Source organism: Niallia sp. FSL W8-0951 (assembly GCF_038006525.1).
In the GTDB taxonomy this organism is placed as follows: Bacteria; Bacillota; Bacilli; order Bacillales; family Cytobacillaceae; genus Niallia; species Niallia circulans.
Genome location: NZ_JBBOVK010000001.1, coordinates 346,029 through 461,371, shown reverse-complemented (window position 1 = coordinate 461,371; position 115,343 = coordinate 346,029). Strand labels below are relative to the sequence as shown.

Here is a 115,343-nt window from a genome sequence, read left to right as displayed (position 1 = left end):
CATTAAGCTTTTTTCATCTGCGATCCCTTTACCTGCGATATCAAATGCCGTTCCATGATCTACGCTTGTTCGAATAATTGGCAAACCAACGGTAATATTCACTCCGGCATCTAATCCTAGTACTTTCACTGGACCGTGTCCTTGGTCGTGATACATTGCTACTACAATATCAAAATCCCCACGTACAGTACGGAAAAATAATGTATCTGCCGGAAGTGGGCCTACTGCTTCTATCCCTTCTTTTTGTGCTCTTTCTACAGCAGGAATTACTTTTTCTTCTTCTTCTCCATAACCAAATAATCCATTTTCACCAGCATGTGGATTAATGCCGCAAACAGCAATTTTCGGATTAGAAATACCTGCCTTTTGTAAAGTATCATGAGCAAGTTTAATAACATGATAGACACGTTCGGGATTAATCATCTTAACCGCATCAAGAATTCCAACATGTGTTGTAACATGAATAACTTTTAAATTCGGAGCAGACAGCATCATAGAGAAATCTTGAGTACCAGTAAGATCAGCTAAGATTTCTGTATGGCCTGGATATTTATGTCCCCCTTTATGCAATGCCTCTTTATTTAATGGTGCTGTACATATTGCATGGATTTTATCTTCTTTTGCAAGCTCAATGGCTTTAGCAAGATATTGAAATGCCGCATTCCCAGCTTCTGGAGCCACTTTTCCTACCGGAAGTGTTTCATCCAATAAATTTAAATCTAAACAATAAACAGTACCATAATCATAGGTTATTTCGTTAATTTCCTCTACGGAAATATTTTGGATAGCTAAATCACTATTAACAAATTGTTTGGCTCTATTCAAAATCTTACTATCACCGATTACCAACGGTCTGCTAATCGTATACATTTCCTCTTTACCGAGACTTTTTAAAATAATCTCTGGACCAACCCCTGCTGCATCTCCCATTGTTATCCCTACAATTGGTTTTACAATACTCATACTATCACCCTTCTATTGTTAATTAAAAACTCTAATGCTTTTATTAATGAATCTTCTTGGCCAAAGCCTCCTGCTTTCGTTACCGCCCAATAGCTTTTCATTTCTGTTCTAATTTTTCCAAAAGGAAGTCCTGGTTCAATTTCCATATATAAATCCATTTCTGTTACTCCCAGCGCACGACATACTGCCTTGGCAGTATCTCCGCCTGTTAAGACTAACCCTTTAATAAAAGGAGCATTTTTTACTATATGGGTTGAAATGATACCCAATCCATTTGATATTGCTTCACTAACATCATTTTTACTTAATCCTAGTATCTTACCTGCTTCAATGGCACGCTTTCTATTGTCATCATCCGCTTCTACATAAAGTACAAAATGGTTGTGTTCTTTATTCTGCTGGATTATTTCCATAAACTCATCCAGCCTATAGCTACCATTTATTAAATCCACAGGGTCAACCTGCATAAAATAAGAATCTTGCAGTCTATCAACCTTATATAATTGTTTTTTCGTTACGGGAGATAAGCTTCCAGATACGATCAAAGTAGTTTGGATTTCCATATCTTCCTGTTCTTTTACTGATGAAGGCATTAAATGCAGCATTCCCGGCAGATATTCTATCAGTCCAGCAGATCCTGCCCAAATAATCGATTTATTTTGCTCAGAAAATAGTTTAGCAATATTTATGAGATCCTCCTCAGATTCGGCATCACAAACAAACCATTTATTCCCTTCCACTAAGGATGATTGTATAAAACTGTTTATCTCCTCTTTAGACTTGTGCCAAACTTCCTTATTAACCAATGTAATTTTCCTGTTATTTTTCGAATTTAAAAGCTTTGGCAAAAACGATTCCTGTACAGGTGTCTTCGGATCATTGGAAAATTCGGTTTCTGTAATGATTTTACCGTCTACAAAATGGTGTCCATTGATGGTTTGACGTCTCATTTTAGGATAGGCCGGCGCAATAACAATCATATCTGGTTTATAAACAGATTCTAGCGCTGCCAGTTCTGCCTCTAAATTGCCTCTTAACGTGGAATCTACCTTCTTATAAATATGTTTATACCCGTTTCTTTTGAGAAAGGATGCTGCCTCTACTACTGCCTTATATGCATCCTCTTCCTCTTTCGCTCTACTGTCCGTATCTACTATTAGAACATCAGAGACCATATCTTTAGATAAATTTTTATAATCAAACACAACACTAGTAGATAATTTTTTTATTGCCAGCTGCACACCAGAATCGTTAGCGCCTGTTAAATCATCAGAAATAATCCCCATTTTGTTTTTCACGTCGAACACATCCTTACCTTACATTTTGATACCTTGTTCCTCAAACTTATATCCTTTTTTTTCTAATCTTTTCACTAAGAAACCTACATAGATTGGAAGCAGTATTGCCGTGGTTACCACCGATGCGGCCACCTGTACTGTTGCAATATCGACCACTGACGCAAAACTAGCATTTGCAGCGGCAATTACAGCAGGTGTAGCAACCGCATTACCAGCTGTGGAGCCCTCAGCAGCTCCAACAATCGGATTCCATTTTAAAAGCTTGAACACATAGTAACCAGCAGTTCCAGTTACAAAAACGGTTAATAAGCCTAGAATAATACCAGCCAAGCCACCTTCAAGAATGGCAGAAAAATTGATGCCCATACCGAGAGAAAAAGCAAAGAATGGAATTAACATAGAACTTCCACTATCTAAGAAATCTCTCATTTTATCATCTAAATTACCTAATACCATCCCAACTATGATCGGAAGAAGCACAGAGATAAAAGAAGTAATAGAAAATAAACCGTCCACAAATCCCATTGCACCAAAAATGGATAGAGCAACCATTGTCAAAAATGGTCCATCATTAAGAGCTAATAAGGAATACGCAGCTCTGTCTTCCTTACTTCCGTATTGCCCAACTAAAGCAACAAATAATCCTCCATTACTGTTTGTCATAGCGGCAATTACTGCAATAGGAGCTAAACCAAACCAAAGACCATTATCTCCAGCAAATAGATACGCTAGTAATCCAAAGGCTGCACCAACAACCCATTTTGTGATTAATAATGTAGCCCCTTTCCCAACAGATACCCCAAATGACTTTACATTTATTTGCGCTCCCGTACACAATAGAAATAATGCAATTAAAGTAGATGATCCATTAACAAATAAAGCCTCTGTAAAATTCCCGATTCTGAGAAGGTTTGGAGCAAATGTATTTAATAGTGCTGCAATTAGCAACGGAACTACCATCATCCCTCCAGGAATCCGTTCTAACGTCTCTTTAATCTTCATAATTTTAACACTCCTTTTTATATGTTTCAATTTTAAACAATAAGTAATCGTTTACAAATAAAATTGTAACTGCTTTCAACTATTACCACAATAGAATTAGTATAAAACGTTGCAAAATGAAACAAAAAAATAAAAAAACTGAAACTGTTATTGTTTCAGTTCAGACTGTAGACAAACTCCTGTATTTTGGAAATAGAAGTTTGAGTAAAGTATATTTATTAATCTCTTTGAATTTAGACGTTACTTTCCGCTCCGGGGGTTCGCTTTCCGTGGGGCTCGCGCTGAGCCGCTTCGGCTTTCAGCCTGCAGGGTCTCAGACTGTCTCGCTAATCCCACAGGAGTCTCACCCCCTCCACTCCAAGCAACGCATGAAAATGCATTTTTACTTCTCCAATATCTTTTTGTCGACAAGCTGAACTGAAACTGTTATTGTTTCAGTTTTCTCCACAAAGTTGTTCGATTAATCCCGAGTCTTTCAGCAACTTTTGTTTGATTATAATGTTCTTCTTCCATGACGGCGTCAATAATTCTTTTTTCTATTTCCTCTAATGTACCTTGTAAATATTTATTATCCATAGTTTCCATTTTATTCAACCTCTCTCCAAGAAGCTGTTGTATCAACCCTTTCCCTATTACAAACCCTTTTTCTTCCTTAACAGCATCATGAATAAGTAGATATAATTCTTCAACATTTCCTGGCCAAGAATAAGATTCCAATACTTGCCATGCATCTTCCTTTATCTTGATTGCTGAGGTGCCAAATTCAGAATGAAATGCAGTTAAAAAGTGGGTCACTAATGGTCTGATATCCTCTTTACGTTCAACCAAAATTGGTAAATCAACTCGGATAAATTCGAGATACGGAAGAGCAGTATACCCATTTATGCCTGACGTCTCCATCGCTATTATAATTGTGATGACATTATTGTAATTACTCTTTACTTTTCCAACAAATATCCTTAACTCTTCCAGGCTTAACATCTCTATTTCATTCAAATAAATCGTTTTTATATCAGGATCCAACTGTTGGTTCATATTTATAAATGCTTTGGCAGACATAACTGCTAAAAGACCATTTCCTCTATTTTTTTGGAAATGAATCCATTTGGTGATTAACTTTTTTCCTGTGCCAGATTTCCCAATAAGTATCCAGCCATTCCTGCTAAGATTACTTTGAATCTTTTCTATGCACCTCTTCATACTATCACTTTTAGAAAGGATAACTGGCGGAGTTGGTACATCTATAATATGTAAGGAGTTATCCAGTACTAAATCTTTCATAGAAGAAAAGGCAAATAAATAATGAAGTTCCCCTTCTATCTTTATAGGAATCATCATCTGTTTTACTCGTTTATACTGATTCGTTTCAATGATATCTAATTCTTCTTTACTATCACTTTTTTGTTGAATGATATTTATCATTTTTTTGACCGAAAGCGGGGAATCACTAAATCGTTTCCAATTTTCATAGACAATATTTCCATCACGATTCATTACAATGACATCCGAAAACTGTCTCTCTATAATGGTTTGCATAATAGTCATTTGAAAACGCTGCTTTCTCAGCATTCGGTAGATGCTCTTCACTTCTTTAATGGCTTCAAATATTGCCTCTCTGCCTGATTGTATTAGTATTCCTTCTAGATTATATTTAGCGGCCGCATCACGAGTAATAACATCTCCAATAATTAATTGATATCCATCTATTTTCAATTGATTGACTAATGGATCAACTTCAATAGCATCCTCGATTGTAAATACTTCAATAGGTATTTCTAACAAGTCCGTTATCGCCTTCGCGCCCATTGTAATGTTAGAAAAACCCACAATCGCTTTCTTGCCTGGATAATCATTTGCCAGGGTCAAGACACGGAGCATATCATAACCAGAAACATGTATGTCAACAACTGGAATAGTCACTTCTTGCTCTATTAATTGAGCAGTCCCCCCACGACTTATAATAACCTCAATGCCCTGTTTTTCAGCCTCCTTTGCAATTGGAATTGCTTCTTGAAGATTGGCCAATTCAATTTTCATATTAAGTTCAGGTTCTACTTTTATGCATTCTTCCATCACATGCTCCAAAGCAGGATAAGGAGCAATTAATAACGTTTTAATTCCCATTTTATTCACCTATTATTATTTATTACTTTATACATTGAAAGAATTATGTCTAGATGTCAAGTTTCGTTCATAATTTACTAGATACTGACAAGTAAATAGAAACTTTAAAAAAAACAAGTCAAGTAAAAGACAAGTTCCATGCCGCAACAGACAGTCTTACCTTCTAACTGAAGGATGCATATCTGGTCTTATACTTGAAAAGATTAGGATAATTAATGGTTAAAGACGGACAATCTCTATATTAATAATGAAACCAATTTGTTCCATTACATTACACTACAGACACACGTTGCGCTGGGAAGCAACCTTCTATGCTCCACCGTTATCTTTTATCCATACAAAAACCCCAGCTCTTGTGGTGTCCAATAATTGGGGTGCAGTTTAGTGACGCGGAGACTCAGACGTAGCCCCATGGGAAGCGAGGTGTATTCAGACTGCGTGAGATTACCACAAAGCTTCTTTCTTAAAATAAATAAAAAACCCAAACAATTATACGAATGTTTTTTAGTGTGTACGTATAATTGTTCGGGATTAAATTTAATTAATACTTATATCCCAGCCTTTTTCTTTTTTTAGACTCTTAGTATATCTCCTAATCCTTAATCGGTTTACCAAACACTGGAAGCCCATTCTCATCCCAAGTAAATACTTGTGCCCTCGCGTGGCGATCTGGATTATTCAAAGGATCTCCCTCTATTTCTGTATATGGTCTTGCATGATAGATAAGAACATCTTCCCTTCCATCTTCACTAATAGTAAAGCTATTATGTCCTGGTCCATATTGTTGATTCTCTGGGGCGCTGCTAAAAACTGGCTTATCTAATTTAGTCCAAGAATATCCATCTAATAAATCGGAATTTATATCGGCCCAAAGCATTCCCATGCAATAATTTTCATCGGTTGCACTAGCTGAATAGGTTATGATGACTTTTCCATTTCTAATCAACACCGCAGGACCTTCATTCACTAAAAATCCGATTTTCTCCCAAGAGTATTCAGGAATAGATAATAATAACTGCTTCCCTTTTAAGGTCCAAGGATTTTCCATTTCAGATAGATATAGATTAGAATTTCCTGGAATAGCCGGTTCCTTTTGTGCCCACACATAATAAAGCTTGTCGTGCAATTCAAACACAGTTGCATCTAAACTAAAACTTTCCTGAGCCGTTTTTACTTGACCCTTTTCAATCCATTTTCCAGTTAGAGGGTTTTCATCAGCGCATTCAAGTACAAACATACGATGCTGAAAAATCCCATTTTTAGGGTAATCATACTCTGCTGCGGCAAAATAGATGTACCATTTTCCACGGATAAAATGAATTTCCGGAGCCCAAATTAAAGAGCTTAATGGGCCTGTTGAATGAGCATGCCAAACAAATGCACTTTCACCATTTTTCAGCCCATTTAATGTTCTAGCTCTGCGGACTTCTATTTTCTGATAGCCAGGGACAGAACCAGTGAAATAATAGTAGCCATCTGTGTGTTTATATACCCAAGGATCTGCTCTTTGTAAAACAATTGGGTTGTTATAATGAACTGTCTTAACATTCGTCATCTTACTCTCTCCTTTTTATCCATTACATTTCAAACTAAAAAGATTATCTCCCATCAAATTATCCCATAACCATAGACGTGATTATCTTAAGACTTATCTGATTAAAAATTTAAGAACTGCAGATGTAATCACTTTCAATCTGCCATTGGTCTGATTTCCATCTAATAACAATTCCTTTAGCGTTCTATGTATCTATTCAAAACCTCTTATAATTCTTTTTTTGACTAATTCTCCTGATATGAACTTATCCACACATAAAAAATAGGTACTAATTAAAAATAGTGGTATTACAATACTATACTTATAAGCTACTGCTAAAAGTACTAACAAGAAGAGTAAACTAAATACTGTATGTAAAGGCAGTAATAATGGTAAACTCAATACTAATTTTGCTTTCTCCTTAAACGTACCATGCGTATATATGGCTATTGGAAATGTATAAAGAATAGTAGCCAAAACATAAATAATGAAACATAGAACTGGATAATAGAAAATAGCAGCCCCAACTGTCATTCCTCGTACCAGCTGTAAATCGATCCAAAGCACATATAATACAAGGAAATAAATGATTCCAACACCATTCATTTTTAGAAAGTTCTGCTTATATGCAGAAAAGTATTCCTTCGCAAGCTTTCTAAATGACGGAAAATCATTGAAAAACTCCTCTTTTCTAATTAGGACATTAAGGGCATAGGTAGCTGGAAAAATCCCGAAAATTCCAAGCCCAATTATACTCCCCATAATCCAAAGCAGATTAAGAATGATGACACTTAACAGCCTATCAAGAACGATCATCACTTTGTTTGACCACACCATAGATTACACCCTCTTTCCAAATATAGTATCTCCTGATTTTGTTAAACCAGAGAAGGCTATTGTCTCTATATTGTTTTTCCAATCCTTAACAGGAAAAATAACAAACTCAAAATTTCTATCCACAAAGGTAAACTGATTATCACCTAATGAATCAATCTTAGTTAGACTATCCTCTTTTAAAGAAAACCTTTTACTATGCTTAACTCTTCTGTCTTCATCAAAAGAAATATATTCCCAATCACCCAATAGATCCAGAACAGAATAATTGCGTGTTTCAGTATGATAGTAGTATTCTGGCGATACAACCGGCCAGCCGCTCATTAGCCAAAATAATTCCCGTATAAATCCATAATGATAGGGAGAAAATTCCTCTAAACGAACATGGTGAACCATAAATTGTTTATTCTTTTCGCTAAAAATGGAATTGTGACCTGGTCCAATCCAAGCAATATCATGTTCAAACTGATAGCTTCCCACTAACTTAACACCAATAGTATGTGGTTCATCCTCTGTATCTATCATATTTTTACCGTTCACATCCACGTAAGGACCAGTAATTTCTTTCGACCTCGCTACACGAATATTGTAACTATCATGCAAACTATCATAAGAAGTAAACAAATAATAATAATCAAATGTCGAATTGTAGATAATAAAAGCGCCTTCTATCGCACCTTCTACTTCTTTTGGTCTTATTGCAAGCAATGTTCCATAACCATCATCAGCAACTGGCATCCCTGTTTCCATATTAAGTCTGACAAGGTAAATGCCTCCAAAGAAGGATCCATAACAAAGCCAGTACTCACCATATTTATCTATTACTACATTTGCATCTATCGCATTATGGGTTGCAATTTCTGGATTTGTTTTAAGTACAATCCCTTGATCACACCACGGTCCTTCTAAATGGTCAGCAGTAGCTAATCCAATACAAGAAACCGTACTCCCAAAAGTGGAAGCGGAATAATACATATAATAGCGACCTTTATAGTTAATAACTTCCGGGGCCCATAAGCCTAATGCCTTGGACCACTCTTTAGCCTCTTTAGGAACAGCCTTTAACGCAGTTCCAACATAATCCCAGTGGATTAAATCCTTTGATTTTCTAATTTGCGCCCCCTCAGTTGGCGCATTATCGATATGTGTATCGGTTGAAAACATATAGTAGAAATCATCTTCTTTGATAATCGTAGGGTCATGGGTTCCCAAGGTTCCCCATCCGTATGATTCTATTAATTCTAAGCCCTGTTTTGTTTCTTCTTTCATTTTCATAGCTTGGTCCTCCTGTTTACCCTTTCACACCTGATAAGGCAACTGATTCAATAATCTGTTTTTGAAATATCAAGAATACGATTAATACTGGAAGTAAAGAGACAACAGAACCTGCCATAATCAATGGATAATCCGTTTGAATAGCATAAGTTGCTTTTAAGTTTGCAATTACTACTTGTAATGTTTGTTTCTCTGGACTATTTAGATAGATTAATGGTGCTAAGTAGTCATTCCACACACCCATGAACCAAAGAATAAATTGTGCCGCTACCGCCGGACGAATAACAGGAAAAATCAATTTAAAGAAAATTTGAAGGTAACCCGCTCCATCCACCTTTGCTGCTTCAATTAACGAATAAGGCACATTGGTTAGATATTGACGAAGGAAGAAAATCATCGTAATATTTCCAAATAAACCTGGCACAATTAATGGTAATAGTGTATCTACCCAACCCATTTTAGAAAACATTACGAATTGGGGAATCATAATGATTGGATAAGGAATCATAATAGAAGCTAATAAAATTAAAAATAATGTATTTTTAAAAGGCATTCTTAGTTTCGCAAAAGCAAAAGCAGCCATACTAGATGTTATGGTACCAATAATAGTTACGGTTAAAGAGACAATTATAGTATTTTTAAGTCCGTATCCCAAAGTATCAAGCTGAAATAATTTAATGTATGCATCAAACTGGAAGGGATCTGGTATCCATTGTGGCGGTAAGGCAAATACACCAGTCTTGTCTTTTAATGAAGTAGTAATCATCCATAATAATGGTCCAATCATAAACAGAGAACCAATGGTGAGAATGAAATAAATAAATATATCTGTTATTTTCCTTTGCTTTTTCATGCTATACACCCCCTTAATCCAAACTATAATCTGATTTTCTATTAAAATAGAATTGAATAACAGTTACGATAAAGATAAAGATAAATAAAATTAGTGACATCGCTGAACCATATCCCATTTGATAATATTTGAATGCTTTTTGCCATACATACCAAACAATAGACGCGGCACTATAAGATGGTCCGCCAGTCGGGGTCATAATGTTAATTTCAGTAAATATTTGGAATCCGCCAATTATATTTGTAATAACTAAGAAAAACGTTACCGGTTTAACCATTGGCCATGTGATACTTTTAAATTTTTGGAAAGAATTTGCACCATCTAGATCAGCTGCTTCATAATAGGTTTTCGAAACACTTTGAATTGCCGCTAAATAAAGCAGCATCGAATAACCTAACCCTTTCCATACTGCCATAAGGATAATTGCTGGTTTAACAGTTGCAGTATTTTCTAACCAGTTTGGACCCTTAATTCCAAATAAATCCAAAAATTGATTAATCAATCCAAAATCTCCATTATAAGCCCATGCCCACATTATAGAGATTGCTGCAAGAGAAGAGATAACAGGGATGTAGTAGATTGTTCTAAAAACAGTAGTCCCTTTCAGCCCCCTGCTCAAAGCCATTGCGAGCAGCAATGCCAATCCTAATCCAATAGGAATTCCTATCATATAAAAAACTGTATTATAGAGAGTTTGATAGAAATATTCATCTTGAAATAGTTTAATAAAGTTATCTAAGCCGACAAAGTTCATTCTATTCAATCCATTCCAATCCGTAAATGATGCATACACAGAATAAGCAAATGGATAAACAGAAAATAATAGAAATCCAATAATTGGAGCTGCCACAAACATCAGTGCAACTCTATGCTCTTGCTTATACAAGTTACTAGTCTTACTTTTAGGTTTTATTTTCGGATTTTTATTCTTTTCACTGTTTGTAGCTATAACACTGGACATATGCTCACCTCTTTAGCAATTAAAGGGTGTCTTAAAAGAAGAGAACCTCACAACAAGTTTTACTTAAAATTGGTGAGTTCTCCTCTTAGTAAAAAGACATCCTAGTATTTTAGTTTATTTAGACATTTTTGCTTGTTCATTGGCCTCATCTAAAAGCTTTTGCATTTTAGGCTGTATTTCTTTTACAAAATCGGCTGCAGTCTGTTTCCCTTGCATTACGGGAGTAATATTCGACCAGAATTCATCTAACCATTGGGAGTTATAGGTAGCGAAAGTTGGGTATGGAACACCATAATCTCGAACAATATCTAAAAATTCTTTCTTATTATTTGGAACCGTTTCTGTATCGCTAGCCCATTCTTCAGCCATATCAATTAAATTCGGAATTTGCACTTTAGCATCTAATAATGTTTGTTGGGCATTTTCATCAGCAGACAAGTAAATGGCCAATTCAGTCGCTAAATCGGGATATTTTGTAGTCTCTGAAACTACTAATCCCAGGGAACCAACATATGCAACAGATTTACCTGTTGTACCAGATGGCCACGGCATGAGATCGTATTCAAAATCTAGTTTGGCATATGTACTCATATCCCATGGACCAACTGGGAAAAATGCTAATTCGCCATTCATCCATCTTTGGTATGTGTCCAATGTTTCAGCTTGTGAAGCATTTGGTGTTGTATTATATTTATTAGTTAAATCGGCAAGGAACTGCAAAGAACTTGCAAACTCTGGTGTGTCAACTGTTACAGTATCTCCAGCATCATTTAAAAAGGATGCACCATTACTATAAGCAAATGATTGCAGAGTCCACGTGGCATTAAAACCGCTTGCCCATTGATCAACTTCGCCATCACCATTTGTATCTTTTGTTAATTCTTGACTAATTTTTAAGAATTCCTCCCAAGTATAGGCTTTGTCTTTATCTGGCAACGGAATTCCGGCTTCTTCAAACATGTCTTTATTATAACCTAGCGCAAATGGACCGATATCTTTTGGTAATCCATAAAGGGCACCCTTACCAGGAGTTTTCCCATCATAGCGATAGATGTCTACACCAAATTTCCAAATACTATCTAAATCAAAATCTGCATTCTCAACTTCTTCTGTAATATCTTTAATGATGCCATTATCAACATAATTTGCGATACTTCCAGAATCAAGATAAAAAACATCGGGTACATTCCCACCGGAAACAGCAGCAGATAATTTAGTAGCATATTGATCTGCATCTGTATTAATGATTTTTACCTTCACGCCCTCATGCGAATCTTCAAACTTTTTAATCGCTGCTGTATAAGCCGTTTTCTCATCTGGCCCTCCTCTAAACATAAACGTGATTTCTTTCTTCCCATCCGCATTACCGTTACTGCTACTTGAACATGCACCTAAAAGCAACATACTGAAAATCACAAAACTTGAAAGTAATATTTTTACTTTTTTCATTTTATATTCTCCCCTATTTTTAATTTCTTTTATAAAACAAAAAGGATAATACTAATCTGCATTTCTATCACTTTAAGCGTAGACTTACTTTGTTCTCTTTATGTAGCATTTAATTTAGAATTACTTTCATTTTCACCAACGTATCAACAGTTTATTTGTTTTTGCATTCCTCCTCATCTCCCTTTTTATATGACACTATGATACAACTTAATAGCAAAAGGCGATTTTTACAAAGTTTGTTGTTATTACAGATAGCCTCTCGTTGTGTGGAATTCCCCCAAAATAGAGAACAACATTTTTATAAAACACCCTTTAAAAATATATCTTATAAGTTATTTATACAATTATCTGTAAGCGTTGTCAATAACTTTTATATAAACTTAGATATATTTTTCAGACATTAAATTAACATATTTATTAATCTAATTCATCACATAGTTAACCACCTTAACAAAGTTAATATTTGCATTAACCTTACACTTTTCATTACATAATTATTAACAAGTATATTTAAAAATTTGAAGAAGTGATTTTTTCTTGCAAATTGGATTTTTGAGAAACAGTGTGCTCTTTAATAAGTAAAAAAGACAGACCTGCTACTTCGCAGAATCTGCCTTTTTAGGACATTTCTAAATGGATAACTAACGTTGTAAATAAATAATTTCCTCAGCCAGTTTAATCATTCGCTCTTTGACCTCTTTGTCGATAATTTCATTCTCCTCATCAAAATAGTCATTATGCACAAACACATTTTGCACGGTAATCAATGCTTTAAAATAGGTAAGAATCGGCTTTAATTGATGTTCCATTACAAGAAAATGTTTATCCGTACCACCTGTGATAACCATTCCCGCTACTTTCGTTTTAAATGCATCGACTGGTAGATGATCAAAGAGATTTTTTAATACCCCTGAAATAGAGGCTTGATATACTGGCGTTCCAATCACAAGAGCATCTGCACTCAAAATAGTATTGACCACTTTAATGGTATCATCATTATAATAACTTAATGGCGCTCCATTAACAAATTCGATCTCATACTCTCTTAAATCAACTAATTCTACTTGAATCGTTGGGTCAAGTGCCTTGGCAGCAACTAATACTTCATTTACTGCTTTAGCTGTTTTGGAACCAACTAATGATCCAGAAATCCCTACAAGCTTCATAGTATCCTCCAAGCTTAAAGATAAGCATGAACCACTTAATCTTTGTCTATCATATTAATTATTATTCGCAAATTTATCCGCAACTACACTCCAATTAATAATAGAGAAGAAATTGGAAATGTATTCAGGTCTTCTGTTTTGGTAATTTAAATAGTAAGCATGCTCCCATACATCCAATCCTAAAATAGCGCGTTCGCCATTCATAATTGGATTATCTTGGTTTGGTGTGCTTGTTACTTTTAAGCTGCCTACTTCGTCCACAACCAGCCAAGCCCAGCCAGACCCAAATCGAGTAGTAGCAGCAGCAGTAAATTGCTGCTTAAATTCATCGAAGCTTCCAAAAGCTTTATTAATTGCTTCTGCTAATTCACCAGAAGGTGTATTCACACCTGAAGCTGGTGCAATTACTTCCCAGAATAAGGAGTGGTTTAAGTGCCCGCCACCATTGTTTCTTACAGCAGTTCTGATTTGTTCTGGTACCTCATTCAGATTGCTTAATAACTCTTCTAAGGATTTTGCTTGTAATGCATCCTGACCTTCAAGAGCAGCATTTAAATTATTAACGTATGTCTGATGATGTTTTCCATAATGAATTTCCATCGTTTTCTGGTCAATATGTGGTTCTAAAGCATTAAATTCGTATGATAAAGCTGGTAATGAATATGTAGTCATTGGTATTTCCTCCATTTTTTGTTTTTTATACTTTTTGGTTTAAAAAGTATATTTAAACAATAAACCATCCATAATAAAAAAGCAATTACTTTATTCTAAATTGGTGGATGTTTTTTTTATTAACTAAGCTAATCTTATGCACTGACTCTTGTACAAGTAACTACTTTCAACATTTTATACTTTCTGGTATAATTAATTTCTATACCTTAAAATTATTTAGATTTTTTTCTCCAATGAAATAGAATGGAGGTTTAAAATGGTCCCAACACAAAAAACGACAAAAGATAAAATTCTGCATCTTCTTAAGAAAGAGGGCTCCTTAACGGTAAACGATTTTACCGATCGTCTAAAAATAACACATATGGCTGTGCGAAAGCACTTAACAATATTAGAAAAAGATAATTTAATCCAATCCGAATTTATCAAACAGCCAATGGGCCGACCTATTCAAAGCTTTACATTGGCGGAAAAAGCAGAACATTTTTTCCCAAAAAGTTATGAAGGAATCAGCATCGATTTATTACACGACATTAAAGAACTTTATGGAAAAGATTCAGTTCAGCAATTATTCAATAAACGGGAAGAACGTCTAACAAAAGAGTATATTTCACGTATGGATGACAAAGATCCTGCTGAAAAAATGCAAGAAATGATTACTATCCAAAATGAAAAAGGATATATGGCCGATTTAACAAAAGTGGACGACCATACTTTTGAAATAACGGAATATAATTGTCCTATCCTCGAGGTAGCGAAGGAGTTTAAAATAGCCTGTAGATGTGAGACAGAAATGCTCAAAAAAGTTCTCCATGCAAAGGATGTTACGAGAACATACTGCCGAACAGAAGGAGACAATCACTGTAAGTTTGTCGTAAAGTTTGTTTCCCAGCATGATTCCTCGTTCGTAGTATTGTAAGGCTTTTTCTTAGAAAAAACTTAAACTAATAGGAAAAGGGAAGTCATCAAGAAATTAATTCTTAAGACTTCCCTTTTCTAGTATTTCTTCTATTAAGCAAATACAGCTAATTCTGCTTCAATTTGTTTCATTATTAATTCAAGACATTCCTCAGTAGTTTTTGCAAAAATTCTTTTTCCGTTTACAATTGCATAAGGACGTTTTGCACACATTCCACAAAAGGAAAGACAGCTGCTTTCAATCACAGCTACTTCTGGATATTTAGATTCTAGTATTTCTTCTAAATTTATTGAAGTGATCAAACTTCCATCACAAATTTCTACAACTACAATCCCCATTTGCTCGTTCCTCCCTTTTATTTTACAAACAATATATATAAACGATTATTTTTATGGACCAAAGATATAAGGAAAAAACTAAATCACACTTTATAAAAGTTTTTTATACCATACAGTATAAAAAACAAGTATATACATTTAATCATTTTCTATATAAAAATGCAAGTAAAGAAGCTCTCCATAATTCTGATAGACTAAGAATAAAAATACTCCTTTACAGCTGTTATATTATGTATTAACAAGTTTTTTCATCAGCTGCCAAGGAGTATGTCACTACCAGTATGAATTTACAGGTGAATTTTTTCTATTTATCCCCTAAAAAATTTCTTGAACTTTTCCAACTCTTCCTTACTATACGTTTTTGTTTTATCAAAATAAGGATTATCTTCAAGCACATTTTTAGGATCTACATTTGTCTTAATCGATACACTTGTCTTATTTGAATCAGCTTCCATCATATTATCATTTATTTGGCCAAAATCAGACATATTCGCTCCCTTTTGTTCGTTCATCCAAATCACTCCTTTTTTTATAAGTTTTACAGAAAGCAGAAAATTATTCTCTTCCATTAACATCTATATTTTAGCGAACAAAAAAACATCTCGCTAAAAAGAAATAATATTCTGAAAAAAAGTTCATTACTTCACAATATTTGATTTTGAAATCGTTTTCATTTATAATGTAAATTAGGTTGGATAACATTAGTGGTTATCACTGTACACAGCGTAGGTGGAGCTGGTACTTCAATAGAGCTTTATTAGTTCTAAATGAGAAGCAGAAAAGTATCCGATTCAATAAGAATCGGATACTTTTCATTAACCTACAAAATAAACATTAGCTAAAGGAAAAGTCCCCCGTTTATGGATTATGTCTTGATTTATTATATGGTGTTAGTTTTCCATTTCTGCTCATGTCTAAGCAGCCATTCCTTCCGCCATAAACCACCGGCATAACCAGTCAGCGTTCCATTCGCTCCTATAATTCGATGACATGGAATGACAATGCATAGTTTATTTCTTCCATTCGCACTTCCCACTGCACGAACTGCTTTTTTGTTACCGATGCTGCTTGCAATATCCTTATATGATCCCGTTGCCGCATAGGGAATATGAGTTAAAGCATTCCATACCTGTCTTTGAAATGGAGTTCCACCCATTTCAATTGGAAAAGAAAAATTATGACTTTTCCCACTGAAGTAAGCATCTAGCTCCTTATAGCATGTAATTAAAACCTGAGGTGTCTGATCATCTATCTGGTTCTCTGGTGACTCTTTCTCTGAAAATAAGATAGAATAGATCGCCTTTTCTGTTCCAATTATCTCTATTACTCCAATTGGAGATTGATAATCTAGTGCAAACATCCTATCCCCCCGAAAAACTATTTTCTATTATTTTAACAGAACAGTATCATTTTGCTTCATAAAAAACATTTTTATTTTTTCAAAAATCATATTTACAAATGAGGAAAATAGTGTTAGTCTTTTAAAGAATTTACGCAATCCCTATTTAACCTATAGGAATTACAATAAAAGGAGGACATAGCATTGAACCTTTTTGCTATTTTAAACATTATTATATTACTTATTTTGCTTAGTGTTCTATTCTATATGCAAAAGAAACATATATCCTTCTCTAAACGCGTGTTTACCGCTTTAGGACTGGGTGTATTATTTGGAGCAATTTTACAATTATTTTTTGAGCCGACTTCAGAAGTAATCACGGTTACGAATGATTGGTTCGGTTTAGTTGGAAACGGATATGTAAAACTACTACAAATGATTGTTATGCCACTAGTCTTTATTTCTATTGTGGCTGCCTTCACAAAGTTAGAAAAATCAGCTAACCTTGGGAAAATTAGTGGTCTCGTAATCGGAACATTATTACTAACAACAGCTATAGCTGCAGGAATCGGAATCGCCTCTGCTGCAGGTTTTGACTTAAAAGCAATTGATGTAAATGCTGGAGATGCTGAAGTACTTCGCGGACAGCAACTAGAAGAATCTTTAGGGGAAGTCCAAAGCACAACTGTACCACAGAAAATTCTTAGCTTTTTACCAGCTAATCCATTTCAAGATTTAACTGGTGCTAGACCAACTTCTACTATTGCGGTAGTAATTTTTGCGGCATTCGTTGGAGTTGCATTCCTAGGGATTAGAAGAAAAAATCCAGAGCAAGCAGCTTTCTTCCAAAAAATTGTTGAATCATTACATACAATAGTGATGCGAATTGTAACATTAGTACTGCGATTAACTCCATATGGTATACTTGCGCTTATGGCAAAAACAGTTGCAGGAAGTAACCTTGATGCAATTGTGAAGCTAGGAAAATTTGTTATTGCGTCCTATGTTGCCTTAATTGCAATGTTTATTATTCATTTAATTATTCTTGCGATTATGGGACTCAGCCCAAAACAATATTTAAAAAAAGTTTGGCCTGTTCTTACTTTTGCATTCACATCACGTACAAGTGCAGGAACAATGCCATTAAATATTGAAGCACAGAAGAATAAATTAGGTGTACCTGAATCCATTGCTAACTTCTCTGCATCCTTCGGGGTTTCAATTGGCCAAAATGGTTGTGCTGGTATCTATCCTGCAATGCTTGCAGTCATGATTGCACCAACACAAGGAATTAATCCTTTATCCCCATCTTTCATTGCGACATTAATTATTGTCGTTATGATCAGTTCATTTGGAGTTGCTGGAGTGGGTGGAGGAGCAACATTCGCAACATTGATCGTTCTCTCTACTTTAAACTTACCAGTAGCATTGGCTGGGGTATTAATTTCTGTTGAACCATTAATTGATATGGGGCGCACTGCTCTAAACGTAAGTGGATCAATGGTGTCAGGTGTTGTAACAAGTAAAACACTTGGTGAATTAGATACAAAACAGTATCAGTCGAATGAAATAGATACTAGTGAGAATATGGCATAATAAAAAGGCAAAGCTCCTTCTAAGGTGCTTTGCTTTTTTATTTATTTCAACTCTAATTCATTAATAAGATCAAAATATTCAATCATCATCACTTCTATTTTATGTTCTTCATTTAAATTAGCTTGCCCAGTAATTGTTCCAACATTTGCTGTACTACTGCCTTTTTTCTTATATTCTATTTTTGCCGTAAAATTGTATATAATCTCATCAGAACTGGTCTTTTCATAATTAATATCCAATACTCTTAAAGTGTAATGATTTTTCGCAGGTTCATTCCATATTACGGACCCATATCTTGAAACGTATTCAACATACGCTCTATCACTTGCAAAATACTCTTTAAATAAATCCTCTTCATATTCGCTTAAGCCCTTTATTTCTCCCTCTTCTTCCGAACTCGTATCATTCATTATTTTTAACCAATTCTCATCAGGTCCTGTAAAGTTATTTGTTATAACAGCTTCAATTGTTTTTATATCTGCTGCTTCTTTCATTGAAATACCGTCACTTGGATTTTGTGCTGAATCTGAAGATATTAAACTTAAGCCAAGCGGAATTAATATAATGATAAACGCAGCTACAGCTATAACCGGAAAAAGTTTCGAAAAAATTCGTCTTTTCTTTCTTGTTACAGAAATCTGTGTCCATAATTCTTCTTTTAATCCTTTAGGTATATTAATGGAGTTATATTCCTTCTTTATCTGCTCCTTTAATCTTTCATTTTCTTGATTATTCTTCAAGCTTACTTTCACCTCCAGAGTGATACTGTCGATATATTTTCTGTTTCGCTCGGTATATCCTTGATTTAACTGTTCCTAATTTAAGGGAAAGTAGATTAGCAATTTCTTTTTCTGATAAACCATCCAAATATTTTAATATTAATATTTGTTTGTATTTTGGTCGTAAATCAGCTAAATAATATTCTATTTCATCTCTCTCATCATTAAATTCATTCGTAGTTGAAATATAGTTTTCTTCTTCAAACATATGTGTTGATTGTCTATTGTTTTTATTATATATATCAATAGCAGTTCTTGTAGCAATAGTAGTTATCCAAGCACTTAACTTTGAATGATCATTTATTTTCCCTAAATTTTTAAATACTTTTATAAAGGTATCATGTGTTGCATCTTTCGCTAGTTCCTCATTTTTCAGGATGTAAAAAGTTGCTTTATATACCTTTTCAAAAAAGTATTCATATATTTCCTTCTCATTCATTTTCGTAATATTAACCACCTCCCTTTATACTTTAAGACCAGTTTATCAACCAAAAAGTTCCCCTTTTCTTATAAAAAATGTAAGTTAATTTAAATAAATTCCAATAAAAAAATCCTGCTCTCACAGGATTTTTAATAAATACTAGCTTTATCTTATTTAATCAACGCAAATACTTCTGCGCGTTTATCACTGTCAGTCTGAAAAACACCTCGTACAGCTAATGTAACTGTTTTAGCACCAGGCTTTTTCACTCCACGCATGGTCATACACATATGCTCTGCCTCTACCACGACCATTACTCCATGGGGCTCAAGTGTTTCCATCATAGTATCTGCCACAGTGGACGTTATTCGTTCCTGAAGCTGAGGACGTTTTGAAACAGCTTCTATTGCTCGAGCAAGCTTACTTAACCCAGCCACTCTTCCGCCTTTCGGGATATAAGCAACATGCGCCTTCCCGTAAAAAGGGACTAAGTGATGCTCGCACATGGAGTAAAAAGGAATATCCTTTACTAATACCAATTCTTCATGGTCTTCATGAAAAATCGTTTCAAAATACTCTTTTGGATCGATGGTAAGACCAGAAAAAACCTCTTCATACATTTTCGCTACCCGTTTTGGAGTATCCAATAATCCTTCTCTATTTGGATCTTCTCCAACTGCTTCTAATAGTAAGCGAATAGCCTCCTCTATTTGAGGAGTATTAATTTTACTCATTCTAAAATCCTCCTAAAATCCTTCCCGACTATCTACACTCCACGCTTATTTCCCCAAATATACGTATGTAGCTGTGGAAGTACCTTCACATTTTTGAATTGATGATCAAGCATGGTTTTATCAATCAACCACTCATACTTCGCCAATAAATGTTCGACTAATTTAGTATCATCAGTCGTTTTATTATCTTCATTCCCAACTTGTAAGAAAAAAGGAATATCAGGATAACGCAAATGCACTTTTTTGGCATAGTTGTAATCTTCATCAGAAAATACAACAACTTTTAAGCTAATATGAGTACTTCGATTAGCATTTCTTAATCTTTGCACAATCGAATCCAACATGTCAAAATCCGTATTCATTTTAGAACTTGGCGGCTTAGGAGAAATAGTAAGTTCATCAATATCTATAAACCAATCTTGCCATTTGCTCCCTTGTGTCTCAAGCCCAATCTTTATTTCCTTTTCCTTTAATAAATTTACCAGAAAGGAAAGATTTTTCAAGAGGGCCGGATTTCCTCCTGAAAGGGTGACAAAAGAAAATCCGTCTCCACCTAGTCGAACTAGTTCCTCCCATATTTCCTCTGCTTGCATTTGCTTAATCAGCTCTTTTCCGCTGCCATCCCAAGTAAAGGCAGAATCACACCAAGCGCAGGAATAATCACAGCCAGCTGTTCTGACAAACATCGTTTTTTGGCCAATGACCATTCCTTCTCCTTGTATCGTTGGTCCAAAAATCTCCATGACAGGTACTTTACTCACTCTCCATCCACTCCCTTCTCATTTCTGCATAACTAGTAGGAGTTTCATAGAGACGAACAAATTCTACTCTCGCCCCATTATCTGCTTGCTTTATCTCATCTTTATTCAAAGCCTCTTCCATTTTTTCAAAGATCCAATATACTATATTCTCTGCTGTTGTATTCATTGGTGGAAGAGTTTCATTCAAGTAGCGATGATCTAAGTAAATTTCAATCTCGGTTTTCCATATTTTTTTAATGTCACCAAAGTCTATCATTAATCCTCGGTTATCTAAATATCCACTAATTCCGAAAACTACCTTGTATGTATGTCCATGAAGATTCATACATTTTCCTTCATAAGCATGCAGGTGATGTGCTGCATCAAAGGTAAACTCTTTACTAACCATAACACGTTTGCAATGATATTTTAATTGCTTAGAGGAAATATCTTCCCCAAATTTTTGCAGTCTATCTACTATTCGAAAGTCATGCATTCTCTTATAACCCCTTTCGAACAGCGAGATAATCATTTAATCCCTTTTTACGCAGCTTACAAGCAGGACATTCTCCACAGCCATCTGCCACAATTCCGTTGTAGCATGTTAATGTTTTTTCACGAACAAAGTCAAAGGCACCTAACTCATCCGCAAGGCCCCATGTTTCTTCCTTATTTAACCACATAAGTGGAGTATGAATGACAAATTGGTTATCCATGGAAAGATTTAACGTTACATTCAATGATTTAACAAAGATATCGCGACAGTCTGGATAGCCGCTAAAATCTGTCTCACACACACCTGTTACAATATGTTTTGCTTGTATTTGACTTGCTAATACACCAGCAAACGACATAAACAATAAATTTCGTCCTGGAACAAATGTGGAAGGCAGCTCTCCTTCCTTGCCATCTTCGACTGCAATATCGTCTCTTGTTAAGGCATTTGGCGCCAGCTGATTTAGCAGAGACATATCAAGAATATGGTGTTTAATGCCAAGCTCTTCGGTGATTTTCTGTGCACATTCAATCTCTGTAATATGTCTTTGATTATAGTCAAACGTTACAGCTACTACTTCTTTGAAATTTTTTATAGCCCAAAATAAACAAGTAGTGCTATCTTGACCCCCACTAAATACAACAACCGCTTTTTCGTTTTTCATTTCGCAAATCTCCTTCATATCGAAAAAACAGCACTACTAAGAAAGTAGTACTGTTTTTCTTAGTTTTTTAAAGAGGGTAGCTAGAACCTCCACCGTCGAAACGGATTTTATTATGCTATTATGCAGCTCGATTTATTATAACGCATATTCCTCTATTATTCTATGACAATATTGATTAAAATCTAGACAAAGTATATTAAAATTATCTTTTCATAGTAAATAGTTTGGTAACAATAAACCCAATAATGATCATAATTGTTGCTAGAAAACCACCTTCTAACCCAAAAGAACCACCTGTTAGCCAATCATTTCCCACAGAAACATCTATTCCGTATAGCCCGTAGGGAGTGGTACCACTAACTGGAAAACCAAACACATTTCCTTGGAAATAATTCCACGTTATATGATAACCAATTGGCATCCATAGGCTTTTCGTCTTATCATACATATAAGCAAATAAAAGTCCTACAAGAAAAATATTGATAATTCCAAGAGCCGCTACATTTGGATTTAATAAATGAGCTATCCCAAAAATTAATGATGAAACGATATATACTACCAATTTTGAATTTCCATTATCGGTAAGTGTAGACATAATATAACCTCTGAAGGTCAATTCTTCAGAAAAACCGACTAAAATAAAAAACAGTAGATACAAAATGGTATAGGTTGAAAAATCCGGTGAACCAAGTGAATTAGCCATCTCTATATTTTGGGTGAATAATAGAATAAAAAAGATAATGACGATAGACAATGCGCCAAGTCCTAACCCAATAATAAAATCTGGAGAAAGCCTTTTAAATCCCATTTCTGAAATTCTCTTCTTATTAACAAACTTCCATAAAAGACATAATACTGCAATACCGCCAATTAATCCTAACCCCTGTGCCAAAAGCGAGAGCGGTGAACCGTCTAATACTTGATCAATCATCTCATCAGAAAGATTAGGGTGAATTTGTGATTCAATTATGATAGCAATAATCATACCTGGCGCTGATAGCAGCAATTGTGCTATCGTAGTAGCCAATAAGGCCAACAAAATAATCCATCCAGATCTTACCTTGCCCAACTTATTTTTGAACATATTCCCCTCCACTTTTTACCATACTTAATTTAAAAATTCTCCTTCTCATTATATCTATTTCTTTTTGGAAAATATATGCTTTTATTCGTTAGGATAAATAGAAAATGAATCTCTAAAAAAATCAGACCATTTTTTATGATTCTTACTATATCTTCATTTAATCGAAATGATTAGTTCGTTAAAATTTTGGGTATTGAATAATTACTCGATAATATACTATAAAGATTGGGACGATTTTTATGATTCAATTTAAAAATGATATGGAGTTTAGAAAGTTTTTAGAAGAAGAATTAGTTTCTACCTCTCAGGTTACCGAGTTATTAGGGTGTACACGGCAATATATCCATGACTGTGTAAAAAAGGGGATTCTAGAACCGCTTAATGTTGGCAATAAAGAAAGAATCTATTTAAAATCTGATATCATGGCACATATAAACAGAAAGAGAAAATGAGGCAATCATTTTCTCTTTCTTTATTCTGAGTGTCCAATTGTTTTAATCAGCTAGCTTTACGTTAGTTCTCCTACTACCTTTACTCTTAGTCTTGTCGCATTTCCTGGATGATATGCTAACGGAATTTCTTCTATTTCTACAAGTTCAATTGTTTCCACTTTTGCACCAGCTAATATTGCTTGCTGTTTCGCTCTTTCTTCCGCATCTTTTCGCGCCTCATCACGAGGAGTTTGTGAATAGATATATATTTGCTCATATTGTCCGCTGATTTGCGAAATAGATGCGCCTATTGCATTGGCAACCGCACCATTCTCATTATGAATGATCTCTTTTACCCCTTTTAACTGTCTTGGGATAATGATGCTGCCGCCTCCTACTAAAACAACCGTGGCATCATTATTACTTGTTTTCATTTTATCAATTGCTTCTTCCGTCATTGCTGCTATTTTCGCGTATGCTTGTTGAGCGAATTCTTCATCAATATGTTTCACTAATTCTGGATTTCCTATCTCTGCAACTCCTAAGCGTACTGCAATGTCCGTTGTTGTGAGTGTTCCCCCCCCGAAGACAAGTGCTTCTTCAGTAATTCGGTAACCTACGCTGTCTGGTCCAATCGTTACTTCATTATTCACGTTTCGGACAATACTTCCCCCGCCTAATCCAATGGATACAATATCCGGCATACGGAAATTTGTTCGGACTCCGCCCACATCTACTGCAAGCGCAGACTCACGCGGAAATCCGGCTGTTAAGACACCAATATCCGATGTCGTTCCACCTACATCTAATACCATCGCATCTTTAATCCCAGCTAAGTAAGATGCCCCACGAATACTATTAGTTGGTCCACATGCAATCGTTAAAATGGGGAATTTTCGAGCATACTCTATCGACATCAATGTTCCATCATTTTGGCAGAGAAATACTTGCGCATCTGTTATTCCTTCTTCTCTTAATGCATTTTCAAAGCCATTGCTTGTTGCTGCAATAACCTTAAATAAAGCACTATTTAATATAGTTGCATTTTCCCTTTCAATTAATCCAACAGAACCAATTAAGGAAGAACAAGATACTGGGGTTTCTTCTCCCATCACTTCTGCCACTAAATCGGCTACTCGAAGTTCTTGATCGTTTTTCAAGGAAGAAAAAACACCAACAACTGCTATCGCTTCTACTTTTCCTTTCCATTCCTTTAAAATGGAGCGTATTTCTTCCTCTGAAAAGCTAGACAGTACTTGTCCATCATACTCATACCCGCCTCCGGCTAAATGATACTCTCCCGTTAAGGCAGAGACCATTTCCTTTGGCCAAGCAGTATAAGGAAGGACAGAGGCCGTTGCTGGATACCCCAGTCGAATCACACCTACTTTAGCCAGTTTTTTTCTTTCCACAATAGCATTTGTACACTGAGTAGTTCCTAACATCGCATGGGTTACTTTTTTTCTATCAATCCCTGCTTCTTTTAATACTCTTTTTAAGGAAGAGACAATCCCTGACTCGATATCTTCACTTGTAGGCATTTTTACTTGATGGATTAAATTTAAACCTTCATCAAGTATAATAGCATCTGTATTTGTTCCCCCAACATCAATTCCTACTTTATACATCTATCACACTTCCTTTCTCACAAGATCCTCTAATGGTGTATAGGAAATATCGTAACCAAAATACTTTGGTCCTACTGTTTCAATCCCTTTCTCTGTTCTCCACTGGGGATCAGAAGGCAATGCCAGCAGCCTCACTCTTTTTCCATATTTCAGCGCTTCTGTCGTAACTGGATTTAATGTTTCTAAATCTACTAAACAAATGAGGTCAGGAGTCACAGCTAATGGTTTTCCATTTTTTTGGGCTACTAAATTTTCATTTTGGAAAAATACTTGTACTTCTTCTCCGGTAAATTGCTCCAATCCATCTAATGTTACACAGCCCCTATTAAACCCTCCCATTGTGTTTCGTTCAACATCTATAATTTTCCCATCAAACAAATGATATCCACTAGTAGTATCTAAGAGTTCGTGTAGTTTGGTTAATTCATCCTTTGTATTGGAGCGGATAATTTGTCCAATTTTTTCAGATAAGGTAATAATATTTTTCACACTATATTTTTTCAACTGCTCCCCTGTACATGGATATATACTAACTAATGAACTTGCACCCATTTCAACGGTAGCTACTCTAGCAATCCGTTCTGTCCATTTATTATCAATTGTCTCCATAATACCAATATTTCCTTTTTCATCTGTTATAGCCATCGGTGTAGAAGAAACGCCATTTAGATGGAAGGTTACCATTTGTAGTTCTGGAAATGCCCGTCCCATTCCATCACAATCAATGAGCGGCAATCCTAACTGGGCAGCAACTACAATAGGAATCATGGAATTGACTCCCCCTGCTTCCATGGGAAATGTTCCCTTTACTTCTTTATTTAAATATTGACCTAGTTTTTTAAATACACGTACGAATTCATCACCTTTTGGAAATTTCTCTATCAACACAGATGGAGCCCCCATCATTGCCGCTGGGATAAAAAAATCATCATTTTCTACTTCTTCGGGTGACAAAAGTTGAACGGGACCATTTTCTTTTATCGCTGAAAGAGCCATCATTTTTCCTATGTAAGGATCCCCTCCACCCCCTGTACCTAGAAATGCTGCTCCAACTGCTATATTTTCAATCGCTTCTTCATCTAAATATCGCATGTGATTCCCTCCAGTTGTGATTATTGATTAATAGATACTTGTTTTTGAACGATAATATTTCTGGCTACTAGATAACATACAAAGGAAATAACCATTCCAATCAATGGCTGATTTGGCAGCTGTGGTAAGCTTGGAAAAAAAGAGAAGATAACAGGAATGCCTGCAATCGCTGCCCCAACAAGCCAAGAGATTACTCCTAAGAAATTTATTCCTTCTTTACTAGCCCATTTTGATTTGTCCCCTTTTTGAATAACCCAATAAGAAGCAATCATTACCCCTGCGACAGGAGGAATCATGGCAGAAAGCACGGACATAATCGGAACAAAATAATCTAAAATTCCAACCACAGCAAGAAGTGTGCCTACACCACCTGCAATCGCAACTGCTATCCGTTCTTTTTCTTTTGAAATATTAAATACATTGATAATGGCAATTCCACCAGAAAAGGCATTTACTGCATTCGTAGTCCAGGTTGCTAAGATAAGAGCAATAATTCCCAAAACAGGTAGTCCTAGTTCTGTAAATACACTTGTAATATCAGCAGTTCCAGCAGTAAGGGTCAATATAGCCCCAACAGTGATCATTAAGACTCCAGAAGGCAATATCCCAATAAATGCAGCTTTGCCAACATCTTTACGTGATTTCGCATATTGAGAATAATCCCCTGCAATAACTGCACCTAACGCAAATGAACCAATCGTAATAGAAAGTCCAGATAAAAAGGACATGGATCCAGCCGGCATATAATTTTTTATTTGTGCAACACCGTCACCCATTAAAGAAACCGCAACTGCATAGACACAGACTGCAAGCAAAATGGGAACTGCAACGTAATTTAGAATATTCAGTATTTTGATCCCGTAAATGGCTGATAACAGCATAATGATGCCCCATATGAGGGAAGAAAGCGGTACTGGCAGGTTAATCCCATATACGCTTAAAAATTGGGAAAATGCTGCCCCACACACATTTGCTTGTATTCCGAACCAGCCCAGACATGCAACAGCTAATATAATCGAAATTATTTTCTTTGAGCCTTGTTCTCCAAAAACTTGCGAAGCGACACTAACGGTCGGCTTGTGTATATCACTGCTTTGTATTCCTTGAAAGATCATTAAAACAACAATAATTCCATACCCTATTAACCCGACAAGGACAGCTTCCCATAAAGGCATACCACTAACTAGTGTACCGCCTATTAATAAACTAGGTATACAAATCATCGAGCCCGTCCATAGAAAAGCTAGACTCTGCCATGATTGTGCCTCCTGATTTCCGTCTCTGTTATCACTCATTTTCACGCCTCCTTTATGTAATTAAAACTTATTATATCGATAACGAAACTATATGTATTTAGCTGAACCGAAAAATAAAAAGAGCATTCTTTGTTTAATTGAACAAAAATGCTCTTTTTTCTATTGCTCTTTTATTTGTGCTAACATTCGATAAACAGCGACAGCTTTGTATAACTGAAAAACTTCTGGTGATTTCGTAACAGGATATTTGAGAATTTCGGTTATCCTTTGAATTCGATATTTTATCGTATTTTTATGTAAGTAAAGAATATCAGCTGTTTCCTGAAAACGATTACTACCTTCTAATAAATATACCGTAAGTGTACTTAAGAGCTCTTCTGCTTGGTTGCCATGTTCTCTTATAGGCGAAATAGGCTGCAATATTTTCTCAATTGCCAATTCTCCGCTATTAATAATCTGAAAACACTCTAAAGAAAAATTCATTTCTTGCAGGGTAAATATTTTTTTATACGGATAAATAATTTTCGCTATCCGTAAATACTCATTACAGTTCGTATATGCTTGCTGAACCTCTGTTGTATTGTTCATATTTTGACAAATAGTTATCGTAAAGTTCTGTTCCTTTTCATCCAACAAAGCTAACAATCGATTTGCTGACTGAAAGGGATCTTCTTGAATAATAGAATCATCTACTAGGATAATAAGAAAACCATTATAAAAATCAACCAATGAAACATGATAATTCTGTCTGACGTATTCTTTCACTTTCTTCAGCAGTTGCTCTTCCTCCATATTGTTCGTTTCCACAATCCACATCATATGTATAGCTGTGACATCAATATTTAATATATTGGCCAGACGTCGCATCTTTACACTTTCATCGTTCATAATCGCCTTCATTAGCTCTGCTGTACTTATTTCATCGTAGTGTTTTCCCCATAAATTAATAAATACTTGCACGACTTCTGCTAGTTGAACAGCTGTATCAAGAACTAAAGGATCCTTTTCCTTCAAAATATATAAATTTAAAAAAGGGATTCCTTCTTGGGCAATTACTTTTTTTGATATATATAAAGGCTGGTCGCCATTTCTTTTCACCAAAACTTGGTCAACAGACAATTCTTTATATTGCTCAACTGTTTCAAAGATATTCATTGTACTTGTTCTTGGCCATGTGACTGCATGGATGACCTGGTTATTTTTATTGGCTAATACAAGAGAAGAACGAGTACGGTCAGCCAGTATTTTTAAGACAGTGTCCATATTTCTTTGTGGAAGTGGTACTCCAGATATTTGCTCAACCATCTCACTTACAAAGCTAGGGGAAGCCATCTCATTCTTTACAATCGCTTCAATGACTTCATATATAACTTCACTATAACGCAAAGACATTTGCTTTTCAGGCATAACAATTAATGTAAAACCGAGTGTATCTGCTAATTCGATAACTTTCTCATCAATTTTCGGGAGAAAAACACCGACATAATATAAGATTAAGCCAATTTCCCCTACTTTATGCAAATGCTCAATTGTTCTGCATTGTGCCTCAACATCATCTTTAATCATGATCAAGGCAGAAATAACAATTTCACTTCCATAAAACTCATCATTATTAAACAAATCTTCCTTCAGAGAAGCTACATCCGTATATTCTAAAACCGAAATAGAGGAAACTAGCTTTGTTAGTCCCTCTTTCCCTGCAACTACTTTTGCCTCACGCAGGGAAGGGAGCTTTAATAATTCTTCTAGCTTTATACTCATCCAAAAACCTCTTTCTTATTTGGCAAATCTAAATCCTTTATCCATAAGACTGGGCTGCAATCGCATAAAGACTGCCATTTCTCTCAGGAAACGCTTCGCTATTTTTAACCATTACCGGAGGACGATCATTTTCTTGAAAATCTAATTCTACGAGTGCTTTTATTATCTCTTTTTTCCCTTCTACTACGTCCATTCTTATCATCCCCCTATTGTTAGAGATGATTGTTTGTATAAGAAGCATAGCCTGTTCATCATTTTGAGCAACAACTGGACCTATTACGAGATTAGCAGGCTTTTTTACCGCAGCAGCGTAGCCGACAATCAAATTACTTTTCTTTATCACTATTACTTCTTTTGCCTGCTCAAGTCTATTCTTTAGAAGCAGGTCTCTCTCACAGCCAAATGCCTCTTTGTCCAATTTGAGCATTTCTTTAAAATCTTTTGACTGATATGGGCTTATCGTATAACCATTTAGCGATTGTCTGCACTGCTGCCCTTCTCCAAGTAGTTTTGTCACATGACTATAATCATTAAATCCCAATTTTTCATAGACTGGTCTTCCTTCTCGTGTGGCAATTAACATAAGGGCAGAATCTTTTGAAACCTGATTCATACATGTAACTAATAACTCCTTGGCTAAACCAATTCCTCTATAATCTGGATGAACAATAACCATACCGATAGATGCCAAATTGCTTCCATATGGAATAATTGCAGCACAGGATATCACAGTACGTTTATCATTAACATGCCCAAAGACCGTCCCCGAAGCAAGTAAGGTGCGGATTTCTTGCTTATCATAATCCCAGCCGACAATAGTCGCTAGAGAAAGCAGTTCTTCCATATGTATTTGATTTAAAAGCTGCATTGTTACGATTCTTTCCTTGTTCATCAGATTCTCCTTCCAAAACAAATCAACAGAATATTATAAATAATATTTCTATTATAATGGGAATCTACAAAAAGTGGGGATTTTTCTTTTATCATTTCGTTTAAAAGAGTTTCCATTCATAAAAAAATCAGAAATAGCTTTGCATCGTGCCGCCCATTTCTGATACTATCTATATATTATTTAGATTTTCATTTCCCGTCCTTTAAAATCAATAAAACCTAATTCACTCGTTCCGACGATTTTCCCTTCTAAAATATCTAATATCCCATTTGCCGACTCGTCTGGATAGCCTGTTGCATCTTCCCCACCCATATCCGTTTTGATCCAGCCAGGATGAATAGCATATACCGTAATATTCTTTTCATTTACATATCTTGATAATTGAACACTAAACATATTCAGTGCCGCTTTGGAAATACCGTACGGAAAATCTCCTCCATAGGCGTTTTGGATACTTCCTGCTTCGGAAGAAATATTAATAATAGCTTTATCCTCGCCTTTATATATAAGCGGAAGAAAATGCTTCACTACTCTCATTGGTCCTAATACATTGACGTCCATCGTAAATTGGACATGCTCGAAATCTAATTCTTCGATCTTTTTCCCTCGTTCTGTTAACACTCCTGCATTATTAATAATCCCATCAATGGCTCCAACATCCTTGGCAGCAAGTTCAGCCGCTTTGATAATTGATTTTTCCTGAGTGACATCAAGGTAATATGTATGTAAATGATCTGGATATTTTGCTTTCAAGAGATTAATAGGAGAAGTTTCTTGAACCGTTCGAACTCCGGCAAGCACAGTATGTCCCCTTTTCAAAGCAGTTTTAGCTAGATGAATTCCCAAGCCTCGATTTGCCCCGGTAATTAAAATTTTCACTTTTTATCCACTTCCATTCCAATTGAATGTAGTTTTATTGACATTTACCCTTTTTCTGGCTGTATCTCTGTATGAAGTGCTTTAAAAAAATGTTGAATATGTTTATAGCTTGAGCCGAAATCACCCAAAGTTCCTTCCTTTGAGCAATAAACATCCACAGCTGATTGCATTCCTGCTAATTTGTAAACAGTCACAATCATTAAGCTTGAGCCTTTGCTGAGTACGATTTCTCCTCTCTCCATATCTACTTTTTTCAGATCCCAATTTGTCAGTTTTCTTTCGACTACATTCTTAATCGTTTCCATTAAGCGATCGCGGCTTTTTTTATAATAACGAGTCTTCAATTCAGGAACCTTAGGCTGTTCCTTTGTTTCTTCAAAACTTTTAAAAATACCAACTAGTACACGTGATAAAGTCAATTGCTTTTCCTCCTTAAAAACATGAAATCCTCTTATTTTGTTAACCGTTTGTTAGTACTCATCTTCTACTAACAGCCGTTTTTCCCTACTTCTTTTTGGTTATATGATTCGAATGTAAGAGCTTTCTTTTTGTTTTTATTATAGCTTATATACGAAAATCAATCTAGGACAAACTATTTAGATAGCTAGTAAACTATAATCATTTCTATTAATATATTATTCTGCCAATTAGCTTATGCCTAAACGGAGCGTGACTAAATGAAGAAGATGAGGAAGTCTAGTCTCATGTAGCTATTTAGTGAAAACCTGCTTCTTCTACTTTGATTTTTAATAAGGAATTTTTCAAAAAATGAATAGACGGAGTTTAATGCCATCACTTTCTCTGCCTATTCTCTTTTTTAATATATCCTTCTTTCTCCGGCCTTTTCTATGCTAAAGCTGGCGGGACACGATGCTTTGTTGCTTGTTCGTAGCTATAGGCCATTTCAATCAGGCTCGGTTCACTATAAGCTATTCCAGTAAAGGTTAATCCCATCGGCTTTCCTTTCGGAGTATAACCAGCTGGTACAGTAATCGATGGATAGCCTGCTTTTGCCGGCAGCTCACAGCCTACATATTTCGCGAATACTAAACCATCTAATTCATATTTTTCTATCGCTGCATCTATTCCTTCCAAAGCGGATAATCGAATATCTGTATCCCGATGTTCCTTATAGGTAGGGTCTTTTAAATCTCCATTTAACGTTTCGCAGTATTCCAAAATAGTCTGGCCATATTTTACAACATCTAAATGATTTTTATTAAACTCAATTACTTCCTTTAATGAATGGACAGGAACTTCTTCTGCACATTTACGCAGGTAATTATCTATCCCATATTTAAACTCATGATAAAGAACAATGGAGTCAAATTTTTCACGGTGGATCGTCATATCTATTAAAATAGCACCTTGCTGTGTTAATTCTTCTAACCCTTTATTAAATAATGCAACTTCTTCTTCCTCTCTTGGTAAGAAGGAACGATCAACTCCAATTCTTTTTCCTTTCAGACCATCTGCTTTTAAAAATGCAGTATAATCCCTAGGCTGACCAATACTTGTTAATGTCACCTCGTCTCTTTCATCCACTCCTGCCATTATTCCAAGTAAGATAGCGGCATCTTGAACCGTTCTAGTCATCGGCCCTGCCGTATCCTGGCTATGCGCCAGCGGAATAATTCCGGTCCGGCTAATGAGACCTAACGTTGGTTTAATACCAACAAGGGAATTGTTGCTAGCAGGACTAAGAATCGAACCAGATGTTTCTGTCCCTATTCCTACCACAGCAAAATTGGCAGCAATGCTTGCTCCAGTGCCAGAGCTTGAACCACCAACATCCCATACTCCTGGCCCATACGGGTTCATTACCTGGCCGCCTAATGAGCTATAACCATTTGGCATATTTAATTCCGTAATGAAATTGGCAAATTCGGATAAATTAGCTTTGCCTATAATAATCGCTCCTGCTTCGCGCAGCTTTTTTACAATAAAGGCATCCTCACTGGCAAAATTATTTGCTAAAGCAATCGAGCCAGCCGTTGTGGCCATCGCATCCTTTGTATCAATATTATCCTTAATGATGACTGGAATACCGTAAAGGGGGCCAATTTGATCCACTTCTTGTCTTTTTTTATCTAGCTCAGCAGCAATTGCTAATGCATCTGGATTAATTTCTCTAATGGAGCATAATGTCGAATCAAATGTCTTGATTCGTTCTATATATTGTTTTGTTAGCTCCCATGAAGTAATCTGCCCCGAATCCAGAGCCTTTTGTACTTCAAAAATAGTTGTTTCTTCTATATGAAATAGATTTTGATTTTCTTTTTCCATTTGTCTGATGCCCCCTTCTTATTTTCTTAAGTATAGCCTGTTCAACTAGACGAGAGGAAGAATAATTTCTCATTTATCAAAATATTTCTATATGTTATGATTAAAAAAAGAGAGGTTTTTCTTTATGTATTCATTTCAACTTATTACCCAAGAGCAAGCAGAGGAAATTGCTTTTAACTGGCATTATGATGGAAAGTATGCGTTTTATAATATGGAAGCGGATGAAGAGGATTTAACAGAATTTCTTGATAGGGATAAAAGAGCTGACTCAGTTTATGCTGTTACAGAAAACAATCGACTCATTGGCTTTTTTAGTATCCATCAGGAAGAAAACGACACCATTGATATAGGCCTTGGTTTAAGGCCAGACCTAACAGGACAAGGGCTTGGCTATACCTTCTTAGCTACTGGAATCACTTATATAAAGGAACGCTTTTCTCCAGCTTTTATCACCTTGGCTGTTGCCGTCTTTAATGATCGAGCCATAAAATTATACAAAAAGGCAGGCTTTAAAGAGGAAGCTACATTCCTTCAGTATACTAATGGTGGAGAATATGAATTTGTAAAAATGATATATCCGTGCAAAAAAAAGTGTTGATTTCAATTAAATGAAACCAACACTTTTTTTACTGCTATTTAAAATCTATTTCCATGCCTGGATATACCAACTGAACGGGACCACTATAAATTTCTTTTGCTTCTTCCACCAGTTTTTCCTGTTCTCCATAATGGGGAAGATGGGTTAATAAAAGCTGCTTTACACCGGCAAGTTCCGCTAACTTTCCAGCTTCTTCACCAGTTAAATGTCCTCTTACCACGCCGAACTGTTCTTTATATATACTTGCTTCACTTATTAAGAGATCCGCATTTTTCGCAAAAACAACTAACTCATCCTTCCACTCTGTATCTGCAGTGTAAAGAATGGTTTTGCCATTTGCTTGGATCTTCATTGCCAAACAGTAGGCAGGATGAATCGTTTCACAAAAAGAAATAGTAAACGGTCCAATATTAGATATTTTTCCTACAGAAATTTCTCGCCCTTCTGTATAAATATCGTTGGTTAATTCCTCAAACTTGCTATCCTGTTTATGTCCATAAATTGGGAAAGTTGCTGCGCGATTTCCAAGTATAGATTCCACTAACATAGCATATTGCAGCACGCCTACATCTGCGATATGATCATGATGATAATGGGAAAGAATGCACGCATCTAAATCTTTTAAATCCACATAGGATTGCATCTTTGCTAGCACGCCGCTCCCACAATCGACCAATAAATGAAATCCAGCGGACTCCATTAAGAAGGAAGAAGTCGGACTTTCTTTCCCAGGATAACCTCCATATTTTCCTAAAAAGGTAATTTTCATCACACTATTCTCCTTTAAACAATCGATATCTATTTATTATTACCGATTTCGATTGACCATATAATCTACTAAGTACCTCAAAAAATTAGTCTTCTTCGGTATAGCATCGACTATATCTAATGCTAAACTATAATGCTCCCACATTTCCTTTCTGGCACCTTCTACACCTAGCACACTTACAAAAGTGGACGTATTATTGTCTTTGTCCATTCCAGACTCTTTTCCTAATATTTCTTTACTTCCCTCTGCATCGAGTAAATCATCCTTTATTTGAAATGCAATCCCAGCATGATAAGCATATTTCTTCAGCAAATCCTTAACCTCTTCTGGAACTACCGCTAAAATGGCTGGCATGACAAGTGCTGCTTCGAACCCAATTCCCGTCTTATAAAAACAAAGAGTATTCAGCTCTTGAAGAGATAGTTTTTTTCCTCGCGATTCTAGATCCATTATCTGGCCTTTACACATATCAGCAGTAGCTTTCGTTGTATACTGAATCAGCTGTAATATCCTGGATTCATCAAAACCACGTAAATTAGCTTGTTCTTCTATTGCCTTTTGTGTCAGGAATAGTCCAGTTAATTCTGCTGTTGCAGTATCATACACTTCATGCAGCGTTGGTCGTCCTCTCCTCATTGCGGCATTATCCTGTGATGGCAAATCGTCAAATATTAGAGAAGCTGTATGCATATATTCCACTGACCGCAGCAGGGGGGCGATTTGGGCATTATCTAGTCCCCATTCTTTTTCCCCGATAAAACTAGTAATAACCGGCCGTAATCTTTTCCCATTTCCAGTAAGACTATAATTTGCTGCTTCTGTCACGATATCTTTTTTCAATTGTGCATTTTCTGTAATTGGCAGCATATTATCGATAGATACCCTGCTTGATTGAATCATTTCAGAAAACGCTTCTTGTTCTCTGTGATTTTCCTTTAAAATACTAATCATATGATCACGTAATAACTTATCGAAAAAGTCGACATCATCTGATTTTTCCACTATCTGCTGTAATAATCGATTAAAGACGGGAAAATCTTTTGTGAGAATTCCCATTAAATCATTATATTTCTCACTTCCCAATTTTTCCTTTAGTCGTTTTAATCCGTTAACTGCACGGTCTAATAAGACTTCTTGGGTTTTTAAATCAGAATGGTATACATCGTGAATCAAATAAGAAATGACGGTCCAATACATTTCAAAAGGATTAAGTAAGTCCTTTCTCGTTTGATAATAGGTGAGATAATACGTATAAGGCGTTACAGCACCATCCTTTTTATTCTCAAACATATCGGCTAAATCATCTGCCAGCTGATTATAAATTCCATAATAAAATGTTCTTTGATCATAGCCTACATCCTCAGGTGCATTCATTAACGAGCGAACAATCTGTCGCGAAGCAGAAGATTTAAGGATTACAGGGATATATATTTCTTCATTAGAGTATGTGCTAACAGTCAATTTCTTTTTTCTGTCGACCTCTTGTGAATGAAAAAAGATATAGGATTGATTTAAAAATAGCTCCCATGTTTGATTATCATGCTGTTTTTTCATATATTCAAATGCTTCTTTTAACTCATTATGGATGAAGGAAATAAGCTCTTTATTTTCTCCATGCCACAATCCAAAATGTGGGACTATCCCTGTTTCTAAGGTACTTCGGATTAGAGCAGAATAGCGTTCTTCCTCTTCCGGTGATAAAATATGGGCATCAAGCAAATCATCAATTAAAGGATAGGTCAATCCATAATAGAAGCCTAGTTTAATAGCTTTTTCTAGTCGCAGCTGGCGCTCTTCGTCTGAAAGGTCCATGGTTCTTCTTTCTTCTAATTCGTGCATCAAGACCCCTGCAAGAATCTTCAAGATTTTCCGCTGGGCATGCTCCACGCTCATCCCAGCAGGAATATGTGAAGTCACTCGTTTCAGCTTTTCCATAACCCAAATCATTGTATGTTCAACAGCAGCTTTTTTAGCTAATTTGTATATACTGGAGACACTAAAATTATCTTCCTTTGTTTCTTTCTTTAATAAATAATTTTTCACCTTTCCAACTGCTTCATTAACTCTTTCTTGTGTGAAAGGAGAAGAAAGCGTCTTTCCTAAATCGCGCATATATAGATAGGAAACACTTCTATGCAAATAGTTATCTAGTTTGCCTGCATAGTTTAACCACTCTATATAAGGGCGATATCCTTTTACTCGTGGTTTTCTTTTTTTTCGGGAAAAATAACTAAGGATGGATGGAGAATGAATATGGTTTATTTTCCATGTTTGAAAGTCGCTCGTTAAGCGCAACACATAAGCCTTATCCACTAACTGCTTTTGAAGGGATTCGAAGTAACGAGCAGCTTTGTCCTCTGCCGATCGATATTCCTCCTTTTTTTTATCTTTTACCTTTTTATCCATATGAACATTACCTCTGCTTTTACTTAAAGTTCATTTAACTAATCTAATATAATCAGCTTTCCTCTTTATTATAACTAGAATATTCATTATCTCCTATTAATCTTATATATACCATAGAAAAAAACTCTCCTATTATGGAAGGAGAGTCTTAGTATAAAGAGTTTGATTTTTGGATGCAGCTTTTTATCTGTTCCCTTTTTATTCCCGATTATCTTAAAAATGTCTCTGACAATAGCTAGATTTATTAGCAAACACTTTATTACTTTCCATACAATGCTTCCATATTCCCTTTGCTTTTTTCGCATAAATATCGAAGATTTTATTCATTCTTGCTTCTTCTGTTGGATAAAGCTTTTACTCCATCAGAAGCCAGCAAACCATGGTTCATCGCAGAATACTTTGAGTACGAAACTGTAGAAATTTACTTCATTATTATACAGAAGTTGCTCTATGTTTGGTTACCGGAACTGTATCCCCTGATTCTGCGGCCTTTTCCATCACAGATGGCCTTGCAAGAATGAATACAGATATAATCAATAAGGCACCAGCTATCAAGAGAATCCATTGTGCAGGAACATAATCATATAACACACCAAATATAAGTGTTCCAACCGGCATCATTCCCATTGCAAATGTCTCTAATATAGTAAAAACCCTTCCTTTATATTCATTCGCAATCTTCTTTTGCATTAATACCATTATTGGGATATTAACCAGTATATTAACAGATCCAAACAAAAACATTAGCATAAAGTAAAAGATAAATATAGAGACTGCCGGCATCGGAATGAAGATTGGAATAGCTGCAGCTGCCATTAATATTCCTAGCACTATAATTCCTATTTTACTTACTTGGAAGGGTTGTTTAAATTCCTTTCCTAATGAAAGATAAATAGATAGCAATAAAGTTCCAACAGCAAAAGCACCTTCTACCATTCCAAATTGGACAGATGGCATATGTAGCTTTGTATTCACTACATATGGGAAACCAATATTAAAAGCAGTAAAAATAAAATTGACGATAAGACTAATACTAATAATAGCTACTAATAGCGGCTGATTCTTAACATAAACTAATCCTGCCTTCAAACTCATCCAAACCGTTTCCTGTTGTTCTGCCTTTTCTTTTTCCTTTTCAAACAATGTAAAATTCATCGTGGAATCAAGTACAACAGCAATCAACGAAGCAATCAGAAAAATTGTTAAAAAGACAGACATGGAGACAAGACCGAATAATATTCCACCGATAGCAGGACTGGCAATTTGCGCAATGGAAACGGCAATTTGATTCATGGAAGACGCTTTTTGAATGCGGCTTTCATCAACTAATCCTGTTAAAGAAGAAGTAAAAGCATTGCTCGCAAACATCGAGGTAATAGATAAAATACAAGATGTTGTATAAATAGCAGGTAAAGATAATCCTATCGTGACACTGTAAAGCAGCAATCCACCAATAGATATGGTAGAGACAGTTTGCGCTGTAATCGCAATATGTTTACGAGGATATCTATCAATAATAGACCCAGCAAAAGGTGCTACAAGTGTCCGCGGCAAAATATTGCATAACATATTTACGGCAAAACTCATCGAAGAGCCAGTTAAATGCAAAATATATAAACTAATTGCAAATGTATAAATTTGTGACCCAGCTGTGGCAATTAATTTACTACTGACAAATGTCCATAAATGGTAGGCCGCTCTCTTTTCTAACGAATATTCTTTCACCAAAACCTCGTCCCCCTTCAAAAAGTTTAATTAAATTAAACAAATCATATCACACCAAAACTTTCCTTTCAAGGAAAAGTTTAATATAATTAAACTATCGAAAGAAGGAGTTGTACGATTATGCTAGGCGAACGCATTCGCACATTACGAAAACAAAGAAAAATGACCCTAGAGGCATTAGCTGGAGAGAAATTAACCAAAGGCATGCTTAGTCAAATTGAGAATAATAAAGCGCGCCCTTCTATGGAGAGTTTGGAATATATTGCGGAGAGACTAGGCGTTGATATATCAGAGTTATTAGAAAAGGTAAGTATTGTTGAATTAAGAAAAGTATTAGAGGAAGCAGAAAAGATACATGAAGAATTTCGTATTTATTTTAAACACTCTGAGGAAACCATAGAACAATGCTCCAAACTGACCGCCTTAATTGAGCCCTATATCTCTAATTTGAATGAAAGCTATGAATCAGCTCGCTTATTGGAAATTTATAGCCGCAGTCTATTTTGTCTGAATAAAAAGGAATGGACATTATATTGTGATAAAGCAGCATTAATTTATGATTTGCTTAATCTTACTGCTAATCGGGCAAACATTGCATTCTTCAGAGGAATAAACTTTTATTTGGAACACCGCTATCAAGACGCTTTACAATGTTATTTGGAAGAACGACATCATATTGAAACAACCCATATAAAGATAGATCCTATGACTAAAGTCACTATGGATTATCATATCGCTGCCTTATATTCAGCAATCGGAGACATAAAAGCAACTTCAGAAGCAGTGGAAAGCGCATTGGAATACTCGAGAAAAGAAAAACTCTACTACAAAATAGACGATATCTATAAGCTTGCTACAGTGGTTGCCTTGCTAGTGGGAGATGAAGAAAAATTTCATTACTACCTAAAAAAACTAAAGCAATATGGTGAATTTGTAGAAGATAAAATTTTTGAAGAACTCTGTGATGTAATTTATGTGGAATACTTACTGCATGTAAAGGGAGAATACCATCAAGCAATGCCTATCATTGATCAATATTTAACTTTTGACGAAAACACTCAAAAAGTAACCGGTGATAATTGGAATATGCTTCAAAAGGGAAAAGCGATGTATTTTGCTAAGGCATATTCAGAAGCACTCCACATTTTAAAAACAATTTATGTACCAAAACATACTAACCATCCTGTTGACCAAGCTATTTATTTTACCAAAGATATATTTATTGCTCTTTGTTATAAGGAACTTAATAATATCGATAAAGCGCGAGATTATGCAAAAATTGCTTATGACTGCTATTTCCCGCTGCCTGACTCTATATTTAAGACTCTATGTAACGAAACATATAAAAACATTTGTTTAAGCTAACTATGTAATATTTATAAAAATAAAAATGGGCGTGAATAAATTCCTTCACACCCATTTTCCCTTTTTTATATGGCTAAAATCTCTTTCGTAAAATGAATAAAGTCGGTGAAATAGCCATCCACTCCAAATTCGTGAACTCGTTCTTGTTCCACTTTTTGTGTTTTCTTATTCGTAAAATAGACATGTACCTCTTTTTCCTTTTTATGTAATTCGTCTACCACCTCTTTTGTAATATCTGTAGACTCTATGCCGATGATAGGAAAATCAACCGTACTAGCTTTTTCTAGGGAAAAAGAGCCTTTGCGAAAAAGAAGTGCTAATTCAGTAGCTGGTGCCATTTCTTTAATTTTCAATAAACTCTCTTCTGAAAAGGATTGGATCGTTACCAAATTTTTGTCTAAAAGCTCATACTTTTTTAATAGCTGAATTAGTTTTTCTTCCATTGTTAGTTTTCCATCAACGAGCCTTGTCTCAATATAGTACTTTTGTGTATCTTGAAAAGTATCGATTATTTCCTTTAATGTAGGAATTTTTTCCTTTATCTCTTTCCTATTATCCGATTCGATTGTTTGAAACGCCCTTAGTTCTTCTAATGTGTAATCAGAAACCTTCCCTTTGCCATTTGTAGTCCGATCGATTGTATCATCATGCATGGCAACTAACTCGCCATCCTTTGTCATTCTTAAATCTATTTCTAATGAATCTACGCCAGATTGAGCTGCTATTTGATAGGCAGTAATGGTACTCTCGTTGTACCATTCATTTGCCCCTCTATGTGCGATTACCCTTGGAGTTTCTTCGTGTTCTGTCACAGATGGACTGACCATAGTTTGTACTGACTGATTATTTCCGCAAGCAGAAAGGGAGATAATTAAAATCAGCAAGAGGATGCTTCTATTTAAGAATTTACTCAACAGACACAGCCCTTTCTTGTCTTATCGCTATGGCCATTTCTGGATAATCAGTAATAATAGATTCTACTTCTGCATCGATAAGATTAGTCAACTCTTCCTTTTTGTTTACTGTCCATACTCTTACATGCTTTCTTAATTCCTGCCAATCTTTTAAGTTATCAATCACCATTTCTTTATGGAGATGCAAAGCCTCTAATTCCAAGCTTTTTATATAATCAAGAGGGTTGGAAATGAATTGATTTAATAGCCAGGCAATCGATGCAGATGGATCCAATCCCTTTATTCTTAACAAAGTCGGCAAATGAAAAGAAGAATAAACAATCTTCCGCCCATTTCCAAATTGCTTCACAAGCGCTAGAGTCTTTTCTTCAATTCCTTCATATGCAAATGTATAAGTTTTAAGCTCAATATTTAATTCGATATCGTATGGAGCAAGCAACTGTAATACCTCTTTTAATGTAGGCACTTTTTCTGCAATCCAGCTTTCTTCATAATCAGGAAGGGAAGAAAATTTACTTCCCGCACTAAACTGTTTAAGCTCTTCTAGTGTATAGGATTTTACAAAGCCAATTCCGTCGGTTGTGCGATTTAAAAATTCATCATGAATAACAACTACTTCCCCATCCTTTGTCAGATGGATATCTAATTCAATTCCATCTACTCCTTGTAGTATCGCTTGTTGAAAACCGAGAAGTGTATTTTCAGGAAACCTGCCTTTTGCGCCTCTGTGTCCGTAAACTTTGGTTTGATTCATGCTTCCCTCTCCTTTTTAATAGCAAAGAAACAGACTAACTAGTATAAAAATTAATCTGTTTCCTAAACTATCTATTATTTTCTAGCTCGATTCGCCTTTTCAATTGCTTCATTAAATTGTTTTACCATATTGCTATACGTCTCCTCGACATCTCCACCGTTATAAACTGTCTCAAGTGCTGTTTCGCTAACGCGACGTCCCTCTGGAATCATATCCATTAAAGCACCTTGTGTAGCATAAGAAGACTTAGTAGACTGTAATTGCTCCACTGTAACTTTTAATTGTGGCATTTTCTGATATGCTTCTGTTACAACTTGTTCACTATACGCATCTGGATTAATAGCAAAATATCCTGTGCCAACATGCCACTTCGCTTGAACTTCTTTTGTTTGTAAGTACTTCATGAATTCCCAGGCCGCTTTTTTCTCCTCATCACTCTTATCTTTCATCATCCACAGACTTGCTCCACCTATAACCACACCTTGTCTTTCTACAGCTTCTGGATGGGGAATAAAAGCAACACCTACATCAAATGGCGCATTATCAATGACATCTCTGGCACTAGCCGAAGATTGCATAAACATTGCAACATCTCCTGCAAGGAATCCTGCTACCATGTTGTCACCATTCGTACCATAATTAGCAAAGGTTTTAGCATCAATCATTCGTTTTACCCATTGAAAAATCGATTTTCCTTGTTCATCCGTAAAACCAATTTCTGTTGGTGTTTCTGTTCGTCCATTATCATTATTCATTAATAAAGCACCTTGGTTAGCTAATAATTGCTCATATAACCAACCGTATGCTTGGAGGGCAAATCCTTTCATTTCTGGGTTTGCTTTTGTTATCGCTTTTCCAGCTTCTTCTACCTCCTCAAATGTTGCGGGAGCTTTCTCGGGATCTAGACCTGCTGCTTTAAAAGCATCCTTGTTGTAATACATAACTGGTGTAGAAGAGTTAAATGGCATCGAATAAAAAGTGTCATCAATTTTATAGTAGTTTGTGATATTTTCTTCTAAACCGCTCATATCATAACCATCTTCATCAATGAGTGTCTGAATTGGTTCCACAAATCCACTATTAATCATCGATTTTGTGCCGATTTCAAAAACCTGCATCATAGTTGGCGCACTTTCTGTCCCTGCAACTGTATGAAATTTTGTTAATGCCTCATCATATGTACCTTGATATTCTGCATTGATTTTCACCTTATCCTGCGAACTGTTGTATTCCTCTACAATACTATTCAATGCTTCTTGAGCTGCTCCGCCCATGGAATGCCAGAATGTAACCGTAGTCGGTCCTTCCTGTTTTTCACCACTAGTAGAGGATTCTGCATTATTGCTGCAGCCTGCCATAAATAAAACGATTGATAGCATGAATATACTGAATAACTGTTTTGTTTTCTTCATTTTCCCCACACTCCCCAAATATCTTATAGTTAAATATTGTGAAAAAATTATTTTAAAGCTCCTTCTGTTAATCCCTTTTGAAGCTTTTTCTGGCCTAAAAATAATAGGATTAATGTTGGCAGAACCACAATAATTGCTCCTGCCATAATAATGCCCCATTCATTTAACTGTTCTTGTGATTGAAGCTGTCTTAACCCTATTTGAACAGTACGTACACTATCATTTGTTGTGGCCAGTAGTGGCCATAAATACATATTCCAAGAAGTAACAAAGCCATACACACCTAGTGTAATCAAACTCGTTTTCGCCATTGGCAGAACAACCGTTAAATAAAATTTAAGATCCCCAATTCCCGCAATTTCACTTGCTTCCTTAAGTTCTTTGGGAATTTGTTTAAAATTTTGCCGTAAGAGAAACGTACCAAAGGCTGTTGCAAAAAACGGAATGGTTAAACCATTATAATGATCCAGCCAGTTTAGATTCCTTATCGTTTGAAAGTTTGGGATGATGGATGCTTCAAATGGCACCATCATGGTTGCAATAAAGATAAAGAAGATTACATCTCTCCCTTTAAACTCTAAAAAGACAAATGCATAAGCAGCTAAACTAGCAAGTATTAATTGTCCGAGCATAATAACAAGGGAAACGACAAAACTATTTAATAAATATTGCATTAAGGGAAAGCGTTCAAACACTTTTATATAATTGTCCAATGTTAATCCGGTTGGAATTATTTTTCCTGTCATAATATCCTGTGAAGACATAAAGCTCATTAGAAAAGCGATTATAGCTGGCGAAAAAATGAGCAGTGCCGAAACGATTAAGAAGATGTAAAAGATAATTTTTTTATGAATTGGCAATGTCACTGATAATGGACCTTCCTTTCCCCAAGCTTAAATTGAATAATAGTGAGAACCAGAATGATGACAAATAGAATAATTGCTTGTGCACTTGCTGTTCCATACTGGTAATTCATAAACGCCTCTTGATAGATAGAATAAACGATTAAATTCGTTTCATTTTGCGGTCCACCTCTTGTTAACATATCTACTTGACCGAATGTTTGAAAGGCATTTATTAATGTGACAGTCAGTACAAAAAATAAAGTGGGAGAAAGCATCGGAATCGTAATTCGTCTCAATTTATAAAAGTAGCCGGCTCCGTCTATATCTGCACTTTCATAGAGATAAGAATCAATCGATTGAAGTCCACCTAATAAAATTAAGAAGGTAAATCCGACATTCATCCAAATGGTAGAAATAGATACAGAAAAAAGCGCCCAATTAGGATCGGTCAGCCACCCAATTGGCTCTAAGCCAAATGTTTTTACAATACGGTTCAGCCACCCAATTGTCGGATGAAATAAGAACATCCAAAATACAGAAGCTGCCGCAACTGAAATCCCCATGGAAGAGGAAAAAACGGTTCGAAAAACACCAATTCCACGTAACTTTTCATTTGCAAGAATCGCTAGGAATAAGCTGACGATAATCGATCCTGGAACTGTGTATAAAGCAAAAAGAAAGGTTGACTTTAAACTTTGCAGGAAAATAGCAGATTTGAAAATTTCTAAGTAATTCTCCAGCCCTACAAAGACTGTTGGGTCACCTCGATTATCCGTTAAGAAAAAACTTAAAAAGATAGTTCTTCCTAATGGATAAAATAAGAAAACACTAAATAATAGAATAGAAGGTAATAGAAATAGCATTCCTTTCAGCCAATACTGTAACCGCTGCTTCTTTTTTTCTTTTATAAAATCAATGGAAGGTTCCACTTCCTGCCGATATACAACCTCACTCATAGTCCAACAACCTCTTGTTCTTTGGCTGCAATTGCTGGTCGAATCAATGCTCCCGATTCAGAATCGAAAAAGCAAATATTCTTAGAGGACAACTGAACTGGTACATGATCTCCTGCTTGAATCCGCCATTGCCCTAACCATTTAGCTGTCCAAAGCTCCTTACCCACTTCAAAGGTTAACAGCGTTTCATTTCCTAACTGCTCCACATTGATAACCTCTAAAGTATGTGTTTTCTCTTCTGGAGCTGCTGGCAAAATATGTTCCGCTCTTATCCCCATCGTTAAATTTGGATAGGACAACAGTGCTAACATTTCTTCTTTATCCATAGTAATTTGCAACCCACTCTCCAACACTAATTTATAATCTATTATTTTCCCTTTACTTAAATTAATCTTCGGGGAACCGATAAAAGAAGCTACAAACAAATTGGCTGGCTGATTATATAAAGTAATCGGTTCGCCTACTTGTTGGATTTTCCCATCATTTAAAACCATGATTCGATCCCCCATTGTCATGGCTTCGACTTGATCATGGGTTACATAAATCATCGTTAAGCCCAGCTTCTTTTGTAACCGGCGGATTTCTATTCTCATGTGCGCGCGGAGCTTTGCATCTAAATTAGAAAGCGGCTCATCCATTAAACAAATTGGAGCTTCACTGACAACAGATCTAGCAAGAGCTACCCGCTGCCTTTGACCGCCAGATAATTGCTTCGGCTTACGTTTTAATAGATCCATTAATCCCATCATCTCAGCAGTTTCCTGTAGTCTTTTTTGCTGTTCTAACTTGTCTATTTTTTTGGCACGTAAACCAAAGAGAATATTTTGTTCAACCGTTAAATGTGGATATAAGGCATAATTTTGAAAGACCATAGATAAATTGCGTTCCTTTGGAGGCAGGTGATTGACAATCTTATTATTCATCTTCAATACGCCCCCAGAAATTTCTTCAAGACCCGCAATCATTCGTAATAATGTACTTTTCCCAGATCCTGATGGACCAACTAGCACAAAAAATTCCCCTTCTTCTATGGAAAGACTTATCTGATCAATTACCGATTTTTGTCTATCATATGATTTTGAAATGTCCTTCAATTCTACTGCAATCACTAACAAACCCCTCCCCAATTGAATTACATCCCTATTTAACCATACAAATTTAACGAAATAGCCAAATTTACCAATCATTAACAAACACCTAATAATCCTTTGACAAACTTCAAGTTCGCTTTACACTCTTCATATTTTTTTAATTTTCTTTACTAACAAATACAGGGAGGACGGTTCTCCTTATTTCTATTTCTGCCCTCAGCAGAACCGTCCCCATTTCTCTGCATATAAAAAAGCTCAGATTTTCTCTGAGCTTTTTTGGTTCCTTATAATTCAATTGTTTCGTTAATGTCTGTGTTTTCCGCTTCTTTGCCTGCTAGTCTTTTATAAAAATAAACAATGTTTTTTGTAAAGCTGGTATCCCAATATTCTGCTGCTTCTGCCTTTATTTTAATCAAGACGACATTCGGATCGTCGTAAGACGCTTTCATGATTTTTTCGTAGGCCTTACTCCATAACTCTTTTTTCTTTGCAATATCCTCTACAATTTCCGCTCTACCTCTTATCGAAACATAGGATTTACCTGCGTAAGAAATATTCACTTCATTTTCATGTAGAATCTCTTCATACTTATCGGTATCTTTCTTTGTTATAAACCATAAATCACCATCAAACTCTACTTCCTGCGTTTTCATTGGACGAGAAACTAGCCCTTCTTCTGAAACGGTTGTTAACATGGCTGTATCGACATCTTTAATCAGTCCTCTTAACGTTTCAAGTTCTTCTTGTCTAGTTGTGTTTTCCATTATAATCACCTCTTGAACTGTTTTAAAAGTATATTACCCTTATAAAAAACTTTTAATCAAAAGTGATTTAGACAAAATTCGCTTGTTTAAAAAAGCTTTAGAATCATAAACCAAATTGCTGGTATTAACAAAGACGGCAACAGATTTAAGGTCTTGAATTTTTTTAATCCTAGTATGCTAAGTCCTGAACTAAGGATAAGAATTCCGCCAATAATCGATATTTCTGCTAATAATTCAGACGTTAAAAAGTTTGCAAGCAAGCCAGCTGTTATGTAAAAAAAGCCTTGCCACACAAATAAGACGAGTGCCGAAACAGCAATTCCTAATCCAAAGGTCGATGATAGAACAATCGATGTGACGCCATCTAAAATGGCATTTGTAAATAGATAAGTATGATTCCCTCTTAATGCACTTTCAATTGGTCCTAAGATTGATAAAGTCCCTGCACAAAAAAGTAAAATCGCAGTCGATAATCCCTCTGCCAGATTCCCCTTCGAGAATTTGCCTACAATTCGTTTAAAAGCATTTTCTATATCTAACCTTTCGCCAATCAAACCACCAATAGCTAGACTGACTATAAACAGAACAGGATATTTGCTGTCTGGCATGTATTGAACAATGGAATGGATTCCAAGTGCAGTTGCAGCAAGTCCCATTGCCTGCATTAAAATATCCTGATACTCCTCTTTAATTCCCTTTTTCAAAAAACTGCCTATCATGCACCCTGCTAAAATCATAAAACAGTTAAATAATGTTCCAATCAATTTCTTTTTCTCCTTGGCTTTATATTTAATGAATAGCATACGGTCACTCACTATATAAGCCATTTTATCTTATCTTGCCTACATTTTGGTCATTTTTTTATCGTACATCACTCTTTTCTTGCGGGTTAATTCTCTTTTGTGCCAGCCGTTAAATAATCCAGTTAAAATAAGGATAATGACTAATGCAATAATGGAAGAGCGTAATAGCAAGATGGCAAACAGGATACTTAACATAATGGCCATTCCTTTTAACAACGGTTTTTTTAATAACTTAATTGCTGCACAGAGACCAATTAGAGCATTAGCAATGAAAAAGGCATTTGCCAAGCTGACAAGTTGTTCTACTGACACTAATTTTAATAAGACTAAAAAGGCAAACAGAAGATGGATAAAAACAAGCAAACCAATTGCTTTATATGGTGCTCCATTAGAGAACTTTTTAGTTAGAAAATGGAGAGAGGAAATAGGTTTTGATAACGATGCTATTAGTCTTGCTACTCCACCAACAACCATTAAATGTGTTGTTATACAAAGTCCTGTTGCGACGATTGCCAATAAGCCAATAGACAGCTGCCCAAACAATGGATACATAATCCCCGTTAAACGAATGGTAAACGTACCTGTATATGTTGTCCACTGAACAGCAGCAGAAAGGACTAAATTAACAACCAAAATGACAGCCGCACTAAAAAAGATCGCTCTCCGAATGGTTGTTTTTGGATTTTTCACTTCACTAGAATAATTCCCAACAATCTCCCAGCCGACTATTGTCCAAAAAAGCAATAAGAGACTATAACCAAAGGAAGAATAATGAAATACAGGATAATCCCAAGTGTCAGAAGGATGGTTTATTAAAGAAAAGACACTACCACTTACTAATATCAATACGGCAAATGTAGAGATGATAAAAGACAATTTCCCAAGAAAATTCAGACGAAATAACAGTATCAACCCGTTCATGATGAGTAAAACAAACGCAATCCATTCTACTTTGATATTGCCTGAAAATAGCCAGGTTTGAATATATTCAGCTGCTGTCATCATCACTGCGACTGGTCCCATCAAAGCAGCAATCATAAGAAAAACAGATGAAAGATTTTTTATTTTTGCTCCAAATGCTTTTTCCATGGCAGTACCAAGCCCTTCTTCCCCTGGAAACTGTATTATTAACTCTCCGCAGACATATGCAAAACATATGCCAATGATGGACATAATGAACCAGGCAAAGATTGCATAGTTTCCGATATTTTCATAAATAATAGTTGGCAATAAAATAATTCCTGATCCTAATAGCGGTCCAATGATTAACCCGCTTAAGGTCAAGGAACCAATTTTTCTTTGATTCATTCTTTTTCCCCATTCCTGATGTTTTTTAATTATTTCTCATTTCCTATTGTATTTGTCTTTTATCATTCAGTAAAATAGATATATACGATAAACAATATCGATTATACCGATAACAGGAGGATACTATATGGAAATACGCCATTTACAAACGTTTAAGGCCATCGTGGAAGCTGGTGGTTTTGCCAAGGCAGCTACTCAGCTTGGCTATGCACAATCCTCTATTACTTCCCATATACAAGCATTAGAGATGGAACTAGAAGGCCCACTTTTTGATCGTCTCGGCAAATCCATTGCGTTAACAGAGTTAGGCAAATCATTTCTTCCTTATGCAAATGAAATGCTGCGCCTGCATAAGGGAGCAAAAGAACTGCATCAATCTTCGAGAATGAAAAAAGGAAAAATAACGATTGGGGCTTCTGAATCATTAACTGTTTACCGTCTTCCTACTATCATTCAGGCATATAAAGAGAAATTTCCGGATGTTCATTTATCTGTTCGAATGGGGACATGCGAGGAACTGCAGCATTTAGTAGAGATTGGCGATTTAGATATTGCCTTGCTTCTTAATCTGGAATTCAAGAAGCATCCTTCCTTAGAAACCATTAAAATGTTAGACGAAAATATGAGTATCATTTCCTCCCCTAGTCATATGCAGCCTAATTCCATTCTTTATTCGGAAAGCAACTGCCCCTATCGGACCATTTTTGATAAATTTATAGCGGAAGAAAATATTACTCCAACCTCTTTTCATGAATTTTGGAGTATTGAGGCAATAAAGCAATGTGTACAATGTGGATTGGGACTTGCTCTTGTGCCGGAAATTACCATTCAAAATGAATTAAAGGAGGGACGATTATCTGCACGGCGTTTAGATAAGAAACATGGTCAAGTCGCTTCCTTTCTTTTTTATCATAAAAGCAGATGGGTTTCTCCAATCGTCCATTATTTTATCGAAGAAGCAAAAGCTTATTTTAAACAGGAAGAAGAAAAAAGAACTGCATTTGAAAAAGAAGCCAGCTACTAATTGTAACTGGCTCTCTCTTTTAGACCCCTTAAACAGCGGCTGCTTCTTTTTTATGTTTATTTTTTCTGTTATTTATTTGATTTTTGATATATGGCATTGCATAGCGGTCTAGACCAAATTTACCAGCGTTAGCTCCTGCCACTATTACGAAGATGGCTAGTAAAATCATTTGTCCGTTTGTGCTTACTGTTCCACTGAACAAGAATGCGAAGTTCATGACCATTCCCATTAAAGTTGCAAAGCTTGTGAATAAACCGAGAATTAATGCAATCCCTACTAATAATTCTCCCCATTGAACTAAGAAAGTGAATAAATCCGCATTCGGAAGTGCTACATGTTCTAAGAATGCTGCCCACCATCCTTGCACTGCTGGGTGTTCACCTGTGCTGTTTGCGATCGCCCCTTGTAAAAATCCACTTGCGTCAAAGGCACCACTTGTTATTTTTTCATAGCCTGCATGGATAAATTGATAACCAAGATAAATTCGGATAAAAGCTAAAATTCCTGCAACTACTTTATTATTTCTTAATAAATCTAACATTTCTCTCCATCTCCTTAGAATGATAAATTATTAGTTTGTTCATTGATTCACATTTACTTTTACAAGATCTTGTTTGTTTCTTACTACACTTATATAATAGCACTATTTTCACTATGAGAAAGTATATTGTGATGTATTTCACATTTAGTTCACAAAGTTATGGCGAAGTTGTGAACTAAGGACATGATTATCACTATCTATAAGGAAACATAATTAATGATTAACTATTCCTTTTCTTACCACATAAAGATGGGTACTGTAAACTTCACAGTACCCTTTTCTGATATTCTTTTTTACAACTCATCATACTTAAAGTATGAAAAATAACTTGGTTTCTTTTGCCCGCTTAAATCTTGTGTACATATCCCAACAAAGGTTCCAGTGAAACGTATATAATCTGCATCATCGTCTGATAAATGACTAATATCGATTTTACTGCCGATATTCTTCCATTCATCTTCTTCTGCATAAGCAAATTGTAGCCATTGCTGGTCAACTTTTGCCTTTATCTTAACCTCCCCTGTAGATTTTAATGGTATATCTTGATCGAGTAATTCATCATAAACCCCATGCTTGGATTCAATAATTCCGATACATTTTCCCAATGTTTCATGTGTCGTAATTCGGAGGTACACATAATCATCTGTATCATAATAAAAAATTAATCCCGCCATTTGTTGAAAGTTTTCGGGTGTATATTCAACTGCTGTCTCTACTTCCACCGTGAAACTCTCTAGTCTGCGTGCTAACAGGCTTTGATGATGGAGGGAGCTCATCGATTCTCCACCCTTTAATGTCAAATAACCTGGTCGTTCTGTTAGTGAAATCCAATCCTCTGTAAATGTTCTTCTTAATGAGTTCCAATATTTTTTTAAGGAATTACCTTGGAAATCATCAAGGTTGCTCTCTTGTTCAAAAGGATGTAATTGTAAATCCGGTGCCTCCACAATAGTGGATGGATTTGGTCCTCCTTCAACACGCAGCCAATCATCTGCTGTCCAATAGCATTTTTGGATGGCCGTTTCTCTCCCTAATATACATTTTTTATCGACAACTGGTCTCCCACATAAATGTGCCATATACCACTCACCATTTTGTGTTTCCACCAAGCTTCCATGACCTGCCTTTTGCAGCTGGTCTTTTTTGTTCTCATCTGATGTCAAGATTGGATTGGTTGGATCTATTTCGTATGGACCAAATAAAGACGTTGACCTAGCTATTGTAACCGCATGGGTATACCAAGTTCCTCCTTCTGCTGTTACTAAATAATAATAGCCATTCCGCTTATATATATGAGGTGCCTCTGTTAAACCTATCTCTGAGCCCTTAAAAATATTTTGTACCGGTCCCACTAGCCTTTTTTCTTCTACAGAATATTCCTGCAGGGCGATTCCTGCAAAAGAATTAGTTCCTTTACGAAAATCCCAAATCATATTGACTAACCATTTTCTCCCATCCTCATCATGAAACAAGGAAGGATCAAATCCACTACTATTAAGATAAATCGGCTCAGACCAAGGCCCTTCAATATTTTCAGCTGTCACTAAATAGTTATGTGTATCCTTAAAAGCTCCCATTCTACTTTTTACATCTGTATAGATTAAAAAAAACATCCCTTCTGAATAACTTAAACAGGGCGCCCAAACTCCTCCTGAATTGACATTTCCAATCATATTTAATTGGGATTCTCTTGTTAATGGATATGTTAGCAATCTCCAATTAATCATGTCTTTAGAATGATATATTTGTACGCCTGGAAACCATTCAAAAGTAGAGACCGCTATATAATAGTCATCTCCAACTCGCAAAATAGAAGGATCAGGATGATAGCCTGGCAAGACTGGATTGATTATTTTACTCATTTCATAACCCCTTTTCTTAACATTGGTAAATTCTAAAGTAAATTAGGAAAGGAATCTACAAAACTAGTACGTTCCCAATAGCTTCAACTATTGCTATAACATATTATGTTAGAAATTAGTTTGCGCTTCTAGCTTTTAGATCACTAATAATACGAGGATAGATTTTATCTAAACGATAGAATAGCATGAGGATAATTAAGAAAACAGTAATTGCCATTGGAATGTAAATAAACAGGGATTGAATAGAAAGCAATGCTGCATTCGATTGCGTGCCTCCGCCGCCAACATATCCTCCATAGAATAATACCCATCCTATAATAGCGGTTCCTAATCCACTACCGATTTTGATACCCATGCTTCCGCCGCTATATACCATACCTTCATTTCGAATTCCTGTTTTCCACTCCCCGTACTCGATCGTGTCACCTAGCATCGCAAACATACTTCCATTAATCGGCGCTTTACCGATTCCTCGAATTATCGTACCGGCTACAATTAAAGCTATATTGGTGATGTCAATTAACATAATTAGATAACCGATTAACGTAATTACTTCCCCAACAATAATGGCATTCCTTTTACCAAATCGTTTCGTAATTGGTGCTACAATCACCATTCCTAAAAGGATAAACACTGTATATGCTGTTGTTACAAGTCCAACAAGAAGGGTGTCATCTAAAATATACTGAGCAAAATAAATGACTGCCCCAGAATTTAAGGCGTTAAAAATATAGGTCATAAAGATAAATGTCGTCACAAGTGCCCAATACTTATTTTTCCCAAGCGTTCTTAAGCTGTCTTTTAGTTTTACGGGATTGTGCTGTTGTTCCTTGCTAGCAGGCTTAACTCTTTCAGTAGTTGATTTGAAACAAAAGTAGAAAAGAATACTGCCAATCGATCCAAAAATAAGGAAAGTTACAATCCATCCAAATTGGCCACCTCCAAAGGCATTTGCAAGTGGGAGGGTCAAATTACTAACTATAAGTGATCCTATTAATGCAAGACTCATACGAAAGACATTTAAAACAGATCTTTGGTATTGATCTTGTGTAATTAAGGAATTTAAGGTTCCATACGGTACATTTAGACCAGTATAGACAAGGCATACTAAATTATAGGTAATCGTAATATAAACAACTTGCCAAACAGTGCTTACATCTGGAACGGTGAACAGTAATACAGCTGAGATTGCAAAAGGGATCGCAAGCCATAATAGCCACGGTCTAGCCTTACCATGCTTTGATTTCGTCTTATCTATGACATAACCCATCAATACATCTGTTATCCCATCAAATATCCGGGAAAACAACATAATGGATCCTACAATTCCTGCTGCAATGCCAATGATATCTGTAAAATAATATACAATAAAAATGCTCATTGCTTGCCAGATAAAATTACTAGCTAAGTCACCAGAACCATACCCTAATCTTTCTATTAAACTTATCTTTTCACCAGCTGGTGCACTTTGTGTCGGAGTAACCTCTTCCCTTTGTAAATTGGTCGACATCTTAATCCTCCATCCATTGCTTTGTTCACGCTTACAATTAATTTAAACTTACAACGACAACCAGAGCTATCTTCTACTAAGATACTGTGGAACTATCTTGTCAAAGAACCTTCTTCTTTCGCTAAAGCCTTCTTCCCTGCTTCCAATACTTCAATAATTCGGTCAACATCATATACACTGCCTCTCCATGTCCCGCCACTAACCGCTTGCAGTGCCGCCCAAAGCCTTGTATCATCCGGCAAATTAGGGTCTGGTTTAAGATCTGGATGTGCTTCTCTTGTTTTTAAAACGGATGCCGCCTCTTCTTTTGACAATCGTTGATCTTCTGTACCAATAAAATCAACTGTTCCTATCAAGTTTTCACAATCAACCATAATATCGATTAAATCTCCATTTCGCAGCTTTCCGATTGGTCCATCACTCAATGCTTCCGGACCGATATGACCGATGCAGGCTCCAGTTGAGACACCTGAAAAACGAGCATCCGTAATTAAAGATACATATTTGCCAAAAGGCAAATATTTCAAAGCAGACGTTAATTGATAGGTTTCTTCCATTCCGGTTCCAGATGGACCTCCTCCCATTACGACCATTACATCTCCAGCTTTTATGCCCCCAGTTTTTATTGCAGTAATAGCTGATTTCTCAGATGTAAATACTTTTGCTGCTCCTGTATGTCTATAGATTCCATCTTCTCCTACTACAGTGCGATCAATTGAAGTCGATTTAATAACAGATCCTTCTGGTGCAATATTCCCTTTTGGAAAGGTGATAGTGGAAGTGAGCCCTCCTGCTTTTGCTGTAGCTGGATCCATAATTACTTGCTCAGGATTGACTCCATCTGCTTCTAATAAACGTTTCCTTAATTGCGTTCTTCTTTCGGATTTTTCCCACCAATCTAAGTTCTCTCCTAAAGTATGACCAGTAACAGTTAGGACATCTTCATGTAAAAGCCCTAATTTTCGTAAATGAAGCATTACTTCTGGTACACCACCAGCAAGAAAAACACGAACTGTGGGATGATGATCTGGTCCGTTAGGTAAAACACTTACTAGACGTGGAGTTTTGCGATTTATTCTTGCCCAATCATCTACTGTGGGGATTTTACATTTGGCAGCATGTGCAAGAGCTGGGATATGTAATAAAAGATTAGTTGAACCACCAAAAGCAGCATGAAGAACCATCGCATTCTCGATTGCTTTGTCTGTAATAATGTCCTTTGTTGTAATTTGATTCTTTTCCATTTCTAAAACAGCTCTTGCTGACTGCCTTGCCATTTCTGCCCAAATCTTTTGTCCAGAAGGAGCAAGTGCTGAATGAGTGACTGCTATGCCTAGTGCTTCCGCAATTACTTGCGAGGTTGCAGCAGTACCAAGGAATTGACAGCCTCCTCCTGGTGTAGCACATGCCACGCAGCCAAGTTCTGCCGCTTCCTTCAAACTAATTTCTTTATTCACAAATCGTACGCCAATTGTTTGGATTTTTCCTGCATCCTCCCCAATTGCTGGAGGCAGAGTAACACCACCAGGCACAATAATAGTTGGCAAATCATGCATAGAACTAAGCGCAATCATCATGGCAGGTAATCCTTTATCACACGTTGCAACGCCTATTACTGCTTCTCTAGTAGGCAATGAACGAATTAAACGCCGATAAACAATTGCAGCATCATTTCGATAAGGAAAAGAATCAAACATTCCTAATGTTCCTTGCGAACGACCATCACAAGGATCACTAACAAAACCCGCAAAAGGAACACCTTTATGGTTTCGAATTTCTGCAGCTGCCTCTGCCATGAGGATATCAACTTCCCAATGTCCTGTGTGGTACCCTAGCGCGATTGGCTCACCATTATGATCTCTTATACCACCTTTTGTACCTAGAATAAGGACTTCTGTTCCTAATAAATCTTTCGGTTTCCATCCCATTCCTACATTTTGGCTAAGTCCGAATAAATCCCCGCTCGGCGAATCCTCCAGCATTTGTGCAGTAAGTGGCAGCTTTCCAGTTGGCCCCTTTGCATTCGTTTTTACTTCATAAAGGGATTTATTCTCGTTTTCAAATATAAATGGTAATGTCATCCTATCACCCTCCAATATTTGTTTGTTTAGTAAACAAATAATCATTTCAAAAAAAGCAATCTATCACCTTTTCTTATAATAAATTTGCCTGTTTTAAAATTTCCCTAACTTGCTGCTTCTTCTCTTCATTGAGCGCTTTAGCAGGAGGCAACACCTCGGTTGTAATATCTATACCACATAATTTCGTTGCTTCCTTCACTACATTTACAAACGGGCTATCTATTTTATATAGTTGTGGCAATATAGCTAATTGTTTCTGCAAAGAAACTGCTTTTTCTATATCCCCTGCTAAGAAGGAATTATACAGACCAACTGATAATTGTGGTGCAAAATTTGCACTAGCTGTTATTGCTCCATCTCCTCCAAGCAGTAACGTATTAAATAAATGGTCATCAAACCCACAAAAAACAGAAAAATCAGGATTAATCATTTTTACCTTATCATTCATTTCGCGAATATGTCCGATAGAATCAATCGTTTCTTTAATACCAACTATATTTTGATGATTTAGAACAAGCTCTTTCACAAAATCAGGTGTTAAATCCTGCCCTGTAAGGGTGGGAAAATTATAGAGTAAAACTGGCAGCTTAACGGACTTTGCAATGTCACTAAAATAGGTATATAAATTCTCTTTGGTCAAATTCCAATAATAGGGATTAATAGCAACAATTCCATCTGCGCCTATTTGTTCCGCATGCTGACCGAGCAGAATTGCCTCCCTTGTATTCGTGCTGCCAATTCCAATTAAGACAGGAACTCTTTTTGCAACATACTTAACAGCAAATTCAGCAATCCTCTTTCTCTCCTTTACAAACATTTGCGAAAATTCTCCACCAGTACCTAAAAAGAATAAGCCATTTACTTTTTCCTCAATTAGTCTATCAATTAATAACGCCATTTCGCCTTCTTTCAGATTACCATCTTTATCAAGAATGCTTGACACTGGCGGAATAATGCCTTTAAATCGATTCAGTTCGGTCATTTTTTCTTATCTCTCCTTTTTGTTTTACATTATAAAACTCAATACTATTATTTAGTCTGTGTGAATTGATTATAACATACAGCCCTTAAAAGTAAACACTTACATTTTGTTAATTTTGAATATTTTCTAATTTACAAATAGAGATTGCTATTTTGAAATGGCTGTATTAATGTAAAAGTACACTATAATGTTTGTTATCCTAGGAAATAGTTAGATATTATAAAGCAAAAATGGAGAAGATATTATGCCAATCATTCAATCTGTTGAACGTGCACTTCAAATATTAGATTTATTTAACGATCACACCGTAGAATTAAAGATTACGGAAATCAGCGAACAAATGGGGCTTCATAAAAGTACAGTACATTCTTTATTAAAGACTTTGCAGCAATCTCGCTATATTGATCAAAATTCTGAAAATGGAAAATATCGATTAGGCTTAAAGCTCGTTGAAAGAGGGAATTTAGTTATCAATACTTTAAACATCAGGCAAATAGCTAATAAATATCTCGTTGAGTTAGCACTAAAGACGGGCCAAACTTGCCATCTAGGTATTCTTGATGGGAATGCAGGTGTATACATTGACAAGGAAGAAGGGGCTAATTCTGTTATTCGGTACTCTCGGATTGGGAGAAGAATTCCCCTCCATTGTACAGCAATCGGAAAATTATTGTTATCGTATCAACCTCCAGATATAATTCATTCACTACTAGATAACTATCTGTTTACACAAGCAACAAACCGGACTATTACCAAGAAAGAAGATTTCCTTATGGAATTAGAAAAGGTGCGTTATAACGAGTATGCTGTGGATAATCAAGAAAATGAACTAGGTGTCCGCTGTATCGCGGTACCAATTCTAAATCAACATGGACAAATACTAGCAGCGCTTAGCATCTCAACATTAGTTTCTACAGTAAGCGATGATCTCCTTAATGACTATTTACTGCTATTGAAAACAACGGGAAAAGAATTATCGGAAAAAATGCGATATGGAATTACAATGAAATAAGAAACAGGCATTTTTGCCTGTCTCTTATCATTTCACCCGAATAATTACATCTCTTTTTCTAACGCTATCTTCATCCACTTCTTCATTAACATAGCAGCTTTTACTTTCTCTTATCAAATGATCCCCATAAATCATTTACACGGATTAACATTCTTTCAATTTTATAATCAGCATTTACATTCGCTTGCCCAGTTACTTGTTTTACTTTTGGCTCATCCATGCCCTTTTTATGATATGCTAATGATATAGAAAAGTTATAAATCTTTCCTTTCGAATCTGTTCTTTCGAATTCAATATTTTTCACCTTAAGACTATAATCCTTTTTATACGGCTCCATCATTAGGTTCGTTCCATATCTTGTAATGAAATCATTATAGGATTTTTGATTAGAAAAATAATCTTTAAAGACTGCTTCTTCATATTCTCCTAGAGCAGCCTGCTTTTCTTCTCCATTTACTTTGCTTTCCTTTTGTTTGTTCCATATTTCTATTAACTCATCCTTCGGGCCATTTAAAGCATTTTGTAAAACTGCTTCTACTGGTTGTATGTATGGATCTGTGTCCTTAACTGTTTTCTCAGTACATCCAACTAATAAAATAAGAAGAAAAGGAAATAATGCGATTATGAATATACGATGATTACTTTTCTTCACCACATCACCTCCTCAATAAAAAACTATACGAATAGTATTTAAAAAAGTTTCAAATATTTTCCTTTTTCGCGTATTAGCTATAATTAATAAAGAATTTTAAATAAAAAAAGGAGAAATTCTATTCGAAAATCTCCCCAGCTACTACTACAAATATATGAAATAATGGCAAAATAATTAACTAATTAATACTTATTAAATAGAAAATGCATGATTTCCTATATACTTAATAACTTTTCTTGTAAAAATCCAATCACTTGTTGCTGTATCTGGATTATAGAAGTAAAGAAGCTCTTTATTCTCCTTACCATTATTTAATGCTTCTTCTACTGCTTCCATGGACTCTTTATCCGCTGCTTTATCGATGGAACCGTTCTGAACAGGCTGAAAAGCATTTTTCTCATAGATGACAGACTCTACTGTATCAGGAAACTGCTTATCATCTAGACGATTTAGTACTACATCAGCTACTGCTACTTTACCGGCAAACGGCTCACCCTTCGCTTCTGCATGAACAAGACGGGCCAGTAATTTTTTTTCATTATTTGTTATGTCTGCTGATTCATCAGAAGCTTTTACATTTTCTTTTTTATCAACAGCAAATTTTCTTGTCGCTACAGTTGTTGTTTCTTCCTTACTAATTGTTTCTGCATTTGCAATAGATGGTATATATATATAAGAACCACTAATAAAAGTGAATATAATTGCAATAAATAATAACTGTTTCATTTTTTGTATACCTCCTGTTTTAACAGGCCCATATACAAGGCTAACAGGTTTGGAAACAAAACTCATTGCATAATTGTTGGAAGAACTGTAATATTTGCCGGGGTATTTGGGAGAAATAACTAAATATTTACAATTCCTCTTTCTCCAATTGCTCATATTTCCCCTACATAGGGGATAATTTTTTTTAAAATGGAGATTCTACAATACTAATACAACCCCATTTTCTATCTATAACAATAAAAAAGCTGATAGCAGAAAAAATCTGAAATCAGCTTCCCAAATGTTAATTATTTCTTACTAATAATGCACAGCATTCGACGTGGACCGTATGCGGGAATAAGTCCACTGGCTGAACCACTTTCAACGTGTATCCAAATGGCTCCAGCTGCTTAATATCAGTAGCAAAGGTATCCGGATTACATGATACATATACAATTCTTTCTGGTTGAGAACGTCCGATACGTCTCATTACCTTTCCACCTGCACCCGAGCGAGGTGGATCTAACAGCAATAACTCAGGTCTGCCAAATTTTTCCAATACTTGTGCTAGTCCAGTTCGGGCATCTTGTGCTAGGAAAGTAGTATTATCAATACCATTATCTCCTGCATTTCGTTTAGCTGATTCAATCGAGCTTTCGACAATTTCAATGCCTACAAGCTTGCCAACCCTGCTCGCAAATGGAAGAGAGAATGTTCCGACGCCACAGAATAGATCAATCATATTTTCTGATTTTTTTGGTTCTGCCATTTCTACTGCTAAATCGACTAATTTTTGTGCTTGTGTTGGATTCGTTTGGAAGAAAGTATCAAACCACACGCGGAATCGATATCCATCCATTTCATCGTAAATAAAATCCCTGCCAGCTAATGTATGGCTTTTTTCTGATTGCGTACGATCTGCCCAATCGGTATTCTCTAGCCACATAAAGCTTTTAACTTGCGGGAACTTTTCGGTAATACGAGCGACTACTGTATCCACTGCATCTTTCAAAGAACCATCTGGAGCTTCTGTCGCAAATAGCGCCAACATCATTTCCCCTGTAGCAAAAGACTGTCTCACCATTAAATGACGAAGAAGTCCTTCATGTGCATCTTTATTATAACCTTTTAATGCATGTTCCTGTACCCAATTGGCTATTTCAAGTGCTGCTTCCACCATTTCTTTTCCAGCAATCAGGCAAGTTTCTAAGGAAATAATTTTTCTGAAATTCCCTTGCTCATGCAGACCAAGAGAACCATCCGCAGCAAAGGTAAATTCCATTTTATTACGGTATCTCCATGGCTCATCCATGCCGATAGTATCTTTTACTAAGCTCGGATCAAATCCTTGTTCTTCAATCACCCGTTTTACATGATTGGTTTTTTGTTGTAATTGCCCATTATAATCCCAATGCTGCCAAACACATCCGCCGCATTTTTCAAAATGTGGACAAGCTGGTCCAATTCTTTCCGCATGTGCAGCTAAGATTTCTTCTGGCATCGCTTTTCGATGTCTTCTGTGAGGCTGATCAACTGTTACCTTTACCTTTTCACCTGGTAAAGTTTGCGGAATTGTTAGTTTTAATTTTTTTTTGTTTCCTAATTCATTTTCACGCCAAACAACTGCCTGTCCAGCACCTTTTTCATCAACATTCTTAATTTCAACAATCATTGTTTCTTTTTCAATAGTGGTCAAACGACATTTCCTCCTTACAAAAATTCACTAGCTTAATTTATTTGAAAAGAATCATTTCTTTGAGGGATCTAGCTACTCTATTTTTAACATACTTCCCTAGTATAAAGGACAATCATACAATATGAAAATAATAATTTTTATTTTGCAGATATTAGCAATTTAAAAGGGACGTTGCTTTATTTACAACGTCCCTCCTTAAACCTATTTATCCCCTGATATTCTACTCTAACACAAGCACATCATAACCCTTTAATTGTATCTTCTGATGTATCTTCTCTCCTGTTAAAATATTGGTCATTTCCTCCTTTACCTCCAGTTCCTGCATCTCATGGGAATAATTTAATAAGAAAACATATGCTTTTCCTTCTTTCTTGCGTATGGACAACTCTACACTTTCAGGTAAATCAAACTTATTATTATAATTATTAATTTGTATTTCTTCGAGTAAATTTTCAGCAAGCTCGATAGTAAAAACGCCTCCAAAATAATAACAAGCTCCCTCTCCAAATTGGTGCTTAACCAGGCCGGGCTTTCCTTCAAAATAACAGTCAGAAAACCTCCCTATTACTTCCGTATCTTTTGATTCGACTTTCAAAGTCTCATAAAATCCTCTAGTCTTAATCTCTGTTTTATCTTTGTAGATTACGATTGGAGTAGTTTCAAACGGCGCTTCCCTTGTAAAATCCTCTACCGATATTCCCGTAAGAGCTGCTAGATAACCTGGGAATGCTTTCATATAGACTTGACCTGTTTCATCCTTATATCCAGTTCGGCAGCCTAGTATTAATTTGCCGCCTTGCTTTACATACCTTTCCAGCAAATTCGCTGTTTGTTCTGATACAATCGCTGCATGAGGATACACCAGTACTTTATATTTTTTCAACTCTTCTAGATTAGAGTTTCTATTTAGATTATAGGCATCTACAGGTACATGGTTATACTGCAGCGCTTTAAACCATGCCTCTATGCTAAGGGAAGCAAAAGGTCCAGACCACTTATCAAATTCCGCATCCCACTCATTATCATAATTAGTGACGATCGCTATCTCTGCCTGATAAGTCGCTCCTGCTATCTTCTCTCCTATTAGTTGAATCTCCTTGCTTACTTGCTCTACTTCTTTTATACGGCGGTTAGGCAGATTATGATAGTCATTAATGCCATGCCAATAAATTTCTGTTCCTTTCGTTGCTGTTCTCCAGCGGAAATACATAACTAAATCTGCACCATGTGCAATCGATTGATAGGTCCAAAGTCGAAGCTGTCCTGGATTAGGCGACGGCTGTTCTAGTCGTGTTACCCATCCGCCTGGACCAGACTGCTGTTCAAAAATAGCAAAATTAGGGGAAATGCTGCGGACGACACTTAAGTTCCAGCTCCATTTCCGGTCTCGTAAAGGCTTATCGCTCTTATCTTCTAAGACTCTGCCGAAATTAGGATAGGAATCATAAGCATAGAAGTCTAACACTTCATTCGTCAGCTTATGATTATCGAGATGCTTAAACATCCCATTTGTGGTAACCCACTGATTGCTTGTATATTTCCGAATAATGTCTGCTTGCATTTTTGCATAAGAAATAGCACTATCAGAAATGAACCTCTTTTCATCTAACATATGATGGGGATTCGGAGAATTGGGAACCGTTGTACGAGTTAAATAGACTTGGTCCCAGCTGGTATATGTCTGATTCCAAAAAACAGTTCCCCATGCCTCATTTAATTGATCTAGCGTTTGATACTTTTCCTTTGCCCATTTTCTAAAAGCAAAATGATCGGCCTCGGAATAAAAAACATCTATTTCACAATTTAGTTCATTATCAATCTGCCACCCGACAACCCCTGGATTATAGCTATAATGTTTTGCCATTTCTGTCACAATAGCCGAACTTAGTCTCCGGTAGTTTTCCGAATTGTAGTTATAATGTCTACGAGCGCCATGCTGGTAAGCTATACCAGATTGAGATACATTCAATACATCGGGATATTTATGGGTGAGCCATGCTGGCGGTGTTGCCGTTGGAGTTCCGAGCACTGTTTTCAGGCCTAATTTATGGGCCTTTTCAATCGCCCGATCGAATAAAGCAAAAGAATATACTCCTTCTTCTGGCTCAAAAATCGTCCAGGCAAATTCCCCCATGCGAACATAGGTAAATCCTGCCTCCTTCATTCTTCGAAAATCATCTTCCCACAGTTCCTCTGACCAGTGTTCTGGATAATAGCAAACACCTAGTGTTAATTTTTCCGCCGTCCATTTTTTCGTCATTATTTGCACTCCTATCTATATTCTTTATTCTTTTATCGAACCACCTAAAATACCGGAAATAAAGTGCTTTTGCAGGATAAGAAAGACGGCCATTACTGGGATTACCGAAATAGCTGTCCCTAACATCAATTGTCCATAATCAATGGAATTAAGACCAGCTAAAGTGGACAAAGCCACTGGCAAAGTATAATTTTCCTGTGTTGTCATCACTATTAATGGCCACATAAAATTATTCCATTGATGGGTAAAAAGGAAAATCCCAACAGCCGCTAAAGCAGGCTTCATTGTTGGTAAAGCAATTTTGAAAAAGATAAAGAATTCTCCAGCTCCATCTATTCTTGCTGCTTCTATTAAGGAATCTGGTATTCCCTGCATATTTTGCCTAATCAAAAAGATAGCAAAGGGATAGCATATTTGCGGCAATATAATCGCTTGATACGTATTAATCCAGTCTATCGATCCAAAAATTTGAAATAGTGGAATAATCGTAGCTTGATAGGGGATCATCATCGCCAATAAAAAGGATGCAAAAATCAGATTGCTCCCCTTAAATTTAAATTTCGCAAAAGCATAGCCTGCTGCAGAGCAAATGAATAAACTTACTACGACAAAAACAATGGCAATGATAGATGAATTAGTTACTGCTTTGACAATATCGATAGAATTGCTTAAATTTCGTAGGTTCTCCAGCAAATAATCACCAGGGATCAATTTTGGAGGAAAGGCCAGCACATCGCCTGAAGGATTTGTTGCCCCTACAAGCATCCAATAAAATGGACCAATCGAAATGACAACACCAATAAGTAAAAAAAGATGCATAAATATTTTTTGAATACGTTTCTGTTTTGCCATCAGTCATTCCTCACCACCTTAAATTGAATCCATGATAGAACCGCGATAAAGAGCACAATTACATAAGCAATGGCTGATGCATAACCAAAATTAAAGAAACTGAAGCCCTGATTATAAAGATAGTAAGTAATCGTTATTGTCGCATTATTTGGACCGCCATTTGTTAAATTGTACGGCTCATCAAATAATTGGAAGGAGCCAATTGTTGACATTACAAAAGTAAATAACAGAACGGGCTTAAGCTGTGGAATCGTGATATAAAAGAATTTCTTGATTGTACTGGCACCATCTATACTAGCTGCTTCATACAAACTATTCGGGATGTTTTGCAAACCAGCTAATAAGATAACCATGTTATAGCCAGTCCATCTCCAAGTTGTTACTAGAATAAGGGAGACCTTCGCCCAGAAAGGATCTGTCAGCCAGTGAACCTTCTCAAGGCCGATCGAAGTGAATAAGTAATTAATTAAACCGTAGTCTGTATTTAGCAGCAATACAAAAATAATAGAGGCTGCGACTAATGAAGTAACAGCAGGAGTAAAAAAAGCGACCCGGTAAAAACCTTTCATTCTTAATAAACTAGAATTCAATACACTCGCTAATAAGACGGCTAGGAATAACATAATCGGAACCTGCACTAGCAAAATAATAAATGTATTGCCAAGCGCTTTGTAAAAGAGCGGATCACTGAAAAGCCGCGTATAGTTTGCAAGCCCAGAAAAAGTATAAACACCTGCAACCTTTGTTTGAAAGCTTAATAGAAAAGAAGCAATTATAGGATAAACCGTAAAAGCAATAAACAATAGCAAGGCTGGACCAACAAATAGATAAGGAACGGTCTTAGGCGTGATAAATTGTTTTTTCTTTTTTATAGTTAATGAATTTGTTCCTGTTTCTAGCATTTTATTATCCGACATTCTTCTCCCCCTCCTTTTTAGAGGCTGCATTCAAAAATAGGTTCAAATGCTATTCTCAAAAGTCAGCCTCTAATCCTTTAGCAAAAATGGTTTTTAATTGCTCGATTCCAATCCAGTTTGCTGCTCAGCTTGTTTCTTTCCATCCTCCAATATTTGTGCTGCTGGTTTATTCTCAAGTAAAAATGCTTCCATTTGACTTGTCATAATGGATCTGAGTTCTAACTCTGCACTGCTGTGATTAACAGATGGAATATCTGTTACTGTATCAGCAAAATCTTTAAAGAATGTTTGATTATTAAAGTATTCTTGTTCTTCACTGAAAACCGGCTCTTCATATGCTGCTAATAACGCTGGGAATAATCCTCTATTCGTAAGTGCCTTAATTTGTGATTCTACATCTGTTGATGCAAATTCAGCAAACACATATGCTGCTACTTTATTATCCGATTTACTTGGAATCGCTAAGGCAGATCCTCCATCATTAGAAGCTCTCCCTCCCCCTTCTTCAAAAGCAGGCAGTTGGAACATGCCCCATTTACCTGACAGCTCAGGCATTTGTTCAATCATCGTTCCACTCCACCAGACAGCACCAGGCTGTGTTGCGACCTCTCCATTTTTCATTGCTGCTACTTGGCCATCCCAGTTATTTGTATAGATAATTAATTCTGCATCCTTCATTTTTTGCAAAATATCAATGGCCTTTTTGGCTGCGTCTGAAGTAAGATCTAATTTATCATCCTCTGTAAAGTAATAGCCCCCTTGCTGCTGCAGCATAATTCTAAGCAATCCATCTCCATCTGTTCCAAGAAATGCCTTCCCCGTATGAGCAACAACCTTTTTCCCCGCTTCGATATAGTCATCCCATGTTTTAATAGTCGCTGGGTCAACTCCTGCCTCCTCAAAAATATCTGTCCGATAGATAACACCCACTGGTCCTAAGTCTCTTGGTGCTGCAATAATATTTCCATCCTTATCCTTTAACCCATCTATTTTCGACTTAGAAAATTCATTTTCATGTTTATCAAAGCCAAGTGAACTTAAATTCGTAAATGCATCTGGAAAATCATCTGTAAATGAATGAATACGATTATTTTCTACCTGTACTACATCTGGTAATCCGCTTCCACCTGATGAAAGACCCGCACTAACCTTTTGGTATACTTGATCAACACCAATATGCTCAATCTTCACGTTTACATTAGGATATTTCTTATTAAAAGCAGGAAGTACATCCTTTTCTAAATAATTTGCTTCCAATGCCCAGGCCCAGACGGTGACATCTCCTTTTATATCCTCTGGATTATCCGGAATGGTTAGATCTTCTGTACTCGTTGAGGAGCTATTGCTGCATGCCCCCAACACAATCGTAAGTAGAAATAATAAAACAAAACCATAGATTTTCCTCATAAAGTTCCACTCCTTTTGATAGAGATTTTTTCTGCTTTCTATAAATCTAAAAAGGAAACAAAATGAATAGAAAGCGCTTACCTAAGTAGTCCAAGTATATACTGATATCAAAGATGGTTATGGTATAATTTCTATTATTTTGGTATTTTAACTACCGTATCACTCTTTAAATTTTGACAACTTTCAATTTAATGGAGGAGAATCTAGTGGGAAATCGTCTAAATATGAAGAATTTGGAGTATATATGTAATTTAATGACAGATATATTAAATATCTCAATTACTTTACTTAATAATGAAGGAACTATAATGGCAGAAAAAACAGCGAACGAACTAATTAATCCTCTTTATTCTTCTAAACAATCCTTTTACAGACAGGTCATACCTAGTAATGGAAAGAATTCTCTATCTCCCGCCATAATAGGTACACCTTTTTATGAAAACGTATCCATCATTCCAATTACCAACTTAGGTACCATTATTTTAGGCCCTGTTTTATCTAAACGGCCAAGTAGACTGCTGATAGATAACTTGATCACTGCCTATCGCCAAAGTGGTTTGGAAGATGCTTTAAGCGACTATTATTATTCTCTTCCCGTCATAAGCATTGCGAAATTAGGACAAATCTGCAAACTTATCTATTTTTTATACAATAACAAGATTTATGACAAAGACATTACCTTACCAAAAATGCAATTGCCCAATCATTTAAATGATGAAAAGACTGCAAATAAATACATATTAGAAACACACCAAAATTCCTCCTTTCATCATGATCCTATTGCGGAGAAAAAACTCTATCAATTTATTATAGATGGACAAAAAGAAAATCTGCTTGCATATTGGAAAGCCTTTAAAGAAAGCACTTCCTTTCATTTTGGAAAGCTTTCTAAAAAAAATGAAGTAAGAAATCAAAAAAATTTAACTATTGCAACCATTACCCTTGCAACCCGTGCGGCCATTACAGGCGGTCTTCATCCTGAAATCGCCTATTCTTTAGGAGACCGCTACATTCAAGACTTAGAGGAATTACAAGATTTAAAGGACATTCATTTCTTCACAGAAAATATCTTGTATGAATTTGCAGATAAAGTAGCTAAAACAAATAGGGAAAATTATTCGCGACCTATTTTTCAATGCAGAAACTATATTTACAAGCATATCTATGAACCATTAACCTTACAGTCCATTGCAGAGCATTTATCTATCAGCCCCAAATATCTATCCAATTTATTTAAAAAAGAAGTGGGAATTCCTATTAGTGAATACATACAGCAAATGAAAATTGAGGAAGCAAAAAAACTGATGACTTTTGCAGAACATTCCTTATCTGATATTCATGCCCTTTTAAATTTTACCGATCAAAGCTATTTCACGAAAGTATTTAAAAAGTATACCGGAATTACTCCTAAACAATTTAGAAAGAATACGGTTAATTTTTTATAGAGAATAGAATTAGGGCTTATCCAATAGTTATTTACTTGTGTTAGGATAACCCCTGTCCGTATTAAATATTTCTTATAAATAAATATTGGTAACGAATAGCTTGTAAGATATTCAATCTAAGATTCTCCAAAATTTAATTACATTATTATTATCCCCTATGTTATTTGATTGAAAATTCTAATTATTATTCCCTTAATCATTCCTTTTCGGTCTTTTTTTTCTAAAAATAATGATATAATAGTAAATGTCTTTCATAAATAGTTTATAAAAAGGTGGTTAGTTAGTTAGCAAAAACGGGTAATTAGTTTTAAAGAAAGGTCTGGAGGTGTTCGTAGAAATTGATTCAATTTAAAGAAGTAACCAAAACGTTTCAAGATGGATTTAAAGCGCTAAAGAATATTACCTTCGAGGTAAAAGAAGGAGAATTACTTGTTCTAATTGGCCCAAGTGGTTCTGGTAAGACAACTACGATGAGAATGATCAATCGACTTATAGAACCATCTAGTGGTTCCATTACGATCGAAGGAAAGGATATTTCCACAGAGGATCCTGTAAAACTCCGCAGAACTATTGGCTACGTCATTCAGCAAATAGGTTTGTTACCCCATATGACAATTAAAGAAAACGTATCGCTCGTTCCTCGACTCCAAAAATGGAAAAAAGAACAATATTTAGACAAAATTAATGATTTAATGAAAATGGTCGGGTTAGATCCTGATACATTTGGTGATCGTTACCCTTCTGAATTAAGCGGTGGACAGCAGCAAAGGATTGGGGTTATTAGAGCCCTTGCGGCAGAGCCGAAAATAATCTTGATGGATGAACCGTTCAGTGCCTTAGACCCTCTCAGCCGCGAACAATTGCAAGATGAATTAGTCCGCTTGCAGCAGGATATCAAAAAAACAATTGTCTTTGTTACACATGATATGGATGAAGCCCTTAAAATAGCGGATCGAATTTGTATTATGCAAGACGGAGAAATTGTGCAATTAGATCGGCCAGAAAATATATTACGTCACCCAGCAAATGAATTTGTCCGCAATTTTATTGGAGAAGATCGTTTGCAAGAAAATATTTCTTTACCTAAATTAGCAAAATTAATGGTTCCTCCTGTAACAGCCGGTGAGTCTCGCGGTCTTGCAGAATCATTAAAATTAATGAGAAGAAAGCGTGTGGATAGTCTAGTGGTCGTCGACAAATCTAATACCTTTCTCGGAATAGCGAATGTGTGGGAGGTACAAAAACGATATAGAGAAGAAGAATTAACCTTGAAAGATATAATGGATACGAATATAAAAACGCTTCATCTTGAAGAAGCAACTGAAAAAGCTTTTCAACTTGTTAGTGAATCCCAATATGGCTTTATTCCAGTAATTGACCAGCATTCTAAAATTATTGGTATTGTCAACCGTGCAGGTCTTGTGGAATATATTGCTGACCAAATTGGAGAATAAAAAGGAGGGATGAGCCATTCCTAATATAATCACAGACACAATAGATGTCTTCATCAACCGTTGGCCGACAATATGGAATTTAATTTTAGAGCATATGTATCTTTCTCTTATCTCTATTGCCATTGCAATCGTGATTTCCGTTCCACTAGGAATCTATTTAACTCGCCACAGAAAAATCGCAGACTCCATCATTGGAGTAGCCGGCGTATTTCAAACCATACCAAGTTTGGCATTACTAGTATTTCTAGTACCATTCATCGGTACTGGGAAACTTCCAGCCATTATTGCTTTAACTGTTTATGGTCTATTACCTATTTTGCGCAATACATATCTAGGAATTGTCGGAGTAGAAAAATCTGCAATCGAAGCTGGCGTAGGGATGGGTATGACCAATCGCCAAGTGTTATGGATGGTTGAATTGCCACTATCCTTAAGCGTTATTATGGGAGGAATTCGGACTGCAACAGTATTAATAATCGGGGTGGCAACAATCGCTGGATTAATCGGCGCAGGCGGACTGGGAGATTTGATCTTCCGTGGTTTACAAACCTATAATACTGGCCTTATCCTTGCTGGAGCAATCCCATCTGCCCTTTTGGCGATTATATTTGATTACTTATTAAAACTATTAGAAACAGATGTGACCCCTCAAGGTCTTCAAAATAAAAAAGTGAAAAAAAGCAAAATACGAATCTGGATTGTTGCAGGTTTAATCGTAATCCTTCCACTTTCGACTGTGATTGCCAATTTCAGCAGTGGAAAAAGCGGAAAGGATAGCATCACTATTACTGGAAAAAATTTCACAGAACAAGAAATTATGGTGTACATCATGGGGCATCTCATTGAAGAGCACACAGACTTAAAAGTAAACTATGAATCTTTCCTTGGCGGAACCGCCCCAGCCTTTGAGGGGGTTAATACCGGAAATTATGATATGTATATGGAATATACAGGTACTGGATTATTAAGTATCTTAAAGGAAGATATGGTTAGTGATCCTGACGAAGCCTATGAAATAGTGAAAAAAAGATTTAAAGAAGACTATAATTTAGTTTGGCTAGAGCCATTTGGATTTAACAACACATACACATTAACCATGCGCAAAGAAGATGCGGAAAAGTACAAAATAAAGACTATTTCAGACTTAAAAAAGATCGCACCGGACCTAACCTTAGGATCTGAACCGGAATTCTTAGAAAGAGAAGATGGCTATCCAGGTCTTATCGATACCTATGGAATACAATTTAAAAATACGCAAGCGATGGACTCTGGTATTATGTACAGTGCGATTAAAAACAGTGATGTCGATGTTATTGACGCCTTTTCAACAGACGGCCGTATCCCAGCATTTGATTTACAAGTTCTAGAAGATGATCAGAACTTCTTCCCACCATACTATGCAACACCAGTAATTAGAGCGGAAACATTAGAGAAATATCCAGAATTAGAAGAAGTATTAAGCATGCTTGTCGGAAAAATTGATAATGAAAAAATGCAAGAATTAAATGCAAAAGTAGATATTGATAAAGAGCAATATGAAGATGTTGCGGTCGAATTTTTGAAAGAAGAAGGGCTTATTGATTAGTTTATAAGGCTGATATGTTGGGGTTATAGATTTTCTATAACCCCTTTGTGGTCTTTCAATTCAAACTATCTATCATTCTACCAATTTAAGAATTTCTTCTAAATCATGCTGCTCCACATATGCTTTCGTATCATTTAACATATCATCTGTGAACTGTATTCCTCCAATAACTATATACGTTTTTCCCATACTAGTTAATCGAGCAAGGTGCGTTGCCGCATCACCTTTAAATAGGTCAAGTGGCAGCTGCCGTTTAGTTTCCGTATCATAGATTTTTAATTCTCCACTAGGAATCGTTCCATACAAATTACTATTCATATAAAGTATATATCGCTCATCTAGCCAAACAGCTCCACTTGGATATTCTTGTTCACCAGAGGTAGCGTTCACATTGATTATTTCTTTTAATCCATCTTCTTTCGAATAAACATAGAGCGCCCCACCTGCCTCCCACCCATATTGTGGAGTTAACAAAACTTTTTTTCGAGTAGGTGAATAATCAACAGGCTTCATTTCGCTTGATGCACTATCATGATTAAATGATTCTATAGATCCATCCTCCTTTTTTAATAGCAAAACATATGGTTCGATACTGTAGGATATTCCTTCACTCTCGTTATTTCCGTCTATTTTGCTAGACTTTTCCTCTTTACTATTCCCCTCCTCTGTAATTGATTGAGATCCTGTTTTCGTTTCCTTTTGAACAGAATAATCCCCAATAAAGATAATTGCTAATCCGATGCCAATGGTCACTGCAATCCCCAGAATAAATCCAGCCCATAAATTCTTATTCACTCTTCCTTCCTCTTTCCACTAAAATACAGATTCTGTCTACATTCTCTTATTATAATATACGACTAGATTTTTGTTTATAATTGTATGGACTGTTTAAAAGCAACTAAAAATTTACTTATTCTACTTCCCTTAACATATTATACACTGTTTGATTTATGACTATTTTATAAATAATAAAACTTCCAACTATTAATAGAAGCGACATATATATAATAACGAGAAGATAATAATATAAATAGTAAGAGAGAGGAAAGGTTAAAACTGCGCCCATTAAATACAAAAATATAATAATAAAACTCATTAAAGCAGCAATTAAACAATAAACTACCATTTCTGATGTCAGAAAATAATATAATTTTCTTTTTGACATTCCTAAAGACAGATAAATCCCCCACTCCTTTTTTTGGAGTTGGTATTTACTAAATACGATTATAAACATACTAGTAACTGTAAGAAGAAAAGTAATTATGAAAGAAAATTTTGCAAGGAAACCTAACAACGAAGTTATCTTTGTATCATTTTGGATAAATTCTGGTATGTTCTGTAACAAACTACCAGGTACAGTAGCAATCATCTGATTAACATAATCATCAATCTTCTTTAATTCATTTTCTGTAATATTAGTATCAAGAAATATTCCGAGTTCCATATAACCGTTGAAGAGTTTAGAATTCTGCATTGTATCTTTATCAAAAATAATAGTAAAACCATCATAACTTATTTTGTTTTTGTTATTAATTTGTTTTACATATGTTTCATTGTTAACACTATATACTTCGAACTGTTCTTTTATTTTCTGCAATTTCCCTTCATGCTTTTCCTGTTTAATGAATTCGATTGTTTCTCCTTTCAGATTATTTAAATTTGCATCTTTTCTACCATCCTTATTAGGAACAAAGATCATGATTTTGCCTCGAAATGCTTTATAATCATCCTCTGGGAAAAGTTGTGAAAATTCCTCTTTATCAATAATTTCATATTTAACATTTGGCACAATCCATTTTTGATTATAAGTGATTATTTCTCCCTGATTATCCAACCATTGAGTAATATCTTTTGTTTTTTGCTGTGATGTGATTAATGGAATTACATCTACCATAAAAGGATTCTTCTCAACATATTGAACACCAGGCAGAATCTTTAGATTCGTAACTTGTTGTTCTGAAAAAGTTAACCCCTTCCTTAAAAGGATAGGCAGATTATCTTGCGTGTCAAATCCGTAAACCTCCTGGGAATTTAAATAATAATATTCATCTATATCCCATATACCTTCCGTCTCTTTTTGAAAAATGACAGAAAACAATAAAATAAGTATAGACAAACTTATCATTGCTACAGTTAAAATAAATTGTTTAGGAAACAAAAATAATTGTCTTGTTAACTGTTTTATCTCAAATCTTTTTATATTTTTATTAATTAGTATATTCACAATCGGTATTTTTTCTACTCCATTAATTAACATTTTTATAGATAGATTTCTAGAACGAAATATCTCCCAAAAAGATAGAAATAAAACCATGAAAAAAAGAAAGAGAATCCAACATATACTAAAAGTATAAGTCTGATTTTGATATGTACTTATACCTTCTTTAAAACTCTTATTTATTATTAGGAATTTAAAAACATAATTTAGGGGAACTGCTAAAATCAAACCAGAAAAGAAAAGAATAAATGTTTGAGAAAAGTAAAAAAAATACAGCTGCATTCTTTTTATTCCAAGTGCCTTTAATACCCCAATTTTTCTCCGTTGCGATTTATTAAAATAAGCAAATAAACTGCTTATAGAAAATATCGAAATGAAAAGAATAACCGTTTGATAAAAGATTGAAATATTACGAATAGTATCATAATCTCTTAGGCCTTCCAAAAATAGCTTTTCATTTACAAAACCCTTATCATCATACTCAGCTAATAAATTTTCTGTTTTTTTGAGAGTAGTATTTTTGCCGTCTTCATAGTTAATTAGATAATTCCTTTTACTAGACTTGTCTTTATATTGCTCGCTAATAAAAATATTGGGGAAAGCTAATTCTTTTTGAAATTGAAAAGGTATATACCTTTTCGAGGAATAATTTGAAATAATCCCAACAATTTTTACTTTCCATTGCTTTTCTTTACCATCTAGTGTTATCATGTCTCCAATAGCCCAGCTACTATTAAATAATTTTAAGTATGCGGATTCAATGGCTACTTCATTTTTTCCAATTGGCAACCGTCCCTCCATTACTTTAATTTTCGATAAGTCTACAGCTCCCTTATCCATCCATCCAATTGTAGCGGAATTGGAATTCTCTAAAGGAATCCAATCAATCAATTGGAATTCGCCTATATTTTTTACTTCCTTATTTATTTCAGATTTAGACTTTTCAATACCAACCAGAACTCCACTATTTTTCCCATATTGCAAATAAGATTTTTCCATTAGAGCAGCTCTAATAGCCTCAGATGCTGTAAATATAGAGAGAACAGAAGAAATAATGAGACACAATGCAAGGACTATCAATATAGTCCACTTTCTTCTAGAACATAGAAATTTAAATCCTAATGTAAACACTTAACTCATCTCCTCTAATACACCGTTTTTCATGGAATATAAAAAGTGAGGAACTTGAATTAAATTCTTCTCATGTGTAACTATAATTAAAGAAAGTTCTCTTTCCTTATTAAATTTAGTTAATAAGCTAGTAATACTTTTAGTTGTAATTTGGTCTAAATTACCTGTTGGTTCATCCGCAAATAATATATCTGGTTCAGTTATTAAAGCCCTGGCAATAGCCACTCTTTGCTGCTCCCCACCTGATAGAAAAGTTGGAAGCTTGTTTAAATAAAAGTGAATTCCTAATTCTTGCGAAAGCTCATCAATACTATATTTCAATTGTTTCTCCCTTTTTTTTAATAGTTTCAATGGAAGTTCAATATTCTCTCGAACTGTCAATTCTGGTATTAAATGAAAGGATTGAAATACAAAGCCAAATTTATGCCCCCTTATTTCAGCTTGTCTTTGCTCAGGCAAATCATAAAATGATTCATTATTATAATAAACCTTTCCATTTGTAGGAAATTCCAATCCACCTATAATACTTAAAAAAGTCGATTTCCCAGAACCACTTTTTCCTTCGATGACATGAATGGTTCCCTTTTCTACAGTAAAATTCTTTATTTTGATAATTTCCCTATCATCTGAATATTTCTTTGTCATATTAACTACTTTTAAACTTTCCACCATAAAGTTCACCTCCAATATTTTCTATAAATATACTACAATAAATCTAGATAATCGGCCAAAACTTCCCATTCATAACTTAAATCCCTTATATTATTCCTTACTATATTTAAGATATCTAAACTATCAAAATTAACAAATCGGATAATACAGGATATGGTAGTAGAGTTAAAGAATCTGGTACCATTAACCAATAAAACAATAATTTAGTATGAATTAAATACTAATACTTAAAAAGAGCTAATATACATCAACCATAAAGAAATAATTTAGAATTAAAAAAGAGCTAGTCTAAAAACCGAGAGTATGGATTTTAGATAGCTCTTTTAGTTATTTTGTTTTTTAAAAGGAAATATCTACTATTTATCTAGCAAAACGATGGTTTCCAATAGTAACCGTTGCTTCTCGTGAGAAAACCCAGTCACTTGTAGCTGTTTTTGGATTAAAGAAATAAAGAGAACCATTTCCTTTTCCATCTAATGCAATTGCTTCATTAACTGCTCTTTTTGACTCCGCATCAGCTGCCTTATTAATTTCCCCATTTTGAACAGGGGTAAAAGCATAATATCCATTCGATTTTTCATAGATGACATCACGAATAGTATTCGGAAATTGATTACTTTTTACTCTATTCAAAACAACCACTGCTACTGCAACTTTTCCTGCATATGGTTCACCAACAGCCTCAGCGCGAACTAATCTCGCCATTAAATCTTTATCGGCTGGTGAAACAGTGGCATTTGGTAGAATAATATTTTGACCTGTAATTAAGGCTTTGCTATTATTTGCTTTCATTAAATCACCGATTGGAATCCCAAAGCCCTTAGCCACTTTCCAATAAGTATCCCCAGACTGAATCGTTCGATTCGTTGCTGCATCTGCTTTATCGATTAACATAAATGCTGAAATAGATAGCACTAATCCAGCGGCTACTATTAATTTTTTCAAAACTCTTACCTCCTAGTAGTCGTTGTTTCTGGTGTCTTCTATTAGGCTAGCAGATGTAATATTTCGATTCATCGTCCAAAAAGTGGTAAACAAAAGATTGCTAGGTTGATAGCTTACTAGAAAAGAGACTTACAACATGGTGGAAGTATTAACCAATCGAGTTAGTTAGCAAATAACATCTAAATTTAGGAAATTTTAGGCAAGATTGTTACAAACCATTTTTATCTGTAACAAAAAATAAGAAGGTACTAAAAAAAATTTAGAGACTCATTTAATGACAAGAAAACTGCTTTTTTAAAAAATCAAGTGCTGGTCCAATTTCTTCTGCAAAATTCCGCCAATTACATTCAATGGAGATTCTGCCATCATAGTTTGCTTTATGTATGTTTCGCACAAACTCAGGATAGGGATACATTCCTGTACCAGGAGCCAGCCTATTCGTATCAGCAACATGGATATGCTGGATAAAATCTCTATATTCATAGAAATTCGTAAGTGGTTCCTTTTCTTCTTCCATATGATAGAAATCAGCCAATATTTTTAAAGATTTTTGATTAAATTCCTTTGACCATGCAGCAGCTTCTGAAATACTATTAATAATATTCGATTCTTTTTTGTTGAGCGGTTCTATTACAATCGTTAAGCTTAATTGGTCCGCCATATCCGATATTGTCGATAAAAAGGCTGCCATTTGTTCTCTGCCCTTTTCTTTCGACAGTCCTTTCGGAAAACTTCTTGCACCACCACTTCCGAATACAATTGTGTCCGCACCTATTCGGCAAACACGTTCTAATGCAGATTTTAAATAATCTTTCACTCGCTGATTATCTACCTTATCTCCCACTATTTTTAAGTCACTTGGCAAAAGAATATTAAAAGCTTCAATAGGTAAAGGTGATGCTTGATATTTTTCTAATATTGTTTTAAATACCTCTTCCTTTTCTTCTGGCATCAAGGAAATAACCGTACATTCGATAAAATCATACCCCGCTTTATCCAATGCCTCTGCCTGATCAATAGCAGCGCAGCATCCGAACCTCATAGGATTTCCCCCTTACATAAGAATATTTTTCATATACTTACTAAACTGCTTAAAGGCTATTTCCGGCTCCTCCAATTCAGGACACCACTTTTTTTCCCATTCCAATGTATAGTAGCCATCATACCCGTTCCTTTTTAATAAAGTGTATATGTCTTGTAATGGTATATCCCCATCTCCTAAAAGACAAAGCTGATAGCCTCTTTCTGCTTCCTTTTTTAGATAAGAATCCTTCCAATGGGTATAGGCAACCCATTCCCCAAGATTCTCCCAAGTAACATCAGGCTTTTCGCCAATTGTTCGATAGGGATGATGGATATCCCATAATACTTGCAAATAATCAGAGGAAACTCGCTGAACTAGCTCTTTCACATATCTGCTATCTGTCCAATCATCATGTGTTTCTAGGAGAAGTTTGATATTAATATCCTCTACAATCGCCAAATAATCATGAACATTTCTCTCAGCGATTTCCATTGCTTCTTCTCTCTTCCACTTTCCAACCGCTCCGCCAAATACACGAATATAAGGAGTGTTGAATTTCTTACAGAGCAATGCGTATTCTCTTAATTCCTCTACATACTTCTCATATTCTTCTTGCGATTGAGTAACCAATTTGACTGAACTGGAAAAACACGGAATTTCTAAAGAAGCTTCCTTAAAGAGACGTACCGTTTCTTTTACGTTTGTTGAAAATTCACGAAGCTTATATAGATCAAGTTCTCCTAGCAGCCCACGAAAATCAATACCTGAATAACCATTTTCCACTGCATGTTGGATAATTGTTTCTAAATTCCAATGAGGACATCCAAGAGTAGTAAAAGCTAATTTCATCTTCTGTACCTCCCACATTTTTCTTATTCTTAAAAAAAAGGACAGACTAATCTGCCCCTGTCTTTAATGAGAACCTTTCACATCTAATGTAATCGATGCATGCTTGTTCTTTTTAAAAGTAGATGTCTTAATTCTTTCTTGTAATTTAGCATAAAAAAGATCTTCGTTAATAGGGAGTTCAACCCAATCATCGATCCATGCCGATAAATGCATGGCATTCGAGATTTCCAATCCCTTTATGCCTTCTACACCAGGTCCAAGCAGCTCTGTCCCATTGCGGATAGCATTTACCCAATTTGCTGTGATCCCCTTATGCTGTGTTGCTTCTCCTTTAATAGGAATATCAATTTTCCAGCATTCTGGTTCGCCAAATCCCCCTTTATATTCTTTATTGAACTCCCTTTCCGATTGTCTTAGTCGCCAGAAGGTTAACTTTCCATCCTCTATGACTACTTTTCCGCGATCACCCGATATTTCATAGCGATTCGTTCCAGGAGAATCACCTGTAGATGTAACAAAGACGCCCGTTGCTCCATTTTCATATTCCACATATGCGGTCACATCATCTTCTACTTCAATATCATGAAACTTCCCAAATCCACAAAATGCGCGGACTCGTTTAGGCATTAATCCACTTGTCCATTGCCATAAATCCAGTTGATGCGGATCTTGATTTAGAAGAACTCCGCCTCCTTCCCCAGCCCATGTCGCTCTCCAGCCACCTGAATCATAATAACTTTGTGAACGATACCAATCTGTGATAATCCAGTTTGTTCGTTTAATTTCTCCCACTTCGCCACTTTGCACAAGCTCTCTCAGCTTTTGATATAAGGGATTGGTTCGCTGATTAAACATAATCCCAAATACCTTATCGCTTTTGCTTGCAGTCTCGTTTAATTCCCTTACGTTTTTTGTATATACACCTACAGGTTTTTCAACTAAGACATGAAACCCTTGTTCTAGTGATTGAATCGCCAATGGTGGATGATCATAATGAGGTGTTGCAATAATAACTCCATCCATATCCGAACATTCAAAAAAGCGGTCAACATGATCGAACTGCTGAACATGCTCTCTTAATGTTTCCTTTGCCCATTTCAATCTTTCTGGATTGCTGTCACACACAGCAATTAATTCCGCTCCCTCAATTTCGCCATTATTTAAATACATTGCATGCGAACTTCCCATATTACCAATACCGATAATGCCTATTTTGACTTTAGCCAATCTTCTCCGTCTCCTTCCTAACCTCTCTTTTTCATTTCTAAAGCTTTACTGCAAAAGTCTTGTTAAACGTTTAAGATTTTCTAAACTTATTCGGAGACTATCCATCGGATCTCCTGGACAAATATCTTGTTCAACTGCATACCATTCAACCCCAGCTTTTTTGCACCAATTTAAAATAGGGGGAAAGTCGATCAGCCCTGTACCAACCTCTGCAAAAGTTTGCCTTTCATCATTTGTCATATCTTTTAAATGAATGATTGGCATTCTATTTGCATAGGGTTTAAGAAATTGCAGCGGATCTTTTCCAGCCTTTTTTACCCAGAAAACATCAATTTCCGCAAAAATCTTATTATCGGAAGTAGGCTCCAATAAATATTCCAGCGCTGATTTCCCATCTATGTCTGTATCAAATTCAAAGGCATGATTATGGTAGCTGATGCGAAATTCTGGTGTTTTTTCAGCCACTTCATTCAAAAGCGCCTTTACCCCCTCATACCCGTCTTGATTTCTTACATCCTCTGGTAAAAATGGGCAGACAATATCTTTTGTGTTATATAGCTTTACTTCCTCCACTACTTGTTCTAAATCGTTTTCTAACCGATCAAGCGGGATATGTATTCCAGCTGTGCCTAGATTATTTTCCTGTAAGGCCTTTGCAACTTCATGCGGATCATAGTCAGCAGGTAATGCAGATAGCTGAACCCCGTCCCAGCCCATCCCCTTCAACTCTTTAAATACAGGGGAAATTCCTCTCTTTAATTCTTCTCTTACTGTAAACAATTGGGCAGCAAACTGATTATGCATCGAACTCGCTCCTTTTTTTGTAAAATAAAAGTCGATACCTCTATCTTAATCGCTAAAATGAGAAACACATCAGCTAATCTTGTTCATTATTGGCAATTATTTTACCCCTATTGCTTTTTCAATGTCTTAAGGCAGACGATTTGCTCAATCGTGCACAAAAATAAAAAAGGTATCATTCTTAAGTAAATATAATCTCCTAAAAAACTACATATCTCCTAAACTTCGATTGGAAACAAGGACTTCATCGATTCTGATTTCCCTCTTCAGCATAGATGATTGGATGATCGCATCAATCATTTGTAAGGAAGACAGGGCATCTTTGACATGTATATAGTCCCTTCTATTCTCTAGAATACAAGCATAAAAGCCGTCAATCAGTTTTTTATGACTTGCTCCATAATAAAACTTAGAACCATAAAGCTTAGTATCTTCTTCTATCACTATCTTACCGCCATTATCATCTAGCATCGTTAGCCTATTGTCCTTAATGGTCAACTTTTGATTTTCGCAGACGATTTGAAGCTCTACACTTGAGTTATTTCCATTCGCGTTTGTAGCAAAAAAGAACCCATTAATCCCATTTTTGAAAACTATTCTGGCTGCTGCCGTATCTTCCGTTTCAATGCCATAATCAAGAAGCTGGTCAACAGTTCCTCTTATTGTCGCTATTTCCCCTCCCAAAAGCTGCATTAAATCTAAAGTGTGAATCGCTTGATTAATCATGACTCCCCCACCAGCTAAGTCTAATTTCCCGCGCCACGGCTTATTGTCATAATAGGATTTTGTCCTTGCCCAAGTGACGATCCCTTTGATCCCTACGATTTTTCCATACTTATTTTCTGCGATAATCTGCCGTAGTTTTTCAACCGTTTCATTCAAGCGATTTTGAAAACAAATAGCGATTTTCACTTGTTTGTTGTCCTCTTCAAGTTTCAGTAGTTCAAGACCTTCTTCTGTGTGTAAAGCCAGTGGCTTTTCTTGCAAGACATGGATGCCTTTTTCCACACAAGCTTTTGTCACTGGATAATGAAGATAATGTGGTAAACAAATATGTACACAATCTAACGTTTCCTTTTCAAGCATTTCTTGGTAATCTGTATAAAAATTTACCCCCTGCACACTCTCCCTTCGTGTTTCATCGATATCACTTACTGCTACTAACTCAGCTGTTGGGTTTGCTTGAATAGCAGAGAGATGAATACTCGATATATCACCGAGACCAATCACAGCTATTTTTAACATTAGACATGCTCCTCCTTTTATAAAAAACAGGCAGACTGGATACACCTTTTTTCTTTTTTTTAGTTTCTAGTATCCCATCTGCCTCATTCCTGCAATTTAAAGTCTATCTTCTAGCGGTTTTTGACCCACTCCGTACTTTCCTTTTGCGCTTTTTCCAGCGCATCTTCTGCACTTCTTTTTCCTGTTAATGCTGCTTCAATTTCAGACGTTAAAATATAACGTGGCTGTGAAGATCCCCACGGATATCTTGGTGTCATAGGAGTAGACATCGCTTCAAACACTGAAAGCATCAAAGGTTGTTCTTTCACACTATCCCATTCTGTTGCTGATTTCACAGATGGTACTAAACCAAGTTCTTCGTAGACATATTTTTGAACAAAATCACTTGTGGCAAATTTAAGCCACTCCCAGGCTAATTCTTTGTTCTTGCTGTCTTTGGCAATGGTAATTGGACTTCCTGCAAATAATCCGCCTTGCCCATCATCATTCTTGAACTCTTGCGAAATGGCAATTCGATCGCCAAGTCCTTGAGCATAGGCTGGTTTTACCGTATCACCAGGTCCCTGGTTTAGCATAATCGCAATATTATTTTCTTTTGTTAACCATTTTTCATTGCCTTGGTTACTCACAATGCCTTTAGGAGCATAATTTTGCATATCTAATAGCCAATTTAAGCCACTCAGCATTTCTTTTGAATTAAAAGCAAATTCAACCTCATCCCAGGCAAATCCAGTTCCCCACTGTCCGTTTTGTCCTTCCGCCAAATCGACTAAAGTGAAGGCAGAAGACCAGTCACCCCGGAACCAAATCCCATAGTTTTGCTCCCCTGTTTTCGGATTTTTCCCAGTCATTTGTTTCGCCTTTTCTGCTACTTCCTCCATTGTTGGATACTCAGACAAATATTCTACTCCCCATTCATCAAATAACTGTTTATCATAGCTGATAAAACGTGCATCACCCAAAAATGGAAGTCCGAAAATATCTAACTCCTTACTATCTGGACCTAATGCTTTCCACCCTTCTACTTGATTATCAATAAAATTATCTAAATCAAATTCTGGATCTTTCTCAATCCATGGCTGCAATGGTTCTAGAACACCTTGTGGAGCAAAATCAGCAACACCTGGCATTTGATACACATCTGCTTCCCCTGACGTAATCATTGCTTGGGTTTTCTCCGTGTATCCTTCCCAAGGCATCAGAACGAATTTCACTGTGGCGCCAGGATGCTGCTTTTCAAATTCTTCTTTCAGCACTTTTACTCCTTTTACTGAATCACCTGTAATCGGATCTGTCTTGTCTTCCATCGCGAAATCACCAATCATCATAACGGTTATTTGCTGTCCTGCCCATTCTCCATCCTTATCGGAACCTGAAGAACTTCCTGATTTAGAACTACACCCAGCAAGCGCAGCACTTATTACCATCATCCATGCCAAAGCAAATGCAGCCGTCTTAGAAAATAACCTCTTTTTCATTTTCCAACCCCCAATTTATTTGAATGATCTATTCCCCTTTGACACCACTCAATGCAATACTCTGGATAATATATTTTTGTAAAAATAAATACACAATGACAATTGGTAATACACTTACTGTTGCTAGGGCCATCGTTAACCCGCCGAGACTGGACCCATTTTCCAGCGAGAAACTCGCTAAATAAAGCGGAATCGTCTGCAAATTCAAATCATTAATAACAACTAATGGCCACATAAAATCATTCCAGCTCCAGATGAACGATAAAATGACCATTGTTGCTGCTATCGGACCTGCCAGCGGCAAATACACACGGAAGAAAATTTTAAATTCTCCCGCCCCGTCAATTTGTGCCGCTTCCCTTAATGTATCTGGCAGCTGATCGAAAAACTGTTTACATAGAAAAATAAGCATTCCACTAATAACGGATGGAAGAATTAAGGGCCAAAAAGTATTTAATAAGCCAAGTTGATTAAAAAAAGTATATAAAGGGATTAACCGTGGTTCCATTGGAATCATTAATGTACAAAGAACGATGACAAACAAGACTCTCTTCCCCTTGAATTTCCCTTTTGAGAATGCATACCCCGCTAATAAAGAAGCAGATACACTTAAAAAGACAGAACTTACGGTTACAATGGCGGAATTAAGATAAGCTTGAATAAGTCTCCCATTCTCAAAAACGATCCCATAATTGAAGGATGAAACTGCTTCTGGTATTAGCCGCGGCGGAAAAGGCATGACAATATTAGCCGTTCGATCAAACCCTACGCTGATCATCCAAACAAATGGCGCCATCAAAACTACTCCAAACACAAATAGTACAATATACTTTAGAATAACTGTCGTTCTTTCCAGCTTTTTCATGGAGATCGTATTTTTCATCGTCTCCCTCCCCACTAAATTAGATTTTCATTTTCGACATTTTTAAGTTGATAAACGTAAAAATTAAAATAATAATGAACATAATATATGTGGCAGCTGAGGCAATCCCGAATTCAAAACCGGTAAACCCACGCTCGTAAATAAAGGCTCCCATTGTTTGTATAGAACGAGCAGGGCTTCCATTTGGTCCTCCTATTACATACACCTCATTAAAACGTTGCAGCGCTCCAATCCAGCCTGTTATTAATAAGAAAGCAAAGGTACCCGTCATATTAGGAATCGTAATGAACAGCCACTGCTGTAACCCACTTGCTCCATCAATTTTTGCAGCTTCATACATTTCTGAGGGAATCGCTTGAAGATTAGCAAGACATATAATGATAACAAAGCCAATCCAATGCCAAACAGCCAGCAGTATAACGCCCCATTTAGAAGTACTAGGCTCAGAAAACCACCCTGGAGTCGGCAGTCCCATAGAGTCTAACGCAAAATTAACAATTCCCATCTCTGGATGTAAAACAAATTGAAAGATCATGGCCGCAGCAACAATTGAAGTAACATTGGGCAAGAAGTAGATAACTTTAAAGAAATTTTTTCCCTTTCCAACAGAGTTAATTAAGGTAGCAAAAATGAATCCTAAGGGAATGGTGATTAGCACTTGAAATATTCCGATAAAAAAAGTATTCCAAACAGCATTCCAAAATGGTCCTGATGTTAAGACCGTGCGAAAATTATCTAAACCCGTAAAGCTTTCTATTGTTCCATTTGATTTAAAAAAACTTAATCTAAATGATTCAACAACTGGATAAACCATAAACAGCAAAATCCCTAAAAAACTAGGAATTAAGAAAATATACCATGTCCATTGTGTCGTTCTTCTTTTCTTTTTCTTCTTCGCAGCCTCCATGTACATACTGGTTTCCGTAGCCGTAACATGATTATTTTCCATAAAATCTCCTTTCCTTAATGGATTGGTTTTCCTTTTCTCTCATTATGACAACGCTTTCAATTTTATAGAAATAATCACGAGATACTAACAATATCTCGCATGCTCATTTCTATAAACAATACTATTACTTTTATCGAGGTTACGTGTTTATGTTCCCTTCTGATTCCATTGTATGAAAGTTATCTACTTTTAACGTGGATAGAATTGTGTAATCTGATGAAGAAATTGTTTTTTATTGCTCTTTTAAATAATCATATTTAAAAATCGGTGCTGTAGAGACATTGTGGGAGAATTTAGCTTAATTCGTGTTTTTCATACGAATGGCTTTGCTATTACGGTATTCTGTAGGAGTTAGTTTCATTTGTTTTCGAAAAAAACGACTGAAATGAGAGGAATCTTCAAATCCTGATTCAAGAGATACTTCAAGAATCGATTTGTCTGGATGTATCTCCAGCAAATATTTGGCGCGGTTTATTCGACAGCTCATGATATATTGCATAATTGTATATCCTGTTACATCTTTAAAAATTCTCGACATATAATACTTGCTAATATTTAAATGATGGGCAATATCATCTAAAGTGATTGGTTCACAGAAATGCGTATCAATCCATTCAATCATTTTTTTGACATGAAGATTTTTATCAGATTCAGCATGAATATTATGTTCAAGTTGCTGCTTACTTAACTCATAAACCTTAAATAAAAGCTGCATCAGCATCGCTGTTAACTCTCCCACTTGGAAGCGATCGTCGACTGCGTTTTCTTCCTTGGATCTTTTCACTTTCTCTGCCAATTTCTTTATTAATGCTTTTACTTCAGCAGACTGTCCTTTATCTTTTATATGAAATAAAGTATTGCTCAATTGATTAAATGGCGATAACAATTCCGGGACATTTAAATTGTTTAAAAGTGGACGCAGCCATTCGGAAGAAAATTCAATCACACTGCGCTCATAATAAGCGCCAGGCTCAGGATAAGCTCGATGTAATGTTAGGCCATTCATAATAATTAAGTCATCCTCCTGTAAACGATAAATCCGATCACCAATTAAATATTTACATTCTCCCCCATGAAAGTAGTATATTTCATACCTATCATGAGAGTGGTAACTAAAATCTTCATAAGTTTCCACCTTATCCATTAAACGATAGAGTGCGATTATTTTTTCCGTCATCCTTAACCCCTCCTATTTAAAACGTTTTCAAAATATTAAAAATAAACTTGCCACCATCCCCAACTAATATCTTTGCTGAAAATTTTTCTTTTATTTATTCTCTATTCTTATGATAGTCACCTTTTAAAATTACAAAATTAATGTATATGAATTTTGTATTGCTTATTCCATATAAATAAAATGGAAATGCTAACTGAAGATTTTTAAACTCTCAAAATTGTTCTCTTTTAGAAAAATGAAATTTGTCCTAAACTACTTACTTTAAATGTAACCTCACTTTTCTCCCTTGTTTCTTCATTTAACACTCCACAACCAATAAAACGAGTACTTTTTACCACCAGTCTTATTAATCCTTTGCAGAAAAATAGAAAAAGCCTTTCAAAATGTAATTAACCGTTCTGAAAGGCTCTCTCCTAATTACAGTGCCAACACTGCATATTAATCTCTTGATGCATCATAATATATTTTTTAAAAGTCGTAAATTTAATTATATATTCAATTTATAGTAGTGTAAGAGTATTTTCATACTAAGAACCCCCACTTATAGAGTGAGGGTCTTGATTGTGTATAACTACCTCGCTTAAAAGTAGTTATGTGACTATTATACTACGAACAAAGAATATATGACCATAACTGGTAATGTTAGATTGTTGCACCTTTTAATCCACGTAATGCTTTATTGTTACATTCCCCTTCTATCTATAAAGGTAACAGCAAATGAAATACTATAATACCAACGGGATAGATCCAAAGCAGCCACTTAATGGTTCCCACATTAATTCTTTTAGAAATACCTTGGAATATTTCCGGTATGAAGATAAAGAAAACCTGACATGCTATTCTTAATTTCTGCCCGTCACTAAAAGGAATGAATTCAAATCCGTCTGCAGCATTCCCATCAAAATTACCTAAATACATAAGGAAGTTTTCAATCGGCAATACCAAACAAAGCAATATACGGCTTATTTGTACAACCGGACTTAGCTTTTTCTTTTTTAACCCTTTACAGGATAAAATAATTCCTGCAATGGCTAGAAGTAATGTACCCGAACTTAAATATACTTGCTCAGTGATATATTTCAATAAAAACCCTATTAAAAACATAATATCTCCTTTAAGTTTTTATATACTCACCCTATATCATTAAATAATACGCAGCATTTTGCATGAAAGTACCTCACCGTAATCGGTACGGGTTACTAATGACTATCAACCAAAAATATGGTCTTCTTGTGACATGGGATGGATTAATAATTCATCTTGTATTTTTTCAATGTTCCCCATTTTTTGATTGCACAGGAAATCTCATAACAGCTTTTAGACCTTTTTGGTTTGTGCCTTTTGAAAGAATGAGGTGACCATGGTGAGCCTGAAGAATTCTTGCTACCATCGGAAGCCCCAGACCATGTCCTTGATCATCAGTTTGCTTTCTCGTTGATGAATAAGGCAACTCGGTTATCTCCGCCAATTTTTCTTGCGGAATTCCTCGTCCATTATCACTTACAACAAAAAAATATCGGGAGGAATCTTCGGATAGAAAAGTTTCCAGTATGATTTTACAGCCTTGTGGGTTATGTCGCACACTGTTATTAACAAGATTTCTGATAGCCCTAAGTAATAATTTCTCGTCTCCAGTGATTTTAACTGCTTCTTCGGCAAGCTTCAATTCAATCTCATACTGGTCGTCTAATCCACTATTCAGAAATTCCGCAACAACTTGTCTTGCCAATACTGACAGACGGATACTCTTCAAATGCAAAGGCTGCATTTCATATTCGAGCATCGAGACCAAATTCAAGTCGCTTACAAGTGATCGTAGCTTCTCACCCTGTCGCCTAATAATACCAGCCTGATACCTTTGCTCCATAGGCAACTCTGAACCATCTTCCATCTCGCTTGCATAGCCGAGGATCATAGATAGAGGTGTACGAATATCATGGGAGATTCCAGCGATCCAGTTAGAACGAGCTTCGTCTTTTGTCTTCAATGCATCCGTCTTTTTTTGAAGCTTATCCGATGCAGCATTAATGCTATGTGCCAAATCACCAAATATGCCTTTGGAATCTAACTGAATTTTCTCCTCCCTTGCTAGTTTGTGGACACCCTCTACAAGGGGACGTATTCCTCTTATAAGACGCATACCAATCAGAACTGAGATTAGTAGAGCCAGGGCCACATTAACAACTAGCAGCAGAATAAGCTTAAGAGGTAATGAACTCACCCAATCAGAAAGAAAGTCAAATTGATACTTCCAATGACTTTCCTTGGGGTATCCCACCACAACCAATCCATCATCATGCTCCCAAACATAAACCGGATATTCCATAAGATAATACCGTGAAAACTTGGCTACATCGACTAGGTTGTAGGTTTGTGGAACATCATCAGGCAGGTGATAATCCCATCGCACATGCCCATCTTCATCAAGCAGCATCGCCCATGATTGATTGCGTTTCAACAGCATTGCTACATCCTCATCTATACGATAGCTATCGTTCTGTTTGCCTAGACCTTCGGCTACTTGCCGAAGCATATCTTCAGGTGACGGACTTTGGTTAATTTCCTTGAATACCAGTGTCCCTAACAGAACCAAATTAAATATAAGCAAAAATATCGAGATAAAGATGGTGGTGGTGACGAACCGTCGCAAAATGCGAATAATCCCTTCCACCTAATCTGTCTCCTGTAGTAGAAGTTTATATCCCAGTCCCCTAACAGTAATAAGATGGATTGGTTTAGAGGGATCTAGTTCAATTTTTTCACGGACTCGCCTAATATGAACCATCAATGTATTTTCGTAACCATAGCTGTCGTCTCCCCAGGCAGCCTGACATAACGCATCACTCGTAACAATTTTCCCCTCGTTTTCGTACAACTTTACAAGAATAGCATGTTCCTTCGCAGTCAATGAAAACTCTTTCTGGTCACTGTAGCTTTGCACAATAGCGCTCTCCAGATTGATTATACGATCCCCCAACTGGAAAACAGATAGTTGCTCTGTCACAGGAGAAGCGTAAACGCGCTTTAAGATTGCCATAAGCCGTAATATTAGCTCGCGGGGTAGAAATGGTTTCACAATATAATCATCTGCGCCTAAACCCAGTCCGAGCAAACGGTCTTCATCCTCTCCACGGGCAGAGAGAAAAAGCACCGGTATATCTGAAAGCTGTCTGATAGAAGACAGAAGGGAAAATCCGTCGCCATCAGGTAACATAACATCAAGAATCGCAATATCCGGTTTGTCTGTTTTGAAAAAAGACAAAGTCGAAGCACAGTCAATAGCAGTAAAAACGCGAAAAAACCCCTCTTTCCTTAAAAATTTTTCAATCATTATTCTGATTTCAGGTTCATCATCTACAATTAATATCTTTTTTTCTTTTAAATTCGCCAATCTACATCACCCAATTTTATTATACATGCTTAAGAAAATAATTAATATTCTTTCAATTCCCAAGTTAAGACAGAAGTGAATGTTGAGTATTAAAAAGCTAAGACAAGCCATTCATTTTTACGTTTATAATGATTAAGGTCATTTTTTGTATCGTTATCTCAACTAGATATCTTTGAGAAAGACCTTTTCTTCTTTAAATCTTTTTACTTTCGATATCGCTGTTTTACTGCTTCAGGTAGCCCCTCGAAGTCTATCTCTTCCCAATGTGTAACTCCCCGAAACCCCGTGTGATATAGTTGAATATAAGCCCCTTCCCTCAATTGTTTCCCAGCGGAAAACTCAAGTTTTTTTTCTTCTCCTTTTTCGTTAAAGGCAGCTAGTACATAATCGTACCGTTCATTGTCATCTTGAACACCGGAACCGGTTATCATAGTATAGTAGACGGTTTTTCCAGCAGGGTTATCAGGTTTCAACTTTTCTGGATTCATGAAGAACATCCACAAGCAAATCCCAATTATGATGACGAGCCCCAGCATTAGCAATATTTTTTTCATCACAAATTCCTCCTAAGCTCAATCAGGATGATACAATATCTTTATTTTTCAATCGATGAATAAAGATAGACGCAAAAATAACAACAAAAGCCATGTTCATAGCCCAAAATTGAATGTTTTGTAAGCCAGTAAGCTTATCCTGGCTTAACACGCTCATACCAATGGTGAGTAGCGAGAAAGGGAAAAGCAGGCCCAACTTTGCAATATACATGCCCAGACCGATAAAGACTGCAAGAAGGCTAATACCAATAGGTGTAGCAAAGCTCCGAATTCGCAGCGATAAGCATAATTGAAAGGCAATAATAGATAAAGAAGCATACCACCCACGTATTATCCAACCCAAAGTCTCAATAGGGAAAGGTCCGGGTAAAGAGAATAGGATGCCTGCAATTAAATAAAGTCCCATAAACAACGCTTGTGCAAATAAGATTAAAATGCTAACAACAAACAATTTGGCAATAAACACACTTGCAGCCGATACAGGAGAGGTCATTACCATATGCCAATTCCGGTTTAGGTTCTCCAGCCTGCATACATATGCACAACAAATAGCTATCAAGATTGGTAGGAAAAACTCACCATAAAAAAGGCTCACTTGTGTCCATAAGCTATACCATCCATTTTGCAGAACACCTTGGTTAAAATAATAATTTGCACCTCCAGTTAGAAGGCTTAGGATAGGAAGCACAGCAAGTACAAGACCAATCCGGGTATGCCTTAATTTCAACCATTCAGCAGAAATACTTCGTTCCATCTACTTCCCTCCCTAAATTTCCTGCCGGTTTACATGAATATTTCCGGCAATATAGAGTAGAACAGTCATAATCAATGCAGCCACAGCAATTTCGATATCTATAGGTTGCATTATATAAGTGCCAGAAGACTCGGCGTATCGAAAAGTAACTGGACTGATATCCAAATAATAAGACCATATAAAAATATGTCTAAGAGCAGCTGGTATCAATCCAGCGGTCATTCCAATAAAGCCACCCACCATGCCCAAACATAAAGCAAAGGCTTGATTTTTTATAGCAAAGGAAATCCATTGCTGAAGTGCCGTAACAGCGAGTGTTGTCAACAAAGTCCCCATAATAAACTGGCTGAAAAATTCGATAGGTGACCCTGGAAAGTCATTTATCAGTCCAAACACAATCATGAGTACAGTTTGTGCAAAGATGCCAAACAAGAGCAAGCTGTTAGCACATATATACTTCGCTATATAGAGATGATTACGGCTTACATTGGTAGCAACAAGCATTTTCCATGTAGACCCTTTATGCTCCATATCACAAATTCGTGAGACCACAATGGCTGAAATAATAGGCATAAAAAGCCCATTCATAGAGGATACATTAAAAATGACAGATTCCCAGATGGCGTGATTTGGATTACTAGCAATGGATCGACTAATAGACATGAAGGTCCACAGCATTTCTACAATAAGAAATAACAGAATCATCATCCATATTTTTTTGCGGCGAATTTTGAAATATTCCAATCCTAATGTTTTAATCACAAGCTTCGCTCCTTTCCTGTCAACTCTAAGAAAATATCTTCCAGACTTTTTTTCTGTTCCTCGATCCGTGAGACAGGAATGTTATGTTCAACAAGTAATCTATTCATTTCTGCCACCTCCATATCCTCAAGATGACCTAACCATAGCCGACTTCCGGTTATAGCTGGACTGTAACCCTTAGTAATAAGTAATTGTTCCGCTTTGGCATTGTCTCCAGTTTTCAGATAGATTGTAGAACTGCTTTTTTGTCGAAGGCTTGTCATGCTACCTTGGAACAGCATATTCCCTTCACTGATAATACCTACAGTAGTAGCTATCTGATCAATCTCTGAGAGTAGGTGGCTGGAGAGTAACACAGTTATCCCATAGCGTGTAGGGAGGGCTTTAATAAGTTCTCTAATTTCACCAATGCCTGCGGGATCGAGACCGTTCGTCGGCTCGTCAAGAATCAGTAGCTTGGGGAATGAAAGAAGAGCCATTGCGATTCCTAGTCGTTGTTTCATTCCAAGCGAATATTGCTGTGTCTTTTTGTTTTTCTGATTTTCCAGCCGTACAATACGAAGCACCTCATCTACATTTTTATCTGGTACATTTCTCAGGCGCTGCATGACCTTCATATTCTCAAGCCCTGTTAGATGTCCATAGTAGGAGGGTGACTCAATTAACGATCCGGTCCTTTGCAGAATAGATTGACGTTGCTTTTCAAGACTCTCACCAAAAATTTTGATTGTCCCTTCCGACTTCTTGATAAGTCCGAGTAGCATTTTTAGCGTGGTTGTTTTCCCCGCACCATTTGGACCTAAAAAACCATAAATCTCTCCTTCACGAACATAAAGGTCAAGTTTATTTACACTGTTAACAGCCCCATATGTTTTAGTCAGATTTTGCGTTTGTACAATAGTTACCGCACTCATTATCAAATCAGCTCCATTTAAATCATATTTCTTGATATTTCTCCCCTGTTTCAAAAGTAATGAACCAACCTTTCCTCAATCTAAAGAGAACCTTACATCAACCTTAAATCAATTAGTGTTGCATTAATTTTTCTCTAATCGGAGCTAGAATTCTTCCTGTTTACATGCCCATCTTAAAAAAGGGACGATTATCGCGCACTTGCATTTGCATAGGAATTCCTTAACCTTAGGAAAATAAAGAGCAACAAGGCGTGGAAAACAAACATATGCTTTAACATAAATAAAGCCGATTCTTCCTACGCTAAGGAATCATCGTTATATACACAGGGCATTAACTTGTCTATTTTGGTTCTTCCACTTTTATTTTTTAACATAGGAATAGAAAATTGATCTTCCATTTGTATCATTAATCTTGCTAACTAATGTTCATTTTGAAATATCATTAAACATTCAAGATAAGCGCTTTTTAACCTCGTATGATTTCATGTAAAAGATTAATCAATAGTTATTTGTTTTCCTTGTTGACTTAATATCGAACTTTTCCTTTTTATAAAGTTATATCCAATCATAGACATCATCAAGATAAATCCACTTACCTTCCATTCTTTTAGGAATTCTATTTCTCCCTCCAAAATTTTATATAGCTTTTCTTTGGCCGTTTCAATTGGTCCAAGTCCATATATATTGATGTTTTACCTTCTTCCCCTTCTCTATAAGATTTACGAATATACAAATACACCTTTCCTTTAGGTTTCTTAGTTAAGTAACCCACCCTAGGAAAAGTATTAAGAGTTCAACTTTAGTCAAACTAGAAATACCCTATTGAGAGATTTTTTTGGTGGATATTCTAAATATAAATATTTCTTTTCCAGTGCCTTTTTCGGTGACATAATTGATACATTATAGTAAACTATATATAAACTTAATAAAAATATTATCAAATTATACACAACAATTAACCATATAAAGAACAGGAGAGTGAAGCTCATGCCCTTAATCAAACTAGATATGCTGGAAGGCAGAACAGAAAATGAAATAAGACAAATTCTGGATGTGACTCACGATGTGATGGTACGCAATTTTCAAGTTCCTGAACGAGATCGCTATCAAATTGTCTCGCAGCATAAACCGTATGAAATGATTATTCAAGACACTGGTTTAGGATTTGAACGTTCAGAAAAGATGCTTGTTTTTACCATTACAAGCAGAGAAAGAAAACAAGAACATAAACAAAAGTTTTATCAGGAATTAACTGAAGAGTTAGAGGCCAAATGTGGTATCGCTCCAAATGATGTAATGGTTTCATTCATGATTAATGGAGACGATGACTGGAGTTTTGGATTTGGTGAAGCACAATTCCTTACTGGGAAACTATAAAACGAGATTCTACTTTTTGTAGAGTCTCTCTTTAATTTTCCGCATAAAAAAGATACCTCTTTTCAAAGGTACCTTCAACAATTATCTTTATTCACTAAACACCAATGCCTTTTGACTTGTTCCAAACTCTCTAATTTTATTTCGTACTGTTTCTTTCACTGCTTCCATTCCTGGTGCAAGAATAAATCGTGCATCATACACATTAGGATTTTCTGTTAATACTTGGCGAACTGCTTTCGCCCATGCCTGTAAGCATTCTGTATTTACATTTATCTTTGCATGCCCTAATGCAATCGCTTTTTTTATTTGGTGATCAGGTATACCGGAACCTCCATGAAGCACTAATGGCACACCTGTAAGCCCTGCAATTTGTTTCATTTCTTCGAACCCTAATACTGGCTCTCCCTGATATGGTCCATGAACAGATCCTAATGCTGCAGCCAAGGCATCTATTCCAGCCTCTTTCACTAGACGAGTGCATTCAAATGGATCTGCATATTGAATCCCTCCAATTAATCCGTCTTCCATTCCTCCAACCGTTCCAACTTCTGCTTCTACCGATACTCCTTTTGGCTTTGCGTACTCTACCACTTCTTTTGTCATTAAGATATTTTCTTCGATAGAATAATGTGATCCATCTATCATAACCGAACTAAAGCCTGCATCTATCGCTTGTTTACATCTATCAACACTCATTCCATGGTCGAGATGTAGTGCGACCGGTACGGAAATTTTCAGTTCTTTTATAAGCTCCTTAACTCCAGCTGCTATGGTTTTAAATCCACCTAAATAATCGACTAAACGATCAGATGCCGCTACGATGACCGGCGACTTTTCTTCTTCGGCAGCCTGGAGAATCGCTTGAACCCATTGGAAATTATTCATATTATATTGACCAACTGCATATTTTTCCCGCTTTGCTTTTTGGAGCATATCATGCATGGAAACTATTGACATAAAAGCCGCCTCCTTTTTTTCTGTATATTCTGAATATTAATCGATGAAAGAATCCTTTAGAGAGGTGAGTTATCTTTCAAACTCTTCCTCTCTATTACTATCAAAGCCTTACTTCACTTCTTCTGTTAAGAAATAGGGCGCCAGCACTTTAAGCGTTTTTTCTTTAGCTGTTTTCACTACTTCTTCTGCCTCAAGTTGATAATACTCTGGTCTAAACACTTCTATAGACGCGTGATCAGAAAACCCTTTTTCCTTTATAATTTTCAAAATGCTCTTTAAATCGATTACGCCATCTCCGGGAAAAACTCGATCTTCATCCAGCATGATTCCCGGAATATAGTCTTCTACATCGTTAATATGAAATAAAAAGACTTTAGAAAAATCAGTATTTCTTAAATCTTCTAAGGTAGAATTCATTGCATAATACTGATATGTATCGAAAACGATGCCGACATTTTCACGATCAACTGCAGCTACAATCTCATTCGCAAAGCTCAACGTATTAACGGTAGCATGTGGATGACCAATAAATTCGAGCGCTAGTTTTACCCCATATGGTTTAGCTAAATCAGATAGTTCCGTTAAAACTTCGACACAGCTTTGCTTAATGACCGGCCGCAGAATCTTCTTTTCTGATACTAAGGGAACGACTACCATTCGATCGACATTTAATATTTTCGCATATTCAAGCATTTCTTTATATTCTTCAAGCAGTGCTTTGTAGTCTTCATCAGTGCGGTTATTAAAGTAAACGAGTGCATTCAACGATAATGGCTTTAAGTGATGTGTTTGAAAGAACTCCACTAATTCCTCAATCGAATGTGTCTCTAAATACTCCTTTAACTTATCAATCGAGCGGATTTCGATATAATCATATCCATATTTTTCAAGCAGTTGCAGATCTTGCTCTAATGTGGAATTTTCTAATGTTGTCCCTTGGTTCATTGCTAACTTCATCAGCAATTCCTCCTATTCTATTCAATATTTAATCCTTCCTTAATAGACTTTAAAGTTACTTCATTTGACCAGTCTGGTTTGTCCGGATAGGCAAATACAGAGTTGGTTACAATTCCATCAAATTTAAATTCTCTTAACTTACGGTAAAGCGTATCAAAATCAATTTCCCCTTCACCAGGGTTTAAATGTTGATGGATAGTAACATTTGCATTTGGTGGATTTACGATATAACGAAGCCCGAATGCAGCTTTATGGTTCATCGTATCTGCGATTAATACATGTGCAAGTAAATCTTTTGCTTCATCCAATTGTTGAGCGATATCCCCTTTTCCATCATCATAGAAGAAGGCATGGGCTACAGAGTAGACTAACTTAATCCAATCCTTATCTAACGCACGAATCATCCGCACCGCTTCTGTATTAAGCTCGATAAAATCATTAGGGTGAGATTGTAAATTTAGTTTGATTCCTTCTTTTTCAAAAATAGGTATTAACTCATCCATTGAACGAATAAAAGCTGCTTCGCTTTCTGTTGGACGACTCTTATCACCAGCAAACTCGCTGTTCATTAAATCCACCCCTAATTCAGAGGTAATCTCAATACAGCGTTTCCAGTTACGAACAGCTGATTGCCGTTCTAATTCATTTGGCGAAGACCATTGTTGTACAGGTAATACAGAAGAAATTTTCACTCCTGCATCCGAACAGTATCGCTTCAAGTCTTTGATTAGTTGTTTATCTACCTTTGGATATTCATAAAACCAAATAAAGTCTTTACGAGGCGAAAGTTCTACATATTCGTACCCTAGTCTTGCGACATGATCAATTGTTTCTTTTAAGCCGGTATTATCTCTATAATGAGATGGATCATAAGCTAAACGCATGTTCATTCCTCTTTTCTTTATATACTTTTTAGATAGTAGACCGCTATTTTCCCAAAATAGATAGCGATCTACTAAAATAATAAGTTTCTAGCTATTAAACATTTGTCGGCTGCACATTATCTTTATAAAAGCTTGGTTGTTCTTGCAATACTATTTCTTCTTTCACTCCCGAATTCTGTGCTTTAATACATGCATCTGCGGTAACTTGAGCAATATAGCCATCCCATGCTGTTGGACCATTGGGCTCACCAGTTTCTTTGATTGAATCCATAAAATGCTGTAATTCCACATCGTAGGCATCTACAAAACGTTTCTTCCAATCCATCAAAATTTGCGATCCTAATGTAGCATTTTTGCGGAACGGAACCGTTGCAACCTCTGGTAATTTTACAATCCCTTCTTCTCCAACTACTTCACATTGAATATCATAGCCATATTTGCAGTTAACAGAGATTTCCGCATTTATAACAATACCTGATTTAGTTTCTAAAATTACTACTTGAGGATCTCTTAAATTCTCATGGGCATACCGATTCCTTTTCGGAAACAATACTTGCACCGACTTATAATCATCATTTACGAGCCAATGCAGAACATCAATTTCGTGAATTAATGTATCACTTATTGCCATATCCGTAGAATAAGTTGTGCCTACTTCTGGATTGCGATGTGCGCAATGAATCATTAATGGATCTCCGATAAAATTAGCATCAAGTAGTTCTTTTAATTGAACATATCCACTATCATATCTGCGCATAAATCCAACTTGCACCAAACGCTTTCCATGCTTCATTTCTGCTTCTACAATACGCATACATCCCTCAGCAGTTGTCGCAAGCGGCTTCTCACAGAAGACATATTTTCCTGCTTCGATAGCAGCCAAAACACTTTCTTCATGTGCAGGTCCCCAGCTTGTTACAAAAACAGCATCTACATTTCCATCTGCAATTAACGATTTATCATCTGGAAATATCCCTGCATTTAAATTAAATTGTTCCACTGTTGTTCTAGCAGATTCTTGATTCACATCCGTTACGGCAACAATCTCTCCGCCTGCTAGCTTTTTTGTAATTCTATTAATATGTTCTCTGCCAATGGCACCAGTTCCAATTACACCAATTTTTAATGTCATATTATTTATACTCCTTCCAATTTAAGGTATAAGTGATCAGTGATAAAATACTATTTGGCGATTTTCATCATTTCCTTATCCTGATTTCGGAAATATTCTTCTAGCTCTTCTAAAGATCGACCTCTTGTCTCTGGCAGATATTTCTTAACAAATGCTATGGCAAACACTCCTAATACAACAAAAACAAAGAATGTAGTAGATAATCCGATATTAGCCATAAGAATAGGGAAAGAAAATCCGATTAGGAAATTAGTAATCCATAAACAAAATACGGTTACTCCCATTCCAAGTCCGCGGACCCTTTGCGGAAAAATTTCAGACAGCATGAGCCATGTTACTGGAGAAATAGCCCCTTGCTGGAATGCTAGAAATGTTACGGTTAAAGACAGCACTACATACGGCAAGGATGGCTGGCCTTCTAGGACTAAAGAAAAGATGCCGATTAACAGCAAGGAAAGTGTTGTACCAATTTGCCCTGTTAATAACATCGGTCGTCTCCCCACTTTACCCAAAAGCCATATTCCCACAAACGTGGCAAGAACAGAAATGACTCCATTTGCGATATTCCCTATTAATGCTGCTTCCGTTCCAAAACCAGCGTCTCTCAAAATTTCCGTTCCATAATACATAATCGAGTTAACACCTGTAATTTGTTGAACAATCGCGATTCCTAACCCAATAAAAACAATTCTTCTTATCCAAGGAGTCGTAAGGTCTTTATATGTAGCCTTCTCCGTATTCTCTTCTTTCGAGATAGCGTTTTCAATTTCCTGCAGTTCTAATCTTGCTTGCTTTTTATCTCTTACCTTCTCTAATATTTGTAACGCTTCCTCTTTACGCCCTTTTGAAGCTAACCAGCGTGGACTTTCAGGTACTCTCAGCATTCCAAAGAATAAGAACACTGCCGGAATTGCAGCAATTACCAGCATATATCTCCACACATGTGTGGCATCACCAAACATATTTCCTATAATGGCGTTAATAGTAAATGCAAGTAATTGACCTGTTACAATCATCAATTCGTTTTGCGTGACCATTCGCCCTCTTCGTTCAGCAGGAGACATTTCCGCTAGGAAAGTTGGTACTGTAACAGAAGCTCCTCCCACTGCCAAACCTAGTAAGAAGCGAAATATAACCATGAGCAAAACATTTGGGGCTAATGTACAGCCAAGCGTTGCGACAAAAAATATTAATGCTAAGTTTAAAATGCTCTTTCTACGTCCATATAAATCTGCCAATCTACCAACAAATACTGCTCCAAAAGCAGCTCCGAATAATAAGGAACTCGTAACGAGCCCTTCTGTTACAGGTGTTAAATGAAGCTGCGTTTCATCAGACATAAATGGCAGCGCACCATTTATTACCCCTGTATCATATCCAAAAAGCAATCCACCAAATGTCGAGATTAGCGTAATCAACATTAAGGATTTCCTGTGAGAGCTGCCACCTCTACTCCCTTGTTCTGTCCCCATTCTCTTAATCCCCTTTATATATGATTTTTTTCAAATAATGTTTCATCAATATATTTTCTAGCAATAAGAGCGTATTCTAAAGGGTGTGCAATGGCTGGATCTTGCTCTGCCTCAATGACTATCCAGCCATTATAATTTGTCTTGAGCAAATAGTTATATACTTCCTTAAAATCAATACATCCATCCCCCGGGACTGTAAACATCCCTTTTAGAAAGGCTTGTAAAAAGGATAGATTATTTCTCTTGCATTCTTCTAAGGAAATTAGCCGTACATCTTTAAAATGTACATGTTTAATTCGATTTCGATGTTTCCTTAATAGAGTCATATAATCATTATCAGATACAAAAATATGTCCTGTATCATACAATAGATGAACATATGATGGATCTGTCATCGCCATTAACCGATCAATTTCTGCTAATGTTTGTACTCCTGTGCCCATATGATGGTGATAAACGAGATGAAGATCATAATCACTTGCAATTCTGCCAAGTTCATTTAATCCTTGTGTGAATACCTCCCACTCTGCGTCCGTAAAAAAGGGCTTCTCTCCAAATACATTTTTTTCTGTTCCTTGAATACTGTTAGTCTGTTCCGAAACAACTGCGACAGAGGCATTCACCTCCTTTAAATAAGCACAATGCTCATGAAACTGTTTGGATACTGTTTGTATTCCATCACGTATCAGAAAGCTACTAAACCATTTACCAGCAATTCTTAAATTTCGTAGAGCCAGCTCTTTTTTCAATATCTTTGTATCAGGAAAAAATCCTCCAGCCTCTGTTCCCTGAAAACCTGCAACAACAATATCGCTTAACAAATGTGATAGAGTATTCTCAGCCCCAATTTCGGGTAAATCGTCATTACGCCAGCCGATTGGAGCAATCCCCCATAAAATCTCTTCTCTCATTTTCCTTTTCCCCTTTTAATATTGTTTAGCTTGCTGCAATTTCTTTTGTCTTTGCTCATTTGCCTTTCTTACTGTTTCTCTTTCAGAAACTTCTGCCACCCCAACATTCCACCAGCTTTCATATCCATCTGTCATTGTTTTTGGCAGCACTTTCATTTCAATCAAGGTCGAAACATTTTGTTGCTTGGAATCTTCTAAAGCCGCCTTTAATTCCTCTACGGTATTAGCTTTATAAGCTTTAGCTCCATATCCTTCTGCAACCTTGGCATAATCAATGTTCATGATATTTTGACTATGATCTCTCAGCTCACAGAAGAAGCTGCCATTTCCGTTGTCCATCTGAAGGTTATTAATACAGCCATAACCAGCATTATCAAACAGTAAAATATTTATTTTTTTCCCATACTGTAAGCTTGTGACTAACTCCGTATGAAGCATTAAGAAGCTGCCATCACCGACAATGGAGTAAACCTCCTTATTCGGTTCTGCCAATTTAATTCCTAAGGCACCGGCAATTTCATATCCCATGCATGAATAACCATACTCAAGATGATAGGTATTTGGAACAGAGGAATGCCATAATCTTTGCAAATCTCCTGGTAAAGAACCGGCAGAACAAATAATGGTACTATCTGGAGAAATCGTCTCATTAATAGCAAGCAAAGCCGTTGTTTGCGCTAATTCGGTTTGCAAAGCATCTGCGTATTCATTTAATATTTCTTGGGAAAAATGCCCCTTAATTTCTGGATCAAAATTTTTCCGAGTAAATGTTACTTGTGCCAGGCGATCTCTTTCTTGAAGCCATTCTTCTTTTAAAATACGGATATCATTGCCATAAGATGTTTGATATCCCTCTAATAGCGGCACTAGCTCTTCTAAGGCTGTTTTCGCATCTGCCACAACTTGAAAAGCATCAAATTTATATGCTTGCATACGACTAATATTTATATTCAAAAATTTCGTCTTAGCAAAATTAAACGCTGTTTTCGACGATGTAGCGAAATCCGTGTATCTAGTACCAATCCCAATAATAAGGTCTGCGTCATAAGCTGCTTTATTTGCTGCCAGCGTTCCCGTAATCCCCATTCCACCCAAATTATTAGCAAAGTCGCTTTCTACGGTTGATTTACCAGCCTGTGTTTCTACTAATGGGATTTGATGGGTTTCTGATAATTTAATAAGAACTCCTCTTGCTTCTGAGTATTTCGCTCCTCCCCCGACAAGAATTAATGGTCTTTTACTCTCTTTAATAAGATCAGCAGCACTCTTTAGCTCTCTCTCAGATGCTTTCTTTCTATCTAAATAGTGAACTCTTTTTTCAAAAAATTTCACATCATAGTCGTAAGCTTCTCCTTCCACATCTTGTGAAATGCATATCGTTGCTGGACCAGCTGTTTCTGGATTGGTCATTACTTCGAAAGCACGTATTAGACTAGACATTAATTGCTCTGGTCTTGTCACACGGTCCCAAAAACGTGACACAGACATAAACGCATCATTTGTGGTTACTGCAAGACTGTGATTATGTTCCAATTGCTGCAGCACCGGATCTGGCTGTCTCGTTGCAAAGGTATCAGCTGGAAGAAGCAATACAGGAATATTATTAGCAAATGCTGTGGCCGCAGCTGTCACCACATTTGCAGATCCTGGTCCTGATGAAGTAGTTACCGCATAAATTTTCTGGCGAAGCATCTGCTTACTATATGCAATAGCTGCATGTGCCATCCCTTGTTCGTTTTTCCCTTGATAGATTTTCAAATGACCTGGATTTTGTTCCAACGCTTCTCCAATTCCCAGAACATTTCCATGTCCAAAAATATTAAAGACTCCTTCCACAAAAGGAAATTCCTTTCCATCTACATGAAGGTACTGTTGGTTTAAAAATTTCACTAATGCTTGCCCTGCTGTTAAGCGAATTGTTTCCATTGTTATCCTCCCCTCTTTAAACTTCCACTTTTTCGTTCTTCTTAATTAAGGCTTCAATCTCCTCTACTGTTGGCATTGCTTCAGAAGAACTATGTTTGCTTACTACGATTGAAGCAGAGGCACTTCCATATTTAAGGGCTGTTTCGATATCTTTTCCAGAAATCAATGCATAAAGGAAAGCTGATGCATAAGAATCTCCTGCACCAAATGTTTTAAGCACCTTTGTTTTATAGGCTTGAGCTCGATAAAGCTCCCCTGACTTCGTATAAGCATAAGAGCCCTTTACACCATGTTTTATAACGACTAAATCTGCTTGGTGACTAAATAAATATCGAATTGTTTCTTCATTTTTGCCGTCTTTCGTATTCTCCATTACATCAAATTCATCTCTTGTTCCGATTACAATATCTGCCTGTTCAGCAATTAAAGAATAGTAAACAGCTGTTTCTTCAAGAGATTGCCATGTATAAGGACGATAATCCAATTCAAATACAACTTTGACATTATCTTTTCTTGCTGCATTTACCGCTTTAATGACGGCTTCTCTGGAGGGACTTTTCGCTAAAGCTGTTCCGGAGACAAGCAAGACCTTAGCCTTTTTAATATATTCATCATTGACTTCAGAAGGCGTTAAATATAAATCAGCGACATCCTCTCTATACATTAAAATACTGCATTCTTCAGGACTTAAAATTTCCGTAAAGGCAAGACCTGTTTTATGTCCCTCTTTATCAAACACCATATTAGAACCATCAATTCCAACACCTTGCATATATCTTTTTATAAATCTGCCATGCTGATCATCAGATAGCTTTCCGATAAATCCAGCTTTCAGCCCTAATTTACTAGCACCGATAGCGATATTAGCTGGAGACCCTCCTACATATTTAGAAAAAGTCATCGTATCTTCCATCGGACGATTATACTCTACTGCATTTAGATCAATACATGCTCTGCCAATTGCGATGATATCGAATTCTTTCTTATCGTTAAATGTGTAACCCATTTCAGGCACCCCTTTTCTATTTAGCGATGAATGATCCATTCATGATCTTTATCATTATTAAACTTCCAAATTCTCTTTGGTCCCGCCATCACATTTAGATAATATGATGCATAGCCGTCTGGCACTCCCACGGGATGATAGCCTTTCGGAACGATGACAACATCTCCATTCTCTACGGCCATTGTCTCATCTAAAGAGCGATCATCTGTATACACGCGTTGAAAAACAAATCCCTGTCTTGGATCGATTTCATGATAATAGGTTTCTTCTAAAAAAGATTCCTCTGGTAAGTTATCCACATCATGCTTATGGGGAGGGTAACTTGACCAATTGGCTGTTTCTGTAAATACCTCGACAACTAATAAACTATTCGCTGTGGGATCAGAGTCTGGCAAGATATTATGTACAAGGCGCTTATTGTTAAATTTACCACGCTCCTCTACACCTATTTCTTCTGCTTTCAGTAATCTAGTTGGTAGTGGTTTAGATGAGGGGGAATAGCAAAGCGCAATTACCGCCTTTTTCTCTGCTGTAATTTCATAGGTTTTGTCATTTGATACGTACACACTGTCTGTGGGAATTCGTTCAAAGACATTTTCTCTTGTACCAATATTTTCAAAAATAGACGTACCATCCGTGACTGTTACTTTCCCAGTAACAACGACGATACAGCATTCTTTGTCTTGAAGCGTCTCCGTATATTTTGCACCAGGCGTAAAATCTAGCAATCTAAATTCGACATATTCTAAAGGGGCATTTTCCTTTAGAACCTCATGAATAGTTTTCACGCCATTTCTTTCTTCTTTTTGCTGATATTTACGAAGTAACTTACTCACTTCTATTAACCTCCTATTATTTTATTTTCTGTACAGGGCACTCGTATCCCCTGTACAGATTTCTTACAATTATTCAAAAGAAGGTTTTGCATATCTTGCTGTTACTACTTTTTTACGCGTATAAAAATCTACTGAGTCTTTCCCATTTGCATGTAATGTTCCATAGAATGAAGACTTCCAGCCTGAGAATGGGAAAAATGCCATTGGAGCTGGTACTCCAAGGTTAATGCCAAGCATACCCGCATCGATATTTTCTCTAAAATAACGAATCGCCGATGCATTAGATGTAAACAAGCATGCACCATTGGCAAATTCAGATTGATTTGCAATTTCAATCGCTTCCTGCAAATTTTTCACACGGATAACGGATAGAACAGGCGCAAAGATTTCATCCTTCCAAATGGTCATTTCGGTTGTTACCTGATCAAAAATAGTTGGTCCAACAAAAAATCCATCCTCTGGCGCCGTCTCTCTTCCGTCACATACAAGATTAGCTCCTTCTTCAATTCCTTTTTCAATATAGCTAAGTGTGCGCTGTTTATTCTCTTCTCTAATAACAGGACCTAAGAACACGCCATCTTCTAAACCGTTTCCGATTTTAATATTTTTTGTTCTCTCTTTTAAAGCTTCCATAAACTGATCCGCAATTCCTTCTTCCACCGTTACTACGGCACATGCCATACAACGTTCCCCAGCTGAACCGAATGCAGCTGATACAACATTTGTAATCGTTTCTTCTAAATTCGCATCATTTAATACAATGGTATGATTTTTCGCTCCTGTCAGCGCCTGTACTCGTTTTAAATTTTCGCTTCCTTTTTTGTATACATACTCCCCAACAGGCTTAGAGCCTACAAACGAAATCGCTTTAATTTCTGGATGCTCTAAAATTCCGTTTACCACATCATGGGCACCATACACAACATTAAATACACCCTTTGGCAGCCCTGCTTCTGTAAACAATTCTACTAATCTTTTCGTTAGTAATGGTGTCCGTTCAGAAGGTTTTAAAATAAATGTGTTTCCTACAGCAATCGCCATTGGAAACATCCAGCAAGGTACCATCATTGGGAAATTAAATGGTGCAATCCCGCCAACTACTCCAATTGGATAACGATAATTAGTAGCCTCAACATCTGTTGCAATCGATGAAAGAGAATCTCCCATCATTAATGAAGGTGCACCTGCCGCAAATTCTACATTTTCAATCCCACGTTGAACTTCACCAAGTGCTTCTGTTAAGTTTTTACCATTCTCGATTGTAATTAACTGAGCTAATTCTTCTTTATGTTGAGCTAATAGTTGTTGATAGTTGAATAGAATTCTAGCCCGACGAGGAACAGCGATATTCTTCCACTTTTCAAACGCAACTTTCGCTGCTTCTGCTGCATAATTAATATCTTCCTTTGTAGAAATTGGCACTTGTGCGATTATTTCTTTAGTAGCTGGATTATATACATCTTCATATGTAGTCGTTTTACTTTCTACCCATTCTCCATTTATATAATTTTTTAGTTTTTCAACAGCCATTTCCCTTTCCCTCCTACGATCTACTTTCACATTTCCTGTTTCTTATCCCAAAACATAACCAAAATATCTTACCTTTTCCCAGCCAAAACACTCAATTATTTGTTTATTCATTTCCCTTGTACTTACCGAGTGTATTTCCAATGATGTTATTATCATCTTTTGGTTAAGTTTTGATAACTTATGATTACATCATAATATGTATAACGCTTACAGTCAATCATTTCAAACGATATTTTTTATTTTTTTGGAAAACTTAAACAGTGAATATAGGAATATACTTAAAATCCCCCCAATAAAATAATCATTATATTTAATTTAATGATGAACTTTTGATTATTTTTTGGTATAATCGATATGTATCCAGTAATCTTTCAAAAATAGAACAGATATTGTTTATAATCTCCTAAAATAGATAACATAAGAAATAGTATCGAGTACATGGACTAAAAAATTACCTAAACAGAGGATGAATCATATGTTAAAAACAAAAAGAATTAAACAAATACAAGATTATGTATTTGAACATCAAACAGTATCTTTAGATGAATTAGTCACAGTCTTTAAAGTATCGAAGAATACGATTAGGAGAGACGTACAAGAATTAGTGGATCGAGGCGAATTAAAAAAAGTATACGGAGGAGTTGCGGTTAATAACAGTACATTAGTTTCTTTTACGGAAAGACAAGTTCAAAATAAAAACGAAAAAGAATTAATCGGAAAATCCGCAGCTAGTTTTGTAGAGAATGGAGATATTATTTTTATCGATAGCGGAACTACCACACTTGAAATGATGGAATATGTTAAACAAAAACAATTAACGATCATTACCAATAATTTGGATTTTATTATTCGTGCTTTACCTTATGAGAATTTAAATATCATTACATTAGGGGGGCTCCTGCAAAGAAATACCAAATCTTTTGCAAGTGTGAAAAGTACAGATATTATTAAAGAATATAATATCAATAAAGCATTCATGGCATCTACAGGTATTTCTATTTCTAATGGAGTAACAAACTCTTCCCCACTAGAAAGCGAAATCAAAAAAAACGTTGTTGATAGAAGTTCAAAAATCTTCTTGCTCACAGACCATAAGAAATTTGAAAAATACGCCCTTATGACTTATTGCCGATTAGAAGATGTAGATTATATCGTAACCGATCAAGCACCAAACAGCGAATACAAGGAATTCGCCCAAGAAAACAACATCGAAATCGTTGTAGCCAGCCAAGAGCACATCACCCAATAAGGTAATCCGGTGGACCGTTCTACTGTGTACCTATGTTCCATTCAGAAATTCAATAAGGCAGGGCACCTTCTCTTCATTGGTGCCTTGCCTTCCTTGTTTTATTAGCACTCATCCCTTATTATGGCACTAGTTTTAAATTGGTTTCTTCCTGACAGCATATATAATCAAAAACCTCTTCGGAAGTATTACTTGTTTTTAAGATATGATAAAATTCCTCTTTTTCCAGCAATTGTACTAACTGTGAAAGTGCATTCAAATGAAATTCCTGATTAATGGCTGCCAAACAGAAGACAAATTGAACCGGTTTATTTGTATGTTTATCAAAGTACACTGGCTCATTCAATACAGCTATACTTATGGATAATTGATTTACGCCATCTGCTGGTCTTGCATGGGGAAGCGCTACATTTGGCATGATGACCATATAAGGACCATCTTTCCTAGCATTTTCGATCATTTTCTGAATATAATTTTCTGTTATTCTTCTTTCTTGTAATAATGGTAAGGCAGATAAGGAAATGGCATCTTGCCAATTCTTTGCCAATACACGTAATTGAATAAGATTTGGGGAGATAATTTCACTTAAATTTGGTCCCTGCTCTTTTTTTAGCTCTACTTTCTCATTTACTGCAAAGTACTCGTATAATTCTCGCTTCATTTGCTCTTTTTCTTTCACTACAGCATACTTTTCCACAATTTGCGTAATTAATTCTACACTGGGCAATTTGAAAAAGGAATTCCCCAGCTCTGTATAAACATCTCTTATTAAACGATACTTTTCTGATATGTCCATAACAGGACTTACAATAAAAACAGGTTTTTTCGTATAAAACAAGCGAATATCTGGTACAGTAGAAAATAACAAATCATAATCAACGTCTATTTTATCCAGCTGTTGTGTTTCGATAGGAGCTAAAAAAGTGAACTCGGGAAAAATAGACTTTAAAACGGTATGCGTAATAGAGGAACTCCCAACTCCATTTGGACAAACAATCACACCTACTTTTTTATTTACCTTTCCCTCTTTTTCATTCCTGGATAAGGATGCAAAATGAATCGTCAAATAGGCTACTTCTTCTGCGGGAATAGGATGTTTAAATAGCACGCTAAGCGGCTTCATCGTTTCATTCACTATAGTAAATAGATGATTGTATTCCTCTATAATCTTCTCATACAATGGATTAACGATCGGCAAATGAAAAAGCAATCTATAATAGGCAGATCGGAAATGCCGGAAAATTTGCTTAGATACTTCTCTTGGGTGTTCAAAGCGAATGCCGGAAAAAGATTCAAAACGCATGCGGATATGTTCAACCAAGTCCATAATAAGTGGAAAATCTTCGCGATATTCATCGGCCTCCCCTAATGTTAGACCTAGTACCCAGGCTGTTAAGTAGCAAATATTATCTTCCTTCTGCAAATGATAAAATGATAATAGCTCTTCTGCAAACTGATATTCTTTTGTAGATTTAACCGATTTCCATTCATGGATGAAGTTAACAGATTCCTTCGTTTTTAATCTTGTCTTTAAAAATAAAAAGGAATAAATAAATTCTGTTAACCTGTTCTCGATAAAATGAATCTTATGTTTATTCGAATAAAATAATACAATTTGCTTCATTTGCTCGTAGCTTTCAAGATGATTTTCTCGTATAAAATAGCCAAATAATTTGGTGTTATTATTTGTATTTAATTCTTTTACTATTAACTTTAATCCTAAATAGCGTATCTCGCTCTCGGTTCCTACCAAATGATATCCCTGTTTCCGATTGTACTCCAAAGAAATTCCCCTATGCTGTAATTTTGCAGCTAAAGCTTTTAAATCTCCCATTATTGTTGTTTTGCCAACCTTTAAAGCATCAATGAAATGGTTTATCGACAGATACTCTATGTTTATGAAAAGATAAAGAAACATATATTGTATCCGTTCCTCACTACTTAACACATACTCATCAACTGGAATAGTATTTGATACCTCATTTATTAATAATTCCCTCGTTTCATAGTCAACAGAAATTTGATTGTAGCTATTTATTTCGATTGGTTTTTTATGATGGGATGCTAACCAGCTATTTATTTTCTCTAGGCTATAATCAATTTGTCTTTGCGTTAATTTCGTTTGTTCTTGTAAGTTTTGCTTTTCTATAAATGGGCGTTCAATAATTTTTTGGATAATGAGGTATGATCGTTCATCTAGCAAATGACTTCACTCCATTTATTGATACATTTAATAATAGAAGAGAAATAGACTAATGATTGCTGCCTTATTTCTCATTAACTATTTCTCTTGCTTTATTCTCTATGTTTCACTTCTTGTTTCGATATTCTCTTAATTTTTCTACAAGTTCTCTAGCATTTTGTTCAATTTGTGATGATGTTCCTTTTGTTAACAAACTACCGATTCCTACACAGTCAATTCCATTTTCAAACCAATCTATGATATTATCTATCGTTACACCTCCAGAAGCCATTATAGGCATATAAGGAATCGGTGTTTTGAAAACTGTTCCAAGCTGGGATCCGTAATAATTAGAAATCGGGAATGCTTTAATCATGGAAGCACCTGATTCCATCGCATCCACCATCTCCGAAATGGTTGTACAGCCTGGAGCATAAGGTATTTGGTAGCGATTGCATATTCTACTAACTTCTTCTTTGTAATTTGGTGCAATGATAAATTTCGCTCCAGCTAATATCGCTAATCTTGCTGTTTCTGTATCTAAGACTGTACCAGCCCCTACTAGTAAACGAGCACCATATTTCTCATTTAACCCCTTTATAATTTCCCCCGCATTTGGTAATGTGTAGCTAATTTCTAATACATCTACTCCTCCAGCTAAGCATCCATCTGCAATTTCATAGGCACGTTCTAATGTTTCTACCCTTACAATTGCCATAATTGCTGTATTTTCGATTCTATTAAGAATGTTATTTTTGTACATGAATAGCAGCCCCTTCATACGATAATTGATGATATTTTTGTAGATATGCTACTATTACCGAGTTAATTTCTTCGATTACTTCACTTTTTGGTTCTAAGACTGGATACCTAGCTGGCCCAACTGGAATCTGCGCAAGCTCCATTGCCTTTTTTAAGATAGAAGGGGTGGAACCAAGTTTTAATACTCGACGCAGCTCCTCTAAACTTTGCTGTGCTTCTTCTGCTTCCTGTCTTTCGCCCTTTTGCCAATGCTTATAAATAGAGACATCTATATATGTTAATAGGTTCGCAGTTGCGGCAATTGCTCCTGTCGCTCCTTCATCTAAAGCTTTTAAAATTAAAGAATCAGACCCAGATAAAACAGAAAAGGCCTCTTCTTTTGTCACGCTAATATAGTTTTTAATATTTTCAATGTCCCCGCTGCTATCTTTAATTCCTACTATATTATCCACCTTAGCCAGTCGTGCTACTAATGGCGGGCTTAAGTGAATACCAGTATTTTTCGGAATATTATAGAGTAATATTGGAGTACTTACCGATTCAGCAATTTTTTTATAATGATGGTATAATTCATCTTCTGTTAACGACAGAAAATATGGCGTAATGACAGAAAGTGCATCTGCTCCCAGCTTCTCCATTTCTTTTGATAGAGAAATGACTTCTGCTGTGCTATTCCCTCCAGTTCCTACAAAAATGGGAACGCGTTTATTTGTTTCATTAATGACAAGTGAGGCAAATTCGACTTTTTCCTCTCTTGATAAAACATGAAATTCTCCATTCGTACCTAAAATAAATAATCCAGCCACCTTTGAAAGGATTAAGCGATTTACTAGATTACGTGTTGCTTGTATATCTATCTTTTGCTCCTGATCAAAAGGGGTAACCATTGCCGTAATGATTCCACTAGGCCTCATTATCTTCACCTCTGTTAAACTATTTATTTTGCTGGCTATAGAAAGTTTCTTCCTCTATAGCCTTTTAAAATTTCCTATTATTTAATGGACTGTCCAAGGGTTCCACCAGGATGCCACTTTACATAAGTTTGTGCATCCAAGCCTATCTCATTTTGAAGTAATACTGATAAGGTTTGCAGTACAAGCAGTTCAGCAACAACAGAAGCTCTAGGAGGCTTATTAAGACCATCCCCCTCCTTTGATACACCTGCAAAAATTGCAAAGTCGCTTTGCCGAGCAATCGAGGACTGCAGATTCCCTGTAATGGAAATGATAATTGCCCCATTTTCTCTTAAAGTATGAATCGTCTTTTTTAATTCCTCTGTCTCTCCACTATTGGAAATGGCAATTACGACATCTCCTTCCACTACTTGACCTGACGAGCCATGAATTGCTTCTGTTCCATCTAAAAAGTAGGCTGGAGTTCCGGTAGAGGATAATAAAGATGCACTATAACGTGCAACATAGCTAGGTTTTCCAATACCCGTGAGATGTAATCGTTTTCCTTTTTTCCCAGCATTAATAATACAGGACTTTGCTTCTTCTAGATTAGCTATGGAAATATGGTTGATTAATTGATTCATCTCTTCTTGTATCGATTCTAAATAGTTCTTCGCCTCACTCATTTCTTCTTTTCCTTTCCTCTTGATTTCTTTTTCCCCATAACTTAACTAAAACTTAGTGGAAAAAGCTTAAGAATTTATTGAGAAGCATACCAGTAATATTGTAGTCAATATTTGGAAAAGTCGACCCTTCAATATTCATACCAGCAAACACTGGATAGAGAACTGTTGGTAAGAGGGCTAGTAATAATCCAACCACAAATGATCCTGCAACTGCTCCTCTCCAGCCCCCTGTTGAGTTACCAAAAACCGCAGCCGTTCCTCCTGAGAAGAAAGCAATATGAGCAGCAGGTATAATAACAACTGGGAAATCAAAAAACACCATAATAAATACTGCCAAAAGTCCAGCTACATATGCAGACAGGAAACCAACAATTACTGCTGTTGGCGCAAATGGGAAGACAGTTGGAACATCTAGAGCCGGACGCGAATTTGGGATAAATTTCTCCGAGATAGACACAAAAGCTGCTGTAATTTCGGCCAAAAACATACGTACACCTGTCATTAAAATCGACATCCCTGCTGTGAACATAAAGGCTTGGATTAAGGGGAAGACTAGCCAGTGGGTTGTACCAGCTAATTCTTGTGTAACATCTTTTCCCGCCTTTAGAGCAGAGACATAGAAAAGAATCAACATGATAACAGCCATTCCCATCAGAAAATCTCTAAAAAAAGATAACCAAGCAGGAAATTTAATTGATTCCGTGCTTTTCTCTTGATGTTTGCTGAATAACATTCCAATACTGCCTGATAAAGCATAGCCTAACATATTAAAATGCCCTATAGCAGTAGCATTGCTGCCTGTAATTTTCCGCATAAAAGGCTGACATAATTGCGGTAAAGCAGCTGAACAAAATCCTAAAATAACCCCGCCAACAAGGATTGAAATAGTATTTGAATACCCATAAGATTTAATAATGAGCGACAGTACACATGCAAAGAATAAACTATGCCCTCCTGTAAAAAAAATATTCTTCATAGGAGTTATTCTTGCAAAAACTAGATTCATTACAAACCCTAAAATCAATGTGCAGGATACAACAAACCCATACTCCGATTGTGCAAGGGCTGTTGCGGCTTCTGGAGATGCGACAACTCCAGTTAAATCAAAGCCATCTTGGAATAAGACATTAAAGTTTTTCAATGCAGCTGTCATTGTACTAGCACCTATTCCAAAGATCAAAAACCCAATCAGTGTTTTAAAGGTGCCAGTCATTACTTCTGTCATTGCCTTTTTTTGTGCCAGCAATCCAATCAATGCAACTAACGCTAGAATGATTGCAGGATTACTAAATAAACTAATTATGAATTGCATCATTTACTAACAGCTCCTTCTATTCAAATTTCCGTTTGCTGTAAAAATGCATTTAATTTTTCAAGAATTTCTTTTTTATCTACAATATTTGCAATACCAATAATATGCTGCTTTATTCCTTTATTACTCAATTCCTGTGCAACGTCGACAAGCGTGATTAATAATTCGCCATCAAACCCAGGCACTCCATCCAATGAGGAATGTTCGACTTGGATAGGCAGTTTATTTTCTTTCACAACCTCATTTACCTTTATCTTTAGCATCAAACTTGAACCTACACCTGCTCGACACGCTACTAATGCTTTATACATAGAAATCTCTCCCTTTTAAATTTTACTAATATATGAAAATATCTCTTTCGGACTACTGCTTGTATCTAACAGCTTAAAAAACTCCTCATTTTCCAAGAGCTTTACCAATTCTGCCAATGCTTCCAAATGACTATTACTATCTGTAGCACTTAAACAGAACAAGTACTTAACCGGGTCATTTGCTTCATTTCCAAACCTAACAGGATATTCTAAAGTAGTAATCCCAATTGCTGTTTCCTTTGCCCCAAATTCTGCAGGAGCATGTGGTAAAGCTACATGCTTAGTAATGACAATATATGGTCCTATTGTTTTAGCAATTTCGATTATTTTATTGACATATTCTTTTGTTATTTTGTTTTTCATTACGAGAGGTAGTGTACCTTTTCTAATTGCTTCCTCCCAATTATCCACCCTCACATTTAATTGGATAAATTCTTCCTCTAAGATATTGCTTAACAATATCACTACCTCCTTTAAAGCCGTTTCCTTTTTTTCATTTCAGCCTTATTGTATTAACTCTCTTTTAAGCTATACATCCTCCATGTCTTTATTTTTTAAAGTGATCACCTTTAATTAAATTGTAGTTTGTAGCGCTTACTTCTTCAACGTTCATTGAGTTCTTATTTTGTTGGGAGCCTAAACAAATCATGAACCTAAATAAAATAGCTCCTGTAAAAGTACTATTGTTTATCCATTATTTTTAAAGTGTGATTTCCATCACATTTTTGTTTTAATTATTTTGTTATACTTCCATTGAGAATCATTATCAGAAAAAGAGGTGTTATCGATTGGCTAAACTATTAGATTTAAATCTAACCATCTTAGAACTAACCACTACTTATCCAGAATTAGTCAGCGTTTTAAAAGACCTTGGCTTTGAAAAGATTACAGACCCTCGCATAATACAAACTGCCGGACGAATAATGACGATTCCAAAGGGATGCCGCGTAAGAAAAATATCAATGGAAACAGTAAAGCAAACTTGTATAGATCATGGATTTACAATTATAGAAGAAGGATGAGACAACATATGAGTGAATTAATAAACAATCGAGCAGAATTAAAAAAAGAAGCTTCTGAGCGCCAGCAGCTTTTAAAAGAAATTATTAAAGATTTACATGCTGGCAGGTCCGTGGAAGAAGTTAAAGCTCAATTCGAAAAAGCAGTTGGTAATATATCGGTATCGGAAATATCACAGCTTGAACAAGCATTAATGGAAGAGGAAGGTATCCCAGTTGAAGAGGTACAACGATTATGTTCCGTGCACACAGCAGTATTCAAAGGGTCCATTGATGATATTCATGCCTCCACTTCCCAAAAAGCTGAAGAAGAAGCTGGACATCCAATCCATACTTTTAAACTGGAAAATAAGGAAATTGATTTGTTGGTGAATTTCAAGCTTCAGCTTCATTATGAACGATTTGAAAAAGAAGATTCTCCAGAAAATATCCAAAAACTTTCAGAAGACATACAATTATTAGTAGAAATCGATAAACACTATAGCCGCAAGGAAAATTTACTATTCCCCTTTCTTGAAAAATACGGTATATATGGACCTACCCAGGTAATGTGGGGAGTAGATGATCGAATTCGTGCAGCTATCAAATTAGCCCAGCAACAATTGGAAGATTATCATGGAGAAAAACAAGACATTCTGAATAATATTTACTTTATCATTCAAGAAGCTACTGAAATGATTTTTAAAGAAGAGAATATTCTCTTTCCAATGGCCCTAAGCACCTTAACCGAAGATGAATGGATAAAAATTGCAGCGGAAAGCGAAGAAATTGGCTATTGTTTAATCAATCCGGTCGAAAAGTGGATTCCAAAGCGAGTATCTATGCAAGAGAGCTCTGCTTTAGATAAGATTGAAAGTGGATTGATTCAATTTGAAACTGGAATTTTATCTGTCAAACAGCTAGAGCTGATGCTGAATCATTTGCCAGTGGATATTACCTTTATTGATAAAGATGATGTTGTCCGTTATTTTACCCATGGAAAAGAAAGAATTTTCGCCCGAACAAAAGCTGTCATTGGACGCACTGTCCAAAACTGTCATCCACCAAAAAGCGTGCATATAGTAGAAAAGTTATTAAATGACTTTAAATCAGGAAAAAAAGATAGTGAAGACTTTTGGATTAAATTCAAAGATAAATATGTATATATACGGTACTTTGCTGTAAGAAATGAACAAAGCGAATATATGGGAACACTGGAGTTCACGCAGAATATACATCCTATCCAAGCGATAGACGGAGAAAAAAGAATTCTTGATTGATCGTATAAAGGCTCTGATAAACTGTATCAGAGCCTTTCCATTTAAAATTTCTTTTTCTCATCTTCTAAATATATAGTTTTTCTTTTTCAAACGGAATTACAATTAAAAATGTCCCCTTATTCCTTGACGGTGGAAGCTTCGTAAATAGAGGTTACGGCTTCTTTTAAGCTTTGATTGAATTCTTCCTCTGATTGATTAACGTTTAATTCTTCGCTTAGAGCTCTCGAGAAACTTGCAATTATATTGTCATTTTCTTTTAATTTTTGATTTGCTTCTTCTCTGCTATATCCTCCGGAAAGGGCAACTACTCGAACCACTCGTGGATGGGTGGTTAATTCTTTATAAGTATTCGCAATAGCAGGAATCGATAGCTTTAACATGACATTTTCATTTTCGTTTAGGTCATTAAGATGCTTTAACAATTCTTCTTTCAAAATAGCCTCAGACTGTTCTCTATCCTGGCTATAAATATCTACTTCCGGTTCGATAATTGGTACTAATCCTGCTGCTATTATTTGTTTTCCTATTTCAAACTGTTGTTCCACAACTTCTT

Annotated in this window: 106 protein-coding genes and 1 riboswitch (2 of these 107 cut by a window edge); of the genes, 14 read left to right on the top strand and 92 right to left on the bottom strand. The window is 36.1% G+C overall.

Annotated elements, in window-relative coordinates:
• The 12 genes from pdxA to NSS71_RS01970 form a co-directional block, all read right to left on the bottom strand.
• On the bottom strand, positions 1–963 hold the 5' portion of the coding sequence (gene pdxA, locus NSS71_RS02025; protein ID WP_047941564.1) for a 4-hydroxythreonine-4-phosphate dehydrogenase PdxA. Its footprint begins 39 nt before the window's first position; only the first 963 of its 1,002 coding nucleotides appear in the window; the start codon lies at positions 961–963; the stop codon falls past the left edge of the window.
• Positions 960–2,261 carry a four-carbon acid sugar kinase family protein gene (locus tag NSS71_RS02020; protein WP_095321809.1) on the bottom strand — a complete coding sequence of 434 codons (1,302 nt, stop codon included), beginning with the start codon at positions 2,259–2,261 and terminating at the stop codon, positions 960–962. The genes pdxA and NSS71_RS02020 overlap by 4 nt, the downstream gene beginning before the upstream one ends.
• Before the next feature lie 18 nt (positions 2,262–2,279).
• The gene (locus NSS71_RS02015; RefSeq protein WP_047941563.1) at positions 2,280–3,263 is read right to left on the bottom strand and encodes a 2-keto-3-deoxygluconate permease; all 984 of its coding nucleotides are present in this window, start codon (positions 3,261–3,263) and stop codon (positions 2,280–2,282) included.
• A gap of 426 nt (positions 3,264–3,689) precedes the next feature.
• Positions 3,690–5,387: a sigma-54-dependent Fis family transcriptional regulator gene (locus NSS71_RS02010; protein WP_341132341.1), complete on the bottom strand. Its 1,698-nt coding sequence runs from the start codon at positions 5,385–5,387 to the stop codon at positions 3,690–3,692.
• Between the two features lie 592 nt (positions 5,388–5,979).
• Positions 5,980–6,942, bottom strand: a complete 963-nt coding sequence (locus tag NSS71_RS02005; protein ID WP_047941561.1) for a glycoside hydrolase family 43 protein — start codon at positions 6,940–6,942, stop codon at positions 5,980–5,982.
• Between the two features lie 192 nt (positions 6,943–7,134).
• Positions 7,135–7,758 (bottom strand): YesL family protein, encoded by a 624-nt coding sequence (locus NSS71_RS02000; RefSeq protein WP_047941560.1) that lies wholly within the window; start codon positions 7,756–7,758, stop codon positions 7,135–7,137.
• A gap of 3 nt (positions 7,759–7,761) precedes the next feature.
• The gene (locus NSS71_RS01995; protein ID WP_201781386.1) at positions 7,762–9,030 is read right to left on the bottom strand and encodes an arabinan endo-1,5-alpha-L-arabinosidase; all 1,269 of its coding nucleotides are present in this window, start codon (positions 9,028–9,030) and stop codon (positions 7,762–7,764) included.
• Between the two features lie 16 nt (positions 9,031–9,046).
• Positions 9,047–9,883, bottom strand: coding sequence for a carbohydrate ABC transporter permease (locus tag NSS71_RS01990; protein ID WP_047941559.1), 837 nt, complete (start codon positions 9,881–9,883; stop codon positions 9,047–9,049).
• Positions 9,884–9,896: 13 nt separating this feature from the next.
• The gene (locus tag NSS71_RS01985) at positions 9,897–10,739 is read right to left on the bottom strand and encodes a carbohydrate ABC transporter permease (protein ID WP_047941630.1); all 843 of its coding nucleotides are present in this window, start codon (positions 10,737–10,739) and stop codon (positions 9,897–9,899) included.
• 219 nt (positions 10,740–10,958) lie between these two features.
• Positions 10,959–12,293: an ABC transporter substrate-binding protein gene (locus NSS71_RS01980; protein WP_095257741.1), complete on the bottom strand. Its 1,335-nt coding sequence runs from the start codon at positions 12,291–12,293 to the stop codon at positions 10,959–10,961.
• A 641-nt stretch (positions 12,294–12,934) separates the two neighbouring features.
• Complete coding sequence (locus NSS71_RS01975) at positions 12,935–13,459, bottom strand: NADPH-dependent FMN reductase (protein WP_047941557.1); 525 nt, start codon at positions 13,457–13,459, stop codon at positions 12,935–12,937.
• 54 nt (positions 13,460–13,513) lie between these two features.
• Positions 13,514–14,131 carry a superoxide dismutase gene (locus tag NSS71_RS01970; protein ID WP_047941556.1) on the bottom strand — a complete coding sequence of 206 codons (618 nt, stop codon included), beginning with the start codon at positions 14,129–14,131 and terminating at the stop codon, positions 13,514–13,516.
• A gap of 256 nt (positions 14,132–14,387) precedes the next feature.
• On the opposite strand from NSS71_RS01970, the gene NSS71_RS01965 reads away from it, so the two are divergent.
• On the top strand, positions 14,388–15,047 hold the full coding sequence (locus tag NSS71_RS01965) for a helix-turn-helix transcriptional regulator (RefSeq protein ID WP_047941555.1): 660 nt from the start codon (positions 14,388–14,390) through the stop codon (positions 15,045–15,047).
• 92 nt (positions 15,048–15,139) lie between these two features.
• Here NSS71_RS01965 and NSS71_RS01960 read toward each other — a convergent pair whose 3' ends face one another.
• The 3 genes from NSS71_RS01960 to NSS71_RS01950 all read right to left on the bottom strand — a co-directional run bounded on the left by NSS71_RS01960 (position 15,140) and on the right by NSS71_RS01950 (position 16,745).
• Positions 15,140–15,385: a DUF1450 domain-containing protein gene (locus NSS71_RS01960; protein WP_047941554.1), complete on the bottom strand. Its 246-nt coding sequence runs from the start codon at positions 15,383–15,385 to the stop codon at positions 15,140–15,142.
• Positions 15,386–15,693: 308 nt separating this feature from the next.
• Positions 15,694–15,897 carry a hypothetical protein gene (locus tag NSS71_RS01955; protein ID WP_061799638.1) on the bottom strand — a complete coding sequence of 68 codons (204 nt, stop codon included), beginning with the start codon at positions 15,895–15,897 and terminating at the stop codon, positions 15,694–15,696.
• A gap of 368 nt (positions 15,898–16,265) precedes the next feature.
• Positions 16,266–16,745: a methylated-DNA--[protein]-cysteine S-methyltransferase gene (locus NSS71_RS01950; protein WP_061799641.1), complete on the bottom strand. Its 480-nt coding sequence runs from the start codon at positions 16,743–16,745 to the stop codon at positions 16,266–16,268.
• Positions 16,746–16,928: 183 nt separating this feature from the next.
• Here NSS71_RS01950 and NSS71_RS01945 point away from each other — a divergent pair, with 183 nt between their 5' ends.
• The gene (locus NSS71_RS01945) at positions 16,929–18,320 is read left to right on the top strand and encodes an L-cystine transporter (RefSeq protein WP_047941551.1); all 1,392 of its coding nucleotides are present in this window, start codon (positions 16,929–16,931) and stop codon (positions 18,318–18,320) included.
• A gap of 41 nt (positions 18,321–18,361) precedes the next feature.
• On the opposite strand, the gene NSS71_RS01940 is transcribed toward NSS71_RS01945, so the two are convergent.
• The 7 genes from NSS71_RS01940 to NSS71_RS01910 form a co-directional block, all read right to left on the bottom strand.
• Positions 18,362–19,060, bottom strand: a complete 699-nt coding sequence (locus NSS71_RS01940; protein WP_061799645.1) for a hypothetical protein — start codon at positions 19,058–19,060, stop codon at positions 18,362–18,364.
• Positions 19,050–19,538, bottom strand: a complete 489-nt coding sequence (locus NSS71_RS01935; protein WP_235844515.1) for an RNA polymerase sigma factor — start codon at positions 19,536–19,538, stop codon at positions 19,050–19,052. Before NSS71_RS01935 ends, NSS71_RS01940 begins: the two co-directional genes overlap by 11 nt.
• Positions 19,539–19,690: 152 nt before the next feature.
• Complete coding sequence (gene folE, locus NSS71_RS01930) at positions 19,691–20,254, bottom strand: GTP cyclohydrolase I FolE (RefSeq protein WP_341151266.1); 564 nt, start codon at positions 20,252–20,254, stop codon at positions 19,691–19,693.
• A 32-nt stretch (positions 20,255–20,286) separates the two neighbouring features.
• Positions 20,287–21,015 (bottom strand): 7-carboxy-7-deazaguanine synthase QueE, encoded by a 729-nt coding sequence (queE, locus tag NSS71_RS01925; protein ID WP_061799649.1) that lies wholly within the window; start codon positions 21,013–21,015, stop codon positions 20,287–20,289.
• Positions 21,008–21,490, bottom strand: a complete 483-nt coding sequence (gene queD, locus NSS71_RS01920) for a 6-carboxytetrahydropterin synthase QueD (RefSeq protein ID WP_061799655.1) — start codon at positions 21,488–21,490, stop codon at positions 21,008–21,010. Before queD ends, queE begins: the two co-directional genes overlap by 8 nt.
• A 4-nt stretch (positions 21,491–21,494) precedes the next feature.
• Entirely contained in the window at positions 21,495–22,154 is a 660-nt protein-coding gene (gene queC, locus NSS71_RS01915; protein ID WP_047941543.1) for a 7-cyano-7-deazaguanine synthase QueC, read from the bottom strand.
• Positions 22,155–22,207: 53 nt separating this feature from the next.
• A riboswitch (PreQ1 riboswitch) is annotated at positions 22,208–22,250 on the bottom strand.
• A 106-nt stretch (positions 22,251–22,356) separates the two neighbouring features.
• Positions 22,357–23,238 (bottom strand): CPBP family intramembrane glutamic endopeptidase, encoded by an 882-nt coding sequence (locus NSS71_RS01910; protein WP_047941542.1) that lies wholly within the window; start codon positions 23,236–23,238, stop codon positions 22,357–22,359.
• A 239-nt stretch (positions 23,239–23,477) separates the two neighbouring features.
• Here NSS71_RS01910 and NSS71_RS01905 point away from each other — a divergent pair, with 239 nt between their 5' ends.
• On the top strand, positions 23,478–23,690 hold the full coding sequence (locus NSS71_RS01905) for a helix-turn-helix transcriptional regulator (protein WP_047941540.1): 213 nt from the start codon (positions 23,478–23,480) through the stop codon (positions 23,688–23,690).
• Positions 23,691–23,746: 56 nt separating this feature from the next.
• Here the strand turns inward: NSS71_RS01905 and NSS71_RS01900 are convergent, their stop codons facing one another.
• From NSS71_RS01900 to NSS71_RS01865, 8 genes are all read right to left on the bottom strand, one after another.
• Positions 23,747–25,297 carry a hydantoinase/oxoprolinase family protein gene (locus NSS71_RS01900; protein ID WP_341151265.1) on the bottom strand — a complete coding sequence of 517 codons (1,551 nt, stop codon included), beginning with the start codon at positions 25,295–25,297 and terminating at the stop codon, positions 23,747–23,749.
• Positions 25,298–25,300: 3 nt separating this feature from the next.
• Positions 25,301–26,389 carry a DUF917 domain-containing protein gene (locus NSS71_RS01895; protein WP_061799667.1) on the bottom strand — a complete coding sequence of 363 codons (1,089 nt, stop codon included), beginning with the start codon at positions 26,387–26,389 and terminating at the stop codon, positions 25,301–25,303.
• 20 nt (positions 26,390–26,409) lie between these two features.
• Positions 26,410–27,684, bottom strand: coding sequence for a cytosine permease (locus tag NSS71_RS01890; RefSeq protein ID WP_047941537.1), 1,275 nt, complete (start codon positions 27,682–27,684; stop codon positions 26,410–26,412).
• Positions 27,685–27,804: 120 nt separating this feature from the next.
• Entirely contained in the window at positions 27,805–29,406 is a 1,602-nt protein-coding gene (locus NSS71_RS01885) for a PucR family transcriptional regulator (protein WP_047941536.1), read from the bottom strand.
• A gap of 37 nt (positions 29,407–29,443) precedes the next feature.
• Entirely contained in the window at positions 29,444–30,298 is an 855-nt protein-coding gene (locus NSS71_RS01880; RefSeq protein ID WP_053215632.1) for a GNAT family N-acetyltransferase, read from the bottom strand.
• A gap of 180 nt (positions 30,299–30,478) precedes the next feature.
• Positions 30,479–31,177 carry an SDR family oxidoreductase gene (locus NSS71_RS01875; RefSeq protein WP_047941534.1) on the bottom strand — a complete coding sequence of 233 codons (699 nt, stop codon included), beginning with the start codon at positions 31,175–31,177 and terminating at the stop codon, positions 30,479–30,481.
• Between the two features lie 44 nt (positions 31,178–31,221).
• Positions 31,222–31,596, bottom strand: coding sequence for a hypothetical protein (locus NSS71_RS01870; RefSeq protein ID WP_047941533.1), 375 nt, complete (start codon positions 31,594–31,596; stop codon positions 31,222–31,224).
• Between the two features lie 427 nt (positions 31,597–32,023).
• Positions 32,024–33,463, bottom strand: a complete 1,440-nt coding sequence (locus NSS71_RS01865; protein ID WP_047941531.1) for an amidase family protein — start codon at positions 33,461–33,463, stop codon at positions 32,024–32,026.
• Between the two features lie 124 nt (positions 33,464–33,587).
• Here NSS71_RS01865 and NSS71_RS01860 point away from each other — a divergent pair, with 124 nt between their 5' ends.
• Complete coding sequence (locus NSS71_RS01860; RefSeq protein ID WP_061799677.1) at positions 33,588–34,061, top strand: GNAT family N-acetyltransferase; 474 nt, start codon at positions 33,588–33,590, stop codon at positions 34,059–34,061.
• Positions 34,062–34,095: 34 nt separating this feature from the next.
• On the opposite strand, the gene NSS71_RS01855 is transcribed toward NSS71_RS01860, so the two are convergent.
• From NSS71_RS01855 to NSS71_RS01845, 3 genes are all read right to left on the bottom strand, one after another.
• Positions 34,096–34,830 (bottom strand): MBL fold metallo-hydrolase, encoded by a 735-nt coding sequence (locus NSS71_RS01855; protein WP_061799683.1) that lies wholly within the window; start codon positions 34,828–34,830, stop codon positions 34,096–34,098.
• 39 nt (positions 34,831–34,869) lie between these two features.
• Positions 34,870–37,236, bottom strand: a complete 2,367-nt coding sequence (locus NSS71_RS01850; protein ID WP_341151264.1) for a polyprenyl synthetase family protein — start codon at positions 37,234–37,236, stop codon at positions 34,870–34,872.
• 432 nt (positions 37,237–37,668) lie between these two features.
• A complete protein-coding gene (locus NSS71_RS01845; protein WP_061799812.1) occupies positions 37,669–38,961 on the bottom strand; it encodes an MFS transporter in 1,293 nt (430 codons plus the stop codon).
• A 120-nt stretch (positions 38,962–39,081) separates the two neighbouring features.
• Between NSS71_RS01845 and NSS71_RS01840 the strand changes: the two genes are divergently transcribed.
• Positions 39,082–40,326: a helix-turn-helix domain-containing protein gene (locus tag NSS71_RS01840; RefSeq protein WP_341151263.1), complete on the top strand. Its 1,245-nt coding sequence runs from the start codon at positions 39,082–39,084 to the stop codon at positions 40,324–40,326.
• Positions 40,327–40,391: 65 nt separating this feature from the next.
• On the opposite strand, the gene NSS71_RS01835 is transcribed toward NSS71_RS01840, so the two are convergent.
• From NSS71_RS01835 to NSS71_RS01795, 9 genes are all read right to left on the bottom strand, one after another.
• Positions 40,392–41,240 (bottom strand): glycerophosphodiester phosphodiesterase family protein, encoded by an 849-nt coding sequence (locus NSS71_RS01835; protein WP_144544413.1) that lies wholly within the window; start codon positions 41,238–41,240, stop codon positions 40,392–40,394.
• Complete coding sequence (locus NSS71_RS01830) at positions 41,233–41,994, bottom strand: glycerophosphodiester phosphodiesterase (RefSeq protein ID WP_047941524.1); 762 nt, start codon at positions 41,992–41,994, stop codon at positions 41,233–41,235. The genes NSS71_RS01835 and NSS71_RS01830 overlap by 8 nt, the downstream gene beginning before the upstream one ends.
• 74 nt (positions 41,995–42,068) lie before the next feature.
• Complete coding sequence (locus NSS71_RS01825; RefSeq protein ID WP_095257774.1) at positions 42,069–43,406, bottom strand: ABC transporter substrate-binding protein; 1,338 nt, start codon at positions 43,404–43,406, stop codon at positions 42,069–42,071.
• 47 nt (positions 43,407–43,453) lie between these two features.
• Positions 43,454–44,272, bottom strand: a complete 819-nt coding sequence (locus NSS71_RS01820; RefSeq protein ID WP_082138283.1) for a carbohydrate ABC transporter permease — start codon at positions 44,270–44,272, stop codon at positions 43,454–43,456.
• Entirely contained in the window at positions 44,269–45,207 is a 939-nt protein-coding gene (locus NSS71_RS01815) for a carbohydrate ABC transporter permease (RefSeq protein ID WP_047941521.1), read from the bottom strand. Before NSS71_RS01815 ends, NSS71_RS01820 begins: the two co-directional genes overlap by 4 nt.
• A complete protein-coding gene (locus tag NSS71_RS01810; RefSeq protein WP_061799818.1) occupies positions 45,204–46,316 on the bottom strand; it encodes an ABC transporter ATP-binding protein in 1,113 nt (370 codons plus the stop codon). Before NSS71_RS01810 ends, NSS71_RS01815 begins: the two co-directional genes overlap by 4 nt.
• Before the next feature lie 266 nt (positions 46,317–46,582).
• Complete coding sequence (locus NSS71_RS01805) at positions 46,583–47,062, bottom strand: pyridoxamine 5'-phosphate oxidase family protein (RefSeq protein ID WP_341151262.1); 480 nt, start codon at positions 47,060–47,062, stop codon at positions 46,583–46,585.
• A gap of 86 nt (positions 47,063–47,148) precedes the next feature.
• Entirely contained in the window at positions 47,149–47,826 is a 678-nt protein-coding gene (locus NSS71_RS01800) for a DUF554 domain-containing protein (protein ID WP_341151261.1), read from the bottom strand.
• A gap of 78 nt (positions 47,827–47,904) precedes the next feature.
• A complete protein-coding gene (locus tag NSS71_RS01795; protein WP_341151260.1) occupies positions 47,905–49,173 on the bottom strand; it encodes an APC family permease in 1,269 nt (422 codons plus the stop codon).
• Positions 49,174–49,300: 127 nt separating this feature from the next.
• On the opposite strand from NSS71_RS01795, the gene NSS71_RS01790 reads away from it, so the two are divergent.
• Complete coding sequence (locus NSS71_RS01790; RefSeq protein WP_047941517.1) at positions 49,301–50,197, top strand: LysR family transcriptional regulator; 897 nt, start codon at positions 49,301–49,303, stop codon at positions 50,195–50,197.
• Between the two features lie 28 nt (positions 50,198–50,225).
• On the opposite strand, the gene NSS71_RS01785 is transcribed toward NSS71_RS01790, so the two are convergent.
• From NSS71_RS01785 to NSS71_RS01765, 5 genes are all read right to left on the bottom strand, one after another.
• Entirely contained in the window at positions 50,226–50,738 is a 513-nt protein-coding gene (locus NSS71_RS01785; protein WP_047941516.1) for a DoxX family protein, read from the bottom strand.
• 293 nt (positions 50,739–51,031) lie between these two features.
• Positions 51,032–52,600, bottom strand: coding sequence for a glycoside hydrolase family 43 protein (locus tag NSS71_RS01780; protein WP_144544439.1), 1,569 nt, complete (start codon positions 52,598–52,600; stop codon positions 51,032–51,034).
• A gap of 115 nt (positions 52,601–52,715) precedes the next feature.
• Positions 52,716–54,110 carry an MFS transporter gene (locus tag NSS71_RS01775; RefSeq protein WP_341151259.1) on the bottom strand — a complete coding sequence of 465 codons (1,395 nt, stop codon included), beginning with the start codon at positions 54,108–54,110 and terminating at the stop codon, positions 52,716–52,718.
• Between the two features lie 92 nt (positions 54,111–54,202).
• Positions 54,203–56,191 carry a YjhG/YagF family D-xylonate dehydratase gene (locus tag NSS71_RS01770; protein ID WP_341151258.1) on the bottom strand — a complete coding sequence of 663 codons (1,989 nt, stop codon included), beginning with the start codon at positions 56,189–56,191 and terminating at the stop codon, positions 54,203–54,205.
• 73 nt (positions 56,192–56,264) lie between these two features.
• Positions 56,265–57,173: a dihydrodipicolinate synthase family protein gene (locus NSS71_RS01765; RefSeq protein WP_341151257.1), complete on the bottom strand. Its 909-nt coding sequence runs from the start codon at positions 57,171–57,173 to the stop codon at positions 56,265–56,267.
• A 244-nt stretch (positions 57,174–57,417) separates the two neighbouring features.
• On the opposite strand from NSS71_RS01765, the gene NSS71_RS01760 reads away from it, so the two are divergent.
• Entirely contained in the window at positions 57,418–58,185 is a 768-nt protein-coding gene (locus NSS71_RS01760) for an IclR family transcriptional regulator (RefSeq protein WP_341151256.1), read from the top strand.
• A gap of 100 nt (positions 58,186–58,285) precedes the next feature.
• Here NSS71_RS01760 and NSS71_RS01755 read toward each other — a convergent pair whose 3' ends face one another.
• From NSS71_RS01755 to NSS71_RS01725, 7 genes are all read right to left on the bottom strand, one after another.
• Entirely contained in the window at positions 58,286–58,837 is a 552-nt protein-coding gene (locus NSS71_RS01755; protein WP_047941510.1) for a hypothetical protein, read from the bottom strand.
• A gap of 192 nt (positions 58,838–59,029) precedes the next feature.
• Entirely contained in the window at positions 59,030–59,563 is a 534-nt protein-coding gene (locus NSS71_RS01750) for a cell wall hydrolase (RefSeq protein WP_341151255.1), read from the bottom strand.
• 283 nt (positions 59,564–59,846) lie between these two features.
• Positions 59,847–61,214, bottom strand: coding sequence for a 23S rRNA (uracil(1939)-C(5))-methyltransferase RlmD (gene rlmD, locus NSS71_RS01745; RefSeq protein ID WP_412759311.1), 1,368 nt, complete (start codon positions 61,212–61,214; stop codon positions 59,847–59,849).
• 244 nt (positions 61,215–61,458) lie between these two features.
• Positions 61,459–63,498 carry a beta-galactosidase gene (locus NSS71_RS01740; RefSeq protein ID WP_144544448.1) on the bottom strand — a complete coding sequence of 680 codons (2,040 nt, stop codon included), beginning with the start codon at positions 63,496–63,498 and terminating at the stop codon, positions 61,459–61,461.
• Positions 63,499–63,522: 24 nt separating this feature from the next.
• Positions 63,523–64,350, bottom strand: a complete 828-nt coding sequence (locus NSS71_RS01735; RefSeq protein ID WP_172885229.1) for a carbohydrate ABC transporter permease — start codon at positions 64,348–64,350, stop codon at positions 63,523–63,525.
• On the bottom strand, positions 64,350–65,267 hold the full coding sequence (locus NSS71_RS01730) for a carbohydrate ABC transporter permease (RefSeq protein ID WP_082138282.1): 918 nt from the start codon (positions 65,265–65,267) through the stop codon (positions 64,350–64,352). The genes NSS71_RS01735 and NSS71_RS01730 overlap by 1 nt, the downstream gene beginning before the upstream one ends.
• 93 nt (positions 65,268–65,360) lie before the next feature.
• Positions 65,361–66,674, bottom strand: a complete 1,314-nt coding sequence (locus NSS71_RS01725; RefSeq protein ID WP_053215630.1) for an ABC transporter substrate-binding protein — start codon at positions 66,672–66,674, stop codon at positions 65,361–65,363.
• Positions 66,675–66,880: 206 nt separating this feature from the next.
• Between NSS71_RS01725 and NSS71_RS01720 the strand changes: the two genes are divergently transcribed.
• The 3 genes from NSS71_RS01720 (at position 66,881) to NSS71_RS01710 (ending at position 71,158) form a co-directional block, all read left to right on the top strand.
• Entirely contained in the window at positions 66,881–68,119 is a 1,239-nt protein-coding gene (locus NSS71_RS01720) for a helix-turn-helix domain-containing protein (RefSeq protein WP_186325626.1), read from the top strand.
• Positions 68,120–68,457: 338 nt separating this feature from the next.
• The gene (locus NSS71_RS01715) at positions 68,458–69,573 is read left to right on the top strand and encodes an ABC transporter ATP-binding protein (protein WP_047941506.1); all 1,116 of its coding nucleotides are present in this window, start codon (positions 68,458–68,460) and stop codon (positions 69,571–69,573) included.
• Positions 69,574–69,667: 94 nt separating this feature from the next.
• On the top strand, positions 69,668–71,158 hold the full coding sequence (locus tag NSS71_RS01710; protein WP_082138280.1) for a glycine betaine ABC transporter substrate-binding protein: 1,491 nt from the start codon (positions 69,668–69,670) through the stop codon (positions 71,156–71,158).
• Between the two features lie 72 nt (positions 71,159–71,230).
• Here the strand turns inward: NSS71_RS01710 and NSS71_RS01705 are convergent, their stop codons facing one another.
• The 20 genes from NSS71_RS01705 to NSS71_RS01610 all read right to left on the bottom strand — a co-directional run bounded on the left by NSS71_RS01705 (position 71,231) and on the right by NSS71_RS01610 (position 92,132).
• Complete coding sequence (locus NSS71_RS01705; protein ID WP_144544452.1) at positions 71,231–71,953, bottom strand: hypothetical protein; 723 nt, start codon at positions 71,951–71,953, stop codon at positions 71,231–71,233.
• A 115-nt stretch (positions 71,954–72,068) separates the two neighbouring features.
• Complete coding sequence (locus NSS71_RS01700) at positions 72,069–74,507, bottom strand: ABC transporter permease (protein WP_047941502.1); 2,439 nt, start codon at positions 74,505–74,507, stop codon at positions 72,069–72,071.
• Complete coding sequence (locus NSS71_RS01695; RefSeq protein WP_047941501.1) at positions 74,508–75,179, bottom strand: ABC transporter ATP-binding protein; 672 nt, start codon at positions 75,177–75,179, stop codon at positions 74,508–74,510.
• A gap of 360 nt (positions 75,180–75,539) precedes the next feature.
• Positions 75,540–76,073, bottom strand: coding sequence for a cell wall hydrolase (locus NSS71_RS01690; RefSeq protein WP_047941620.1), 534 nt, complete (start codon positions 76,071–76,073; stop codon positions 75,540–75,542).
• A gap of 322 nt (positions 76,074–76,395) precedes the next feature.
• The gene (locus tag NSS71_RS01685; RefSeq protein ID WP_047941500.1) at positions 76,396–77,166 is read right to left on the bottom strand and encodes a sugar phosphate isomerase/epimerase family protein; all 771 of its coding nucleotides are present in this window, start codon (positions 77,164–77,166) and stop codon (positions 76,396–76,398) included.
• Positions 77,167–77,178: 12 nt separating this feature from the next.
• Positions 77,179–77,997, bottom strand: coding sequence for a sugar phosphate isomerase/epimerase family protein (locus NSS71_RS01680; RefSeq protein WP_341151254.1), 819 nt, complete (start codon positions 77,995–77,997; stop codon positions 77,179–77,181).
• Between the two features lie 63 nt (positions 77,998–78,060).
• Positions 78,061–79,224, bottom strand: a complete 1,164-nt coding sequence (locus tag NSS71_RS01675; RefSeq protein WP_047941498.1) for a Gfo/Idh/MocA family protein — start codon at positions 79,222–79,224, stop codon at positions 78,061–78,063.
• A gap of 45 nt (positions 79,225–79,269) precedes the next feature.
• Positions 79,270–80,028, bottom strand: a complete 759-nt coding sequence (locus NSS71_RS01670) for a sugar phosphate isomerase/epimerase family protein (RefSeq protein WP_341151253.1) — start codon at positions 80,026–80,028, stop codon at positions 79,270–79,272.
• Between the two features lie 204 nt (positions 80,029–80,232).
• A complete protein-coding gene (locus NSS71_RS01665) occupies positions 80,233–81,270 on the bottom strand; it encodes a Gfo/Idh/MocA family protein (RefSeq protein WP_341151252.1) in 1,038 nt (345 codons plus the stop codon).
• Positions 81,271–81,380: 110 nt separating this feature from the next.
• Entirely contained in the window at positions 81,381–82,748 is a 1,368-nt protein-coding gene (locus NSS71_RS01660) for an extracellular solute-binding protein (protein WP_061799776.1), read from the bottom strand.
• A gap of 28 nt (positions 82,749–82,776) precedes the next feature.
• Positions 82,777–83,631: a carbohydrate ABC transporter permease gene (locus NSS71_RS01655; protein WP_047941494.1), complete on the bottom strand. Its 855-nt coding sequence runs from the start codon at positions 83,629–83,631 to the stop codon at positions 82,777–82,779.
• Between the two features lie 19 nt (positions 83,632–83,650).
• Entirely contained in the window at positions 83,651–84,580 is a 930-nt protein-coding gene (locus tag NSS71_RS01650) for a carbohydrate ABC transporter permease (RefSeq protein ID WP_061799779.1), read from the bottom strand.
• A gap of 298 nt (positions 84,581–84,878) precedes the next feature.
• Positions 84,879–85,757 (bottom strand): AraC family transcriptional regulator, encoded by an 879-nt coding sequence (locus NSS71_RS01645; protein WP_235844516.1) that lies wholly within the window; start codon positions 85,755–85,757, stop codon positions 84,879–84,881.
• Positions 85,758–86,456: 699 nt separating this feature from the next.
• Positions 86,457–86,861 (bottom strand): hypothetical protein, encoded by a 405-nt coding sequence (locus tag NSS71_RS01640; protein ID WP_047941492.1) that lies wholly within the window; start codon positions 86,859–86,861, stop codon positions 86,457–86,459.
• A gap of 166 nt (positions 86,862–87,027) precedes the next feature.
• Positions 87,028–88,428: a sensor histidine kinase gene (locus tag NSS71_RS01635; protein ID WP_341151251.1), complete on the bottom strand. Its 1,401-nt coding sequence runs from the start codon at positions 88,426–88,428 to the stop codon at positions 87,028–87,030.
• Entirely contained in the window at positions 88,429–89,148 is a 720-nt protein-coding gene (locus tag NSS71_RS01630) for a response regulator transcription factor (protein WP_047941490.1), read from the bottom strand.
• Positions 89,149–89,351: 203 nt separating this feature from the next.
• The gene (locus NSS71_RS01625) at positions 89,352–89,702 is read right to left on the bottom strand and encodes a YxeA family protein (protein WP_061799781.1); all 351 of its coding nucleotides are present in this window, start codon (positions 89,700–89,702) and stop codon (positions 89,352–89,354) included.
• Between the two features lie 22 nt (positions 89,703–89,724).
• The gene (locus NSS71_RS01620) at positions 89,725–90,456 is read right to left on the bottom strand and encodes an ABC transporter permease (RefSeq protein ID WP_047941488.1); all 732 of its coding nucleotides are present in this window, start codon (positions 90,454–90,456) and stop codon (positions 89,725–89,727) included.
• A 12-nt stretch (positions 90,457–90,468) separates the two neighbouring features.
• On the bottom strand, positions 90,469–91,218 hold the full coding sequence (locus NSS71_RS01615; protein ID WP_144544464.1) for an ABC transporter permease: 750 nt from the start codon (positions 91,216–91,218) through the stop codon (positions 90,469–90,471).
• Positions 91,215–92,132 (bottom strand): ABC transporter ATP-binding protein, encoded by a 918-nt coding sequence (locus NSS71_RS01610; protein WP_047941486.1) that lies wholly within the window; start codon positions 92,130–92,132, stop codon positions 91,215–91,217. Before NSS71_RS01610 ends, NSS71_RS01615 begins: the two co-directional genes overlap by 4 nt.
• A gap of 987 nt (positions 92,133–93,119) precedes the next feature.
• On the opposite strand from NSS71_RS01610, the gene NSS71_RS01605 reads away from it, so the two are divergent.
• The gene (locus NSS71_RS01605) at positions 93,120–93,509 is read left to right on the top strand and encodes a tautomerase family protein (protein WP_047941485.1); all 390 of its coding nucleotides are present in this window, start codon (positions 93,120–93,122) and stop codon (positions 93,507–93,509) included.
• 87 nt (positions 93,510–93,596) lie between these two features.
• Here NSS71_RS01605 and fba read toward each other — a convergent pair whose 3' ends face one another.
• The 10 genes from fba to iolA form a co-directional block, all read right to left on the bottom strand.
• Complete coding sequence (gene fba, locus NSS71_RS01600; RefSeq protein WP_061799784.1) at positions 93,597–94,466, bottom strand: class II fructose-1,6-bisphosphate aldolase; 870 nt, start codon at positions 94,464–94,466, stop codon at positions 93,597–93,599.
• Positions 94,467–94,574: 108 nt separating this feature from the next.
• A complete protein-coding gene (locus NSS71_RS01595; RefSeq protein ID WP_047941478.1) occupies positions 94,575–95,423 on the bottom strand; it encodes a sugar phosphate isomerase/epimerase family protein in 849 nt (282 codons plus the stop codon).
• 17 nt (positions 95,424–95,440) lie between these two features.
• On the bottom strand, positions 95,441–96,307 hold the full coding sequence (locus NSS71_RS01590; protein WP_047941477.1) for a sugar phosphate isomerase/epimerase family protein: 867 nt from the start codon (positions 96,305–96,307) through the stop codon (positions 95,441–95,443).
• A gap of 94 nt (positions 96,308–96,401) precedes the next feature.
• Positions 96,402–97,439: a Gfo/Idh/MocA family protein gene (locus tag NSS71_RS01585; protein WP_047941476.1), complete on the bottom strand. Its 1,038-nt coding sequence runs from the start codon at positions 97,437–97,439 to the stop codon at positions 96,402–96,404.
• 50 nt (positions 97,440–97,489) lie between these two features.
• Positions 97,490–98,911: a sugar porter family MFS transporter gene (locus tag NSS71_RS01580; RefSeq protein ID WP_047941475.1), complete on the bottom strand. Its 1,422-nt coding sequence runs from the start codon at positions 98,909–98,911 to the stop codon at positions 97,490–97,492.
• 14 nt (positions 98,912–98,925) lie between these two features.
• Positions 98,926–99,822, bottom strand: a complete 897-nt coding sequence (gene iolE / locus NSS71_RS01575) for a myo-inosose-2 dehydratase (protein WP_061799786.1) — start codon at positions 99,820–99,822, stop codon at positions 98,926–98,928.
• A 15-nt stretch (positions 99,823–99,837) separates the two neighbouring features.
• A complete protein-coding gene (gene iolD, locus NSS71_RS01570; protein WP_061799787.1) occupies positions 99,838–101,748 on the bottom strand; it encodes a 3D-(3,5/4)-trihydroxycyclohexane-1,2-dione acylhydrolase (decyclizing) in 1,911 nt (636 codons plus the stop codon).
• 16 nt (positions 101,749–101,764) lie between these two features.
• Positions 101,765–102,754: a 5-dehydro-2-deoxygluconokinase gene (iolC, locus tag NSS71_RS01565; protein ID WP_061799789.1), complete on the bottom strand. Its 990-nt coding sequence runs from the start codon at positions 102,752–102,754 to the stop codon at positions 101,765–101,767.
• A 20-nt stretch (positions 102,755–102,774) separates the two neighbouring features.
• Positions 102,775–103,590, bottom strand: a complete 816-nt coding sequence (gene iolB / locus NSS71_RS01560; RefSeq protein ID WP_047941471.1) for a 5-deoxy-glucuronate isomerase — start codon at positions 103,588–103,590, stop codon at positions 102,775–102,777.
• 69 nt (positions 103,591–103,659) lie between these two features.
• The gene (iolA, locus tag NSS71_RS01555; protein WP_047941470.1) at positions 103,660–105,120 is read right to left on the bottom strand and encodes a methylmalonate-semialdehyde dehydrogenase; all 1,461 of its coding nucleotides are present in this window, start codon (positions 105,118–105,120) and stop codon (positions 103,660–103,662) included.
• A gap of 475 nt (positions 105,121–105,595) precedes the next feature.
• On the opposite strand from iolA, the gene NSS71_RS01550 reads away from it, so the two are divergent.
• Positions 105,596–106,369, top strand: a complete 774-nt coding sequence (locus tag NSS71_RS01550) for a DeoR/GlpR family DNA-binding transcription regulator (protein ID WP_047941469.1) — start codon at positions 105,596–105,598, stop codon at positions 106,367–106,369.
• 118 nt (positions 106,370–106,487) lie between these two features.
• Here the strand turns inward: NSS71_RS01550 and NSS71_RS01545 are convergent, their stop codons facing one another.
• From NSS71_RS01545 to NSS71_RS01515, 7 genes are all read right to left on the bottom strand, one after another.
• Positions 106,488–108,569, bottom strand: coding sequence for a BglG family transcription antiterminator (locus NSS71_RS01545; protein WP_341151250.1), 2,082 nt, complete (start codon positions 108,567–108,569; stop codon positions 106,488–106,490).
• 106 nt (positions 108,570–108,675) lie between these two features.
• Entirely contained in the window at positions 108,676–109,311 is a 636-nt protein-coding gene (locus NSS71_RS01540; protein WP_061799794.1) for a ketohydroxyglutarate aldolase, read from the bottom strand.
• On the bottom strand, positions 109,298–110,224 hold the full coding sequence (dapA, locus tag NSS71_RS01535; protein ID WP_341151249.1) for a 4-hydroxy-tetrahydrodipicolinate synthase: 927 nt from the start codon (positions 110,222–110,224) through the stop codon (positions 109,298–109,300). Before dapA ends, NSS71_RS01540 begins: the two co-directional genes overlap by 14 nt.
• Positions 110,225–110,301: 77 nt before the next feature.
• Positions 110,302–110,889, bottom strand: a complete 588-nt coding sequence (locus tag NSS71_RS01530; RefSeq protein ID WP_047941466.1) for an SIS domain-containing protein — start codon at positions 110,887–110,889, stop codon at positions 110,302–110,304.
• Between the two features lie 52 nt (positions 110,890–110,941).
• Positions 110,942–112,204 (bottom strand): PTS ascorbate transporter subunit IIC, encoded by a 1,263-nt coding sequence (locus NSS71_RS01525; RefSeq protein WP_235844517.1) that lies wholly within the window; start codon positions 112,202–112,204, stop codon positions 110,942–110,944.
• Positions 112,205–112,224: 20 nt separating this feature from the next.
• Positions 112,225–112,512: a PTS sugar transporter subunit IIB gene (locus NSS71_RS01520; protein WP_047941465.1), complete on the bottom strand. Its 288-nt coding sequence runs from the start codon at positions 112,510–112,512 to the stop codon at positions 112,225–112,227.
• Between the two features lie 15 nt (positions 112,513–112,527).
• Positions 112,528–112,977: a PTS sugar transporter subunit IIA gene (locus NSS71_RS01515; protein ID WP_235850318.1), complete on the bottom strand. Its 450-nt coding sequence runs from the start codon at positions 112,975–112,977 to the stop codon at positions 112,528–112,530.
• 323 nt (positions 112,978–113,300) lie between these two features.
• On the opposite strand from NSS71_RS01515, the gene NSS71_RS01510 reads away from it, so the two are divergent.
• Both NSS71_RS01510 and NSS71_RS01505 read left to right on the top strand, forming a co-directional pair.
• A complete protein-coding gene (locus NSS71_RS01510; protein WP_144544470.1) occupies positions 113,301–113,534 on the top strand; it encodes a DUF1858 domain-containing protein in 234 nt (77 codons plus the stop codon).
• Between the two features lie 8 nt (positions 113,535–113,542).
• The gene (locus NSS71_RS01505; protein WP_144544472.1) at positions 113,543–114,790 is read left to right on the top strand and encodes a DUF438 domain-containing protein; all 1,248 of its coding nucleotides are present in this window, start codon (positions 113,543–113,545) and stop codon (positions 114,788–114,790) included.
• 116 nt (positions 114,791–114,906) lie between these two features.
• Here NSS71_RS01505 and NSS71_RS01500 read toward each other — a convergent pair whose 3' ends face one another.
• Positions 114,907–115,343, bottom strand: partial view of a fructose bisphosphate aldolase gene (locus tag NSS71_RS01500; protein WP_047941461.1) — the end only. It continues 454 nt past the right edge of the window; the window shows 437 of its 891 coding nt (coding positions 455–891); its start codon lies off the right edge, out of view — the gene reads right to left on this strand; the stop codon is at positions 114,907–114,909.

Coding starts and splice junctions, on each gene's coding strand:
- NSS71_RS02015 (WP_047941563.1), bottom strand. CDS start 3,263: ATGAAGATTAAAGAGACGTTAGAACGGATTCCTGGAGGGATGATGGTA.
- NSS71_RS02010 (WP_341132341.1), bottom strand. CDS start 5,387: ATGGGAATTAAAACGTTATTAATTGCTCCTTATCCTGCTTTGGAGCAT.
- NSS71_RS02005 (WP_047941561.1), bottom strand. CDS start 6,942: ATGACGAATGTTAAGACAGTTCATTATAACAACCCAATTGTTTTACAA.
- NSS71_RS02000 (WP_047941560.1), bottom strand. CDS start 7,758: ATGGTGTGGTCAAACAAAGTGATGATCGTTCTTGATAGGCTGTTAAGT.
- NSS71_RS01995 (WP_201781386.1), bottom strand. CDS start 9,030: ATGAAAATGAAAGAAGAAACAAAACAGGGCTTAGAATTAATAGAATCA.
- NSS71_RS01990 (WP_047941559.1), bottom strand. CDS start 9,883: ATGAAAAAGCAAAGGAAAATAACAGATATATTTATTTATTTCATTCTC.
- NSS71_RS01985 (WP_047941630.1), bottom strand. CDS start 10,739: ATGTTTGTGGCAGCTCCAATTATTGGATTTCTATTATTTTCTGTTTAT.
- NSS71_RS01980 (WP_095257741.1), bottom strand. CDS start 12,293: ATGAAAAAAGTAAAAATATTACTTTCAAGTTTTGTGATTTTCAGTATG.
- NSS71_RS01975 (WP_047941557.1), bottom strand. CDS start 13,459: ATGAAGCTTGTAGGGATTTCTGGATCATTAGTTGGTTCCAAAACAGCT.
- NSS71_RS01970 (WP_047941556.1), bottom strand. CDS start 14,131: ATGACTACATATTCATTACCAGCTTTATCATACGAATTTAATGCTTTA.
- NSS71_RS01965 (WP_047941555.1), top strand. CDS start 14,388: ATGGTCCCAACACAAAAAACGACAAAAGATAAAATTCTGCATCTTCTT.
- NSS71_RS01960 (WP_047941554.1), bottom strand. CDS start 15,385: ATGGGGATTGTAGTTGTAGAAATTTGTGATGGAAGTTTGATCACTTCA.
- NSS71_RS01955 (WP_061799638.1), bottom strand. CDS start 15,897: ATGAACGAACAAAAGGGAGCGAATATGTCTGATTTTGGCCAAATAAAT.
- NSS71_RS01950 (WP_061799641.1), bottom strand. CDS start 16,745: ATGTTTGCACTAGATTATCAATCTCCAATTGGAGTAATAGAGATAATT.
- NSS71_RS01935 (WP_235844515.1), bottom strand. CDS start 19,538: ATGAATGAGAAGGAAATATATGAATACTTTTTTGAAAAGGTATATAAA.
- folE (WP_341151266.1), bottom strand. CDS start 20,254: ATGAGTAAAATTAATACTCCTCAAATAGAGGAGGCTATTCGCTTACTA.
- queD (WP_061799655.1), bottom strand. CDS start 21,490: ATGCATGACTTTCGAATAGTAGATAGACTGCAAAAATTTGGGGAAGAT.
- queC (WP_047941543.1), bottom strand. CDS start 22,154: ATGAAAAACGAAAAAGCGGTTGTTGTATTTAGTGGGGGTCAAGATAGC.
- NSS71_RS01910 (WP_047941542.1), bottom strand. CDS start 23,238: ATGTTCAAAAATAAGTTGGGCAAGGTAAGATCTGGATGGATTATTTTG.
- NSS71_RS01905 (WP_047941540.1), top strand. CDS start 23,478: ATGATTCAATTTAAAAATGATATGGAGTTTAGAAAGTTTTTAGAAGAA.
- NSS71_RS01900 (WP_341151265.1), bottom strand. CDS start 25,297: ATGTATAAAGTAGGAATTGATGTTGGGGGAACAAATACAGATGCTATT.
- NSS71_RS01895 (WP_061799667.1), bottom strand. CDS start 26,389: ATGCGATATTTAGATGAAGAAGCGATTGAAAATATAGCAGTTGGAGCA.
- NSS71_RS01890 (WP_047941537.1), bottom strand. CDS start 27,684: ATGAGTGATAACAGAGACGGAAATCAGGAGGCACAATCATGGCAGAGT.
- NSS71_RS01885 (WP_047941536.1), bottom strand. CDS start 29,406: ATGAGTATAAAGCTAGAAGAATTATTAAAGCTCCCTTCCCTGCGTGAG.
- NSS71_RS01880 (WP_053215632.1), bottom strand. CDS start 30,298: ATGAACAAGGAAAGAATCGTAACAATGCAGCTTTTAAATCAAATACAT.
- NSS71_RS01865 (WP_047941531.1), bottom strand. CDS start 33,463: ATGGAAAAAGAAAATCAAAATCTATTTCATATAGAAGAAACAACTATT.
- NSS71_RS01860 (WP_061799677.1), top strand. CDS start 33,588: ATGTATTCATTTCAACTTATTACCCAAGAGCAAGCAGAGGAAATTGCT.
- NSS71_RS01855 (WP_061799683.1), bottom strand. CDS start 34,830: ATGAAAATTACCTTTTTAGGAAAATATGGAGGTTATCCTGGGAAAGAA.
- NSS71_RS01850 (WP_341151264.1), bottom strand. CDS start 37,236: ATGGATAAAAAGGTAAAAGATAAAAAAAAGGAGGAATATCGATCGGCA.
- NSS71_RS01840 (WP_341151263.1), top strand. CDS start 39,082: ATGCTAGGCGAACGCATTCGCACATTACGAAAACAAAGAAAAATGACC.
- NSS71_RS01830 (WP_047941524.1), bottom strand. CDS start 41,994: ATGAATCAAACCAAAGTTTACGGACACAGAGGCGCAAAAGGCAGGTTT.
- NSS71_RS01825 (WP_095257774.1), bottom strand. CDS start 43,406: ATGAAGAAAACAAAACAGTTATTCAGTATATTCATGCTATCAATCGTT.
- NSS71_RS01815 (WP_047941521.1), bottom strand. CDS start 45,207: ATGAGTGAGGTTGTATATCGGCAGGAAGTGGAACCTTCCATTGATTTT.
- NSS71_RS01805 (WP_341151262.1), bottom strand. CDS start 47,062: ATGGAAAACACAACTAGACAAGAAGAACTTGAAACGTTAAGAGGACTG.
- NSS71_RS01795 (WP_341151260.1), bottom strand. CDS start 49,173: ATGAATCAAAGAAAAATTGGTTCCTTGACCTTAAGCGGGTTAATCATT.
- NSS71_RS01790 (WP_047941517.1), top strand. CDS start 49,301: ATGGAAATACGCCATTTACAAACGTTTAAGGCCATCGTGGAAGCTGGT.
- NSS71_RS01785 (WP_047941516.1), bottom strand. CDS start 50,738: ATGTTAGATTTATTAAGAAATAATAAAGTAGTTGCAGGAATTTTAGCT.
- NSS71_RS01780 (WP_144544439.1), bottom strand. CDS start 52,600: ATGAGTAAAATAATCAATCCAGTCTTGCCAGGCTATCATCCTGATCCT.
- NSS71_RS01775 (WP_341151259.1), bottom strand. CDS start 54,110: ATGTCGACCAATTTACAAAGGGAAGAGGTTACTCCGACACAAAGTGCA.
- NSS71_RS01770 (WP_341151258.1), bottom strand. CDS start 56,191: ATGACATTACCATTTATATTTGAAAACGAGAATAAATCCCTTTATGAA.
- NSS71_RS01765 (WP_341151257.1), bottom strand. CDS start 57,173: ATGACCGAACTGAATCGATTTAAAGGCATTATTCCGCCAGTGTCAAGC.
- NSS71_RS01760 (WP_341151256.1), top strand. CDS start 57,418: ATGCCAATCATTCAATCTGTTGAACGTGCACTTCAAATATTAGATTTA.
- NSS71_RS01750 (WP_341151255.1), bottom strand. CDS start 59,563: ATGAAACAGTTATTATTTATTGCAATTATATTCACTTTTATTAGTGGT.
- rlmD (WP_412759311.1), bottom strand. CDS start 61,214: ATGATTGTTGAAATTAAGAATGTTGATGAAAAAGGTGCTGGACAGGCA.
- NSS71_RS01740 (WP_144544448.1), bottom strand. CDS start 63,498: ATGACGAAAAAATGGACGGCGGAAAAATTAACACTAGGTGTTTGCTAT.
- NSS71_RS01735 (WP_172885229.1), bottom strand. CDS start 64,350: ATGGCAAAACAGAAACGTATTCAAAAAATATTTATGCATCTTTTTTTA.
- NSS71_RS01730 (WP_082138282.1), bottom strand. CDS start 65,267: ATGTCGGATAATAAAATGCTAGAAACAGGAACAAATTCATTAACTATA.
- NSS71_RS01725 (WP_053215630.1), bottom strand. CDS start 66,674: ATGAGGAAAATCTATGGTTTTGTTTTATTATTTCTACTTACGATTGTG.
- NSS71_RS01710 (WP_082138280.1), top strand. CDS start 69,668: ATGTATCTTTCTCTTATCTCTATTGCCATTGCAATCGTGATTTCCGTT.
- NSS71_RS01695 (WP_047941501.1), bottom strand. CDS start 75,179: ATGGTGGAAAGTTTAAAAGTAGTTAATATGACAAAGAAATATTCAGAT.
- NSS71_RS01690 (WP_047941620.1), bottom strand. CDS start 76,073: ATGTTAATCGATAAAGCAGATGCAGCAACGAATCGAACGATTCAGTCT.
- NSS71_RS01685 (WP_047941500.1), bottom strand. CDS start 77,166: ATGAGGTTCGGATGCTGCGCTGCTATTGATCAGGCAGAGGCATTGGAT.
- NSS71_RS01680 (WP_341151254.1), bottom strand. CDS start 77,997: ATGAAATTAGCTTTTACTACTCTTGGATGTCCTCATTGGAATTTAGAA.
- NSS71_RS01670 (WP_341151253.1), bottom strand. CDS start 80,028: ATGCATAATCAGTTTGCTGCCCAATTGTTTACAGTAAGAGAAGAATTA.
- NSS71_RS01665 (WP_341151252.1), bottom strand. CDS start 81,270: ATGTTAAAAATAGCTGTGATTGGTCTCGGTGATATATCGAGTATTCAT.
- NSS71_RS01660 (WP_061799776.1), bottom strand. CDS start 82,748: ATGAAAAAGAGGTTATTTTCTAAGACGGCTGCATTTGCTTTGGCATGG.
- NSS71_RS01655 (WP_047941494.1), bottom strand. CDS start 83,631: ATGAAAAATACGATCTCCATGAAAAAGCTGGAAAGAACGACAGTTATT.
- NSS71_RS01650 (WP_061799779.1), bottom strand. CDS start 84,580: ATGGAAAATAATCATGTTACGGCTACGGAAACCAGTATGTACATGGAG.
- NSS71_RS01645 (WP_235844516.1), bottom strand. CDS start 85,757: ATGACGGAAAAAATAATCGCACTCTATCGTTTAATGGATAAGGTGGAA.
- NSS71_RS01640 (WP_047941492.1), bottom strand. CDS start 86,861: ATGTTTTTAATAGGGTTTTTATTGAAATATATCACTGAGCAAGTATAT.
- NSS71_RS01625 (WP_061799781.1), bottom strand. CDS start 89,702: ATGAAAAAAATATTGCTAATGCTGGGGCTCGTCATCATAATTGGGATT.
- NSS71_RS01620 (WP_047941488.1), bottom strand. CDS start 90,456: ATGGAACGAAGTATTTCTGCTGAATGGTTGAAATTAAGGCATACCCGG.
- NSS71_RS01610 (WP_047941486.1), bottom strand. CDS start 92,132: ATGAGTGCGGTAACTATTGTACAAACGCAAAATCTGACTAAAACATAT.
- NSS71_RS01605 (WP_047941485.1), top strand. CDS start 93,120: ATGCCCTTAATCAAACTAGATATGCTGGAAGGCAGAACAGAAAATGAA.
- fba (WP_061799784.1), bottom strand. CDS start 94,466: ATGTCAATAGTTTCCATGCATGATATGCTCCAAAAAGCAAAGCGGGAA.
- NSS71_RS01595 (WP_047941478.1), bottom strand. CDS start 95,423: ATGAAGTTAGCAATGAACCAAGGGACAACATTAGAAAATTCCACATTA.
- NSS71_RS01590 (WP_047941477.1), bottom strand. CDS start 96,307: ATGCGTTTAGCTTATGATCCATCTCATTATAGAGATAATACCGGCTTA.
- NSS71_RS01585 (WP_047941476.1), bottom strand. CDS start 97,439: ATGACATTAAAAATTGGTGTAATTGGAACTGGTGCCATTGGCAGAGAA.
- NSS71_RS01580 (WP_047941475.1), bottom strand. CDS start 98,911: ATGGGGACAGAACAAGGGAGTAGAGGTGGCAGCTCTCACAGGAAATCC.
- iolE (WP_061799786.1), bottom strand. CDS start 99,822: ATGAGAGAAGAGATTTTATGGGGGATTGCTCCAATCGGCTGGCGTAAT.
- iolD (WP_061799787.1), bottom strand. CDS start 101,748: ATGGAAACAATTCGCTTAACAGCAGGGCAAGCATTAGTGAAATTTTTA.
- iolC (WP_061799789.1), bottom strand. CDS start 102,754: ATGGGTTACACATTTAACGATAAGAAAGAATTCGATATCATCGCAATT.
- iolA (WP_047941470.1), bottom strand. CDS start 105,120: ATGGCTGTTGAAAAACTAAAAAATTATATAAATGGAGAATGGGTAGAA.
- NSS71_RS01550 (WP_047941469.1), top strand. CDS start 105,596: ATGTTAAAAACAAAAAGAATTAAACAAATACAAGATTATGTATTTGAA.
- NSS71_RS01540 (WP_061799794.1), bottom strand. CDS start 109,311: ATGTACAAAAATAACATTCTTAATAGAATCGAAAATACAGCAATTATG.
- dapA (WP_341151249.1), bottom strand. CDS start 110,224: ATGAGGCCTAGTGGAATCATTACGGCAATGGTTACCCCTTTTGATCAG.
- NSS71_RS01530 (WP_047941466.1), bottom strand. CDS start 110,889: ATGAGTGAGGCGAAGAACTATTTAGAATCGATACAAGAAGAGATGAAT.
- NSS71_RS01525 (WP_235844517.1), bottom strand. CDS start 112,204: ATGATGCAATTCATAATTAGTTTATTTAGTAATCCTGCAATCATTCTA.
- NSS71_RS01520 (WP_047941465.1), bottom strand. CDS start 112,512: ATGTATAAAGCATTAGTAGCGTGTCGAGCAGGTGTAGGTTCAAGTTTG.
- NSS71_RS01505 (WP_144544472.1), top strand. CDS start 113,543: ATGAGTGAATTAATAAACAATCGAGCAGAATTAAAAAAAGAAGCTTCT.